This is a genomic window from Actinokineospora sp. NBRC 105648 (assembly GCF_030269645.1).
Classification (GTDB): domain Bacteria; phylum Actinomycetota; class Actinomycetes; order Mycobacteriales; family Pseudonocardiaceae; genus Actinokineospora.
Window position 1 is genome coordinate 1 of record NZ_BSTR01000016.1, and the last position, 115,343, is coordinate 115,343.

96 protein-coding genes (1 of these 96 running past the window's edge) are annotated in these 115,343 nt (G+C 71.9%); 37 read left to right on the forward strand and 59 right to left on the reverse strand.

What is annotated here, in order from left to right; translation table 11 throughout:
* Nucleotides 1-526: 526 nt before the first annotated feature.
* The 3 genes from QSK30_RS16260 to QSK30_RS36890 are packed head-to-tail and all read right to left on the reverse strand — an operon-like array spanning nucleotide 527 to nucleotide 2,203.
* Complete coding sequence (locus tag QSK30_RS16260) at nucleotides 527-1,090, reverse strand: HD domain-containing protein (RefSeq protein ID WP_285503672.1); 564 nt, start codon at nucleotides 1,088-1,090, stop codon at nucleotides 527-529.
* The gene (locus QSK30_RS16265; protein WP_285503673.1) at nucleotides 1,083-1,763 is read right to left on the reverse strand and encodes a hypothetical protein; all 681 of its coding nucleotides are present in this window, start codon (nucleotides 1,761-1,763) and stop codon (nucleotides 1,083-1,085) included. Before QSK30_RS16265 ends, QSK30_RS16260 begins: the two co-directional genes overlap by 8 nt.
* Nucleotides 1,724-2,203 carry a helix-turn-helix domain-containing protein gene (locus QSK30_RS36890; RefSeq protein WP_352231582.1) on the reverse strand — a complete coding sequence of 160 codons (480 nt, stop codon included), beginning with the start codon at nucleotides 2,201-2,203 and terminating at the stop codon, nucleotides 1,724-1,726. Before QSK30_RS36890 ends, QSK30_RS16265 begins: the two co-directional genes overlap by 40 nt.
* A gap of 332 nt (nucleotides 2,204-2,535) precedes the next feature.
* Here QSK30_RS36890 and QSK30_RS16270 point away from each other — a divergent pair, with 332 nt between their 5' ends.
* Entirely contained in the window at nucleotides 2,536-2,979 is a 444-nt protein-coding gene (locus QSK30_RS16270; RefSeq protein WP_285503675.1) for a hypothetical protein, read from the forward strand.
* Here the strand turns inward: QSK30_RS16270 and QSK30_RS16275 are convergent.
* From QSK30_RS16275 to QSK30_RS16350, 16 genes are all read right to left on the reverse strand, one after another.
* Complete coding sequence (locus tag QSK30_RS16275) at nucleotides 2,939-3,193, reverse strand: acyl carrier protein (protein WP_285503676.1); 255 nt, start codon at nucleotides 3,191-3,193, stop codon at nucleotides 2,939-2,941. The two genes, QSK30_RS16270 and QSK30_RS16275, sit on opposite strands and share 41 nt — an antisense overlap.
* Nucleotides 3,193-4,389, reverse strand: a complete 1,197-nt coding sequence (locus tag QSK30_RS16280; protein WP_285503677.1) for a type III PLP-dependent enzyme domain-containing protein — start codon at nucleotides 4,387-4,389, stop codon at nucleotides 3,193-3,195. The genes QSK30_RS16275 and QSK30_RS16280 overlap by 1 nt, the downstream gene beginning before the upstream one ends.
* Nucleotides 4,382-5,818 (reverse strand): class I adenylate-forming enzyme family protein, encoded by a 1,437-nt coding sequence (locus tag QSK30_RS16285; protein ID WP_285503678.1) that lies wholly within the window; start codon nucleotides 5,816-5,818, stop codon nucleotides 4,382-4,384. Before QSK30_RS16285 ends, QSK30_RS16280 begins: the two co-directional genes overlap by 8 nt.
* An 11-nt stretch (nucleotides 5,819-5,829) precedes the next feature.
* Nucleotides 5,830-6,816: a 3-oxoacyl-ACP synthase III family protein gene (locus QSK30_RS16290; RefSeq protein ID WP_285503680.1), complete on the reverse strand. Its 987-nt coding sequence runs from the start codon at nucleotides 6,814-6,816 to the stop codon at nucleotides 5,830-5,832.
* Between the two features lie 13 nt (nucleotides 6,817-6,829).
* Entirely contained in the window at nucleotides 6,830-7,876 is a 1,047-nt protein-coding gene (locus tag QSK30_RS16295; RefSeq protein ID WP_285503823.1) for a MupA/Atu3671 family FMN-dependent luciferase-like monooxygenase, read from the reverse strand.
* Nucleotides 7,876-9,099 (reverse strand): MFS transporter, encoded by a 1,224-nt coding sequence (locus tag QSK30_RS16300; RefSeq protein ID WP_285503681.1) that lies wholly within the window; start codon nucleotides 9,097-9,099, stop codon nucleotides 7,876-7,878. The genes QSK30_RS16295 and QSK30_RS16300 overlap by 1 nt, the downstream gene beginning before the upstream one ends.
* A gap of 4 nt (nucleotides 9,100-9,103) precedes the next feature.
* The gene (locus QSK30_RS16305) at nucleotides 9,104-10,639 is read right to left on the reverse strand and encodes an amino acid adenylation domain-containing protein (protein WP_285503683.1); all 1,536 of its coding nucleotides are present in this window, start codon (nucleotides 10,637-10,639) and stop codon (nucleotides 9,104-9,106) included.
* Nucleotides 10,640-10,642: 3 nt separating this feature from the next.
* Nucleotides 10,643-11,716, reverse strand: coding sequence for an HAD-IIIC family phosphatase (locus QSK30_RS16310; protein WP_285503684.1), 1,074 nt, complete (start codon nucleotides 11,714-11,716; stop codon nucleotides 10,643-10,645).
* Nucleotides 11,717-11,784: 68 nt separating this feature from the next.
* Entirely contained in the window at nucleotides 11,785-12,753 is a 969-nt protein-coding gene (locus QSK30_RS16315; RefSeq protein WP_285503685.1) for a 3-oxoacyl-[acyl-carrier-protein] synthase III C-terminal domain-containing protein, read from the reverse strand.
* Nucleotides 12,750-13,895, reverse strand: a complete 1,146-nt coding sequence (locus tag QSK30_RS16320) for an acyl-CoA dehydrogenase family protein (RefSeq protein WP_502871842.1) — start codon at nucleotides 13,893-13,895, stop codon at nucleotides 12,750-12,752. Before QSK30_RS16320 ends, QSK30_RS16315 begins: the two co-directional genes overlap by 4 nt.
* Nucleotides 13,896-14,058: 163 nt before the next feature.
* A complete protein-coding gene (locus QSK30_RS16325; RefSeq protein ID WP_285503686.1) occupies nucleotides 14,059-14,331 on the reverse strand; it encodes an acyl carrier protein in 273 nt (90 codons plus the stop codon).
* A complete protein-coding gene (locus QSK30_RS16330) occupies nucleotides 14,328-15,221 on the reverse strand; it encodes a 3-hydroxyacyl-CoA dehydrogenase family protein (protein WP_285503687.1) in 894 nt (297 codons plus the stop codon). Before QSK30_RS16330 ends, QSK30_RS16325 begins: the two co-directional genes overlap by 4 nt.
* Nucleotides 15,218-18,622, reverse strand: a complete 3,405-nt coding sequence (locus QSK30_RS16335) for a thioester reductase domain-containing protein (RefSeq protein WP_285503689.1) — start codon at nucleotides 18,620-18,622, stop codon at nucleotides 15,218-15,220. Before QSK30_RS16335 ends, QSK30_RS16330 begins: the two co-directional genes overlap by 4 nt.
* A gap of 6 nt (nucleotides 18,623-18,628) precedes the next feature.
* Nucleotides 18,629-18,955, reverse strand: a complete 327-nt coding sequence (locus tag QSK30_RS16340) for an acyl carrier protein (protein WP_285503691.1) — start codon at nucleotides 18,953-18,955, stop codon at nucleotides 18,629-18,631.
* Nucleotides 18,956-18,958: 3 nt separating this feature from the next.
* Nucleotides 18,959-21,796 (reverse strand): condensation domain-containing protein, encoded by a 2,838-nt coding sequence (locus QSK30_RS16345; RefSeq protein ID WP_285503693.1) that lies wholly within the window; start codon nucleotides 21,794-21,796, stop codon nucleotides 18,959-18,961.
* Nucleotides 21,793-23,556 carry a non-ribosomal peptide synthetase gene (locus QSK30_RS16350; protein WP_285503694.1) on the reverse strand — a complete coding sequence of 588 codons (1,764 nt, stop codon included), beginning with the start codon at nucleotides 23,554-23,556 and terminating at the stop codon, nucleotides 21,793-21,795. The genes QSK30_RS16345 and QSK30_RS16350 overlap by 4 nt, the downstream gene beginning before the upstream one ends.
* A gap of 392 nt (nucleotides 23,557-23,948) precedes the next feature.
* Here QSK30_RS16350 and QSK30_RS16355 point away from each other — a divergent pair, with 392 nt between their 5' ends.
* The 4 genes from QSK30_RS16355 to QSK30_RS16370 all read left to right on the forward strand — a co-directional run bounded on the left by QSK30_RS16355 (nucleotide 23,949) and on the right by QSK30_RS16370 (nucleotide 26,604).
* Nucleotides 23,949-24,533, forward strand: coding sequence for a GNAT family N-acetyltransferase (locus tag QSK30_RS16355; RefSeq protein WP_285503696.1), 585 nt, complete (start codon nucleotides 23,949-23,951; stop codon nucleotides 24,531-24,533).
* A gap of 49 nt (nucleotides 24,534-24,582) precedes the next feature.
* A complete protein-coding gene (locus QSK30_RS16360) occupies nucleotides 24,583-25,407 on the forward strand; it encodes an O-methyltransferase (protein WP_285503697.1) in 825 nt (274 codons plus the stop codon).
* A gap of 127 nt (nucleotides 25,408-25,534) precedes the next feature.
* Nucleotides 25,535-26,089, forward strand: a complete 555-nt coding sequence (locus tag QSK30_RS16365; RefSeq protein ID WP_285503698.1) for a GtrA family protein — start codon at nucleotides 25,535-25,537, stop codon at nucleotides 26,087-26,089.
* Nucleotides 26,090-26,151: 62 nt separating this feature from the next.
* On the forward strand, nucleotides 26,152-26,604 hold the full coding sequence (locus QSK30_RS16370; RefSeq protein ID WP_285503826.1) for a carboxymuconolactone decarboxylase family protein: 453 nt from the start codon (nucleotides 26,152-26,154) through the stop codon (nucleotides 26,602-26,604).
* A 395-nt stretch (nucleotides 26,605-26,999) separates the two neighbouring features.
* On the opposite strand, the gene QSK30_RS16375 is transcribed toward QSK30_RS16370, so the two are convergent.
* The 8 genes from QSK30_RS16375 to QSK30_RS16410 form a co-directional block, all read right to left on the reverse strand.
* Nucleotides 27,000-27,194 carry a ferredoxin gene (locus tag QSK30_RS16375; RefSeq protein WP_285503700.1) on the reverse strand — a complete coding sequence of 65 codons (195 nt, stop codon included), beginning with the start codon at nucleotides 27,192-27,194 and terminating at the stop codon, nucleotides 27,000-27,002.
* A gap of 49 nt (nucleotides 27,195-27,243) precedes the next feature.
* Complete coding sequence (locus QSK30_RS16380) at nucleotides 27,244-28,578, reverse strand: cytochrome P450 (RefSeq protein WP_285503702.1); 1,335 nt, start codon at nucleotides 28,576-28,578, stop codon at nucleotides 27,244-27,246.
* A gap of 259 nt (nucleotides 28,579-28,837) precedes the next feature.
* Nucleotides 28,838-30,790, reverse strand: a complete 1,953-nt coding sequence (gene htpG / locus QSK30_RS16385) for a molecular chaperone HtpG (protein ID WP_285503704.1) — start codon at nucleotides 30,788-30,790, stop codon at nucleotides 28,838-28,840.
* A 1,186-nt stretch (nucleotides 30,791-31,976) separates the two neighbouring features.
* Nucleotides 31,977-35,294, reverse strand: coding sequence for a galactose oxidase family protein (locus QSK30_RS16390; protein ID WP_285503705.1), 3,318 nt, complete (start codon nucleotides 35,292-35,294; stop codon nucleotides 31,977-31,979).
* A 107-nt stretch (nucleotides 35,295-35,401) separates the two neighbouring features.
* The gene (locus tag QSK30_RS16395; protein ID WP_285503707.1) at nucleotides 35,402-36,274 is read right to left on the reverse strand and encodes an FG-GAP repeat domain-containing protein; all 873 of its coding nucleotides are present in this window, start codon (nucleotides 36,272-36,274) and stop codon (nucleotides 35,402-35,404) included.
* Nucleotides 36,271-36,624, reverse strand: a complete 354-nt coding sequence (locus tag QSK30_RS16400) for a hypothetical protein (protein ID WP_285503708.1) — start codon at nucleotides 36,622-36,624, stop codon at nucleotides 36,271-36,273. The genes QSK30_RS16395 and QSK30_RS16400 overlap by 4 nt, the downstream gene beginning before the upstream one ends.
* Nucleotides 36,588-37,163: a hypothetical protein gene (locus QSK30_RS16405; protein ID WP_285503710.1), complete on the reverse strand. Its 576-nt coding sequence runs from the start codon at nucleotides 37,161-37,163 to the stop codon at nucleotides 36,588-36,590. Before QSK30_RS16405 ends, QSK30_RS16400 begins: the two co-directional genes overlap by 37 nt.
* A gap of 93 nt (nucleotides 37,164-37,256) precedes the next feature.
* Nucleotides 37,257-38,459, reverse strand: coding sequence for an MFS transporter (locus QSK30_RS16410; RefSeq protein ID WP_285503712.1), 1,203 nt, complete (start codon nucleotides 38,457-38,459; stop codon nucleotides 37,257-37,259).
* Nucleotides 38,460-38,647: 188 nt separating this feature from the next.
* Between QSK30_RS16410 and QSK30_RS16415 the strand changes: the two genes are divergently transcribed.
* Both QSK30_RS16415 and QSK30_RS16420 read left to right on the forward strand, forming a co-directional pair.
* Nucleotides 38,648-40,156: an alkaline phosphatase D family protein gene (locus tag QSK30_RS16415; RefSeq protein WP_285503714.1), complete on the forward strand. Its 1,509-nt coding sequence runs from the start codon at nucleotides 38,648-38,650 to the stop codon at nucleotides 40,154-40,156.
* 8 nt (nucleotides 40,157-40,164) lie between these two features.
* Nucleotides 40,165-41,382, forward strand: coding sequence for a hypothetical protein (locus tag QSK30_RS16420; protein ID WP_285503715.1), 1,218 nt, complete (start codon nucleotides 40,165-40,167; stop codon nucleotides 41,380-41,382).
* A 152-nt stretch (nucleotides 41,383-41,534) separates the two neighbouring features.
* Here QSK30_RS16420 and QSK30_RS16425 read toward each other — a convergent pair whose 3' ends face one another.
* Nucleotides 41,535-42,416 (reverse strand): DUF2690 domain-containing protein, encoded by an 882-nt coding sequence (locus QSK30_RS16425; protein WP_285503716.1) that lies wholly within the window; start codon nucleotides 42,414-42,416, stop codon nucleotides 41,535-41,537.
* A gap of 126 nt (nucleotides 42,417-42,542) precedes the next feature.
* Here QSK30_RS16425 and QSK30_RS16430 point away from each other — a divergent pair, with 126 nt between their 5' ends.
* Nucleotides 42,543-43,028, forward strand: coding sequence for a DUF2690 domain-containing protein (locus tag QSK30_RS16430; protein ID WP_285503717.1), 486 nt, complete (start codon nucleotides 42,543-42,545; stop codon nucleotides 43,026-43,028).
* A 390-nt stretch (nucleotides 43,029-43,418) separates the two neighbouring features.
* Entirely contained in the window at nucleotides 43,419-44,384 is a 966-nt protein-coding gene (locus QSK30_RS16435; RefSeq protein WP_285503719.1) for a CE1 family esterase, read from the forward strand.
* 44 nt (nucleotides 44,385-44,428) lie between these two features.
* On the opposite strand, the gene QSK30_RS16440 is transcribed toward QSK30_RS16435, so the two are convergent.
* From QSK30_RS16440 to QSK30_RS16460, 5 genes are all read right to left on the reverse strand, one after another.
* Complete coding sequence (locus QSK30_RS16440) at nucleotides 44,429-45,976, reverse strand: IPT/TIG domain-containing protein (protein ID WP_285503721.1); 1,548 nt, start codon at nucleotides 45,974-45,976, stop codon at nucleotides 44,429-44,431.
* Between the two features lie 399 nt (nucleotides 45,977-46,375).
* Entirely contained in the window at nucleotides 46,376-46,957 is a 582-nt protein-coding gene (locus tag QSK30_RS16445; RefSeq protein WP_285503722.1) for a DUF4232 domain-containing protein, read from the reverse strand.
* A gap of 99 nt (nucleotides 46,958-47,056) precedes the next feature.
* Nucleotides 47,057-47,653 (reverse strand): NPCBM/NEW2 domain-containing protein, encoded by a 597-nt coding sequence (locus tag QSK30_RS16450; protein ID WP_285503723.1) that lies wholly within the window; start codon nucleotides 47,651-47,653, stop codon nucleotides 47,057-47,059.
* A gap of 154 nt (nucleotides 47,654-47,807) precedes the next feature.
* Nucleotides 47,808-53,600, reverse strand: a complete 5,793-nt coding sequence (locus QSK30_RS16455) for an ExeM/NucH family extracellular endonuclease (protein ID WP_285503724.1) — start codon at nucleotides 53,598-53,600, stop codon at nucleotides 47,808-47,810.
* A gap of 514 nt (nucleotides 53,601-54,114) precedes the next feature.
* Entirely contained in the window at nucleotides 54,115-55,173 is a 1,059-nt protein-coding gene (locus tag QSK30_RS16460) for a hypothetical protein (protein WP_285503726.1), read from the reverse strand.
* Between the two features lie 322 nt (nucleotides 55,174-55,495).
* Between QSK30_RS16460 and QSK30_RS16465 the strand changes: the two genes are divergently transcribed.
* From QSK30_RS16465 to QSK30_RS16500, 8 genes are all read left to right on the forward strand, one after another.
* Nucleotides 55,496-56,599 carry an LLM class flavin-dependent oxidoreductase gene (locus QSK30_RS16465; RefSeq protein ID WP_285503727.1) on the forward strand — a complete coding sequence of 368 codons (1,104 nt, stop codon included), beginning with the start codon at nucleotides 55,496-55,498 and terminating at the stop codon, nucleotides 56,597-56,599.
* A gap of 97 nt (nucleotides 56,600-56,696) precedes the next feature.
* Nucleotides 56,697-57,134, forward strand: a complete 438-nt coding sequence (locus QSK30_RS16470; protein WP_285503728.1) for an RrF2 family transcriptional regulator — start codon at nucleotides 56,697-56,699, stop codon at nucleotides 57,132-57,134.
* On the forward strand, nucleotides 57,131-57,577 hold the full coding sequence (locus QSK30_RS16475) for a cupin domain-containing protein (protein ID WP_285503729.1): 447 nt from the start codon (nucleotides 57,131-57,133) through the stop codon (nucleotides 57,575-57,577). Before QSK30_RS16470 ends, QSK30_RS16475 begins: the two co-directional genes overlap by 4 nt.
* 5 nt (nucleotides 57,578-57,582) lie before the next feature.
* Nucleotides 57,583-58,449, forward strand: coding sequence for a DsbA family protein (locus tag QSK30_RS16480; protein ID WP_285503730.1), 867 nt, complete (start codon nucleotides 57,583-57,585; stop codon nucleotides 58,447-58,449).
* Between the two features lie 101 nt (nucleotides 58,450-58,550).
* A complete protein-coding gene (locus QSK30_RS16485; protein WP_285503732.1) occupies nucleotides 58,551-59,531 on the forward strand; it encodes an ABC transporter substrate-binding protein in 981 nt (326 codons plus the stop codon).
* Between the two features lie 256 nt (nucleotides 59,532-59,787).
* Nucleotides 59,788-60,297, forward strand: coding sequence for a hypothetical protein (locus QSK30_RS16490; protein WP_285503733.1), 510 nt, complete (start codon nucleotides 59,788-59,790; stop codon nucleotides 60,295-60,297).
* Nucleotides 60,298-61,959: 1,662 nt separating this feature from the next.
* Nucleotides 61,960-63,459: an aminotransferase-like domain-containing protein gene (locus QSK30_RS16495; RefSeq protein WP_285503734.1), complete on the forward strand. Its 1,500-nt coding sequence runs from the start codon at nucleotides 61,960-61,962 to the stop codon at nucleotides 63,457-63,459.
* Between the two features lie 24 nt (nucleotides 63,460-63,483).
* Nucleotides 63,484-63,666, forward strand: coding sequence for a hypothetical protein (locus tag QSK30_RS16500; protein WP_285503736.1), 183 nt, complete (start codon nucleotides 63,484-63,486; stop codon nucleotides 63,664-63,666).
* Between the two features lie 72 nt (nucleotides 63,667-63,738).
* Here the strand turns inward: QSK30_RS16500 and QSK30_RS16505 are convergent, their stop codons facing one another.
* Entirely contained in the window at nucleotides 63,739-64,332 is a 594-nt protein-coding gene (locus QSK30_RS16505) for a TetR/AcrR family transcriptional regulator (protein ID WP_285503737.1), read from the reverse strand.
* Nucleotides 64,333-64,414: 82 nt separating this feature from the next.
* On the opposite strand from QSK30_RS16505, the gene QSK30_RS16510 reads away from it, so the two are divergent.
* Entirely contained in the window at nucleotides 64,415-65,152 is a 738-nt protein-coding gene (locus tag QSK30_RS16510) for a 3-oxoacyl-ACP reductase family protein (RefSeq protein WP_285503738.1), read from the forward strand.
* 645 nt (nucleotides 65,153-65,797) lie between these two features.
* Here the strand turns inward: QSK30_RS16510 and QSK30_RS16515 are convergent.
* Entirely contained in the window at nucleotides 65,798-67,426 is a 1,629-nt protein-coding gene (locus QSK30_RS16515; protein WP_285503739.1) for a S8 family peptidase, read from the reverse strand.
* A gap of 298 nt (nucleotides 67,427-67,724) precedes the next feature.
* Here QSK30_RS16515 and QSK30_RS16520 point away from each other — a divergent pair, with 298 nt between their 5' ends.
* The 3 genes from QSK30_RS16520 (at nucleotide 67,725) to QSK30_RS16530 (ending at nucleotide 71,793) form a co-directional block, all read left to right on the forward strand.
* Entirely contained in the window at nucleotides 67,725-70,577 is a 2,853-nt protein-coding gene (locus tag QSK30_RS16520; RefSeq protein WP_285503740.1) for a helix-turn-helix transcriptional regulator, read from the forward strand.
* A 374-nt stretch (nucleotides 70,578-70,951) separates the two neighbouring features.
* Complete coding sequence (locus QSK30_RS16525; RefSeq protein ID WP_285503741.1) at nucleotides 70,952-71,377, forward strand: MarR family winged helix-turn-helix transcriptional regulator; 426 nt, start codon at nucleotides 70,952-70,954, stop codon at nucleotides 71,375-71,377.
* Between the two features lie 11 nt (nucleotides 71,378-71,388).
* Entirely contained in the window at nucleotides 71,389-71,793 is a 405-nt protein-coding gene (locus QSK30_RS16530; RefSeq protein WP_285503742.1) for a DUF5313 family protein, read from the forward strand.
* A gap of 33 nt (nucleotides 71,794-71,826) precedes the next feature.
* Here the strand turns inward: QSK30_RS16530 and QSK30_RS16535 are convergent, their stop codons facing one another.
* The 5 genes from QSK30_RS16535 to QSK30_RS16555 form a co-directional block, all read right to left on the reverse strand.
* Nucleotides 71,827-73,773 (reverse strand): S8 family serine peptidase, encoded by a 1,947-nt coding sequence (locus tag QSK30_RS16535; protein ID WP_285503743.1) that lies wholly within the window; start codon nucleotides 73,771-73,773, stop codon nucleotides 71,827-71,829.
* A gap of 159 nt (nucleotides 73,774-73,932) precedes the next feature.
* Entirely contained in the window at nucleotides 73,933-74,322 is a 390-nt protein-coding gene (locus tag QSK30_RS16540; RefSeq protein ID WP_285503745.1) for a DUF3037 domain-containing protein, read from the reverse strand.
* A complete protein-coding gene (locus tag QSK30_RS16545; RefSeq protein WP_285503746.1) occupies nucleotides 74,306-75,088 on the reverse strand; it encodes a HipA family kinase in 783 nt (260 codons plus the stop codon). Before QSK30_RS16545 ends, QSK30_RS16540 begins: the two co-directional genes overlap by 17 nt.
* A gap of 7 nt (nucleotides 75,089-75,095) precedes the next feature.
* Nucleotides 75,096-76,304, reverse strand: coding sequence for an RNA polymerase sigma factor (locus QSK30_RS16550; protein WP_285503748.1), 1,209 nt, complete (start codon nucleotides 76,302-76,304; stop codon nucleotides 75,096-75,098).
* Nucleotides 76,304-76,645: a YciI family protein gene (locus QSK30_RS16555; protein WP_285503749.1), complete on the reverse strand. Its 342-nt coding sequence runs from the start codon at nucleotides 76,643-76,645 to the stop codon at nucleotides 76,304-76,306. Before QSK30_RS16555 ends, QSK30_RS16550 begins: the two co-directional genes overlap by 1 nt.
* A 107-nt stretch (nucleotides 76,646-76,752) precedes the next feature.
* Between QSK30_RS16555 and QSK30_RS16560 the strand changes: the two genes are divergently transcribed.
* Entirely contained in the window at nucleotides 76,753-77,811 is a 1,059-nt protein-coding gene (locus QSK30_RS16560; RefSeq protein WP_285503750.1) for a hypothetical protein, read from the forward strand.
* A gap of 111 nt (nucleotides 77,812-77,922) precedes the next feature.
* On the opposite strand, the gene QSK30_RS16565 is transcribed toward QSK30_RS16560, so the two are convergent.
* Nucleotides 77,923-78,744: a pentapeptide repeat-containing protein gene (locus QSK30_RS16565; protein WP_285503751.1), complete on the reverse strand. Its 822-nt coding sequence runs from the start codon at nucleotides 78,742-78,744 to the stop codon at nucleotides 77,923-77,925.
* Nucleotides 78,745-78,919: 175 nt separating this feature from the next.
* Here QSK30_RS16565 and QSK30_RS16570 point away from each other — a divergent pair, with 175 nt between their 5' ends.
* Both QSK30_RS16570 and QSK30_RS16575 read left to right on the forward strand, forming a co-directional pair.
* The gene (locus tag QSK30_RS16570; RefSeq protein WP_285503752.1) at nucleotides 78,920-80,545 is read left to right on the forward strand and encodes a condensation domain-containing protein; all 1,626 of its coding nucleotides are present in this window, start codon (nucleotides 78,920-78,922) and stop codon (nucleotides 80,543-80,545) included.
* A 76-nt stretch (nucleotides 80,546-80,621) separates the two neighbouring features.
* Nucleotides 80,622-83,129 carry a LuxR C-terminal-related transcriptional regulator gene (locus tag QSK30_RS16575; protein ID WP_285503755.1) on the forward strand — a complete coding sequence of 836 codons (2,508 nt, stop codon included), beginning with the start codon at nucleotides 80,622-80,624 and terminating at the stop codon, nucleotides 83,127-83,129.
* 116 nt (nucleotides 83,130-83,245) lie between these two features.
* Here QSK30_RS16575 and QSK30_RS16580 read toward each other — a convergent pair whose 3' ends face one another.
* On the reverse strand, nucleotides 83,246-83,818 hold the full coding sequence (locus QSK30_RS16580; protein ID WP_285503757.1) for a pentapeptide repeat-containing protein: 573 nt from the start codon (nucleotides 83,816-83,818) through the stop codon (nucleotides 83,246-83,248).
* Nucleotides 83,819-83,937: 119 nt separating this feature from the next.
* Between QSK30_RS16580 and QSK30_RS16585 the strand changes: the two genes are divergently transcribed.
* From QSK30_RS16585 to QSK30_RS16625, 9 genes are all read left to right on the forward strand, one after another.
* Nucleotides 83,938-85,224 carry an MFS transporter gene (locus QSK30_RS16585; RefSeq protein ID WP_285503758.1) on the forward strand — a complete coding sequence of 429 codons (1,287 nt, stop codon included), beginning with the start codon at nucleotides 83,938-83,940 and terminating at the stop codon, nucleotides 85,222-85,224.
* Nucleotides 85,225-85,226: 2 nt separating this feature from the next.
* Nucleotides 85,227-85,886 (forward strand): response regulator transcription factor, encoded by a 660-nt coding sequence (locus QSK30_RS16590; protein ID WP_285503760.1) that lies wholly within the window; start codon nucleotides 85,227-85,229, stop codon nucleotides 85,884-85,886.
* A gap of 1 nt (nucleotide 85,887) precedes the next feature.
* Entirely contained in the window at nucleotides 85,888-87,228 is a 1,341-nt protein-coding gene (locus QSK30_RS16595) for a sensor histidine kinase (RefSeq protein WP_285503761.1), read from the forward strand.
* A gap of 37 nt (nucleotides 87,229-87,265) precedes the next feature.
* On the forward strand, nucleotides 87,266-88,198 hold the full coding sequence (locus QSK30_RS16600) for a TAXI family TRAP transporter solute-binding subunit (RefSeq protein WP_285503763.1): 933 nt from the start codon (nucleotides 87,266-87,268) through the stop codon (nucleotides 88,196-88,198).
* Nucleotides 88,199-88,269: 71 nt separating this feature from the next.
* Nucleotides 88,270-89,055 carry a hypothetical protein gene (locus tag QSK30_RS16605; protein ID WP_285503764.1) on the forward strand — a complete coding sequence of 262 codons (786 nt, stop codon included), beginning with the start codon at nucleotides 88,270-88,272 and terminating at the stop codon, nucleotides 89,053-89,055.
* Entirely contained in the window at nucleotides 89,052-89,537 is a 486-nt protein-coding gene (locus QSK30_RS16610) for a hypothetical protein (RefSeq protein WP_285503765.1), read from the forward strand. The genes QSK30_RS16605 and QSK30_RS16610 overlap by 4 nt, the downstream gene beginning before the upstream one ends.
* A gap of 27 nt (nucleotides 89,538-89,564) precedes the next feature.
* A complete protein-coding gene (locus QSK30_RS16615) occupies nucleotides 89,565-92,465 on the forward strand; it encodes an NACHT domain-containing protein (RefSeq protein ID WP_285503766.1) in 2,901 nt (966 codons plus the stop codon).
* 98 nt (nucleotides 92,466-92,563) lie between these two features.
* Entirely contained in the window at nucleotides 92,564-93,370 is an 807-nt protein-coding gene (locus QSK30_RS16620; protein WP_285503767.1) for a GNAT family N-acetyltransferase, read from the forward strand.
* Between the two features lie 19 nt (nucleotides 93,371-93,389).
* Nucleotides 93,390-96,239 carry an NACHT domain-containing protein gene (locus tag QSK30_RS16625; RefSeq protein WP_502871843.1) on the forward strand — a complete coding sequence of 950 codons (2,850 nt, stop codon included), beginning with the start codon at nucleotides 93,390-93,392 and terminating at the stop codon, nucleotides 96,237-96,239.
* On the opposite strand, the gene QSK30_RS16630 is transcribed toward QSK30_RS16625, so the two are convergent.
* The 14 genes from QSK30_RS16630 to QSK30_RS16695 all read right to left on the reverse strand — a co-directional run bounded on the left by QSK30_RS16630 (nucleotide 96,202) and on the right by QSK30_RS16695 (nucleotide 109,646).
* The gene (locus QSK30_RS16630; protein WP_285503769.1) at nucleotides 96,202-96,675 is read right to left on the reverse strand and encodes a DnaJ family domain-containing protein; all 474 of its coding nucleotides are present in this window, start codon (nucleotides 96,673-96,675) and stop codon (nucleotides 96,202-96,204) included. The genes QSK30_RS16625 and QSK30_RS16630 overlap by 38 nt on opposite strands.
* A 132-nt stretch (nucleotides 96,676-96,807) precedes the next feature.
* Complete coding sequence (locus QSK30_RS16635; protein ID WP_285503771.1) at nucleotides 96,808-96,999, reverse strand: DUF397 domain-containing protein; 192 nt, start codon at nucleotides 96,997-96,999, stop codon at nucleotides 96,808-96,810.
* Nucleotides 96,986-97,861, reverse strand: coding sequence for a helix-turn-helix domain-containing protein (locus QSK30_RS16640; protein WP_285503773.1), 876 nt, complete (start codon nucleotides 97,859-97,861; stop codon nucleotides 96,986-96,988). Before QSK30_RS16640 ends, QSK30_RS16635 begins: the two co-directional genes overlap by 14 nt.
* Before the next feature lie 54 nt (nucleotides 97,862-97,915).
* Nucleotides 97,916-99,244 carry a class-II fumarase/aspartase family protein gene (locus QSK30_RS16645; protein ID WP_285503774.1) on the reverse strand — a complete coding sequence of 443 codons (1,329 nt, stop codon included), beginning with the start codon at nucleotides 99,242-99,244 and terminating at the stop codon, nucleotides 97,916-97,918.
* Nucleotides 99,245-99,253: 9 nt separating this feature from the next.
* Nucleotides 99,254-101,041: an FAD/NAD(P)-binding protein gene (locus tag QSK30_RS16650; RefSeq protein ID WP_285503775.1), complete on the reverse strand. Its 1,788-nt coding sequence runs from the start codon at nucleotides 101,039-101,041 to the stop codon at nucleotides 99,254-99,256.
* 127 nt (nucleotides 101,042-101,168) lie between these two features.
* Entirely contained in the window at nucleotides 101,169-102,566 is a 1,398-nt protein-coding gene (locus QSK30_RS16655) for a condensation domain-containing protein (protein WP_285503776.1), read from the reverse strand.
* A gap of 5 nt (nucleotides 102,567-102,571) precedes the next feature.
* Entirely contained in the window at nucleotides 102,572-103,549 is a 978-nt protein-coding gene (locus QSK30_RS16660; RefSeq protein ID WP_285503777.1) for an alpha-ketoacid dehydrogenase subunit beta, read from the reverse strand.
* Nucleotides 103,550-103,570: 21 nt separating this feature from the next.
* Nucleotides 103,571-104,563, reverse strand: coding sequence for a thiamine pyrophosphate-dependent dehydrogenase E1 component subunit alpha (locus QSK30_RS16665; RefSeq protein WP_285503779.1), 993 nt, complete (start codon nucleotides 104,561-104,563; stop codon nucleotides 103,571-103,573).
* Between the two features lie 5 nt (nucleotides 104,564-104,568).
* Complete coding sequence (locus tag QSK30_RS16670; protein ID WP_285503781.1) at nucleotides 104,569-105,462, reverse strand: aminoacyl--tRNA ligase-related protein; 894 nt, start codon at nucleotides 105,460-105,462, stop codon at nucleotides 104,569-104,571.
* On the reverse strand, nucleotides 105,456-106,112 hold the full coding sequence (locus QSK30_RS16675; RefSeq protein ID WP_285503782.1) for a 4'-phosphopantetheinyl transferase family protein: 657 nt from the start codon (nucleotides 106,110-106,112) through the stop codon (nucleotides 105,456-105,458). Before QSK30_RS16675 ends, QSK30_RS16670 begins: the two co-directional genes overlap by 7 nt.
* The gene (locus QSK30_RS16680; protein ID WP_285503784.1) at nucleotides 106,109-107,014 is read right to left on the reverse strand and encodes a hypothetical protein; all 906 of its coding nucleotides are present in this window, start codon (nucleotides 107,012-107,014) and stop codon (nucleotides 106,109-106,111) included. Before QSK30_RS16680 ends, QSK30_RS16675 begins: the two co-directional genes overlap by 4 nt.
* The gene (locus tag QSK30_RS16685) at nucleotides 107,014-107,331 is read right to left on the reverse strand and encodes a phosphopantetheine-binding protein (RefSeq protein ID WP_285503786.1); all 318 of its coding nucleotides are present in this window, start codon (nucleotides 107,329-107,331) and stop codon (nucleotides 107,014-107,016) included. The genes QSK30_RS16680 and QSK30_RS16685 overlap by 1 nt, the downstream gene beginning before the upstream one ends.
* Before the next feature lie 27 nt (nucleotides 107,332-107,358).
* Nucleotides 107,359-108,291, reverse strand: a complete 933-nt coding sequence (locus QSK30_RS16690) for a 3-oxoacyl-[acyl-carrier-protein] synthase III C-terminal domain-containing protein (protein WP_285503787.1) — start codon at nucleotides 108,289-108,291, stop codon at nucleotides 107,359-107,361.
* Entirely contained in the window at nucleotides 108,288-109,646 is a 1,359-nt protein-coding gene (locus tag QSK30_RS16695) for a condensation domain-containing protein (protein WP_285503788.1), read from the reverse strand. The genes QSK30_RS16690 and QSK30_RS16695 overlap by 4 nt, the downstream gene beginning before the upstream one ends.
* Before the next feature lie 206 nt (nucleotides 109,647-109,852).
* On the opposite strand from QSK30_RS16695, the gene QSK30_RS16700 reads away from it, so the two are divergent.
* The 4 genes from QSK30_RS16700 to QSK30_RS16715 are packed head-to-tail and all read left to right on the forward strand — an operon-like array spanning nucleotide 109,853 to nucleotide 112,996.
* Nucleotides 109,853-110,080: a hypothetical protein gene (locus QSK30_RS16700; RefSeq protein WP_285503789.1), complete on the forward strand. Its 228-nt coding sequence runs from the start codon at nucleotides 109,853-109,855 to the stop codon at nucleotides 110,078-110,080.
* Nucleotides 110,077-111,270, forward strand: coding sequence for a glycosyltransferase (locus QSK30_RS16705; RefSeq protein WP_285503791.1), 1,194 nt, complete (start codon nucleotides 110,077-110,079; stop codon nucleotides 111,268-111,270). The genes QSK30_RS16700 and QSK30_RS16705 overlap by 4 nt, the downstream gene beginning before the upstream one ends.
* Nucleotides 111,267-112,220, forward strand: a complete 954-nt coding sequence (locus tag QSK30_RS16710) for an ATP-binding cassette domain-containing protein (protein ID WP_285503792.1) — start codon at nucleotides 111,267-111,269, stop codon at nucleotides 112,218-112,220. The genes QSK30_RS16705 and QSK30_RS16710 overlap by 4 nt, the downstream gene beginning before the upstream one ends.
* 11 nt (nucleotides 112,221-112,231) lie before the next feature.
* The gene (locus QSK30_RS16715; RefSeq protein WP_285503794.1) at nucleotides 112,232-112,996 is read left to right on the forward strand and encodes an ABC transporter permease; all 765 of its coding nucleotides are present in this window, start codon (nucleotides 112,232-112,234) and stop codon (nucleotides 112,994-112,996) included.
* A gap of 68 nt (nucleotides 112,997-113,064) precedes the next feature.
* Here the strand turns inward: QSK30_RS16715 and QSK30_RS16720 are convergent, their stop codons facing one another.
* The 3 genes in view from QSK30_RS16720 to QSK30_RS16730 are tightly spaced (at most 31 nt apart) and all read right to left on the reverse strand, a layout consistent with a single transcriptional unit that may run on beyond the window.
* A complete protein-coding gene (locus QSK30_RS16720) occupies nucleotides 113,065-113,976 on the reverse strand; it encodes a phytanoyl-CoA dioxygenase family protein (RefSeq protein ID WP_285503796.1) in 912 nt (303 codons plus the stop codon).
* Nucleotides 113,973-114,992 (reverse strand): 4-hydroxyphenylpyruvate dioxygenase, encoded by a 1,020-nt coding sequence (gene hppD / locus QSK30_RS16725; RefSeq protein WP_285503798.1) that lies wholly within the window; start codon nucleotides 114,990-114,992, stop codon nucleotides 113,973-113,975. The genes QSK30_RS16720 and hppD overlap by 4 nt, the downstream gene beginning before the upstream one ends.
* A 31-nt stretch (nucleotides 114,993-115,023) precedes the next feature.
* A protein-coding gene (locus QSK30_RS16730; protein WP_285503800.1) for a beta-ketoacyl-[acyl-carrier-protein] synthase family protein crosses the window boundary here: on the reverse strand, nucleotides 115,024-115,343 show its end. 949 nt of this gene lie beyond the right edge of the window; only the last 320 of its 1,269 coding nucleotides appear in the window; the start codon falls outside the window, past its right edge; it ends in the stop codon at nucleotides 115,024-115,026.

A 115,343-nucleotide genomic window follows, 5' to 3' on the forward strand; every position in this document is an offset into this window, starting at 1 on the left:
AGAACCGGCCCGCCACCTGGGCGAACAGTTCATCCAACCCGGCCACCCAGGCGTCAAGATCCTCATCAGTCAACACAAGATCGACAACCTACACCACGAAGATCACCAAGTGCGGCTGGAGTACTAGAGCACCGCGGTGGGGAAAAGCGTGGGGAGAAGGGCATCCCCACCACAGGTCAAGTTTAGCGGTGCTCTCCCCCCACACGAAGCGAGTCCACTAGATCGAGCATCCGTAGCGGGACTTACGTTCCAGCGGGGTCGGCCTGTCCGCTGCGGTTTGGTGGGTGGGTGGATCCACGTGAGGTCATCCCCACCACACGGCGAGTTTGGCGGCACTCCTCCCCCACACGAAGCGAGCCCACTAGATCGAGCAACCGTAGCTGGACTTGCGCACCAGCCGGGTCAGGATCCTGTTGCGCACCAGCGGGCTTGGCCTCCGCTGCGGTTGGGCGGGTGGGCGGCGCTACCGGTGGCTTGAGGGCTGCTGCGGCTTGGTGGTGAGCGGTTGCTCCTAGTCGAGGCGAACTTACCGGTCCCGCCAAGCCATGGGCGACAGCGCAAGCGCCGCCTCGGCGACCCGCTGGGCGGTCTCCGTGGTGAGGCCCTTGCGGGCCGAGTCCACCCACCCGTCGATGCGGTGGACGCCGGTGTCGCGGTATTCGAGGGCCTGCAGGAGCATCTCCAGCTTGTCGGCGTCCTTGGCGCACCGGGCTTCCGGAGTTGTCTTGGCCTCGAACTCGTCGACGGCGGCCCGCACAGCGGTTTGTGAAGCGGTGGGCAGGTGCTCGGTCTGATCAGCGGTGATGGCGCGCGGGTCGGGCTTGTCGAGGTAGTCGGTGGCCGTGTGCGGGAGGTCCCCGGTCCGGACCTCCTGCGTGTCGTGCCAGAGCGCCAGGAACGCGGCGCGCTCGGGGTTGGCTCCTTCCTCGGCCGCGATCAGCGCGGCCAACTGGGCCACGCGCGCGGTGTGTTCGGCGACGGACTCCGGATCGCGCACACCCGCGTGCCACCAGCCCGCGCGCCGGATTCGCTTCAGCACCCCCAATTCAAAACCGAACGCCGCCAGCGCGCGCCCCTGCTCCTCACCCATCGCCTTCCCCCGCCATCCGAAGTGCGTAGTGCAAACCAGCCACCTGGTCACGGCCGGCCCTGGTCAGCACATCACTCGCCGAGAGTCGCTCCAGCACTTCGGCCAGCCGGGGCCGGACCGACGACTGCCCAGCCAAGAGACGTGGACGGGAAGCGATCAACGAGTGCGCTGTGTGCAAGTTCAGGGGCAGGTGCGGCGATCCCGGGTCGAGTCGATCGAGCAGGTGCCGCAGCAGTGGCGCACCACTCCACGAGCGGGTGTCAGCCTCGACCATGAAGTCGTCGTCCACCTGCTCCCCGGTGGACTCCCCGATCCAGTGCGCCCAATAGTTCAGGTTCGCGACGCCTGCCCGAGGCTCGGCCATCGCCACGACGAACTCGTGCAGCCTGTCGTTCGCGCCGGTCGACGCGAGCGCCACCGACGCGGACCTCGCCTTAAGGAGATCGGTGATGCCCGCGGTCCGGCGGACGGCGACCGAACGCCATTCGTCGCCCAGCCAGTCGACCACCTGCGGGCGGCGGTCGAACCCGAGCAGGTACACCGCCCGCCGCCGCAGCAGTGCCTCGGCGCCCTGGTGGGTGCGCTCGGCGACCAGCAGGAGGTGGTCGAAGAACCTGGACCGCTCCGCTTCCGTCAGCGACGGTCCGGCGGGGGTCGGACCGCGCCTGGGCACCTGGGGACGAGATCCCGGAGCTGGGCGGGCACGTCACCGGTGACCGGCCAAGTGATCAGGTTGGTGATCGTCTTCCGGTGCACCTTGGCGGCGAGGGGATGCGTATCAGGATCCACCCAAGTGCCTCCGGCGTGCACACCCACCGCGAGGACGAGGTCCGCTTCCACCGCTTCCCGAAGGTGCCGGGCAGTGGACGGTGGTGCGCCGAGCCTGCCCAGGCGACCGCACAACCGAACGAACTCACCCGCGGGGACGGCGGCAAGTGGCCGCCTGCCGGACTCCCACCCCTGAACCGTGGTCACATCCACGGTCAAGCGCTCCGCCAGCGCTTCCTGAGTCAACCCGGTGGACTGGCGCGCCAGCTTCAGCACGAACCCCGACACGACCCCGAAGGCGGGCGCCCCCCGACCAGCGGTCAGGGTTCGTGGTCGAGCCCGCATGGCTGCTCCCCAATAGCCGCTTCTCTGAGCGATCGCACTCGTACCGACGGTCAGTTCCCCAGCCCGCCGACCGATCGTAGCGTGCACTTCATCAACCGGCGAGGCTGCCGTGACCAGCAACAACGTTCAGGAGAGACGGTAGTGGCACCACAGGGCCTGATATTCGTGCGTGGTGACCTCGGGGATCTCGCGAGACTCGCGACCTCCGTGGCCAGAGCGATCGAAGAGGACGCGCTCACCACGGATCTCGTCGACGAGTTCGAGGACGTGTGCGCCACGGCGACGCAGGCGTGCCGCTGGCTAGTCGATCACCTACCACTGGGTAGCTCAAGGTGACCGATCCCCTGCTGTTCCGGCACACGGTAACCACTGCGGGTTTCGTCTTCCGCTGGTGCGTCAAGGGGCTCAGCGAGGACGGGGCACCCATCACGACGATCTTCGATCTGGCAACCGACCGGCGGAGTGTGGTGATGCGGCCTGGGGCCATCGACACCTTTTCGCTGCGGCTATGGTCCGACTCGCTCGAGACCTTGGCCATGGCGTGCGCGACGACAGGTACACACGCCGTCAGCGGTGCCCATCCGCGATGTGGGTCCCGGACGCTCACGATCCGGACCAGTTCCGGGCCCGCGGTCACCTTCACCGCCTCCGTCCCCCAAGCCCGACTATTGATCGCCTATCGAGGCAGGCACCTGTCAGCGATCACCAACGCGGTGGCCGAGATCAACGAGTGCGTCAAGGCGTGGCTGGTGCCTGTGCCGCCATGGCTGCCGTGATGGCTTGCCAGAGGGAGCCGGCTGTGCCGAAGGTCGTGTCGTTGAGGTCTTCGTCCGACAGGGAGACGGCGAAGGTGTCCTCGATGCCGAACAGCAGGTCCAAGGCTCCCATGGAGTCGAGGCCGATGTCGCGCAGGCGGGTGTCCTCGGTCAGCTGGCCGTCGCCCAGCAGGGGCAGGTTGGCGGCCAGTAGCTCGGTGAAGCGGTCGTCCATCAGGGGGTCCTCCGGGTGAGGGTGAGGCGGGATACGTGTGGGGGTTGGTCGCCGTCGATGGCCACTTCCACGGGGCAGGGGTGGCCGAGGAAGGCGATGAGGCTGGCGTAGAGGCCGTAGGCGCCCACGTTGGGGATGGTGACTACGTCGCCGACGGACAGGGGTGGGAGGGGGGCCGTTTTGGACCAGGTGTCCAGTGGGGTGCAGAGGGGGCCGGTGACGATGGTCGGCGTCGTGCCCTGGACCGTGAAGGTGGGGTTGATCGGGGGGAGTCTGCGCAGGCCGGACATGCCGCCGAGGTGGTTGATGCCGGATTCCAGGACCACGACTTCCCTGCCGTGCGAACGTTTCACGTCCAAGACCCGGACGACAAGGGTGCCTGCGGTGCCAACCAGGTGCCTGCCGGACTCGAACGTCACGAACGGCTCACGCGAGCGCCAACCGGGGAGGTGCCCGTCCAGCAGGTCCACCAAGCCCGCACGCAGGCCGGTCAGGTCCGCGGGAGGGCCGGGGCGGGCGAACGGGGCCGCGAAACCGCCGCCGAGGTCGATGACCTCTAAGTCGCCCACGTAAGGCGCCAATGCCTTGGACACCAGGGCGACCGTCTCCAGCGAGCGGGTGAACTGGGCCAGCAGCGCCGCCACCGAGTCAACATTGGTCCCCATGTACAGGTGCAGCCCGGCCACGTGCACACCCGGGCGGTCTCCGAAGTCCTCGGGCGCCGAGACGATCCATCCTGTGTCGGCGCCGAACTGGGAGGCGACACCGGTCATGGCGAGACCTTGGCCCCCAATGGGAACATCGTCGTTGACACGCAACAGGGTCCGGACCGAGGCGTCCACTGAAGAAGCCAAAGTGGACAGTTGATCCAGACCGTGTGGCGAGTCCACACAGAACTCGCGAACTCCGGAAGTCAAAGCGTGCAGGACGTCGTCGTCGCGCTTGCCCGGTCCGGTGTACAGGACCTCCGCGGCCGACCAGCCTGCCACCAAAGCCGCGTCCAGTTCGCCGCGTGAGCACACCTCCGGCGCGACGCCCGCCGCCCTCAAGGTTTCCAGTACGGCGGGGTGCGGGTTGGCCTTCAAGGAGTAGTACAGGCCGGTCGGTGTGGGCAAAGCCGCAGTCAGGCGGGCGACCGACGACCGGACCTCCGCAAGGTCGTAGACATACGCCGGGGTCTCTGGAACGTCAAGCACCGCTCACCTCCGCGAGACGCTTGCGGTCTACCTTTCCGTTGCGGGTCAACGGGAGTGACTCGACGACCACGCAGTGCCGGGGGATCTTGAACTCCTCGATCTCCGCGCGCATGAGCGAGAGCACCTCGGCCGGTGTCGACTCGCCCACCACCGCGAGCAGTGCCGGTCGACCGTCAAGCGGGGGCACCACGGCGGCCAGCTCGACACCGGGCACGCGGCGAGCTGCGGCCTCGACCTCGGCCGCGCTCACCCGGAAGCCGCGCTCCTTGTAGATGTCGTCGAGCCGCCCGACGACATACACATAACCGTCCTCGTCCAGCCAGCCGTGGTCGCCGGTGCGGAGTTCGGGGAACAGGCCCTCGTTACGCGGGAACCGGGCGGCGGTCTGCTCGGGGCGGCGCCAGTAGCCGGACATCACGTTCGGGCCGCGCACCACCAGTTCACCGATCTCCCGCGCTCCCAAGCGATTTCCCGATCCATCCACAGTGAACACCTCGGTCCCGGGCAACGCCAAGCCGCTCGAGCCAGGACGGTCGAGATCGCCGTCCGGGGGCATGATGGTGGCCCGTTTGCACTCGGTGAGGCCGAACATCAGCTGAACCCGCAACCCAGGAATCCCCGCGCGCAGGTCGCGCAACACTTCTGGCGGCATGGCAGCCCCGGTGTTGGTGAGCAGTCGCAGCGGGGGCACTCGGGAGCTGTCGCGGCGCAGGAGCCGGGACAGTGCCTCAGCGACGGAGGGCACCGCGGCGAGCACGGTGGCCTGAGCCGCGACGAGGTTGCGGAGCAGCCCTGGACCGGCGTCGGCGGGCCGCCCGAGCCGAACGTGTGCGCCCACTGCGGCGGCCAGGAACAGTTGGTACATCCCATAATCGAACGACAGCGGCAGCGGGCAGTACACGACGTCCTCGGTCTCGTAGACGAGCACCGAGCGGATCGCCTCGATGGCGAAGCACACCTGCTGCTGGGTGCTCACCACCGCCGACGGGGCACTCGTGGTCCCCGAGGTGTAGATCAGGCACACCGCGTCCACCGGCAGCGGCTCCGGTCCCAGGTCCTCGGGCACCGGTCCCGGTCCGAAGGCCAGGTCGTGCGCCGCCGACCAGGCATCCGCCGCGATCACCAGCGCGGGCTCTGCCTCGTCGAGCACGTGCGCCAACGGCTTGCCGACCACCTGCTCGTGCAACACGCAGAACGCGGCGCCGACCCGGGAGCAGGCGTAGATCAACGCGGCCGTGAGCGGCCCGGACGGTCCGACCGCCACGACCCGGTCACCGCGCCGGACCCCGCTCTCCGCCAGCATCCCCGCCAGCCGCGCGGTCGCGGCGGCGAGCTCGGCGTAGCTGACGGTCTCGGTGTCGGTGGACACCGCCGGTCGGTCGGGCCACCGGCGGGCGGCGGTGAAGACGAGGTCGTGCAGCAGCGACATGACGAGCCCTCCTATCGGCGCCGCAGCGCGGTGATGCCCCAGCTGAACCCGACCCCGCTGGTGGCGAGCAGCACCAGCTCCCCGGGCCGGAGCCGACCCAGGGCGTCCAGATCGGACAGTGCGATGAACGGGTCGCAGCAGCCCATGTGGCCGTAGCGGTCGTAGTTGAACACCGTGCGCTCGTCGGGCAGGTCGAGCGCGCGCAGCAGCCGCTCGTGCATGCGCCGGTCCATCTGGTTGATCAGCAGGTACGCGATGTCCTCGGTCCCCAGCGCCGCAGAAGTTCCGAGCTCCGCTGAATTTCCAAGCGCCGCAAGGGTTTCCGCGACGAGCACGCGGTAGTTGTCCAGGTACACCTTGGCGAGCTTGAGCTGGTTGCCGCGCCGACGGGTCACCACGCGGTCGTCGACGTACTCGCCCACGTAGAAGTCGCACCAGCTCGGGTCGGTCCGCATCCGGGCGCCGAGGAACTCGTACCGCACGTCCTCGGACCCGATCAGCACCGCGCCCGCGCAGTCGCCGGTGTTGAACAGCGACACCGACTCCGGGTCGGTGTAGTCGACCGCGCGGCTGGCCCGTTCACCGAAGAGCACCAGCGCGTACCGCACCCGACCAGCGGAAACAGCGTCGACAGCGGCCTGCAGGGCGGTGGACGACGACGTGCAGAAGTTGACCACCTCGAAGCAGTGCGCGCCGGTGATCCCCAAGGCGTCGGCCACCTTGGCCGACGGCGACCAGCCCGGGTAGTCCCAGTCGCCGCCGCCCGCCATGATCACCTGGCCGATGTCGGCGGTGCCGACCCCGGCGCGGTCGAGCACCTTGCGGGCGACGTCGGCGGCCAGCTCCCAGGCCTCGTCGTAGTCGCCGAAGACCGGGATCTCGGCGCAGTGCGTCCAGGCGAGGATGTCGGGCACCGGGCGCCCGGACAGCTCGTGCATCCGCTCGACCGTCATCCGCTCGGCCGGGAACGCCACGTCGAAGTCGACGATTCCGATCACGGTGGTCCCCCTCTCAGCGGGTCGCGGCGGCGAGTGCAGTGCGAGCGCGCAGGTCATCCAAATAGGACAGTGCGTCGAGGACTGTCCTGGTGGGCAAGCCGAAGTCGACCAGGCACGCGAGCTCGTCGACACCGAGCGCGCGGAACGCGGCGACGGCCGGTTCGAGCTTGTCCACGGTGCCGAGCAGGCCGCCGTTGTCGTAGTAGCGGTCGAACGAGCGGCTGACGATGAAGTCGATGTCCTCTTCGGACAGCGCGGCGATGTCGACCCGGCGCTTCCCGTCGAGCCCGGAGCCCAGCAGCAGCCCGAGGGAGCTGCGCAGGTAGCGGCTCAGCGGGGCGCGCACCTGCTCACGGACCTCGTCGTCGTCCGCCCCGAGGAAGGCGTGCAGCATCAGGACCACGTGCCCGGGCCAGCCGACAGCGGACGCCTCGGCGCGGTACGCGGCGATCTTCTCCGCCAGCTCGGCGGGTTCCTGGCCGAGCAGGTGGGTGAGCACGCCCGCCCCCGCGCGGCCGGCGGCGCGGAAAGTCTCCACTCCCCCGGCGCTGGTCAGCCACACCGGCAGCTCGGGCTGCACCGGCCGCGGGTAGATCTCCAGAGTGCACGACTTCCCATTGCCGTCAACGGTTTCCAGCGCGTCACCTCGCCACAGCGAGCGCACCTGCTGGAGCGTGCGCACCGTGTGCGCACGCCGGTCGGCGTAATGCTCAGGCCGCAGCGCGAAGTCCGTGGCATTCCAGCCGGAGGCGAACGACACCCCGACCCGGCCACCCGACAGGTTGTCCACAACGGACCACTCCTCGGCCACGCGCGCCGGGTGGTGCAGCGGCGCGACGACACTGCCCGCCCGGATCTTCACCCTGGAGGTCACCGCCGCCAGGGCGGCACCGGTCACCGCGGGGTTCGGGTAGCGGCCGCCGAAGGGGTGGAAGTGCCGCTCCGGTGTCCAGACGGCCGTGAAGCCGTGCGTGTCGGCGAAGCGCGCGCCGGACAGCAGCAGCTCGTAGCCGTCGGCGGCGCCGCCCTCGTCACTGAAGTAGAACAGGCTGAAGTCCATCACGGCCTCACAGGGTCGGGGGCCGCGGCGCGGGTGCGCCGGGCCCAGTCGGTGACGGACGGGGCGACCGCGCCCGCCGCGGCGAACAGCACGGCGAACACCAGCCACCCGGCCGCGCCCCAGCGGGTGAGCAGCACCGCGACCAGCACCGGGGTGATCACCTGGCCGAGCTGCGAGGACATCGCGAACAGACCCTGGTACTGGCCCTGGGCGTGCTCGGGGGCCAGCCCGAAGCCCAGCGCCCAGGCGCCGGTGGCGTGCAGCATCTCGCCGAGCACGTGCACCAGCGCGCCGGCGATCAGCAGCGCGACGGTGGCCCAGGTCGGCAGCCCGGCGGACAGCGCGAACAGCCCGCAGCACGCGGCGAGCAGGAACCCGGACGTGCGCAGCGCCCGGGCGCCGCCGGGGACGTCCGAGGCGCCGTCGCTCATCCGGACCTGCAGCAGCACCACCGAGGCGGCGTTGAGGATCACGATCAGCGGGAACAGCCAGGGCGGCGCGCTGGTGTGCTCGGAGATCCAGATCGGCAGCGCCACGACCAACACGCCCGCGTTAGTGATCAGGATCGTGTTGAGCAGGGCCACCACCGCGTACGGCCCGTCGCGCAGCACCGTCCACACCGGACCGTCACCCTCATGCTCGGACGGCGCGACCCTCGGCACGTTGAGATAGGCCAACCCCGACAACGCGAACAGACCGCCCGCGATGAACAGCAACGTCAGGTAGGCGCCCCGGGTGTCGAGGTAGAGCCCCACGGCGCCCGCGCCGGCTCCGGCGACGATGCTGAGGTTGGCCGCCGCCCGCAGGTACGACGACGCCCGCACCCGCTCCTCCGGCGGCAGCAGCCCGGCGATCAGGTGGTTGCTGGAGGCGTCCGTCGCGGTCTCCACGGCGAGCACGAGGGAGCTGACCACCAGCAGCCCGACGAAGTCGCCGACCAGCGGGTACCCGCAGACGAACACCCCGAGCAGGAGCAACAAACCCACGGTGACGTCGCGCGGGCCGTAGCGGTCGGACAGCCGCCCGGCGGGCACCGCCGCGAACAGCCCGATGGCCGCGCCGATGCTCATCGCCAGGCCGACCTGGTCGGCGGCGATGTCTACGGTGCGGGTGAAGTAGAGGACGGCGACCGAGAGCAGGATGCCGTTGGCCGCGGTCTTGGACACGTGGCTCAGGCACAGCGTGCGGATCGGCCCCGCGGGCGGGATGAGGCTCTTGAGCATGGGGTCAGCTTCTCGCGGGGGTCTCGGGGGTGATCAACTCGCGCAGGGCGCGCCGGTCGGTCTTGCCGTTCGCGTTGAGCGGCAACGACTCCAGGTGGTACAGGCGGCGCGGGACCATGTGCAGCGGCAGCCGGGCGCGCAGCCACCGGGTCAGGTCGCGGGCCGGGACGGGCGAGCCGGTGTAGCAGGCCTCCAACCGCGGGTCGGTGTCGCTGCCCGCGACGAGCACCACCGCGGCGCTGATCTCGGGGTGCCGCGCCAGGGCGGTCTCGATGTCGCCCAGCTCGATCCGGTAGCCCCGGATCTTGACCTGGTGGTCGAGCCTGCCCAGGTGCACCAGGTTCCCGTTCTCCCAGCGCACCCGGTCGCCGGTGCGGTAGTAGTGCTTGGGCTCGACCGGCCCGCTGACCGGCACGAACCGGCCGCCGCGCAGGGTCACGAACCGCCCGGCGTTGTCCTCGGGGTCGAGGTACCCGTCGAAGCGCTGGGAACCGCGCACGCACAGCTCGCCGTCCTCGGCCGGGAGCCCGTCGGGGTCGATGACGACGTGGTCGAGGAACCCGTACACCGGTCCGATGGGCACGGTGTCGTTGCTGGTCCCGGGCCAGGTGGCGGAGTCCGCGGGCAGCCGGTACTCGGTGCACGCGACGGTGAGCTCGGTCGGCCCGTAGACGTTGTCGACCGGCGCGTTCGGGGTGACCGCGCGCCAGGCGGCGGCGGTGTGGGCGGGCAACTGCTCGCCGATGAACACGCTGTGCCGCACCCCGGTGGCGAGCCCGGCGGGCAGGGTGCCGAGCTGACCGCCGACGGTGACCACCGAGGGCACCGAGAACCAGTGCGTGATGCCGCGCTCGACCAGGTAGTCCACCGGGCTGAGCAGTTCGGTGCGCTGCGGGCAGACCAGGGTGGCGCCGCCGCCCCAGGTGACGAACAGGTCGAACACCGACGGGTCGAAGGTCAGGTCGAAGGTGTGCGACATGCGCGCGCCGGGGGCCACGGCGTAGCGGTCGATGTTGTGCGCGATGTACGGGGCGAGGTTGCGGTGGCGCACCGGCACGCCCTTGGGACGACCGGTGGAGCCGGAGGTGAACAGGATGTAGGCCACCTCGTCCAACCCCGCCGGGGTGGCCGCCACGTCACCCTCGGCGGTGAGGACATCGTTGTCGGACAGGGCAAGGACAGCGACGGGCGCGTCCGCCAACAACCCCGCGCTGGACTCGTCGGCGAGGAGCACGTCGACTGGCGCCGCGTCGAGGACCTGGCGCAGCCGAGCCGCCGGGAAGCCGGGGTTGAGCGGGATCACCGCCGCTCCCAGGCGTTGCGCGGCCAGGTACCCGGCGAACGCCGTCAGGCTCCGGTTGGCCAGCAGCGCCACCCGAGCGGGCGAGCGGCCGTCGGCGCGCACCACCAACGACGCGACCGCGGCGACCCGGCGTTCCAGCTCACGGTAGGTCAGCACGTGCTCGCCGACCTCCAGCGCGACCGCGTCGGGGTGGCGGGCAGCGGAGTCCGCGAACCACTGGTACAGCGTCTTGGACATGCCTCACCGTCCCTTGTGGAGGGAAAGATCGGGCGCCTGCACGGTCATGGTCGTCGGTGGTTCGTGGCGCTGCGGCACCAGGTGCAGCCGCTCGATGCCCTCGGCGGCGGACAGCGCCGCGCGGCAGTCGCACGCCTGGTCGGTGAACCCGGCGAAGCGGTAGGCGACCTCCATCATCCGATTGCGCTCGGTGCGCCGGAAGTCGGCGACCAGGTGCGCGCCCGCCCGGGCCGCCTGGTCGGCCAGCCAGCGCAGCAGCACGGTCCCGGCACCGAAGGTCACGACGCGGCACGAGGTGGCCAGCAGCTTGAGGTGCCACACCGGGTCGTACTTGGCCAGCAGGATGATGCCGACCGCTCCGTGCGGGCCGAACCGGTCGTCCAACGTGGTCACCAGGACCTCGTGGTCGGGGTCGTCGAGCAGCGCGCGCAGGTCGGCGTCGGAGTAGTGCACGCCGGTGGCGTTCATCTGGCTGGTGCGCAGGGTCAGCTCCTCGACCCGGGCGAGGTCGGCCTCGGTCGCGCGGTGGATGCCCAGCCGCAGGTCGAGGGTGCGCAGGAAGTCCTCGTCGGGGCCGGTGAAGCTCTCCTGCTCGGCCTTGCGGCGGAACCCGGCCTGGTACATCGCGCGCCGGTTGCGGGCGTCGGCGGTGACCGCGGCCGGGGTGAACTCGGGCCGGTCGAGCAGGCCGAGGACGTCGCGCTCGGTGTAGATCCGCACGTCAGGCAGGTGGTGGGCGACCTCGGCGCGCTCGGTGGGGGTGTCGTCGACGAAGGCGATCACGTCGTGGGCGAAGGCGAGCTCCTCGGCGATCGCGCGCACCGAGGCGGACTTCGCGCCCCAGCCGATCCGCGGCAGCACGAAGTAGTCGGCCACGCCGAGCTTCTCCAGCCACGGCCAGGCGTGGTCGTGGTCGTTGCGGCTGGCGACCGACTGCAGGATGCCGCGCTGGTCGAGGGCGACGATGACCTCGCGCACCTCGTCGGCCAGGGTCACCTCGCCGTCCTCGAGCAGCACCCCCGACCACAGGGTGCGGTCGAGGTCCCACACCAGGCACTTGACTGTCTTCACGGTCACTTCGGCATTCACGGTCAGTTCGGCGTTCACGGTCACTCCAGCCTCCACCGGGGTCTCCTCGGCCGTGCTCAGATCCGCCACAGGGTCACCGCCCAGGCCGCGACCGGGCTGTTGTTGAGCACCAGCACGTGGTCGCCCTCGCCCAGCTCGCCCGAGCGGAGCAGCCGGTCGAGGTTGAGCACGACGTCCATCGCGCCGAGGTGTCCGTAGCGGGCCAGGTGGTCGCCGCAGACGGGGTGGATGGGGGTGCCCAGCAGCGCGCCGTAGAACTCGTACGCCGAGGCGGTGACGTTCTGCATGAGCGTCGCGGCCACGTCCTCGGTGACCAGCCCGGCCTCGGCGAGGACCTCCTCGACCATCCGGCCCAGCCGCAGCCGCGAGTGCATCGCCAGCTCGAAGCGGTATCGGTCGGCCGAGCGGCACTCCTCGCGCCACTCGTACCAGGGGGACTGCTTGTAGTCGACGCCGAACAGGTCGTGGAACCCGCCGTCGGTCTCCATCCGGTGCGCGACCAGCTCGGGCCGGCCACCGCGCACCACGGTCATCGCGTACGCGCCGTCGCCGATCACGGTGACCGGGTGGCGCACCCGGTCGATCGCGGTGGGCCTGCTCGCGTGGGTGATCACCACGCTCCGCCGGGCGGGCTGGGCGATCAACAGGTCCCGCGCCAACGCCCACGCCGCGCTGGAACCGGTGCAGCCCAAGCCGTCCACGGTGAAGGCGAACGCCGAGGGCAGCTTCGCCTCGGCCTGCACGTGGCACACGTCCGAGCCCAGCAGCGTCTCCGGCGCCCGCGGGCCGACCATCAGCAGCAGGTCAGGCTCAAGACCGCCGTCGCTCAGCAGCTCCCGACAAGCCCGCGCCGCCAGGTCCACAGTGGACTGGTCGTCGAACACGCCGACGGTCTCGATGCCGCAGGAGAGCGCGAACTCGGCCTCCTCGGCGTCGAGCAGCCCGACCTCGGGCAGGTCGGCGACCCGGTCCAGCCGCTCGGGCAGCACGCAGGCGATCGCGCCGATGCCGATGCCCGCGCTCACGACCACACCGCCAGGGCGTGGTCGGCCAGCAGCAGCTGACCGATCTCGGTGCTGCCCTCGATGATCTCCATCAGCTTGGCGTCGCGGTGCGCGCGGGCCACCGGGTGCCCGTCGCGGGCCCCGGCCGAGGCGAGCACCTGCACCGCCGAGGCCGCCCCGCGCACGGCGGCGCCCGCGGCGAAGTGCTTGGCGGTGACGGCCGCGCTCACGTGCTCCGGCCCACCGGCGTCGCGACCGCGCGCCGCCTCCGCGCACAGCGCGGTCGCCGCCCGCTCGGCCACGTGCAGCTCGGCGAGGTGCCGGGCGACGAGCTGGTGGTCGGCCAGCGGCCTGCCGAACTGCTGCCGGGTCCGGGCGTGCCGGGTGGTCTCGGCCAGGCAGCCGCGCAGGATGCCCACGCAGCCCCAGGCGACCGAGAGCCGCCCGTAGGTCAGCGCGGAGGTGACCAGCCACTCCAACGGGAGACCCGCGCCCGCGAGCACGTGGTCGGCGGGCAGCCGGACGCCGTCGAGCAGCACGTCGGCGTGGCCGGCCGCGCGGCAGCCCAGCGGGTCGGGAACCCGGGTGACGGTGACGCCGGGGGCGTCGGTGGGGACCAGGACCGCGCCCGCGCCCTCGCCGACCCGGCCGAAGACAACGAGCAGGTCGGCGTAGGCGGCGCCGGTGACCCACACCTTCTGGCCGGTGACGACCACGCTGTCGCCCTCGGTCTCGATCCGGGTGGCCATGCCGGAGAGGTCACTGCCCGCGCCGGGCTCGCTGAAGGCGACCCCGGCGGTCTCGCCCGCGGTGAGCCTGCCCAGGTACTCCGCGCGCTGGGCGTCGTCGCCGAAGCGCTCGACGGTCCAGGCGGCCATGCCCTGGGAGGTCATCAGGCTGCGGGTCGAGGAGCACAGCGCGCCGACGTGCGCGGTCAGCTCACCGGCGTCCACATTGGACAAACCGAGTCCGCCGTGGGCGGCGGGCGCCTGCGCGCACAGCACACCCGCCCGGCCCAGCTCGCGCACGATCTCGCGCGGGATGTGCCCGTCGAGGTCCCATGCCCCGGCCTGGTCCCCGATCAGCTCGGTGACCAGCCCGGCCAGGTCCGCCGCGTCGGCTCCGGGCCAGGCGGGCTCGGGGGCCAGATCGACGGTGCGCACCCCGACGATCTCCACCGCGGCGATCTCTTGGTCGGCGAAGTCCGGCGCGGCAAAGCCCGGTGCGGAGTTCCCCGGTGCAGGGTTTTCGGGTGCGGTGTTTTCCGGTGCGGTGTTTTCCGGTCCAGTGTTTTCCGGTGCGGCGGCGGGGTCGGCGGTGGCCTGGTCAGGCACCGGGGGCCTCGCTCAGCCGCAGCACCAGCGCGGTCATCGCCTCGACCGTGCGGAAGTTGTCCAGCCGCAGGTCGGGGCCGCCGATGGTGACGCCGAACGCCTTCTCCACGTGCACCACCAGCTCGAGGGCGAACAGCGAGGACACCATGCCCGCCTCGAACAGGTCGACGTCCGGCGCGACCGCGGACTTGATCCGCCGCTCCAGGAAGGCGAGCAGGTTCTCGCTGACGCTCTCCCGAGTGGGCTGGGTTGCCTGGGCGCTCACCGCGCACCTCCATGTTCGACTGCGTTACGTCCGACGGAGCTGGGTCCACCGGAGCTGTACTCGAAGAAGCCGCGACCGGTCTTGCGGCCGTGGTCGCCTGCCTTGACCTTGGCCACCAGCAGCTCGCAGGGCCGGTAGCCCTCGTCGCCGGTGCGGTCGAGCAGCACGTGCAGCGAGTCGACGACGTTGTCGAGCCCGATCAGGTCCGCGGTGCCCAGCGGCCCGGTGGTGTGGCCGAGGCAGCCGGTGAACAGCGCGTCCACCTCGGCCGGGGCCGCGACGCCGTCCTGCACGATCCGGGCCGCCTCGTTGATCATCCGCTGCAGCACCCGGTTGATCACGAAGCCGGGGCCGTCGCCGACCACCACGGTCTTCTTGCCCAGCAGGGTGAGCAGGTCGAGCACCACGACCAGGGCCGCGTCGCCGGTGCGCGGGCCGCGCACGACCTCGACCATCTCGACCAGGTAGGGCGGGTTCATGAAGTGCACGCCGAGGAAGTCCGCGGGCCGGGCCAGCGCCTCGGCGAGCTCGTCGACCGGCACCGCCGAGGTGTTGGTGACGATCGGCGTCCCCGGCGCCACCACGCCGCTGACCTGGGTGAGCACGCGGACCTTGCGGTCGGGGTGCTCGGTGACCGACTCGACCACCGCGGTGGCCGGGGCGATCGCCGCGAGGTCGGTGCTGGTGACCAGCCCGGCGGCCTCGACCTCGCGCGGCAGCCTGCCCATCAGCCTGCCCAGCCGGAGCTGCTGGTCCACCCGCTCCCGGGCTGCGGTGAGGACGTCCTCGTCGAGGTCGACCAGGATCACCGGGACGCCGCGGCCGATGGCGAGGGTCGCGATGCCCGCCCCCATCACCCCCGCGCCCAGGATGGCCAGTGTGTGCGTCATACCGTCTCTCCCGTGCTGATCAGGTCGTCGGCGGCGAGCTCGGGCAGCAGGGCGGCGAACATCGGCTCGACGCGGGCCAGGTACCGCAGGCCGGCGCGGAGCATCGCGCCGTCGATCCCCGGGTCGAACCCGTTGCGCCGCAGCCAGGGCTGCCACCCGGTGGCCTGCAACGGCGGGTCGGTGGCGGCGTTGCCCTCGATCTCCAGCAGGGCCGCGGTGGACAGGATCGCGTTGTCCGAGCCGAGCGCGCGCTCGCGGACGCGTTCCTGCCAGCGGGCCAGCGGCAGCGGCTCGGTGGGCAGGCCCGCCTCGGCGAGCAGGGCGAACATCTCGCGCAGCCCCAGCAGCTTCTCGCCGACCAGGTGGTAGACCCGACCGACCGAGCCCTTGGACATCGCCAGGTCCACCACGGCCTTGGCGACCAGGTCGACCGGGGCCAGGTCGTGCGTGCGGTCGTCGACCGGGTGCGCGCCGACGGCGACCCCGGCGGCGAGCACGAAGTAGATCAGGTCCTTGGTGTTGCCCGCGCCGGTCTCCGACGAGGACATGATCAGGCCGGGCCGGAAGACGCGCACCCGCATGCCGTCCTCGCCCGCCCGGTCGAGCAGCCGCTCGCCGACCCACTTGCTGACGCCGTAGCCGCCCAGGCGCGGATCGAGGGGTTGGTCGCGGGTCTCCAGGATCCGGTCGGCACCCGCGGCGGGCGCGGTCGCGGCGGCCGTCGAGACGTAGCTGAAGTCGCGGATCCCGTTGGCGCGCGCCCAGTTGAGCAGGTCCACCATCGGCAGCACGTTGTCCTCGCGGACGGTGCGGTAGGGCTCGGTGAACACCACCCGGGAGGCGCAGTGCAGCACGTGGCCGACCTTCTCGACCAGCTCTCCACCGCGATAGGACTGTCCGATGTGGAGGATGTCGCGCAGGTCGCCGGGCACGACCGACACCCGCGTCGGGTCCGGCGCCGGTAGCAGGAACTTTGCCGCGGCGGCGTCGAGGCGGGCACGGCCCTCGGCCTCGTCGGCGGCGCGGACCAGGCAGTAGACCCGCATTGGCGTCCGGGACAGCAGTTCGTGCAGCAAGAACGCACCGAGGTATCCGGTGGCGCCGGTCAGCAGGATGTCGCGACCGCGCGCGGTGACCTGGGCGACCGGGCCGAGCTTGATGGCCAGGTCGGCGTCGACCAGGCCGTCGTCGGCGTGGTCCATCTCGTCGGCGCGGGGGCCCGCGTCGGGGTCGGCGCGCAGGGTGCGGACCAGTTCGGCGATGCGGCGCGGGGTCGCCTGACCGCCGCCCGCGCGGTGGACGTTGACGAGCACGTCGAAGCGCTCCTGCAGCTCCAGCACGAGTTGCACGCCCAACAGCGAGGTTCCGCCGTCGTCGGCGAACGCGGTGTCCAAAGTGGTCCCCGGACGGTCGAACAGGTCCTTCCAGATCGCGAGCACCTGCTCCTCGACCGAGTCCGTGGCCTCGTCGGCGGGCTTGGCCCGCGGCGCGCCGAGATCGGCCATCGACACACCGTCGAGAGCCCAGTAGCGCTTGCGGCTGAACGGGTATGTCGGCAGCGACACCCGTCGTCCACGTCCGCCGGAGAGCGCCTCCCAGTCGACCGGGACGCCGTGCAGCCAGGCCGCGGTCAGCGCGGCGTCGAGCAACTCGGCCGGGTCACCGGTCGCGGGGACAGCATGCCCGATACCGTCCACAGTGGAGCCGATGGTGATCGGGAACCAGTCCGGTCCGGTACGCGCGGAGGTGTCGAACTCCGCACCGGGCAGGGCGACCTTGAGCCCGGCCAGCAACGCCGCCGGGGCCGTGTCGTCGGCCACCACTACCGCGCGCCGCACACCGGCGCGCTGGGTCTTGGCGAAGGGCGGGCGCGGCAGCCGCAACGCGGCGGCGAGCCGGTCGGCCGGGGCGGTGATCACCCGCCGCTCGTCGAACCCGTGCCGCCCGACGCGCAGGGTGTGCGCGAGGTCGGCGACCGGGGCGTCACCGCGCTCGACGTCTTCGGCCAGGGCGGTCGACAGCGCGTCCAGCTCGACCCGCGTCTTGGCCGAGAGCACCAGCCGCACCTGCTCGCGGTGTGGCGCGGCGGCCCGGGTGGGCGCGGGCGGCGGGGCGAGCACGGCGGCGGCGTTGCCCCCGCCCATGCCGATGGAGTTGACCAGCACGTGCCGGTCCTCGTCCGCGCACAGCCGCCCGGTGGTGGTGATGTAGAACGGGCTCTCCGCCAGCAGGTCCGGGTCGCGCGGCCGCTCGTAGGTCGGGTGCGGCGGCAGCGACCCGGTGCGCGCGACGTGCACGGCCTTGAGGAAGCTCGCGATGCTCGACGCCGGGCCGGTGTGCCCGATGTTCGCCTTCACCGACCCCAGCGCGCAGTACCCGGTCGCGGCGGTGCCCGTGCGCAGGGCGGTGGTCAGCGCCGCCAGCTCCACGTGGTCGCCCAACGGGGTCGCGGTGCCGTGCGCCTCGGCGTAGCGCAGCAGGTCCGGCGGCACGTCGGCGACCCGCAGCGCGGCCGCCACGACGTCAGCCACCCCGGCGGGACTGGGCGCGGCGAACCCGGCCTTGAGTGAGCCGTCGTTGCCGACCGCGGTACCGCGCAGCACCGCCAGGATCGGATCACCGTCGGCGAGCGCGTCGGAGAGCCTGCGCAACGCGACCACGCCGACGCCGGAGCTGTAGGTGGTGCCGCTGGAACGGGCGTCGAACGAACGGCAGTAGCCGTCCTCGGACTGCCCGTCGTCGGGCTTGTAGAGGTAGCCGCGCACCGGTTCCAGCACGGTAGCGCCACCCGCCAGGGCGATGTCGCACTCCCCGGAGAGCAGGCTCAGGGTCGCGTAGTGCACGGCGTAGAGCGAGGACGAGCACGCCGTCTGCACGCTCACCGCCGGTCCGCGCAGGCCCAGCTTGTAGGCCACCCGGGAGGTCAGGAAGTCCGGCTCGCCGCCCAGGGTCAGGTCCAGGTCGTCGACCGCGTCGGCCAGCCCGACCCGGGCGATCGCCAGCGCCAGCATCGCCGCCGAGTAGGTGCCCGCCGCGCTCCCGGCGAAGACGCCGACCAGCGGGCCGTCCGGGGTGGGCGGGTGCCCGGCCGACTCCAGCGCCGCCCAGCAGGACTCCAGGAAGATCCGCTGCTGCGGGTCCATCTGCCGGGCCTCGCGGGCGGTGTAGCCGAAGAACTCCGCGGCGAAGCCGTCGACACCGGGCAGGGTGGTGCCCAGGCGCACGTACCCGGGCCTGCGCACCCGCTCCTCGGGCACGCCCGCGGCGAGCAGCTGCTCGTCGGAGAGCTCGCGCATCGACACCGCGCCCGCGTCGATGTTGGCCCAGAACTGGGCCGGGGTCCAGGCGTCCGGGAAGCGGCAGCCCGCGCCGACCACGGCGATGTCGGTCTCGGAGGACATCGGCGGCTACTCCGCGCCCGCGACGGCGGACGCGCGCCGGGACCGGCCCAGCAGCCTGCCCCGCTCGGTGGCGCCGGTCTCGGCGGGCTCGGGGGTCGCGCCGCCGCCGAGCAGGGCGGCCTGGGCGCGGACCGTGGCGTGGGCGAACAGGTCCGACATCTTCACGACCTGGCCGGTGGCCTCGTGCAGCTGCTCCCACAGCATCACCAGCAGCAGCGAGTTGCCGCCCGCCTCCAGGAAGTTGGTGTCCAGCGGCACGGCCTCCGCGCTGTCCTCGTCGAGCACGTCGGCCCACGCCGCGCGCACCGCCAGCAGCAGCTCGTCCTCTGACATCTCCTAGCCCACCGTTTCTTTTGTGCTCAAGGGATTCAGGTCGCTCAAGGGTTTGTTGTCGAGGTCGGGGCCGAGCCCGGCGGCGGTGGCGACCAAGGCGCGCAGCAGGGACTCGGCGGTGTCGCGGTCGAACAGGCCGACCGCGTAGGCGAGGTCGAGCACCAGCCGGTCACCGCGCTCGGCGGCCGTCAGCTCTAGCTCGTACTTGACGTGCAAGGGATCCAGCGGCAGGAGCGTCCCGGCCGGCGGTGGCGCGGAGTCGTCGACCGCGAGGTAGACCGGGGTCAACGGCGGTCGGCTCAAGCCGCGATCGGGGTGCAGAGCGGCAACCACGGCGTCATAAGAGGCATCTGCGTGCCGGTAGCTGATTGCGCCACTCTCGCGCACCCTGGCTAAGAGCTCCCGCCAGGTCGGTTCACCGCGCAGGTCGACTCTTACGACGAGTGTGTTGACCTGCATCGCGACCACGGGCGTGTCATCTTCGCGGGCACTCCAAGGGAAGGCGAAGAGGAAGTCCCGATGGTCCCCGCGTCGGGCGAGGGTGACGGCCAAGAGGGCAGCGGTCAGCAGGAACATGCCGCACGCGAACTCTTCGGCGGCCGCGCGCAGGGGCGCCAGCGAGACACTCGCGCTGACCCGGTCCGCAAGGGTCTCCTGGACCTCGGGACGGGGGCGGTCATGCGGGAGATCGACATCCACCGGCGCGCCCCTAAGCCACTCGATGAGTTCGGCGGCGTCGGTGGACTCGTCGCGGACGGCGCTCGGGTGCACGACCTCCGGCACATCGCCGCCGAGGATGTGGCGCAGGAGCAGGCCGCGGGACCAGCCGTCAGCGACGATGTGGTGCGCGACCAGGACCAGCAGCACCCGGCCCGGCGCGGTGATGATCTCGGCGCGCGCGGGCGGACCCGCGGCGAGGTCGACCGGTGTCCAGCACAGCGCGGCGACGTGGTCACGAAGCAGCTCAGGCAACCAGTCGCGGGCGTCGGTGAGCGTGCTCGCGGCCGGGTCGCCGTCGGTGCGGTAGGTGACCGCGCGCTGCTTGCGGTCGAGCCGGAACCGGGACCGCAGCGCCGGGTGGTGGGCCAGCACCCGGTCGACGGTGGCCTTCAGCGCGGTGGTGTCGGTGTCGGCGGGCAGTTCGAGGACCGTGGGCAGCAGGTAGGCCGAGCGCAGGGTCGGGATCCGGTCGAGGAACCAGAACCGTTGCTGCGCCGACGAAGCACGCCACTCGGACGCTTCAGTGTCCACTGTGGATTTTGGGCGGCGGGGCGCGGCGGCCAGAAGCGCGGCGAGGCCCGGTACCGTCGGGTCGGCGAGGAAGTCGCGCGGGGACACCGCGACGCCGTGTCGCCTGCCCGCGGCGGCCAGCATGGTCACCGCGAGCAGCGAGTGCCCGCCGAGGGCGAAGAAGTTCGATTGCGGGGTCACCGCGCGGCCTAGCCCGGCCAGCGCCTCGGTGAACAGCGCCACCGCGTCCGGCACCCGCTCCGCCGCCACCGGCCGGTCGACGGGCGCCCGCCGCACCGGCGCCGCCCGGCCGGGCAGCGCGGTCAGCTCGAGGCTGTCCAGCGGCCGGTCCGGATCAGCCACGACGGCGGCCAGCACCACCAGGTAGTCCACGATCACGCCCGCGCACACCGACTCCGGGTAGCGGTCGGTGTCGTACTCGACCGTGCCGATCACACCGTCGGGGGTCTCCTCGACCATGAGCAGCAGGTCGAACTTGGCCGTGCCGGTGTCGAGCACCCGCGGCGGCTCCCAGCGCTCCGCCACCCGGGCGGGCCAGTTCTGCAGCGCGAAGCAGACCTCGACCAGCCTGCCGTGCCCCTCCGGGCGAATCGCCGCCACCGCCGAGGTGAGCCGGTCGAACGGGATTCCTTGATAGGTGAGCGATCGGTAGCCCTCAGCGCGCGCGGCCGCACACAACTGCCGGAACCCCTGGGACAGGTCCACCTGACAGCGCAGCGGCACCGTGTTGACGAAGAACCCGACGAGGTCCTCCACCTCCGGCCGCGCCCGGTTCGCCGTCACCGCGCCCAGCACGAACCCCGAGCGGCCCGACCACCGGGCCACTACCGCTTGCAACGCCGCGCTGAGCACCACGAACGGTGTCGCCCGCAGCTCCCGCGCCAGCCCCAGCACCCCAGCCCACAGCGGCGCCGGTATTGGGAACGCCTGCTGCCTGCCCGGCCGGGATCCCTCAGGGGCGGTCTCCCCCGCGCGGCCACCGGCGAGCAGCAGCCCACCGGGCTCGTCCGCCAACACGGCCGCACGTGCCGCGCACGCCCGCGCATCGAAGTCCGCGCGATCCTGAGCCGCGAAGTCCTTGTACTGCAAGGGAAGTTCAGGAAGTTCGGGCGAGCGGCCGACAACGGCGGCGGCGTAGGCCTCGGCCAGGTCGGCCTGCAACACCGCCAGCGACCAGCCGTCGATCGCGATGTGGTGCACGGTGATCAGCACCAGGTCGCCCCCGGCGACGCCGACCCACGCCGTGGCGCGCAGCACCGGCCCGGCGGCCAGGTCGAACGGCATCCGCGACCGCGCCGCGATCCCGGCGTCCACATCGGACAGATCGGTGACCACCTCGACCGGCACCGGCGCGGGCTCGCGCACCCGCTGCACCGGCTGGTCGCCGTCGAGGTGGTAGGTCGTGCGCAGCACCTCGTGCCGGGCCAGCACCGCCGTCAGCGCCACGCCGAGCGCCACCGGGTCGACCCGGCCGCGCCAGCGCACCAGCAGCGGCACCGCGTACACCGCCGAACCCGGCGCGGCCTGGTCGACCAGCCACAGCCGCTCCTGGGCGAACGACACCGGCGCCCCCGCGCGCACCCGGCTCACAGCGCGGTCACCCCGGCGGGCAGCGCCCGGGCGAACGCGCCGAGCGAGTCGGCGAGCAGCACGTCGGCGGGCTCGACCGGCACCCCCCGCTGCCGCAGCCGGGTGGCCACCTGGACCGCGCTGATCGAGTTGCCGCCCAGGTCGAGGAACCCGTCACCGGCGGCCACCCGCGGCACGCCCAGCACCTCGCGCCAGATCTCGCGCGACACCTCGCCATCGGGTCCGAGGTCCTCGTCCGCGCTCGTCGCCGGGGCGTCCAGCAGCGCCAACAGCCCCGCCCGGTCGAGCTTGCCGGTCGACCCGTAGGCCAGTTCGCCGAGCACCACCCACCGGGCGGGCACCATGTACCCGGGCAGCCGCTGCCGCAGGTTCGCCACCAGCGCCTCGGTGAACCCCTCCTCGGCCACGCCCGCCGGCAGCACGAACCCGGCCAGCAGCGCCTCCGCGCCCTCGCCGACCCGCTCGACCACCGCGGTGTCGCACATCCCGGTGGCCATGACCGCCTGCTCGACCTCGTCTAGCTCGATCCGGAACCCGCGCAGCTTCACCTGCCGGTCGCGCCTGCCCAGCACCTCCAGCGCCCCCGACGGCAACAGCCGGGCCAGGTCGCCGGTGCGGTAGAGCCGCGCACCCGTCGCCGGGTCCCGCACGAAGCGCCGTTCGGTCAGCTCGGGGAGCCCCAGGTACCCCAGCGCCACCCCCGGCCCACCCACGCACAGCTCCCCCGACTCCCCCGGCGCGACCGGCGCCAGGTCCTCGTCGAGAACATGCAACGCGGTGTCCTGCAACGGGAAGCCCACCGGCACTCGTTCCACCGCGGCCAGCGACTCCAGAGTGCAGTCGAACGCGGCGGCGAAGGTCGTCGTCTCGGTCGGGCCGTAGCCGTTGACCAGCCGTCGGGGCGGCGCGCCGGACTCCAGCACGCGCCGCGCGGCGCCGAGGTCGAGCTGCTCACCGCCGACGACCAGGTTCGACACACCGTCGAAGGCGTCCGGGCGCTCGCGGGCCACGGTGTGGAACAGCGAGGTGGTCAGGAACATCGTGTGCACCCCCTCGCGGCGCACCACGGCGGCCCAGTCGTCGATGGTCAGCTCCAGCACCGAGGGCAGCACCACCACCTCGCCGCCCGCGACCAGCGCGCCCCAGATCTCGAACGTCGTCGCGTCGAACGCCGGGTTCGCCCCGTTCGCGCAGCGGTCGCCGGGCCCGACCACGCAGTAGTGCGCCCTGGTCACCAGCCGCACGACCGCGCGGTGCGGCACGACGACGCCCTTCGGGGTGCCGGTCGAGCCGGAGGTGTACATGACGTAGCAGGGCCGGTCGCCGCCGGTCTCCGCGCAGGTCAGGTCCGAGGTCACCGGCACCGACGGCAATGGCGCGCACGCCACGCCCACGGGCAGCCGGACCGCCGACGGGCCGTTCTCCGGGGTGAGCACCAGCCGGGCGCCGGAGTCCGCCAGCACGGTGGCCACCCGACCGGCTGGGGCGTGCGTGTCCAGCGGCAGGTACGCCGCCCCGGACCGCAGCACACCGAGCAGGGCCACGACCAGGTCCACCGAGCGGCCGATCCCGACCGCCACCACGTCACCGGCGCCGATCCCCCGCTCGGCCAGCAGCGCGGCCACCCACCCGGCGCGCTCCCACAGCCCGGCGTAGTCGAGCACCGCGCCGGTCGACGGGTCGCTCACCGCCGCCGCCGTCGGCCGCCCGGTCACCCACCGGTGGACCAACCCGTGCACCCCAGGGCCGACCAGCGCCACAACCCCACCCCCAACGAAGAAAACAGCACACACGGAAATACCTGAAAAGGAATACCGACCGCGGAAATCGCGAAAGACACCCGACGAAAAAGACCAACGCCCCCAAGCGGACCGGTCCGCATTGACCTGACCTGTCCACAAGCTAGACGAGGCGTGGACGGCCACACCATGCGCCGATCGGGTGACCGGCATTCGAGGGATGATCACCCCCGGCAGTTGTCCGCATTCCAACCGCCGGCCGATCTTGCGCCACCACCAGCGGCTCGCTATCGTGCGTCCGGTCCACCGGGGAATCAACAGTGGACAGAATCAACAGTGGCCAGTGGCACAATCGTCGAACGCAATGCACCGGTTCGACCCGGCTGGGAAAGTGGGAAAAGCAGCACATGGTAGTGGAATCCGATGACCGCGGCCCCGCGACGTCGTTCCGACTCTTCGCCCACCCCCTACCGGCGGGCGAGCTGCGGCTGCTGGCCCCCTACGACGCCCCTGCCTTCCTTGCGCTGATCGACGGCGAGCGGGAACACTTCGAGCCCTGGTTGCCCTGGGCCAGGGAGCTGCGCACGGTGGCCGACGCCGCCGGGTTCATCGCCAGGGGCACCCAGCGCTACGCCGACTGCGGCGCGCCCTGGGTAGGGGTGTGGTCGGGTGGCGCGCTGGTCGGCGGCGTGCTGTTCTGGCCGCTGGACGAGATGGGCAACCACATCGAGCTGGGCTACTGGCTCGCCCGCGCCGCGGGTGGCCGCGGCCTGATGACCGACGCGGTCGCCACCCTCGTCGACTACTGCTTCGCGGAATTACGACTCAACAAAGTCGTCATCCGCTGCGCCGCGACGAACCTGCCGAGCCGGGGTGTGCCCGAACGACTCGGATTCACCACCGAGGGTGTGCTCCGCGAACACTTCATCCTCGACGGGACACCACTCGACCTGGTCTTCTACGGAATGCTGCGCAGCGAGTGGAAGAACCCGCGCTGACATTCCCGCGCCCGTGATATCCGCCCCCATTTACCTGCGAGGTCATGCGATGAGCGTCCCCGCCCTGCCCACCGACCGCTTCGCCGACGCCGTCGCCGGACTGCGCGTCCCCGGCATGGGCACCGAGGCGGTCGCGCCGCTGCTGGCCGGGCTGGTGCGCTTCGCCCGGCCGCGCACCGTGCTGGAGGTCGGCATGGGCTACACCACGCCGTTCCTGGCGGCCGCGCTCGCCGAGACCCAGGCCCAGGTCCGCGCCGAGTCCGCGGCGCTGGCCGAGAAGAACCGCGGCTACCTCGACGGCGACACGCCCTTCGACGAGACCTGGCTCTACGCCGAGCCGCCGCTGCTGACCCCGGCGTTCTACCTGGAGCCCTACACCACCCGGCTGGTGGCCGTGGACAACCTCTCGATCGCCGAGTCGTCGGCGCCGCGGGTGCTCGAGGTGCTGCGCGAGCTGGGCCTGGACCAGCAGGTCACCGTCGTCAACGCCGACCTGCGCGAGTGCCGCGAGCTGCTGCCCGCCGACTTCGCCCCGATCGACCTGGCCTGGGTCGACGCCTGGGAGTGCCTGTTCTTCTTCGACCACTTCTGGGACCTGATCAACCCCGACGGCGGCCTGGTCGTCATGCACTACCTGATGACCTACCCCGAGGGCGAGGCCATCCTGGACTACATCGCCAAGGTGCAGCGGGCCCGCCCCGGCGAGCTGGAGGTGGTCAACCTGCTCGAACCGCACAAGCTCGCCCAGAACAGCCTCACCATCCTGCGCCGCACGACCGCGGGCAAGGCCCCCTCGCACGCCGACCCGGGCGGGCGGCTGCGCTACGACGGCCCGCTGCGCGACGCCGCCGCCACCCACCTCGACCTGCCCTGACCGGCACGTGATCCGCCTGGTCGCCGGGCGCGCGGACGTCGAGCCGCGCGCGCCGGGTCACGCTCGGGCTCGTCGTCCACGCGGGCGGTGCGTTCCGGACGCACCGGACAGCGGCTAGCCTGGCCGCATGCCCCTGCGCGACGTGGTCCTGCGATTCCTGCCGCCGCGCCTGCGCCCGCTCGCGCTCAAGCACCGCGAACTGCTCAAGTTCGGCGCCGTCGGCAGCATCGCCTACGTGGTGGACAACGGCATCTGGTACCTGCTGAAGCTGACCGTGCTCGAGCCCAAACCGGTGATGGCCAAGGTCATCGGCGTCATCGTGGCCACGATCGTGTCCTACGTGCTCAACCGCGAGTGGTCCTTCCACACCCGCGGCGGCCGCGAGCGCCACCACGAGGCGGCGCTGTTCTTCGCCATCAGCGGGGTGTCGGTGTTCTTCTACACCGCGCCGCTGATGCTCTCCCGCTACGTGTTCGACCTGGAGACCCCGCACGTCACGGTGCTCACCCAGGAGATCGCCGACTTCGCCTTCGGCTCGATCGTGGGCACCCTGATCGCGATGCTGTTCCGCTGGTGGGCGTTCAAGAAGTGGGTCTTCCCGACCGCGGACTTCCGCGTCTCGCGGGCCGAGCGCAAGCTGGCGGTGGCCCCCGAGGGTGCCGTGGATCACACCGCGAACTGAGCTGTCACACGCCCCGGCACCGCCCCGTCCTACCGGTGAAGCACCACACACTGGAGGACGACATGCAGGCACGGATGGACAACCCGACCAAGGTGATCCCGGACGCGATGAAGGCGCTGCTCGCGCTGAGCCGGGCCACCCAGCAGGACGGGCTGCCGACGGCGACGGTCGAGCTGGTCAAGCTCCGCGCCAGCCAGATCAACGGCTGCGGCGCGTGCGTGGACATGCACGCCCGCGACGCCAAGAAGGCGGGCGAGACCGACGAGCGCCTGTGGTCGGTCGCGGCCTGGCGCGAGACCGGCTACTTCACCGACGCCGAGCGGGTCGCCTTGGAGCTGACCGAGGCGCTGACCCGGCTCGCTGACCGGGCGGACGTGGTCAGCGACGACCTGTGGGCCCGCGCGGCCAAGCACTACGACGAGAAGGCGCTCTCGGCGCTGGTGCTGGCGATCGCGAACATCAACGTGTGGAACCGGCTCAACGCCGCGGTCCGCCAGCCCGCCGGCAGCTGGTGAGCTGACGTGCCCGGCCCCGCCCCGGGGCCGGGCACGCCTCGACGGTCACCGTCGGACAACACGGGCACGCATTCGCCGTGGGCCTGGTGCGGCGGTGGACTGGTGTCTGTCGCGGACGCGATCGGCCCGCCGGCCACCACGTCGCCACTCGGCCACCGACCAGTTGGTGTGGAACCACGTGGCCCCACCCGGCGCAGCCGTCGCCCAACCCGGCGACCGTGTTCACGCGCGCTTTCACGGTCGCCGGCGGTGGTCCCCCGCGCACTGATCCGCACCCGGCCAGGCCCGTCGTCAGCCGACCCCGACCGCCTCGCGACGACGGTGTCCACCGTGGTCGCACCACCGCGCCGGCCACCGGTCCGTGTCCGGGCCCCGCACCGGGACCCGGACACGGCTCACGAGTGCGTGCTGATCACCTGCGCCGGGCACAGCGCGACCGCGACCTCGACATCGGCCTCCTGCTCGGCCGCCGGGGTGGCCCGCAGCAGCACCACCGTGCCGTCGTCCTCGCTCTGGTCGAACACCTCCGGAGCCGTCAACGCGCACTGCCCGGCGCCGACGCAGCGGTCCTGCTCGAGGGTGATCCGCACTTCTCCCGCCTCCTCCGTCGAGATCGACTCCGCTGTCGAGACCCCGCGCTCAGACGTCCCAGGTCACCGGCAGCGAGTGGACGCCGTAGATGGCCATGTCCTCGCGCAGCGGCACCTCGTCCTGGGGCACCGCCAGGCGCAGCCCGGGCAGCCTGCGGAGCAGCTCGGTGAAGCCGACCGCCAGCTCCACCCGGGCCAGCTGCTGACCCAGGCACTGGTGGATGCCGTGCCCGAAGGACAGGTGCGGCCCCCGCGCCCGGGTGAGGTCGAGGGCGTCCGGGTCGGCGTAGTGCGCGCCGTCGCGGTTGGCGGCCTGGATCGAGACCAGCACCAGGTCGCCCTCGGCGATCCGCTGCCCGCCGACCTCGACGTCGGCCAGCGCGTGCCGCATCAGTCCCAAGTGGATGATCGGCAGATAGCGCAGCAGCTCCTCGACCGCGGCCTCGACCCCGCTGGGGTCCGCGCGCAGCGCGGCGAGCTGCTCGGGGTTGTCCAGCAGGCCGAAAGTGCCCAGGGCCAACATGTTCGCCGTCGTCTCGTGCCCGGCGATCAGCAGCAGGTTGGCGATGTTGACCAGCTCGTGGTCGGTGAGCGCGGGCTCGGTGCCGGACTGGATCAGCCCGGAGAGCAGGTCGTCGGCAGGCCGCGCGCGCTTGTCCGCGACCAGCGCCAGCATGAAGTCCCGCAGCTGGTCGCCGATCTCGAACAGCTTCTCCAGCGGTGTGCCCAGGGTCAGCAGCTTCGCCGTCCAGGACTGGAAACCCGCCCGGTCGGCGTACGGGACGCCGAGCAGCTCGCAGATCACCAGCGAGGGCACCGGCAGCGCGAACGCGGTCACCAGGTCGACCGGCGGCCCTTGGGCGAGCACGGCGTCGAGGTGGTCGGTGACGATCTGGTTGATCCGCGGGCCCAGCTGCCGCATCCGCCGCACGGTGAACTGGCCGGTGAGCAGCTTGCGGTAGCGGGTGTGCTCCGGCGCGTCCATCGCGATGAAGCCGCCCGCCCGGGCCTTCTCGTCGAGCACCCGCTCGCGCATGGCGGGCGAGAGCTTCTCCAGCACCCCCGGCCTGCGCATCCGGTCGGAGCTCATCCTCGGGTCGGCGAGCACGGCACGGGCCGCCGCGTGTCCGGTGACCAGCCACGCCGGGTCGCCGTCGCGGGTGACGACCCGGTGGATCGGCGCCTCGGCGCTGAGCTCGGTCAGCCCGGCGGGCGGGTCGAACGGGCACTTGCCGTGGTCGGTGAGCTCCGCGGGCAGCCGCGGCAACAGGCTCGCGCGGTCGCGGGCCTGTTCGTCGGTCTGTCCCGTGGTCGCGCCGGTGTCGACGGGCGCCGTGCCGCCCGTGCTGTTGGTGGGCGCGGTGGTGTCTGTGGTGCTGGTCATGAGCTGTCCTGTTCCCGGCCCGGTCCCCAGCGGGCCGTTGGTTCCAGGGGGCTATCACCCAAGGTACCAAAACACGCACGTACCGCTACCGACTTTCGCCGGGACCGGGTAGTCCACTGTGGACGGTAGCTCACCCGTTAGTGGAAAGCGGAACGGAGTCCGCGCACCGGGAGCGCGCGACCCGGTAAAAGGGAAATCGCCCCGGGACATCCGGCGAACGGACATCCCGGGACGATTTCCCGGATTCGAGTGCTTTTCCCTAGAGGGTGCGCTCCAGGCGGTCGGTGACCAGTCGGATGAAGCGGGACGGGTCGGCCAGCTCGCCGCCCTCGGCCAGCAGGGCCAGGCCGTAGACCAGTTCCGCGGCGGCGGTGAGGTCGGTCAGGTCGCCGCCCTTGGCGTGCGCGGTGTGCAGGGCGGTGACCAGCGGGTGCGTCGGGTTGAGCTCCAGCACCCGCTTGACCTGGGGGATCTCCTGGCCCATCGCCCGGTACATCTTCTCCAGGTTGGGGCTCAGGTCGAAGGTGTCGCCGACGATGCAGGCGGGCGAGGTGGTCAGCCGCGAGGAGAGCCGGACCTCCTTGACCGTCTCGGCCAACTGCTCACCCAGCCAGGTCAGCAGCGCCGCGAAGTCCGCCTGCCGCTCCTTGGCGGCTTCCTTCTCCTCGTCGGTCTCCAGGTCGACCTCGCCCTTGGCGATCGACTGCAGCGGCTTGCCGCCGAACTCGGGCACCGACCCGACCCACATCTCGTCGATCGGGTCGGTCAGCAGCAGCACCTCGAACCCCTTGGCCAGGAACGCCTCCAGGTGCGGCGAGTTCTCCAGCGCGGCGCGCGACTCGCCGGTGAGGTAGTAGACGTGCTGCTGGCCGTCCTTCATCCGCTCGACGTAGTCCGCCAGCGTGGTCTGCTTCTCGGCGTCCTCGGTGGAGGGGAAGGAGCAGATGTCGAGGATGGCGTCGCGGTTGTCGAAGTCGTCGAGCAGGCCCTCCTTGACCGCGCGGCCGAACTCGCGCCAGAAGGTCTCGTAGGCCTCGGGCTTGTCGGTCCGCAGCGACTTCACGGTGGACAGGACCTTCTTCACCAGCCGCCTGCGCATGAGCTGGATCTGCCGGTCGCGCTGCAGGATCTCCCGCGACACGTTCAGCGAGAGGTCCTGGGCGTCGACGACCCCCTTGATGAAGCGCAGGTACTCCGGCATCAGCTCTTCGCAGTCGTCCATGATGAAGACGCGCTTGACGTAGAGCTGCACGCCGCGCTTGCGCTCGCGCATGAACAGGTCGAGCGGGGCGCGCTCGGGGATGAACAGCAGCGCCTGGTACTCGAAGGTGCCCTCGGCCGCGATCCGGATCGTCTCCAGCGGACCGGTCCAGTCGTGGCTGACGTGCTTGTAGAACTCGGTGTACTCCTCGGCGCCGACCTCGCTCTGCGGGCGCGCCCAGAGGGCCTTGCGCGAGTTGACCGTCTCCAGCTCGACCGCGTCGCTCTTGGCGTCGCTGTCGGTGTCTTCGGCGTCCGTGGTGTCCGTGGAGTCTGTGGAGTCTGTGGCGTCGGCCGGCTTGGCCATGCGGATCGGCCAGGTGATGAAGTCGGAGTAGCGGCGCACGATCTCGACGACCTTCGCGCGCGAGGTGTAGTCGTAGAGGTGCTCCTCGTCATCCGCGGGCTTGAGGTGCAACGTCACCGAGGTGCCCTGCGGGGCGTCCTCGACGGTCTCGATCGTGTAAGTCCCCTCGCCCGCGGACTCCCAACGAACACCCTCGGTGGCGCCTGCCTTGCGGGTCACCAGGGTGACCTTGTCGGCGACCATGAAGCTGGCGTAGAAGCCCACCCCGAACTGGCCGATCAGGTCCTGGGAGCCCGCGGCGTCCTGGGTGTCCTTGAGCTTGCGCAGGAACTCGGCGGTGCCGGACTTGGCGATGGTGCCGATCAGCCCGATCACCTCCGCCCGGTCCATCCCGATCCCGTTGTCGGCGATGGTGAGCGTCCGCGCGGCCGGGTCGGTCTCCAGCCGGATGTGCAGGTCGTCGACCTCGACCTGCAACTCCTTGTCGCGGAAGGCCTCCAACCGCAGCTTGTCCAACGCGTCGGAGGCGTTGGACACCAACTCCCGCAGGAAGGTGTCCTTGTTCGAATAGATCGAATGGATCATCAACTGCAACAGCTGTCGCGCCTCGGACTGAAACTCGAGCGTCTCGACGTTCGCGGTCACGTGCACCCCTCATCCGGCCTAGCACTGGCACCGGCATCCTAGCGAAACCCCCACACCCCTCCGGCGCATCGGCTCCAGCGCTTCCGCTTTGGCGCATCGGCTCCGGCTGATCGGCGCCTCAGTAGTCGCTGTCCGCGCGCGATGCCGTGTTCCCGGTGCTCGATGTCGGTCCCTGGGTTCTCGGTGTCCGTGTTCTCGGTGCTCGATGTCGGTCCCTGGCCGTACGATCGCGGCGAGGCTGGCGCCACGGCCGTTCACTCCTCGGGCATTCACCCGAACGAGCGATGTGGATGCGGAACGAGCACACCTGTTCGATTCGTTGCTCAAGAAGTCGGTGCGAGCGGGAAGCGAATCACGTCCAGCCCGGTCATGCGCTAGGCGGTCAACTGTCCAGCCCGACCGACCGATCAAGCGATAAGCAGTCAAGCCCAGCCGACCGATCAAGCCAGACCGACGCTGACCACCGAGCGAGCCCGATCAACTCGCAAGCCCGCACCGGCACCGCCCAAGCGCGCACGGCCAAGGAACACGGCCAAGGAGGTGGTCCGCGCGGTCCGGGCCGCAGTCGACGGCCCGGCCGAGCGGCAGACACGCGGTCACGGCCGGACCGCCGCGCAGCCAGGCGCCGCCGGTAGCCAGGCGGCGCTGCCTGGCTGCGCGGCCTGGCTGCGCGGCAAGACTGGCCGGACGGGCGGCAGCGCGGGCAGGACGGGCAGGACGGGCAGGACGGGCAGGACCAGTCGGAACCCGGGTGAGCCGCCACGCCACGGCCAGACGGGCCGAGGAGTGGACAGCAGGGGTCGAGACCGAGGGGCGGGAGCCCGATCAGCTCATCCGGGCCATCCTCAACCCCGATCGGGCGATCCGCTCGTCCACGCCTCCGATCAGCCACGCTCCGATCAGCCGATCCGGAGATCGTCCTCGTCCCAGGGTCGGCTGATCCGGAGATCGGCCACCTCCCCGAACCGCCGATCCGGACGTCGGCCATGTCCCTGGTCGGCTGATGCAGACGTCGGCCATGTCCCCGGTCGGCCGATCCAGACATCGGCCATGTCCCCGGTCGGCTGAGCCAGACACCATCCACCGTCGCCGGTCAGTCGGTGTGGAGTCCTCGGCCCCGGTCTGCAACGTGGAGTCGGTCAGCGATGCCGGGTCCTCGCCTCCGGTCAGCCGATCTCGCCTCCGGTCAGCCGATGCGGATCGTCTTCGCCGGGCTCCACACCCCGGACGCGTCCAGGGCGAACAGCAGGTAGTGCCCGGGAAGAGCGATCCCAGGGTCCGCGGGCACAGTGACGCGGTAGGAGGTGGTGGACAGGGTGGTTGGGGTGAGGGGGATTCGGCGCTGGTCGTTGTCCACCGAGTGGGTGGCTGAGCTGGTGCGGAGCAGGGCGAAGCCGGTCACCGGGCGGTCGGTGGTGATGTCCACGGTCGCGCCGTGGGGTGCGGTCGCGGGTGCGGCCGTGATGGCCGGGCGGGGGCGGGGTGTGCCGTCGGGGTTCAGGAGGGTGGGTGGGGTGAGGACTTGGCCGTCGAAGTGGTTGGTGGAGCAGGTGCCGCAGAGGCCGCCGCCGCCGGAGAAGACTCGGCCGTCGGGGAGGAGGTTGGCGACGCTGTGGTAGGTGCGGGGGACCGCCATCTGGGCCAGTGGGGTGAAGGTGCCGGTGGTGGGGTTCCACAGTTCCGGGGTCAGCACCGCCGTCTGGTCGCTGAACGGCACCGGCCGGGTCTGGCCGCCGATCACGACGACCGAGCCGTTGGGCAGGACGACGCTGTTGGCGAACGCGCGGCCCGCCAGCATGTCGCCGACCCGGCGGACCACCGGGGTGCCGCTGGTGATGTCCACTGTGTACGCCCGGTTCGTCGCGTCGACGTCCTGGTACGCGGTGGCGCCGCCGACGGTGAGGATCTTGCCGGTGTCGTACATGATGGCGTTGCCGTTCATCGCGTCGGCGCTGTCGCCGCGGGCGCCCGCGTCGGTGACCGCTCCCCCGCCCGCGGTGTCGACCCAGTGCATGCGCGTGCTCGGGCCCGCGTGGAACACCCGGCCGCCGCCGACGCCGAAGAGCCAGGCGTGGTTGTCCGCGCGGTACACGCCGCGCGGGTCGGCGGTGGCGAACGGGTCGGCCTGCACGCCCGGCAGCGTGCGCCAGGTGTTGGTGGCCGGTGTGTAGACCTCGCCGGACTTGCCGCCCTCGCCGCCGCTCCAGGAGCCGCCGACGGTGAAGGCCTCGCCGGTCGAGAGCGTCGTCTGGCCCTGGTAGCCGCGCGCGATCCGCATCGGCGCCGCAGCCGTCCAGGTGTCGGTGAAGGGGTTGTAGATACTCGCCTTCTCGGCGTTGCTGCCGCCGGTGACCAGCACCCGCCCGTCGGGCAGGGTCGAGGTGCCGGGGCAGAACATGTCGTGGCCGGTGTTGTCGACCCGGCGCTGGGTGACCTGCCCGGTGGTCAGGTCCATGATCGCGGTCTGGGTGTAGCCGTTGCTGCCGCCGAAGGTGTCCGGCGCGTAGGCCGACCAGGTCAGCAGCTTGTTGTTGGGCAGCAGGGCGGAGGCGACCGGCACGATCGGGAACCCGATCATCGGTCCCCACGCGCCGACCGCGCTGGTGTCCGGCGGGGCGGCCGGGGTGAGGACGTTGATCTCGGCCGCGCTGCTCCACGGCCCGCGGTTGCCCGCCTCGGTGAGCGCGGTCAGCCGCACGAACCGGGCCGTCACGGGCGCGGCGAGCAGCGCTGTCTGCACGTTGGAGCTGTCCGGCCACGTGCCCGCGGCGACGTTCGCGCCGAAGGTCGTGCCGTCGTCGCTCAGCTGCACGCGGTACTGCCCGATGTTGCCGTTGCCCACGTCCCCGCGCGGCCGCACGGTGATCCCGGCGACCACGCGTGCCGCGCGCAGGTCGAGGGTGATCCAGTGCGGCAACGCCGTGGGGGTGCCGGACCACTTCGAGTGCCACATGGTGGCGTCGTTGCCGTCGAGCACGTTGGTCGCGCGGCCGTCCTGGCTCGCGGTCTCCTCGTCGCTCGCGGTCGCCGTCCACCCGTCGCGGTTGAGCGGGGCGGTGGAGACGACCGAGGTGGGCCCGTAGGCGAACAGTTCGGCGGCCGCGTTCCAGGGTCCCCGGTTTCCCGCCTCGCTCAAGGCGGTCACGCGGATGTAGCGAGCGGTTCCGTTGACCAGGGCGGACTTCGGGGTGCCGTCGTCGGCCCAGGTCCCGGTGACCGGCGGCCCGAACGTCGACCCGTCGGTGCTCAGCGCGATCGAGTACCGGCCGACGCGACCGTCCGGGCTGTCCCCGCGCGGGGTGAGCACCACCGCGGAGATCGGCTGCGCGCGCTGCAGGTCGACGGTGACGGTGTGCGGGGCGGCCGTGGTGCCCGCGCTGCGCCAGTAGGTGTCGATGCGGTTGTCGACCAGGGCGGTCGCGGTGTGGTCGACCTCGGCGCTGGACGCGGTGGCGGTCCAGCCGACGCGGGACAGGGCCGGGTCGGCGGTGGCCGGGCCGAGCAGTCCCAGTTCGGCGGCACTCGTCCACGGTCCTCGGTTGCCCGCCTCGGTGACCGCGGTCAGCCGGACGAACCGGGCGGTCACCGGGCCGGTGAACAGCGCGTGCTTGACGCCCGCGTCGTCGGCCCAGCGACCGGAGGACACCGGCGCGCCGAAGGTGATCCCGTCGGTGGAGGTGCTGATCCGGTACTCGCCGATCCGCCCGTTCACCCCCGACAGGCGCGGCCGGTAGGTCAGTCCACTCAGGACGGTCGGCTGCTTGAGGTCGACCGTGGCGCTGTGCGGGAGGGGCGCCAGGACGGAGTAGCGGCTGTGCCACTGGGTGGCGGGGTCACCGTCGAGCACGTTGGCCGCCCGGCCGTTCTCGCTGAGGATCTCCTCGTCGCTCGCCGCGGCGGTCCAACCGTTGCGCGGCAACGGAACGACGGGAGTGGGCGCGCCCGGGTCGCCGAGCAGGCCGATCTCCCCCGCACTGGCCCACGAGCCCCGGTTGCCCGCCTCGGTCAGCGCGGTCAGCCGGACGAACCGCGCGCCGCTGACGGCGAAGCTGAAGGTCTTCACGGTCGGGTCGTCGGCGGCGATGCCGGTGCTGACCGGGGCGCCCCAGGTGGTGCCGTCGACACTGAGCCGGATCTCGTAGCGGCCGACCGTGCCGTTCCCGCCGCCCGGGCGCGGGGTGTAGACGAGGCCGGACACGCGCTGGGTGGCGCGGGTGTCGATGGTGATCGACTGCGGCAGCGGCGCCTGCGTGCTGTACCGGCTGTGCCATAGGGTGTTCGGGTCGCCGTCGAGGACGTTGGCCGCGCGGCCGTTCGCGCTCACCGTCTCCTCGCTGGTGGCGGTGGCCTCCCAGCCGGCGCGCGGGAGCTCGGTGGCGGTGGGGATCATGGCGTCCGCGTTGGCCACGATGTGCCAGTCGTCGTGGTGACCCTCCGGATGCGGCGTCAACGCCTGCATCGCGTAGGGGGTGACCACTACCGCCGCCGCAACCGCGACGATCAAGCGTCCGACTCGCATGTTCGTCCGGTCTGTCCAGAACGGGTGCGCGTTACCGGGTGAGATGTGGATCACGGCGCGCGCTCGGCATCCGGGCGCGCGCCGTGCGCCGTTCAGGGCACCAGGGTCAGGTTCCCGGCGCCGTCGTTGATGTAGTACCGAGTTCCAGATCCGTTGGGGTCGTTGAAGACCAGGCGGACGTCGGGGTAGGCGTCGGCGTTGTACGACACCACCGAAAGGGTGTAAACGCCGCCGTACGGGGACGAGGCGAAGGTGGTCTTCGCCTTGCCGCTGCCGGACAGCAGCACCGCGGACTTCGAGCCGCCGCAGTTCAGTGTCGCCAGGATGTCCTGGCCGCCGTCGCCGTCGAAGTCGGCGAGGGAGTAGGGCGGCACCTTGTCCTGGCTGCACTCGTCGATCGTGCCGAGGACCAGGTCACCGGAGGCGGTGTTGTGGTAGGTGCGCAGGCTCATCGACTCGTCGCTGGCGAACCACACGTCGCGCAGGCCGTCGCCGTTGAAGTCGGCCTGCCGCAGGGTGGTGGGGTAGGCGACGCCGTCGTAGGTGCCGACCGCCTGCACGCCCGCGGAGTCCTTGCGCAGCACCACGACCGCGCCGTAGCGGGAGTCGGCGTCCCAGTTCGTGGTGACGATCTCGTTGGTGCCGTCGCCACCGAGGTCGAGCACCTCGGCGGTGTCCGGGCAGTACGGGTACCAGGCCTGCGGCGAGGAGTAGCCGTAGCCGGTCGCGGTGCCGAAGCCGCCGCCGGTCAGGCCCGGGGCGATGTTCACCTGGCACCAGGAACCGCTGTGCGGGCCGAAGGTGACGCTGTCCGGCAGGCCGTCGCCGGTGACGTCGCCGATCGCCGCCTGGTTGCGGTTGCCCGCGTCGGCGGCGGTCGGCAGGGTGACCGCCGCGACGAGCGCGAGGGCGGTCGCGGCCAGTGCTGTCGTCTTGCCCATGGTGGCCTCTCGGTAGTGGGTCACGCCTCGGTGAAGGCGCCCGCGCCGTTGTTGACGAAGTGGCGGACCGTCGTGGTGCCGGTCTGGCCGTTGGTGGTGATCAGGCCGACGTCGGGGGTGCCGTCGTCGTTGTGGTCGGTCACGAAGACCTCGTAGTGCTCGGCGAAGTCGGCCCGCGCGAACACCACCGGCGGCAGCGTCCCGCTCAGGTGCAGCTCCGCGGCCTCGTAGCCGCAGCGGCGGGAGATCAGCAGGTCTTGGCCGCCGTCGCCGTTGAAGTCGGCGAAGGCGTGCTGCGGCACGGGTTTGTAGCTGCACACGTCGATCCGACCCGGTGTCAGCGTCCCCGCGGCGGTGTTGTGGAACGAGCGCACGGTGACCGACTCGTCGCTGGAGGCCCACAGGTCGAGCAGGCCGTCCCCGGTGAGGTCGATCTTGCGCAGGGTGCTCGGGAAGGCGACGCCGGGTAGGTCGCCACGGCCTTGACCTGGTTGTTCACCTTGCGCAGCACCAGCAGCGCCTTGCTCGCCGAGCTCCAGCTGAAGCCGGTGGTGACGATCTCGGGCTTGCCGTCGCCGCCGAGGTCGACCACCACGCCCATGTCCGGGCAGTAGGGCTGGGAGGTCTGGTTGGCCGGGTAGCTGTAGGTCGTGGGCGCGCCGACGCCGCCGGTGGACTTGCCGTAGGCGATCGTGATGGCGCAGGTGGGGGTGCTGGGCGCGGCCGGGCCGAGGGTCACCTCGTCGGCGATCTTGTCGCCGTTGACGTCGCCGCGGATGACCTGGGCGGCGGCCGAGGCCGGTCCGGGCAGGGTCAGCGGGAGCGCGGCGACGGCGGCGAGGACGAGAGCGGTTCTGATCTTGCGCATGGTCTCCCCGGTGGTCAGCGGCCGCGCACGCTCGCGGCCGTCCACCGGGCAAGATCGTCCGCGAGCCGGGACCCGTTGAGCCCCGGTGGCGAAAATGGGCCATTGGCGCGCGGACCCGCCCCGGCCGAGCTAAGAGGGTCACGGCGAACGGGGGTCGCCGTTCGGCGGGCCGGCGGGCGCCGACCGACCCCGTCTGGCCGCGACGACGGCGGTCAGCACGCCGAGCAGACCCATGGCCGCCAACGGGATCCGGTAGTCGACCAGGCCGACGAGCACGACGCCGAGCGCCTGCCCGACGGCGCTGGGCGCGTAGGTGGCGAGCTGGACGGTGCCGGTGAGCCGGGCCAACGCGGCCGGGGCCGCCGCGGTCTGCAGCACCGTCGCGGTGGCGATCAGCGGCGCGGGCAGCCCGAGCCCGGCCAGCACCCCGCCGAGCACCACCAGCGGCACCACCTCGGCGGTGCGCAGCAGCACCCCGAGGGCGAACACGAGCACGCCGCCAGCCGCGTAGGCCATCGGCGGGCACCTGCGCAGCAGCGCCCCGGAGGCCACCCCCGCGATCACCGAACCGGCGCCCTGGCACGCCGAGAGCACGCCGACGAAGGTCGGCTCCAGCCGCAGCCCGCGGTCCACCATCGCGAAGATCATCGTGCCCGCCACCCCGGCCAGGAACATCGCGACCGCGGACACCGCCACCAGCCCGCGCAGCAGCGGCAGCCCGCGCAGGGTGACCGGCCCGCGCGGTCCCACCGGCCCGCTCGTGGACCGGATCGGGCGGATCAGCCCGCACAGCAGGGCCGCCACGGCGAAGGTGACCGCGTCGAGCACGGCCACCACTCCCCCGCCCACCAGGGCGAACAGGCCCGCCCCGGCCAGCGGCGCGGCCAGCTTGGTGCCCTCGGCGGCGGCCAGCCGCAGGCCGTTGACGTGGCCGAGCAGCTCGGCGGGCACGACCGCGGGCAGCACGGCGGACTCCGCGGCCGAGAGCGCCACGTAGGTGACGCCGTAGACGACCATCACGGCGAACAGCAGCCACAGCTGCGCGACCGAGCCGACCGCGAGCAGCGTCAGCAGCAGCGCGCCCATGCCCAGCTGCACCCGGACCAGCAGCCGCAGGTGCCGCCCGGCCCGGCCGACCGCGGCGCCGATCAGCGGCCCGGCCAGGGTGGGCAGCCACACCAGCAGGGTGACCAGCGCGGCCAGCCCGCTGTCGCCGGTGAGCTCCATGACCCACACCCCGGCCGCCAGGGTCATCGCGCCGCTGCCGAAGCCGGAGACCACGACCGAGGACAGGTACAACGCGCAGTTCGGATCGCGCAGGACCCGGCCCACCCCGCTCATGCACGCGCGGCACCGCGGTGCCCCCGCGACACCGGGGGTCACCGCCCCCCTATCACCTCCACGTATACCCCAGCGGCCCCGCGAACCGGATATGTCCACTGTGGACTACCGGGCCGCCGGTGGAGCGTTGGGTTAACTTCTCGTGCGGCCCCTTCTCGGCGGGCCGGGCCGGGTCGTAGGAACGAGGCATGACTCGACTGCATCGACGGACCTTCCTGATCGGCGGTCTCGCGAGCGCGGGCGTGACGCTGCTCAGTTCCAGCAGCGCGAACGCCATCGCCTACCCGTTCACCCTCGGCGTCGCCTCCGGCGAGCCGACCGCGGACGGGTTCGTGATCTGGACCCGGCTGGCGCCCAGCCCGCTCAACGCCGACGGCCTCGGCGGCATGTCGAGCGCCGCGGTGACCGTGGAGTGGCAGATCGCCAACGACCCGAACTTCAGCGGCCTGGCCGCCTCCGGCACCGTCTCGGCGGTGCAGACCGCCGCGCACAGCGTGCACGTGGAGGTCGCCGGGCTCGCCCCGGGCCGCGAGTACTGGTACCGCTTCCGCGCCGCGGGCCACATCTCCCAGGTCGGGCGGGCACGCACCGCGCCCGCCCCGGGCACCAGCCCGGCGCTGACGATGCTGTTCACCTCGTGCTCACACTACGAGGCGGGCTACTTCACCGCCTACCGGCGGATGGCCGAGGAGAACCCGGACCTGATCCTGCACCTGGGCGACTACATCTACGAGGGCGGCGCGGGCTCCGGCGTGCGCAGCCACCAGCCGTCGGCGGAGATCACCAGCCTGGCGAACTACCGGGTGCGGCACGCCCTCTACAAGCGCGACACCGACCTGCAGGCCGCGCACGCCGCCGCGCCGTGGGCGGTCGTCTGGGACGACCACGAGGTGGAGAACAACTACGCGAACCTGACCCGCGCCGACAGCTCCCCCGCGGGCGACTTCACCGCGCGCCGGACGGCGGCGTACAAGGCGTACTACGAGCACATGCCGCTGCGCTCGGCGCAGGCCCCCTCGGGCGCGAACCTGCAGCTCTACCGGCGGTTGCGCTGGGGCAGCCTGGCGACGCTGCACCTGCTCGACACCCGGCAGTACCGCGACGACCAGGCGTGCGGCGACGGCACCAAGCTGTGCCCGGCCGCCGACGCCCCGGCCCGCACGATCACCGGCGCGGGGCAGGAGTCCTGGCTGCTCGACGGGCTGGGGCAGCACCAGGGCACCTGGGACCTGATCGGGCAGCAGGTGTTCTTCGCCCAGAAGCTCGCCGCCGCCGACGGGTCCAAGAGCATGGACTCGTGGGACGGCTACACCGCCAACCGCAAGCGCATCCAGGACGGGTGGCAGGCGCGGAACGTCACCAGCGCCGTGGTGCTGACCGGGGACGTGCACCGGCACTGGGCGAGCAACCTGATGAACGACTACGCGACCCAGGACAAGGTCGTGGGCACCGAGCTGGTGACCAGCTCGGTCACCTCCGGCGGCGACGGCAACGCGGCCGACACCGGAACGTCGAGCCTGAACCCGCACGTGAAGTTCCACAAGAACCAGCGCGGCTACGTCCGCACGGTGACGTCGTCGACCCAGATGGCTGTGGACTTCCGGGTGCTGGACAAGGTGACTGTCCGGGACTACCCGGTCAAGACCGCGCAGAGCTACGTGATCCAGGCGGGCAACCCCGGCCTGCAGGCACCGTGAACGGGAGCATGATGCGTACCTTCCTCACCGCCGCAGCGATCGCGGTGGTCTCCAGCCTCCTGTTGTCCGGCAACGCTTTCGCCGACGGGACCACGCCGGCGGACATCACCTGGACGGTGGCCAACAGCGCGGCCACCGGCGACCAGGACAACTCGGCGGTCGCGACCGCGCGGACCGGCTACACCGCGGTGGTCTGGGAGGACGACCGCGACGCCGACACCCCCACCGACAACGTCCACAGCGAGGTGTTCCTGCGGCTGTACAAGGACGGCGCTTCGCTCTACGAGAAGAAGCTCTCCACGGGCGGGACCGGCGCGTGGCGCCACATCCAGCCCGACGTGGCGCTGCACGAGGACGGCAGCGCGGTGGTCGTGTGGGCGGAGGACCCGGATGCCAACGGGTTCTACAACATCGCGGTCCGCGCGGTGAACACCGCGGGCACGGTCACCGGGTCCACCTCGGCCAACGCGAGCGCCGACGGCCAGCAGGTCGCCCCGGCCGTCGCGGCGGACCCGGACGGCCCGGGGTTCGCGGTGGTGTGGGAGGACAAGCAGGGCACCGCGGCACCGACGGTGCGGGCGTCGGGGTTCGCCTCGATCACGTCCAAGACCTACGAGGCCCAGGTGAACACCGCGGGCGGCACCCACCAGCGCCCGGACGTGGCGGTGAGCGCCGCGGGCAACGCCATCGTGGTCTGGGACGAGGACGGCGACGCCAACGGCTCGTTCAACATCGGCCGCAAGATCCTCACGCCTGCCGGCGGGGTGAAACTGGCCCAGGGCGTGGCGAACGCGACCACGGCCGGACAGCAGCGCCACGCGTCGGTGGCGGCGAACGCCAACGGCGACTTCGCGGTGGCCTGGGAAACAGACCAAAGTGGAGCGTCCCAGGTGGGCGCCCGCTCCTTCACCGCGACCGGCACGGCGGCCGCCGAGGTGATCGTCCCGGGCGTGGACCCGCAGGTGGGCATCGACGACCAGCGACACGTGGTGGTGGCGTGGAACGAGGCATCCGACGTGTACGCCCAGGGCCTGAACACCGACGGCACAACCACTGGCCGCTTGCCACGGTTGCGGGTCCACACGACGGTGGCCGGGCGACAGGACGAGCAGGCGTTGGCGGTGTCGCCGTTCGCGCAGGTGGTGCTGGCGTACACAGATGACAACGACGGCAACGGTTTCGACCAGGTCTACCTCGGCACGGGCCTGACCAACAGCACTTGGTGACGCGCCAAGCCTAGACATCTCGTGTGGCCGTGCCGGTCGGCGCTTCCGACCGGCACGGCCAGATCCAACAGCTGTGCCGCTAAGGCTCCCGTGCTCTCCAACGCCCGGACCCTCGGTCCACTGTTTCGGCTACCGCGTCGAGCAGGGTCGCCTCACGGGTTTGTCAGGCATCGGGTTCGTGCGCTCGCGTTTCCGGTCAGTGCGGTGATCCGGACGGTCACCTCGACGCACCCGTCGCGCGGTAGCACCATGTCGCCGAATACCGCTTGGCCGTCGAAAGCGGTCTCATAGGACTTCTCAGTGGGCTGGTCATCCGATCTCCGGGCGGTGATGGCGACCATCGCGCCCGCCAAGCGGACGCTGTTGTCCGCCGGGGTGAACCGGCCCCAGGCCGCGGCGCACCGCGGGGCGTAGCGCAGTTCGGCCACGCCGAGGAAGTGTTCGTCGGAGCTGTTGATCTCGACGCTGTCGAGGGTGGCGACCAGCGGGTCACTCGCGCACGAACTGCGCTTGGGGTCGGCACCGTCGGCGACGGGTTGCGCGGACAGGTCCCCGGTCGGGTCGAAGCGCGCGCTGGTACTCGGCTCGGTCGGTTGCGGTAGTTGGGGCGCGTCGCCCTTGGGCAGCAAGGCGATCGTGCCGACCACCGAGGCGACCACTGCCGCGGCGATCCACCACCAACGGCGCAACGCGCGTAGGCCGAGCGTGGATGGCAGCGGTGGCAACGGGTTCTCGGCCGCCGGTGCCTCCTCGACCGCAGTGGCCTTACCGGACAGACGTCGTACGTCATGCCACCTGGCCCGCCACTCGTCGAGGTCGCCGTCGCAGGCTTGGGCGTAGGCCAGCGTCACGTCCAGGGTGGGCAGTCGGTACCCGGCGGCCGCGGCGGCCAGGGTGGCCCTGGCGAAGTGGGTCCGCTCGGCCAGCAGTCGGTAGGGCGGGTTCCCCGCCTTCTCGCGGAGTTGGCGCAACGCTTGGGCGAACTCCTGGACGGGGCCCTCGTCGGGATCGAGGTCACGCGGAGGTCGTGGCATGACACACCCTTTCGGGCTGGGTTGTCCGGACTTCGTTGTCTGGCACCGGACGCGCTACTGGTCAACGCGCCACCCGGATAGACCTGGGGCGGTCAGACAATCCCCCCCGGCTGGAAGGAAAGACCGATGTCGCGCACTGCACCGCTCTCGCGCAAAAGGTCGAGGATCTCCCTCGGCGCGTTACTCGCACTCCTGTTGTCCGTCCTGGTCGCCCCCGCCGCGAGCGCCGCACCCACCTGCTTCGGCGCGGCGTGCACCGGCCAGGACCCCGCGATCACCCACTGCGCGGACGACTCCCGCGTGGTGCCCGTGTCCGGCGTCCTGACCGGCGCGGGCGGGCGGGCCGGTGTCATCCAGATCCTCTGGTCACCCCGCTGCCAGACCAACTGGGGTCGCATCGTGCTGGACTCCTACGACCCCAACCCCAACCACCTCCCGCGCTGGGTGGACGTGCACAACGCCGCAGGCGGCCACGTCTACTTCACCTGGACCGGCGCGGGCCAGTACATCTACGGCGACATGCTCTACAGCCCCGGCTGCGCCTGGGCCACGGGCTACGTGGACCGCGGTGGCTACGCGAACGCGTGGGGTGGCACCGGCCAGGCCTGCTGACCGGACGGACCGGCCCTGTTCCCCCGCTTCGGGGAACAGGGCCGCCCGCGATGCGCTCGGCACCGCCGCTCGACGACGCCGCCACCAGTGAGTTGGACCGGATTCGGCGGAACGCCGAGGCAAGAACCCGGGAACCCGGCCACCAGCAGGGCGAACAGGTCATACACGGCGATCCGGGCAGGTGTCCACCGGTGCGCGGGGCCAACTGGTGTCGGCCAGCGGGCCAGCGGAAGAAGATCGAGATCCGGGGCAACTCCGGCGGGGGCACCGAGCGTAGGACAGGTGTGGTGTCCGGTCGGGTCACTGGCGCGTGCGCGCGTCCGTGGGCACCGTCCCGGCGGCATCCTTCCCGCAGCGACCGGTTGCGGGTCCTCCTGTTCTGAGGTGTCCATGAGATCCACCAAGCTCGCCGTTGTCCTCGCCCTTGCCTCCGCCGCCGTCGCGGCGGCTCCTCAGGTGGCGGTCGCGGACCCGCCCGCGCACAACTACCCCGTGCACTCCGCCGGTTGCCTGGCCGCGACGTCCCCGTTGCCGTTGGGGCAGTCGGTGGCTCAGACCATCACCTCCGGTGGCGTGACCCGCGACTACCTGGTCCACCTGCCCACGACCTACCTGCCCGGCCACGAGAAGCCGCTGGTGCTGGCGTTCCACGGCCGCAAGGGCGACGGCACCGACATCGAGCGGTACTCCAAGATCGACAGCCTCGACACCATCGCGGTCTACCCGGTGGGCGCCAAGGGCGAGGACGACGAGCGCGCTTGGCAGGGCGCGCCGTACGCGGCGGCGGTGGACGACGTCCAGTTCGTCGCCGACCTGCTCGACAAGCTGCAGACCACGCTCTGCGTCGACCCGGTGCGGATCTACGCGGTGGGCAAGTCCAACGGCGGCGGCTTCGCGGCCCTGCTCGCGTGCAGGCTCCCGTTGCGGATCGCGGCCTTCGGCGCCGTCGCGGGTGCCTTCTACCCCGGTACCGCCACCGGCTGCTCCAGCGTGGCCACGCCGATCATCGAGTTCCACGGCACCGCGGACTCCGTCATCGACTACGCCGGTGACAGCGACAACCACGGGCAGCCCGTGCCCTCGATCGCGACCTGGGTCCAGGGCTGGGCGACCCACGACTCCTGCCCGGCGACCCCGACCACGACACAGCTGAACACTGAGGTCGTCCGGATCACCTGGGCGCCGTGCGTGCAGAACACGGCGGTGGCGCACTACAAGATCCTCACCGGCGACCACACCTGGCCGGGCGCGGTCGTCTACAGCGGTCCCGGCAAGACCACCTCCCAGATCGAGGCGCACCTGGTGATCTGGGACTTCTTCACCGCCCACACGCTCAACGCCTTCATCATCTCCTGAGCCAGCCGGGTGGTGCCGCGCGCGGCACCACCCGGGGGTCGGGGTCAGGGGCAGGTGGCCAGGACGAAGGAGATCACCGCGCAGGTGGCCGTGTCCCGGTCGTTGGCCGGGTTCGGGTCGGCGGGCGAGGAGGCCGTTCGCACGCCGGTGACCGAGACGTGGCCGAGTGAGAACAGGTGCAGCGGGACGCGGAAGGACTTGGCGGTGGCCGCGCCGTTGGCGATGGCGTCGTAGGCGCAGGTGACGGTGCCGGTCGTGGTGGTGCAGCCCGCGGAGAGGTTCGTGGCGTGGGCACCCGGCGGGAGGGTGGCGGTCAGGGTGGCCGAGGTGACCGCGGCGGGGCCGGTGTTGTGGGCGGTCAGGGTGTAGGTGAGGTAGGGCACGAGGATGCCCAGGTGCGGCTTCGCGGTGACGTCGACGGCAATGTCGGTGGCCGGGGGGATGTAGGTGAACTGGCCCGCGCTGGTCGTGCCGCCGGGGGTGGTGACCTGGACGTCGACCGCGCCGGTCCCGGGCGGCGCGGTGGCGGTGCAGGTGGTCGCGGTGCAGGACACGCCGGTGGCCGGGTTGCCAGGGCCGAAGGTGATGGCCGTGGTGCCCGCGAGGTACGTGCCGGTGATGGTCACCGCGGTGCCGCCCGCCTCGGGGCCGCTGGTGGGGGTGATCGAGGTGACCGTCGGCGGGTCCAGGGTGAAGACGAAGACGACCAGGCCGTTGCCCGCGTTGGCCCCGTCGGTCACCGTGGCCGTCAGACCGGGGACAGTGGACGAGACGAAGTTGGACCCGCCGCCGCCCGCGCCGCCCGCACCCGCGGCGCCGGTACCCGAGGCGGCACCCGAGCCACCCCGACCACCGCCGCCGTAGCCCGCGCCGCCGCGCCCGCCGGCGCCGACCTGCGGTGGCACCGTCTGCAACGCGGAACCGCCCAGGGCGTTGGGGAAACCGCCTGGGGCGCCGGGTGATCCCGGGCGGGTGCCCACTCCCCCGGTGCCACCGGTTCCGCCCGCCGTGGCGGTTCCCTGGCCGCCACCGCCGCCGCCCTGGGCCACGTCCGCCAGGCCCGCGCCACCGGCGCCGGGACTGCCGCTGTCAGCGCCCGGGGTGCCCGGGTAGGCGGGCGAGCCGATCCCCGCACCACCCGCGCCACCGCCGGAACCCGCGGTCAGCAGCGCGGCGCCGCCCGCGGCGGTGACCGCGACCAGCCCGCCGCCACCGCCCCCGATCCCGTTGCTGGGGGCCGCTTGGCCGTTGTTGCCCCGGATGCCGACCGCGACCTGGAACACCTCCCCGGGTGTCGTCGGCAGGGCTGCCACGATGTGCGCTCCCTTGCCGCCCGGGGTGCCGTCGACGGCGTTCCCGCCCCCGGCGCCATCGAGGGTCACCGCGGCGCTGCTCACGCCGGTGGGCACGGTGACGCTGCCGGTTCCGCCTGCCGCACAGGTGATCGTGGTGGTGGTGCCGACCACGACGGGATCGGCGCACACCCCGTCGGCGTAGGCCGGAGCAGCCAACACCACGAGTCCGCCGCTAGCGAGGGCGGACGTCGCCGCCACCGCTAGCAGCCGGTGTCGAGCACGCGCGAATGAGGACATCGGGGATCTCCCTTTCTCGGTGCCGCGCAGCGGCGGGAGACCGAGAGCCTTCCGCTGAGCCGAGTCCGCGCGGTCTTCGACGAGCCCGGCAAGCCTGCTCCGCGCGCGACCCCGCGAACACACCCCGAACGAGTGGCCGCGACACCCCGCTCGCCACCACCTCGACGACCATCGCGGACAGTGTCGGAGGCGACTGTCGACATGATCTTGAACCGCACGATCGGCGGCAGCCCACCCGGGCACGACCACACCCGCGCGCCATTCCGACCCACGCGTCCCGACAACACCACCCGTACGGCACGCGCCGCTTGGCGGTCCGCGGAACGCCCACGCCCACAGACGGCGTTCCCCACACCACAAACGGCCCAGCCACCACACCCGGCCGGTCCAGCCGGGCTGCTAGAGCGTGCGGCCGAAGGGGGTGACCGCGATGTCGGTGAGCACGCAGGCGGGGACCTCGTCGCTGGGAACCGGGACCGGGTCCGGGTCGTCGGGCAGCCGGAGGCGGACCCCGGTGGCGCGGGCCAGGCAGTGCTTGAACGACGCGCTGAAGGTGGTGTCGGCGCCGCGCGGCAGGGTGATCACCGGGGTGTCGCCGGGGAGGCGGGAGTTGTGGGCCTCGAGTGGACCGGTGGCGGTGTAGAGGGTGAGCTCGGGCCAGCCCTGGACGGTGCAGGGGTCGGCGCCTTCGTTGCGCAGTCGGTAGTCCACGGCGACGACGACGGTGGCGCCGTCGGAGGTGCGCTCGCGTGGACGCCAGTTCTCCAGCGTGACAGCCAGATCCGACCCCCGGCACGGCCGCGTTCGACCGCGCGTGGGCCGTTCCTGCGCGGCGGGCACCGGCTCGGGCGCGGCCGTGGGGCGGGCGGTGGTGGTGACCGCGGTCGTGCTGGTCGCTCCGAGGTCCGGCTGAGCGGACTCGGTTGGCACGCACGCCGCCGCGAGCACGCAGGGGACCAACAACAGCAAGAAACGGGACACACGCGGATCGTGTCGGTACGCCACGGCGCCCACCTCACAACCACGTGAATCCCGGGTGGCGTTCGCGTGATCGGCTCACTCCTGGGCCGACCGACTTGGTCAGGGGGCGATGACGGGGTCGATCCACGCCGCCCGCACAGTCCTGTAGGAGTCGTTCTCGGACACGAGCGCGATGCGCAGCGCACCCGTGATGTCGACGTCCACGACCCTGGTCTCGCCTAGGGGCACGGACTCGACGCGCCTGATCTCCTGGTCGGCGCGGAAGGAGAACTTCACCACCGCCTCGGTGTCCGACTCGTCCGACAGACCGAGCCGCACGCGCAGCTTCGTGTACTTGCGGTCGAGGTGGTACTCCTGCTCGTCCTTGCCGTAGCCGTAGCACGAAGCGACCATGTCGTAGACCTGTCCGTTCACCTTGAGCGGGCCGACCTTGAATCGTTGATCGACAGGATCGATGGTGAGCAGGGACACCGCGCCCGGCGCGGACGACCCCGAGGTGGTCGTGACCAATGGCGTGGTGGTCACCGTCAGGGAAGTCGTTGTGGTGGTGGCGGTGGTCTTGGTCGTGCTGGTTGGTCTGCCCCCGGGATCGGCCTCGTGTTGGCGGTCGGCGCCGGCGGCGATGCCCCCGGCAGTGGGCTCCGCGGCGCGGGTGACCACGGCGGTCATCGCCACCGTGCCCGCGACCAATGACATGGTTCCCCCAGATCGTCGAATGCCGGGGGCACCCTACCCAGGGATCACGTTGCCATGGCCGGGGTTCGGCGATCCTGGCGATCTTCAGCCGGCGGTCGGGGAACGCGAGAGGGGCGCGCCCGGGAGTCCGGGCGCGCCCCTCATCGGCTCTGCGTCAGTTCAGGGTGAGCTTCACCGGCACCTTCTGCACCGGCGCGTCCGGGTAGGTGATCGAGACCGACACCGTCACCTGGCCGGTCGGCTTCTTCGCCGTCTTCCACGGGAAGACGAACGAGTCGCTGGTCGGGTCGTAGAGCGGGGTGACCGAGCCGAGCGTCTGCGCGCCCTCGGCGGAGACCGTGACGCGGCCGCTGAGGAAGAGCAGGGCCGAGGCGAGCTTGGGCAGCGGGGTGCCGTTGGCGTCGACCAGCTGGAAGCGGATCGTCACCAGGGAACCGGCCGCCGCCCGCGAACCGTCCACAGGGGACAGTACGCGCACGCCCAGGCGGACCAGGTGGGTCGCCGTGCCGGTGCTCGGCGCGGACGAGGTGTCACCGCTGTAGGCGGCCTGGACCTGGTGGCCGCCCAGGGCCAGGGTGGCGATCGACTGGCTCGTCGCGACGCCGCCGGCGAGGGCGACCGGGCCGCCGAAGGCTCGTCCATCCACAGTGAACTGGACGGTGCCGCCGGGCACCACGGCCCCGGAAACCCTTGCCGTGAAACGAACCGCGCCACCGATGATGGACGGGCTCGGGGAGGCGGTGACCACCGTGGTCGTCGCCGACTGGGTGATCTTGAGCGTCAGCGAGCGGTCGGCCGAGGACACCGAGTTGCGCGCCCGCACCACCACGGTGAACATGCCCGCGGTGAGGGGCGTGCCGGTGATCCGTCCCTCAGCGGACACCGTCAGGCCGGCCGGGAGGCCGGTGGCGGTGAAGGTGACCGATTCGCCGCCGGTGTGCGGGATCGTCGCCGAGTACGCGACGCCGACCGCGCCGTCGGGGAGCGGGGCGCCGATGGTCACCGGCTCCACCGCCGAGACCGACACCGGGGCCGAGGTGGACCCGGTCAGCGCGGGGCTGCCCGAGTACACAGCCGTCAGCGAGTGGGTGCCCGCCGACAGCGGCACGTTCAGCGTGGCCACACCACCGGTCAGCGCGACGTCACCGAGGACCGTTGCCCCGTCCCGGAAAGTGACCGAGCCGGTGGCGGGGACACTCGCCGTGACGGTTGCCGTGAGCGCCACGGCTGAGCCAGCGGCCACCGGGTTCGGCGTCGCGGTCAGCGTGGTCGCGCTGGTGCCCACCGAGACCCGCACGGTGGCGGTGATCTCGTTGGAGCCGTAGGCGTTGGTGGCGCGCACCGTGAAGGTCCGCTCCCCCGCCTCGGTCGGCGTGCCGCTGAGCACGCCCTCCTCGCTGAGGAACAGGCCCGCGGGCAGCGTGCCCGCGGCCAGGCTCACCGCGCCGGTCGCGGTGAAGGCGAACGAGTACGGCGTGCCCACCGTCGCCGGAGTCGGCGTGCCGGAGATCGTCGCCGGGGCACCGGGGCGCAAGCCGACCAGGACCGGGTCGTGGTCGCTGGTGCGGAAGCGGTCCGGCGCGTAGAGCGAGGCCACCTGGGCCGGGGTCTTGAACTCGGTGTTGTAGTCGAGCACCGACGGCTCGTCGGAGTTGTGGTGCGCCTCGCCCGCGCCGGTCACCTGGGGGACCAGCGACGACGACGCGAGCGCGTAGTCGAGGTAGCCCCACTGGCCGTCGAAGACGTAGGAGTAGGTGTCGACGCCGTTGTAGGCCTTGGGCAGGTTGACGTAGCCCGCGGCCTCCAGGGTGGCGATCGGGTCCTCGCCGGCGTAGGAGTTCAGGTCGCCGACGACCAGCACGTCGGGGTCACCGGCGGCCGGGACGACGGTGCCCGAGAGCCACGACGCCAGCTCGGTGGCCTGCGCGGTGCGGCGGGCGTTCCAGCAGCTCTGCCCGTCGCCCTGGTCGGTGTCCGGCCCGGTGGTCGGGCAGGAGCCCTTGGACTTGAAGTGGTTGGCCACCACGGTGAACCGCGCGCCGTCGTTCGTGCGGAAGGTCTGCGCCACCGGGCGCCGCTCGAAGATCGGGTTCTGGTCGACGAAGGTCGCGCCCACGACCGGGGTCACCGACGCCGTGCGGTAGAGCAGGGCTGTCTTGATCGCGTCCGTGCCCGCCACGTCGACCACGCCGGTCGCCGCGTCAGCGTCCACATAGGACCAGGCGCCCGGGCCGTCGGCCGCGTTGAGCGCGCCGACCAGGGCCTGGATCGCGCTGCCCGGGCCGTAGCCGTCGTTCTCGAGTTCCATGACGCCGGTGACGTCGGCGCCCAGGAAGCGGATCGAGGCGACCTCCTTGGCGAGCTGGCGCTGGTACTCGGCGTCGTTGTTGGCGCCGCGGCAGTCCGCCGGACCGCCCAGGGTGCCGAAGGTGCAGCCGGTGTAGGTGTTGAAGAAGTTGAGCAGGTTGGCGCCCGCCACGTGCAGCGAGGCCGCGCCGGTCGCCGGGCGGGTGGTCGGGCGCTGGTTCACCGCGTCGAACACCGCGTTGCCGCCGAGCGCGCCGACCGGGCGCAGCCGGTAGGCGTTGCCGCTGGCCGCGTTGCCCGCCCAGGTGTAGGTGAGCACGCCGACCGGGTCGGTGACCGTGTCGCCGCCGCGCAGCGTGTTCGCCGCCGAGAGCGGCTGACCACCCCGGCCGAAGACGATCGGGTCCGGGTTCTGGCCGTTGGTGTCGTCGTCGATGATCAACCGGTTGAGGTTGTTGGCGTTCTGCTTCGCCTGCACCGCCGCCTGGTCGGTCGCGCGGATCACCGAGGTCGGCTGCTGGAGCTTGCCGCCCGCGGAGACCACGACCTGGCCGAACCGGCCGAGCTGGAAGTGCTCGGTGACGGTGAGCGTCTGGTGGAAGCGGACCAGCATGCCCTCGACCGACTCGAGGTCGGCGGCGTCGGCGCGCGGCAGGGTCAGGTCGGTCGGGGTGACCGCGGCGGAGGTGCCGCAGCGCTGCACGCCGGTGGTCGAGGCGGTGAGCTGGGTCTGGCCCTGGAACTCGGAGACCGGGCCGGTGACCTGGACGACGTCGCCGTTGGCGACCTGGTTGGCGCCGTTGTCGAAGACGAAGATCCCGTCCGAAGTGGACGCGTCGCCGTCACCGCCGTCCTGCAGGTAGAAACCGCGCAGGGCGGGCTGGGCGCCCTCGTAGTCGCCGACCACGGTGCCGCGCACGGTCACCGTCTGGCCCGCCTTCGGGCTCACGTCGGTGGTGCCCTGCACGGAGCCGATGGTGATCACCGGCGAGGTGCACGCGGGGGCCGCGCCGACCGCGACGGTGGCGCCGACGGCCTTGCGCTGCCACAGCGGGAGCTCCTTGGCGATGGTGCCGTCGCCGTAGAAGACCGCGTCGCCGTCGTCGGTGAGGACCTGGACGGACGCGCTGTCGGTCAGCGGGTTCGGGATGTCGGCGATCGCCTCGGGCTTGCCGACCGCGTTGAACGCGTCGAGCGAGCCCGCACGCGGCAGCGGCTGGTGGGTGGCGTCGCCGTCCCAGCCGTAGAACTTGTACTCGCCCGCGGCGCCGGTGCCCGCGTCCGACGGACCGGCGATGACCAGGTACTGGTTGGCGGCGTTGCGGCGGATCTCCCGCACGCCCTTGCCACCGAGGTCCCAGCGCAGCGGCGCGCCGAAGCTCGCGGTGACGCCGGTGGTCGGGTTGGCGGTGACCAGCGCGGCGGCGTTGGTCACCGGGACGACGATCGCCTTGCCGTCGGCGGTCAGCGGACCGCGGAAGGCGAGCAGCAGGGTGGTGCCGTCGGCGGCGAACTCGGCGCCCTCGATGTTGACCCCGGTGGGGCCACCGGCGCCGTCACCCTCGGGGGCGCGGGCCGCGGCGGCGGCGAGGCCGAGCGGGTTGCCGTTGGCCTGGTCCCAGGCGACGAGGTCGTCGCGCAGGTGCTGGTAGCTGCCGCCGAGGGCGAGCGAGGCGCCCGTGCCGGTGCCGGTCACCGTGGTGGTGAACAGCTCCTGGCGGTTGAGCCGGGTCTTGGCCGAGGAGTTCTGGCCCTGCGAGCCGACCCAGAAGATCGTGTCGCCGGTGCGCGCGGCGGCCTCGACGTCGATCTCGCGGGTGACGTCGGTGTCGCGCAGCGCCAGACCCGCGGCCCGCACGTCGAACGACTGCGCGGGGTAGCGGGAGTGCTCGCGGTCGTAGACGCGCAGCACGTTGGTCTCGTCGTCGGCGACGGCGATCGCGCCGTTGCCGAGGTCGATCGCGGTGCTGGCGTCGCTGGCGCCGTAGAAGTTGCGCTGGCCCGCGGGGAGCGCGCCGGAGACCGCGACCGGGAAGGTCGTGGCGGAGCTGAGGGCGCCGTCGGTGACCGTGACGGTCAGCGTGGTGCGGCCGACCGCGACCGGGTTCACGGTGAGGGTGCGGACGTCGCCGGTGCCGGTGGTGCCGCCGGTCGCGATGGCCGGGTCGGCGCTGGTGACGGTGACGGTGAGGCCGCTCGCCGGGGTCTCGGCGTCACCGACGGTGACGGTGCGCACGGCGGGCGGGTTGTCCGGGTCACCAACGGTGAGCGCGAGCTCGGGCACCGGGACCGGCCCGACGGTGGGCGCGGTGTTGGTGCCGCCGGTGACCGTGACGGTGGCGGTACGGCTCTCGACCTGGCCGCCGGGGCCGGTGACCCGGACGCGGTAGGCGGTCGTCGCGGTGAGCGCGGGGGTGGTGAACGACGCCTGCGTGGCGCCCGCGATCGCGTCAGTGCCGGAGAACCACTGGTAGGTCAGCGGGCCGGTGCCGGAGGCGGTGACGGTGAGGGTCGCGGTACCGCCCGGGGCGACGCTGGAGTCCTGCGGCTCGGTGGTGATCGCGGGGGCGGTCGTCGACGCGGCCGGGGCGAGCGCGACACCGCGCAGGGCGGTGTTGGTCGCGGCGGTGCGCAGGGTGACCGAGGTGGCCGCGATCGGGGCGGCGGAGGCGGCGGTGTCGTCGACCTTGACCAGCAGGTTGGTGCTGGTGGTGGCGAACAGGGTCACGCCGGAGGGGGTGACCTCGCCGGTGATCCCCCGGGTGGCCGCGCCCGCCGGGCGGAACGAGCCGCGCGCGGTCCAGGCGGTGCCGTCGGAGGAGAACTTGAGGACGCCGCCGGTGGCGGAGTCGTCGGCGACGTAGAGCGTGTCGACGCCGGGGACGGCCGGGTCGCGGTCGAGCGCGACGATGCCGTACGGGCTGGCCGCGGGCACGGTCAGCGCCGGGGTCTGGCCGCCGGTGGTGGGCAGGCCGGTGCCGACGGAGTAGACGCCGGTGGTGCCGCTGCCGGAGCTGACGTAGAGCTGGCCGCCGCCGATGACCGCGGTGCGCAGGTTCGTCGGGGCGGCGGTGTTGATCTGCGTGGTGGCGCCGGTGGTGCCCAGGTTCGCCAGCCGGACGCCGCCGTTGGCGCCGACGACCCAGAAGCGGGAACCGTCGTCGGTGGCCGCGCCGCGCACGTTGTTGGCGCTGAAGGTGTCGGTGATCGTCGTGCTGGCGTCGACGGTCCCCTGCCCGTCGACCCGCGCGACGACGCGGTTGACCGCGGCCGACGTCGTCCCCGCGACCCCGGCGGTGCCCGGGTCGGCGTCGTAGCCCGCGAGGGTCAGGTAGCGACCGTCGGCCGAACGGGTGAGGGCGCCCTCGGAGGTCGCCGACCCGCTGAGGGTGACCCGCTTGCCGGCGGTCGGCAGCGGGACGGACTGCACGAGCACGCCCGCCGGGGTGTACTCGTCGAGGAACACCGCCGTGGCGGCACTGCTCAGCGCGGCGTCCCCGGTCCCCACCCGGGCCACCACGACGTTCCCGGGCGCGAACCCGGCCGCCGCCGCGGCCTGCCCCTGCACCACCACAGCCGTGCCGACCGCGAGCGCGGCCACCACCACCCCGACCAACCCACGTCGCAGACGTGAACCCACGTCGTCTCCCACTCCTCGACGGACAGTGCCGAGTGAACCTAGATCGCGCGGGCAAGTCCCCGATAGACCTGTTCGGGCAACGTTCAACCAGCGGTCATCCGGCGTCGCCGTTACTGGATGGCGGGTGATGTGTTGTCGTTCTCGTTGCCCAGGTATGGGCGGGGGCGATCTAGGAGGTGTGTCGCGAGGTTGCCGTCTTCGTTGCCCGAGTAAGAGCGGGGGCTCGATCTAGTGAACTCGCTTCGCGCGGGGCCCCTAGAGCACCGCGGTGGCGAAAAAAGGGCGGGTGAAGGACATCCCCACCACACGGCAAGTTTAGCGGCACTCCTCCCCCACACGAAGCGAGTCCACTAGATCGAGCATCCGTAACGGGACTTGCGTTCCAGCGAGGGCGGCCTATCCGCTGCGGTACCAGCGGGCGCGGAATGCCACCGCGGTTTGGCGGGATCGGGATTCTCTTGCGTACCAGCGGGGTCTGCCTATCCGCTGCGGTTGGTGGAGCCTCTCCCGAGGGCTAGAGGTGTAAGTCCATGATGTCGAAGACCTGGCTGGCCCAGACCCAGGTGGAGAACTCCACTGCGGCGCCCGGGACGGTGCGGTCGGAGCAGAAGCCGAGGAGTCGGTTGTCGTGGTCGAGGAGGGCGGCGCCGGAGTCGCCCGCGGCGGTGACTGGGCGGGTGTAGACGCGGACTGCCGCGTGGTGGGGGCCTGCGACTATCGCTGGGTCGTAGCCGGTCACGATGGTGTCCACCGGCCCTGATCTGGCGCCATCGAAGTGGACTGGGGTGGCTGCCGGGGGGACGTGTGTCGGGCCGCACAGGTGGGCCGCTCGGGTGCCGGGGTGGGTGGTCGGGCAGCTCAGGGTGGCCACGTCGACCACGTGGTTCAGGTCGACCACCTCGACCGCGTGGCCGTTCACGGAGGGGTGCTGGGTGCCGTCGACAACGTGGGCCGCTGTGGTGAGGACGGTGGCGCCGCGGGCGTCGGTGGCCAGGACGCCGACGGTGCCCCGGCGTCCGCCCGCGCCGGTGACCGCGGCCGGGGTGGCGGCGGTGGGCTCGAGGGCGGGCTCGGGGATGACGAGGACCTCGTAGGAGCGCTGGAAGGTGAAGTCCCGCAGGGCCGCGACGGCGTCCTCGGCTTGGCCGCCCCAGCTGACGAAGCGGTCGACGATCGCGCGCAGCGGGCCGGGTACCGGGTCGTCGTGGGCGCAGCCCGATCCGCGCAGTGGGAGGAACAGGTCCGGGTACGGATCGGTCTCGACCACCACCGGATCGGCGCCGTAGGTCCGGCCCGGGTCGAGCACGACCAAGTCGTAGCGCCTGCCGTCGGCGTGTGGGACGACGATCGTGCGCACGTCGTCGAGGACGGCCGAGGACGCGCCTGCCGCGGCCAGCTGCAACCGGACGGCGGCGAGGGAGACCATGCTGTGCCAGAAGGCCGCCGCCACCAACGGTTCCAGGCGGGACAGCGGCACCCCGATCCCCTCGGCCAAGCGGATGCCGGGGGCGTCCCAGCGCAGCCGCTCACCCTCGGTGCCGACCTGCTGGTCGACGAGCTCGACGAGGTCCACTCCGGCTCCCCCCTGGACCGCACGGACGCGCGTGATCACTGCATCGCGGCACGGACCGGGGTGTTACCTGCCGTCCCGTCCGCCGGCGACTATCCGTCGCGACACTGTCCACACCAGACAGATGGTGGTGCGCGCCGGGGAGGCGACGAACACCACACCGTGGTGGTGCGCCCCCACCGGGCGGTCGGCCTCGGACCATAGGGCGCCCCGACGCCCCGGGACAGCCCCGTCCACCCAATGGACACCTCGACCTGCCCAATTGACGGCGAGCCGCCCCGGCGGCTTCGCTACAGGTGGTTCCGGTGCGCGGAAGGGGAAGCGGATGACCGTCGAGTTCGTCGGCATGATCGGCACGCGCGACCAGAGTGAGACCCGGCCGCCCAGTGGTCCGGTGGTCGACCCGGCCTATGTGCGCCGGTTCGCCCGGGCGCACGAGGACGGCGGCTTCGACCGGGTGCTGATCGGCTACGGCTCGGGGTGGCCGGAGGGTCAGCAGGTGGCCGCCTTCACCGCGGCCAACACCGAGCGGCTCGGGCTGCTGGTGGCGCACCGGCCCGGGTTCGTGGCACCGACGCTGGCGGCGCGCGCGTTCGCCACCCTCGACCACTTCAGCGGCGGTCGGGTGGCGGTGCACATCATCACCGGCGGCAGCGACGTCGAGCAGGCGCGCGACGGCGACTACCTGCCCAAGGACGAGCGCTACGCGCGCACAGACGAGTACCTCGACATAGTCAAGCAGGCGTGGGAGTCCGACACCGCGTTCTCGCACGCGGGCACCCACTACCGCCTCGACGGCTACCGCGCCGAGGTCCGCCCGCTCAACGGTCCCCGGCTGCCGATCTACTTCGGTGGGTCGTCCGAGGCGGCCTACCGGGTCGGCGGCAAGCACGCCGACACGTTCGCGCTGTGGGGCGAGCCGCTGGCCGAGACCGCGCAGCAGATCGCCTCGGTGCGCGCGGCGGCCGCGGCGGCGGGGCGGGCGAGCGCGCCCGGGATCAGCGTGTCGTTCCGCCCGATCCTCGGCCCGACCGAGGAGCTGGCCTGGGAGCGGGCGCACCGGATCCTCGACACGATCAAGGGCGGCGGCGGGCCCCAGGTGACCAAGCAGTGGCGCGGCGCGGGTGAGCCGGCCAACGTGGGCAGCCTGCGGCTGCTGGCGGCCGCCCGCAAGGCCGACCGGCACGACCGGGCGCTGTGGACCGCGCCCGCGGCCGCCACCGGCGCGGCGGGCAACTCGACCGCGCTGGTGGGCACCCCGGAGACCGTCGCGCGGGCGCTGCTGGACTACGTCGACATCGGCGTGACCACGCTGTTGATCCGCGGTTACGACCCGCTCGACGACGCCATCGACTACGGCCGCCACCTGCTGCCGCTGGTCCGGCAAGAGCTGGCCCACCGGCAGCGCGCCCAGGTGGCCGCGGTATGACGGGAACGCGCCGGGCGGTGGCTGGGGTGGTGCGCGGGGCCCTCGCACCACAGTCCACGCCCGGTGGCACCCGGCCCGCGCGGGGATGATGGGCGGCATGCGCATCTCGGCCAAGGCTGACTACGCGATCCGGGTGCTGCTCGAGCTGGCCGCGGACACCAGCGGGCCGATCACCTGCGAGGCGGTGGCGTCCACCCAGGACATCCCGCCGCGGTTCATCAAGGCGGTGATCCGCGACCTGCGCGCGGCCGGGCTGGTGCGCAGCCAGCGCGGCTGCGAGGGCGGCTACTGGCTCGCCCGCGACGCCGGGACGATCACCGTGCGGGACGCGGTGGCCGCGGTCGACGGCGAGCACCTCAGCATCCGCGGCGAGCCGCGCCCGGCGGTCGCCTACCACGGCACGGCGGGCCACCTCGCCGATTTCTGGTCCGATGTGGAGGCCCAGTTGACGCTGGTCCTGCGCGCGACCACCATCGCCCAACTGCTCGCGGGGACCGACCGCGCGGCGGGCCAACCAGAGAGGAACACCCGGTGACCGACCACTGGCACCGGCCGCTGCGGCACATCCGCGGCGCCGACCTGTCCGGCGACACCACCCAGACCAGCGGGATGACCCGGCTGGAGGCGGTGTCGAGCAAGACCGTCGGGTCGAGCAAGGTGTGGATGGGCGAGACGCACGTCGGCCCGGCCACCAACTCCGGCGACCACCACCACGGCGAGGCCGAGACGGCGATCTACATCCAGTCCGGGCACCCGGTCTTCGTCTTCGCCGAGGGCGACCAGGAGGTGCGGATCGAGACCGGGCCGGGCGACTACATCTTCGTGCCGCCGTACGTGGCCCACCGCGAGGAGAACCCGGGCGACGAGCCCGCGGTGGTGATCATCGCGCGGAGCAGCCAGGAGGGCGTGGTGGTCAACCTGCCCAGCCTGTGGGCGCCGGTCGAGATCCCCGTCGAGCCCGACGCGCCCGCGAGCTGAGACCCGTGCTCGAGGTCGTCGAGTACACCGACCCGGCCTGCCCGTGGGCGTGGGGCAGCGAGCCCAGGCTGCGCTGGCTGCGCCTGCGGCTGGCACCGCTGCCGCACCGGTGGCGGCGGGTGTTCGGGATCCTGTTCGACGACGACGAGGAACCGGCGCCGGACCCGGCGGCCGAGGCGGCCTGGTACGCCGGGTTCATCGCCGAGGTCGCCGGGCACACCGGCGCCCCGCACGCGGGCGGGCTGTCCTGGCTCACCCGGAGCAGCCTGCCCGCCTCGCTGGCGGCCAAGGCCGCCGAGGCGCAGGGGCCCGAGGTGGCCGAGCGGGTGCTGCGCAGGCTGCGGGAGAGCACGTTCCTGCGCGGCACGCCCGCCGACGACGAGGCCGGTGTGCTGGCCGCGGTGGCCGGGGTGCCGGGCCTGGACACCGCCCGGCTGCGCGCCGACCTGGTCGCGGCGGCCACCCGGGAGGCGGTGCTCGCCGACCGGGCCGAGACCCGGCGGCCGGATCCGTCCGTGCTGGCGCTGCGGGCCCCCGGCCCGCACAGCGGCCGGGCCAAGGAGATCGACGGCGGGGTCCGCTACGCCCTGCCGACGCTGGTGTTCAGCGGACCGGACGGCCGGGTGATCGTCGCGGGGTGGCGCCCGCTGTCGGATTACGTCGCGGCCGTGCGCGCGGTGTCCGGCCACGTCCTCGACCCCACGCCGCCGCTCACCGCGCGGGATGCCTTGCGCCACTTCGAAACCCTCAGCCTGCCCGAACTGCACCTGCTGACCGGCGGCACCGAGCCACCCGCAGGCGGTGTGCTCACCCAGACCGCTAATGGTCCATTGTGGACCGATGGGCGAACGTTTCAGCGTCCCGTGCAATGAGAACCCTGCCACGGGCGTTGACTCGCCGTAACGGGCGACGACAATGGACATGTCGAGGTGGGTATTTCCCCACCGGCCCCCTCCCGCGCTGGAGCCGCCGCATGCCCACGAAACGCTCGCTTCCCCAAACGGTCTTGCTGGTCCTCGCCGCGATCCTCGGCGCCGCCGCGCTCACCGCATGCGGACCCTCTACTTCGGACTCCTCGGGCCAGGTCGTGCTCCGGGTCGGCGACCAGACCGGCGCGACCCAGTCCCGGCTGCGCGCCGCCGGACTGCTCGACGGCCTGCCGTACAAGATCGAGTGGTCGCAGTTCGCCGCCGCGGTCAACCTGCACGAGGCCCTGCGCGCGAACGCGGTCGACATCGGCGGCGCGAGCGACTCCCCCACGGTCACCGCGATCGCGAACGGCTCAAAGATCAGGGTCGCCGCCGCTTGGACCAACGGCGGCCGCGGCACGTACCTGCTGGTGCCCAAGGACAGCCCCGCCAAGACCGTCGCGGACCTGAAGGGCAAGCGGATCTCACCCACCACCAAGGGAAGCGTCGCGCACTACCTGGTGATCGGCGAACTGACCAAGGCCGGATTGACCGACAAGGACGTCACCCTCAACTTCCTCGCCCCCACCGAGGCGAACGCCGCGTTCTCCACCGGGCAAATCGACGCCTGGGCCACCTGGAGCGTCTACGCGGTGCGGGCCCGCACCGAGCAGGGCGCCCGGGTGCTCAGTGACGGCACCGGCGTCAACACCGGCCTCAACGTACTCAGCGCGACCGACTCGGCATTGGCGGACAAGGGAAAGCGCGACGCCATCACCGACTTCACCCGCCGGTTGGACAAGTCCTACGCATGGTCGCGCGACAACCCCGAAGCCTTCGAAAAGTGGTACGCGGAATTCGCCCACCAGCCCCGGGAGATCGCCGCACAGGTACGGCCGGACGAGACCGCGTACCAGCGGGTTCCGGTGGACGGCGAATTGGCGGGGAAGCTGCAGAAGACCTACGACACGTGGGTGCGACAGGGCTTGTTCCCCGGCGGCAAGGACCTCAAGCAGTACGTGGACACCGGGTTCGACACCCCCTGAGCGCACGCGGGTGATGAGACTCGCCGGCCCAGTTCGCCGCCGGCGACTCCGGGCAAACCAGCACGGTTCCGGGCAAACCAGCACGGTTCCGGGCAAACCAGCACGGTTCCGGGCAAACCAGCACGGTTCCGGGCAAACCAGCACGGTTCCGGGCAAACCAGCACGGTTCCGGGCAAACCAGCACGGTTCCGGGGCCGCTCACCCAGGGGTGAGCGGCCCCGGCCGTCACTCGCGGCGCTGCAGCAGACTCGGGCCGATGATCCGCCGCACAACGCGGCGCAGGATCGGCTTGGGCGGCGTGGACTGGGCGGCTTGCTGGGCAGTCGGCAGTGACTCGGCCGGCACCGGCGCGGGTGGGGTCGACGGTGGCCGCGATGTCGGGTTCGGTGCGGGGGACGGTGACACCTGCGGCACCGAGGGCGCCTGCCGCGCCTGCTCGGGCGCTGACGGCTGGCCAGGTGCCGATGCCCGCTGGGGTGCGGGCGACCGCTCGGGTGCTGGGGTTGACGGCGCCAGCGTCGACGGCCGCGGTGCCGTCGGTCCGGACGCGGGCAATGCCGACGCCGGTGGCGCTGGTCGCCGCGGGGCCATCGGCACGGGCACCACCCCGGACTCGGCGGTTTCCGACGACGGGGGCCACAGCGGGGCCGGCGCAGGTACCACTGGTGTCCGCGGCGCCGAGGTGGCGGCTTGGGCGGGGGATGAAGCAGGTGCCCCCGATGCCTGCGCCCCGGCGGCGGCCACATCGCGGCCTGCCGCAGTTTGACCGGGTGCCGACACTGCCCGCGGCGAGGCCACAGCTTGCTTGGGCACAGCCCGACCAGGAACTGACGCCGGTGCCGCTGGTGTCCGTGGCGTGGCCACGGCACGGGTCCGAGCTGGAGCAGGTGCCACCGCCGCCTGCGCGCCGGCCACAGCTCCAGCCGCCGCGACTCGATCGGGCGCAGCCCGGTCGGCCGCAGCTCCGGCGGCCACAGCCCGGTCAGCTATAACCCGGTCGGGCACAGCCCGATCAGCCACAACTCGGGCAGCCACAGCCGGATGGGCTACGGCCCGGTCAACCACAGCTCCCGCAGCCACAGCCCGATTGGACGCTGCCCGGCCAGCCACAGCTCCGGTAGCCCGGCCGGGCGCAGCTCCGACAGCCACAGCCCGATCGGCTACAACCCGCTCAACCACAGCTCCCGCAGCCACAGCCGGATCGGCTACGGTCCGGCCAGCCACAGCTCCGGCGGCCCTGGCTCGGTCGGGCACAGCCCGAGCGGGAGCCGACCCGAGCGCCGCTGACGCCTCCGGCGCGGCAGCCGGGACAGCGCGGCTGGACGCGACCCGCGCGGAAGACCCCGCAGGCGCCGTCACTGCTTGTCGGGCGGATGCGCCCGCCGCCCGATCGACCTGTGGGGCCAGCGCAACTACAGCCCGATCGATCTGCGGGGTGGGTGCACCTACGGCCCGGCCGACCTGCGGGGTGGGTGCACCTACCGCTCGATCGAGTGGGGCCTGAGCGGGAGCCGCCACCGGTGCAGGCACTGCCTGGGTAGCGGCCACGGCCGCAACGCGGTCGGGGGCTGCTTGCGTGGGTGCCACCACAGCCCGCGGGGCGACCGGCGTGGGCGGTGGCGCCTGGCGCTGGACCGGGGTGAACCGGACGGTCTCCGCCATGGGAACGGCAGGCGGGTGCGGGACGGGACGGGGCGAGGTCAGCTGCGTCGTCGGGTGCGGCACGGCGTCGATCTTGTCACCAGTCCGTGATGAGCGTGCGACGGGGTCTTTGTCGGCGTCCGGAACCTGGCTACCGATTGGGCGAGGAAGATTGTCGGCAACCCACGCAACCACGTGCTCGAATGACCAGTGAAAGGCCAAGCCCCGCTGGTACGCAACAAGATCCCGCCCCCGCTGGTTCCGCAGCGGATAGGCCGACCCTGCTCGCACCCAAGCGAATCCCGCCCCCCACCAAACCGCAGCGGTGAGGCCGACCCCGCTGGAAAGCAACGCCCGTTACGGATGCTCGATCTAGTGGACTCGCTTCGTGTGGGGGGAGAGTGCCGCTAAACTTGCCGTGGGTGGGGATGCCCTTACCCTGCCCTTTCTCTCCACCGCGGTGCTCTAGGGGCCCCACACGAAGCGAGTTCACTAGATCGAGCCCCCTATCTTTTCCTCGGGCAGCCCCAGCGATGAGCCGCCGAAGACGGTCGACCGTAGGTCGGTGTGCGGCACACCGTCCGAGCTGCCCAAGTAAGAGCGGGTCTTGCGCCCCGGCGGGCTCGGCATTTAGAGATAAAGAATTTAAAGAATTGAGATAACGGGTAAGGGGACTTGATCGGGCAACAGTTATGCCTCCGTTCCCCCGTTTGGCCTAGTGGAACCAGGCCAATGTGTCTGGGAATGGACCGGTCCTCGGGCTGCCGTAGGCGGTACGGTCGCAGGCATGGGAGGCGTGGGTGGGGAGCGCGAAGGGGACCGGCTCGTCGAGGCGAATGGTTTGGTCGAGTTGATCGGGGACTGGACCACGGCGGCGGGTCCGCTCTACCGGAAGCTGGCGGGAGCGGTGGCAGCGAGCATTGAGCTGGGTGACCTGCCCGCTGGCGAGCGGTTGCCGTCCGAGCGTGATCTGGCGCGGTTGCTCACCGTGAGCCGGGCGACGGTGGTGGCCGCCTATGACGAGCTGCGCGGGCGCGGGCTGGTCGACAGCGTTCGCGGCAGTGGGACGCGGGTGAGTGCTCGGCGTCGGGTCAACGGGGCCGAGGGGCGGGTGGCGGGTGGTCGGGCCACTTCGATCTCCCAGCGGCTGGTGGACGGGCCGGGTACGACCATCTCGTTGGCCATGGCGATCGAGCCTGCCGCGCCGGAGGTGGCTGAGGCCTATCGGTCGTTGGACGGGGACCTGGCCGAGTTGATGGCCGATGTCGGCTACCACCCGCGCGGCTATCCCCCGCTGCGGCGGGAGGTGGCGACGCACTACACGGCGGCGGGGGCGGTTACCGAGCCTGACCAGGTGTTGGTGACCACCGGCGCGCAGCAGGCGATCGGGCTGGTGGCGCAGATGTACCTGCGGCCCGGGTGCACCGTCGTGGTGGAGTCGCCGAGCTGGCCGGGCTGCCTGGACGTCTTCCGCGAGGCGGGCGCGCGGCTCGTCGGGGTGCCGTTGGACGAGGAGGGCGTGCGGACCGACCTGCTGGCGGCGGCGTTCGCCGACGAGGCGCCGGTGCTGGCCTACTTGATGCCGACCTACCACAACCCGACCGGCACGCTGTTGTCCGCCGGGCGCAGGCGGCGGGTGGCGGAGTTGGCGGCGCGGTACAACGTGCCCGTCCTGGAGGACAACGCCCACAGCGGTTTCCACAGCCTCGCCAGTGGTGCCACACCACCCCCGATCGGGGCGTACGCGCGGGGTGGCGCGGAGGTGCTGACCATCGGTTCGATGGCCAAGTCGGTCTGGGGTGGCCTGCGGATCGGCTGGGTGCGCGGGCCGGTCCCGATCGTCGACCGGCTGACCCGGTACAAGGTGCGCGCCGACCTGGGCAGCCCGGTGCTCGACCAGGCCCTCTCCGCCCGGCTGCTGCCCCGGTTGGCCGAGATCACCGCCGCCCGGGGCACGGTGCTGCGGGCGCGGCTCGAGCACCTGCAGGCGCTGCTCGCGGAGCGCCTGCCGAGCTGGCGCTGGCGCTCCCCCGACGGCGGCTCGGCGCTGTGGGTCGAGCTGCCCGACACCAACGCGCGGATCTTCGCCCAGGTCGCGCTGCGGCACGGGGTGGAGGCGGTGCCCGGGTCGGCCACCGACCCCTCCGGCGCGCACGACAACCACCTCCGGCTGCCGTTCACCTTCCCGGTCGAGACGATCACCGAGCTGGTGGACCGGCTCACCCGGGCGTGGCACGACCTGCGCAGGCACGGGCCCGCGGAGAACCTGACGCGACCGGTGGTCTGAAGGGGCACGGCACCGGCCCGCCGGGTGGGCGCCAACCAGACAACCGGGCGCGGCCAGCGGTCGGCGGGCCGCCTTGTCCGGGCCGAGCCGGTCGTCCCGTGGCCGCGCCCCAGCTCCACAGTGGAGCGCTCCACCGACGCCGGCCCGGCCGAAGTGCTGGTCGCGATCGACAAGACCTACCGCGAGTTCGCCTCCGACCGGAGGTGACCAAGGAGCAGCGGGCGCGCAGCCGCGACAACGGCGCCGTCCTGCGCACCTTCTCCGGGACGCACGGCCTGGTCAGGTGACGAGAACATCCCAAACGGACAGTGCAGCGTCGACAACCCCTTGCAGGGTCGCGGTATCGCTGCCATCTCTGGCTTGGATTGACATTCCATAGAGGACAGTCAGGTAGAACGAGGTGACCGCCGCCGGATCCGCGTGGTCGGCGAGCTCGCCCGCCGCCTTGGCGCGGACCAGTCTGCGGGTCAGCATCTCCCGGTCGCGGGTGCGCAGCTCGGCGAGCAGGTCGCGCACGGTGTCGTTGCCAGGGCTGGTGTTCGTCGCGGCGAGCACGACCATGCACCCCGGCGGCCCGTCCGGGCCCGCGTAGGACTCGGCGCGGGCGCGGAGCATGTCCTCGACGGCTTGGCGCGCGGTCGGGCGGTCGCAGTAGCGGGCGGTGGCGTCGGCGCTCTCGTAGAGCTCCACCGCCTCGCGGAACAGCAGCTCCTTGCTGCCGAAGGCGGTGTAGAGGCTGCGCGTGCCGATCCCCATCGCGGCGGTGAGGTCGGTGATCGAGACCGCCTCGTAGCCGCGTGCCCAGAACAGGCGCATGGCGGTGCGCAGGGCCTCGCCCCGGTCGAAACCGCGCGGGCGTCCCGGTCCCGACATCCGATCCCCTTCCGCTTGACAGGGCGAGCCTACCCGTGTTGGCTAATTGTGCAACGTTCGATGCGGAATTAGGGAGACCAGCATGGGCCTGGATGGACGAGTGGCGGTCGTGACCGGCGGCAGCCGTGGCATTGGTGCCGCGATCGCGCGGCGACTCGCGGCGGGCGGCGCCGACGTGGCCCTGACCTACAACTCGGCCGCCGACCGCGCCTCGGCGGTGGCGGACGAGATCACCGCGCTGGGAAGGCGGGCGCTGGTGTTCAAGGCACCGGCCGACGACCGGGAGTCGGTTGCGCAAGCGGTGCGCCAGACCGCGGCCGAACTGGGGCGGCTCGACATCCTGGTCAACAACGCCGGGATCTTCGACTACGGGCACCTTGAGGACCTGACCGACGAGCAGTTCGACCGGACCGTGGAGGTCAACGTGCGCGCGGTCTTCACCGCGACGCGGGCGGCAGCGCCGTTGATGGGCCCGGGCGGGCGGGTGATCAGCATCGGCAGCAACCTGGCCGATCGTGCAGGCGGCGCGGGGATAAGCCTGTACGCGATGAGCAAGGCCGCGCTGGTCGGGTTGACGCGTGGGATGGCGCGGGATCTTGGTCCGCGCGGGATCACGGTGAACCTGGTGCAGCCTGGGTCGACCGATACGGACATGAACCCGGCTGATGGGGTTGGCGCGGAGGCGCAGTTGGCGTCGAGTGCGGTGGGGCATTACGGGGTGCCGGAGGATGTGGCGGGGGCGGTGGCGTATTTGGCTGGGTCTGGGAGTGGGTATGTGACTGGGTCTGTGCTCACTGTGGACGGTGGGCAGCTGGCTTGAGTTGTATTGGCTTGCCGTTCGGGTTGCGGCGGGGCTCGATCTAGGACGTCTTGGGGTTACCGTCTTCGGTGCCTGGGTTGCGGGGCGTGGGCAGGGTCTGGTGGGTTTGCTGCCCTGGGGTTGCCGTCTTCGTTGCCCGAGTTACGAGCGTGGGCTCGATCTAGTGAACTCGCTTCGTGCGGGGCCCCTAGAGCACCGCGGTGGCGAAAAAAGGGCGGGTGAAGGACATCCCCACCACACGGCAAGTTTAGCGGCACTCCTCCCCCACACGAAGCGAGTCCACTAGATCGAGCATCCGTAACGGGACTTGCGTTCCAGCGAGGGCGGCCTATCCGCTGCGGTCTGGTGGGGACGGCCCCTCCGCTGCGGTCTGGTGGGGGCGGTCTCTCCGATGCGGTTTGGGGGGGTGGCCTCTCCGATGCTGGACCAGTGGGGTCGGCATCCGCTGCGGTTGGGCGGATGGGGCTCTGCCGCGGTTGGGTGGAGTGGACTTCCGTTGGGATTGGCGCTACTGGAAGTCGTTGTGCACCAAGGTTTTTGGGTCCTGAGTTGTGCGTTGTGGAGGCGAGGCCGGTGGCCGGACTGGAGTCCGGCCACCGGCTTTCCCCTCTCACCAGCCGGATCGGTCGGCGGCTGGGGAGTTGGTCAGAGGACTCGCCAGGAGAAGGTCGCGGTGCCGGTGGCGCCGCTGGTGTTGGTGGCCGTGACGGTGACCGAGTAGGTGCCCGCTCGGGTGTAGGTGCCGGTGATCCGGCCGGTGCGGGCGTCGATCGTCAGGCCGGTGGGCAGGCCGGTGGCCGCGTAGGTCAGCGCGGAGCCGTCCGAGGAGCGGGCGTAGACGCTGTAGTTGGCCGGGTGGCCGACGAAGCCGAACTGCTGGCCCGGGTTGAAGACCGTGACCGTGCTGTTGGGCTTGGTCGTGGTGGTCGGGCGGGTGGTCGTCGTGCTGGGCGGGGTCGTGGTGGTCGGCGGGGTGGTCGGCGTCGTCGGGCGGGTGGTGCTGGTGGGGCTGGTCGGCGTCGTGGTGGGGGTGCCGTCGAAGACGCTGTAGAGGAGCTTGTTGGGGGAGCCGTTGAGGTTGGTGACCTTGCCGCTGGTGGCGTTGTTCACCAGGGCGTCGCGGACCTGCTGGTTGGTCGCGTTCGGGTTGGCCGCCAGGTACAGCGCGGCGACGCCGGCCACGTGCGGGGTGGCCATCGAGGTGCCGCTGATGGAGTTGGTGCCGTTGTCCAGCCAGGTCGAGGTGACGCCGGTGCCGGGGGCGAAGATGTCCAGGCAGGTCCCGTAGTTGCTGCCGTTGACCTTGTTCCAGTCCTCGGGCAGGGCGCGGCTGTCGGTCTTGGTGGTGGCGCCGACGGTGATCGCGTCGGGGACGCGGGCCGGGCTGTAGTTGCAGGCGTCCTTGTTGTCGTTGCCCGCGGCGACCGCGACGGTGACGCCCGCCTGGATGAGGCGCTTGATGGCGTCGTCGCTGGCGGTGTCGGCGCCGCCGCCGAGGCTCAGGTTGGCGACGGCGGGCTTGGCCGCGTTCTTGGCGACCCAGTCGATGCCCGCGATCACGTTGCTGTTCGGGCCGGAGCCGCTGCAGGGCAGCACCCGGACGCCGAACAGGTTGACCTTCTTGGCCACGCCGTAGGTCTTGGAGCCGATGGTGCCCGCGACGTGGGTGCCGTGGCCGTTGCAGTCGGTGGCGTCGTTGTCCTTGTCCACCGCGTCGTAGCCGTGCTTGGCGCGGCCCTCGAACTCGGGGTGGGTGGTCAGCACGCCGGTGTCGATGATGTAGGCGTTGACGTTCGACGCGGTGGTCGAGTACGTGTAGCCGTTGCTCAGCGGCAGGTCGCGCTGGTCGACGCGGTCCAGGCCCCAGGTGGGGTTGGGCTGGGTCTCGTTGACGGTGACCGTGGAGTCCTGCTGGACGTAGGCCACGGCCGGGTCCGCGGCCAGGCGCTTGGCCTGCTCGGCGGACAGCTCCCCGGCGAAGCCGCGGATCGAGGCGGTGTAGGTCAGCTTGACCTTCGCGCCGTAGCGCTGGGCCAGGTCGGTGGCGGTGGTGCCGGTCGCGCTCGCGACCGACGAGCCGTCCTTGAACACCACGATGTAGCTGCCGGGGATGGCGTTGTCGGCACTCAGCACACCCGACGGGGTCGGCTGCTGGGCGGGCGCGGCCTCGTTGGCCGAGGCCGGGATGGTGACCGCGGCGAGCACGGCCAGGGCGGCGGCGCCGAGTGCCCCGCCCGCGGCGGCCACGCGCCGGAAGTTGCGATCTTGTCGCATGGTGGAAGATCTCCCTCGCTCACTCCACCCGGAGAACTTTCACCGGGTGGTGGGCCGCCATTGCAGGTTTGGTGACTGACGGCCACGAGGTCACCCTCAAGGGTCACAATCGGTGGTAACAATTGGGGGATTCAGTAGGTAGTGCGTAGTTTTCGGCGACTACCCGACCTACCGCCGCCACTGCGGCGCCCACCTGGTGGACGGACCGGTCACGCCCGGTCGCAGCGGCGTGTCGGCGCCCCGGTTCGGCAGTCATCTCCTGGTGCGGGGCCTGCGGGAGGCCCCGGTGGGAGGCGTGATGAGCAGGAAGGTCCGGCATCGGCTCGGTGGTCTGTCGCCACTGGTCGGCCGGGGCGCCGAACTGCGCGCGGCCCGGGCGGCGCTGGCGGCGCGGCCGTCGGTCGTGCTGGTCGAGGGCGAGGCCGGGGTAGGCAAGAGCAGGCTGATCGGCGAGCTGGTGCACGGGCTCGACGACGCCGTGCTGACCGGGTTCTGCCAGCCCTCGACCGAGCCGTTCCCCTACGGCGCGCTGCTCGACGCGCTCAACGGGGTCGGTGACCGGCTGGCGGGCACACCCCTGAGCCCCGTTGCGGGGGCGCTGCGCCCGCTGCTGCCCGAGCTCGGCGCGCACCTGCCGCCCGCGCCGCCCGCCACCGGCGACCCGCACGCCGACCGGCACCAGGTCTCGCGCGCCGTGCGGGAGCTGCTGACCGCGCTCGGACCGGCGGTGCTGGTCGTCGAGGACTTGCACTGGGCCGATGTCGGGACCCGCCAGCTGGTGCGCTTCCTGATGGGCGACCCACCGCCGGACCTGGGGATCGTGGTGAGCTACCGGCGCGAGGACGTCCCCGACGGCATCCCGCTGGGTTCGGCCTACCGTCCGCCCGGGGGCGCGGTGAGCACCCTGGTGGAGGTCCGGCCGTTCGACCTCGGCGAGGTCCGCGCGCTGGTCGGCGGCGTTCTCGGGGTGCGCGAGGTGTCCCCGCAGTTCGTCGCGCGGCTGCACGAGCGCACGGCGGGGATCCCGTTCGTGGTCGAGGAGACGCTGCGGGCACTGCGCGGGGTGACCGACGTGAGCAGGCTCGACGGCGCGAGCGCCCGGCGGCTGCTGGACTCCGTGCCCTCCCCCGTGCTGCTGCGCGACGGCGTGGTCGAACGGCTGGCGCCGCTGCCCGACAGCGCGGTGCGCGTGGTGCACGCGGCGGCGGTGCTCGACGCGCCCGCCGCCGCCGAGCTGCTCGGCGAGGTGGCCGAGCTCGACCCCGCCGAGACCCGGGCCGCGCTGGTCCACGCGGTCGGCGCGGCGGTGCTGCACGAGGCCGACGGGCGGTACCGGTTCCGCCACGAGCTCGCCCGGGCGGCCACCTACGACACGCTCAGCGCGCCCGACCGGCTGCACCTGCACGCGCGGGTCGTCGGCGTGCTGCGCCGCGCGGTGCCGGTGCCGCTGGCCCGGCTCGCCGAGCACAGCAGGCGCGCGGGCAGGCACGACGACTGGCTCGAGTACGGCCGGGCCGCGGCCGACCGGGCGATCGAGGTGGGCGATGTGAGCACGGCGGCCACCGTGCTGCGCAGGCTGCTCGCCGACCCGGCGCTGACCCAGCGGCAGGTCGACGGGCTGGCGGTGGAGCTGAGCCGGGTGGCGGGCGCCGACATCGACCAGCGGGCGGGCACCGAGGTGCTCGGGCGGCTGCTGCGCGAGCACCGGCTCTCCGCGCCCGCGCGCGAGCAGGCGCAGTGGTGCCTGGGCGTGCTGCTGCTGCACCAGCCGGACGGCGGCAGCCGCGGCCGGGCGCTGATCGAGGCCACCCTGGACGAGTTCGGGGACGCCTCGGCCGGGGCGCGGCTGTGCGTGAGCGTGCTGGCCAACACCGCCAACGGCGCGGCCGACCGGACCGCGATGGGGTTCTGGCTGCGCCGGGCGGAGGCATACCTGGCCGAGTGCGACGACGAGGCGACCCGGTTGCACCTGCTGGCCAACACGACCGGGTCGCGGCTGCTGCTGGGTGACCCCTCGGTCGTGCCGGGGCTGGCGGCGCTGCCCTCGACGGCGGCGACCGCGGCGGGCAGGCGGCAGCTGTCCAGGGTGCACTGCAACATCGCCGACGCCGCGGTCAACACCGGGCACCTGCGGGTGGCGGCCACCTCGGTCGCCGAGTTCCACCGGATCGCCGACGACCGCGCGGCCGGGCTGATCGAGGTGGCCACGCACATGACCGAGACCCGGTTGGCCTGGCTCACCGGCGAGTGGGCGGGCCTGGCCGAGCGCGCGGCCGCGATCATCGACCAGCACGGTGAGCTGTTCCACGTGGTCAACGAGGCCCACCTGGTGTCCGGGCTGCTGGCGGTGACCCGCGGGGCGTGGGACGCCGCCGAGCGGCACTTCCGGGGGACGGGGGTGCTGGACCCGGTGAACTCGGTCTCACCGGTGACGGTGGCGGGGTTCGCCGGGCTGGCGGCGGTCGCCCTGGGTCGCGGCCAGGTCGAACAGGCGTGCCTCGAGGTGGAGAACGGGCTGGAGCTGTTGCGGCGCAGGGGGATCTGGACGTGGTCGGCCGATCTCGGGTCGGTGGCCGTGGGGGTGTACGCGGCGGCGGGGTTGACGGCGTCGGCCGAGCGGCTGGTCGCGGAGATCGCCGAGGGCATCGACGGCCTGGACGCACCACACGCCCGGGCGGCGTTGTCCTACTGCCGGGGCAGTGTGGCCTCCGCACGTGGCGATGTGCTTGGGGCGGCTCAGTTGTACGGGGAGGCCGCTGCGCTGTACGAGGCGTTGCCTGCGCCGTATCTGGGGGCGTTGGCGGGGGTGCGGGAAGCGCGGTGTCTGGTCTCGGCGCACGATCCCCGGGGGCGTGAACTGGCTGCCGAGTTGCTGCCCCGGTTGCGGGGGTTGGGGGCTCATCGGGACGCGGCTCGGTGCGCGCGGCTAGTGGAGCAGAGCCCGGCCCGGTCCCGGCGGGGGCGGCGGGGGTACGGGAGTGAGCTGTCACCTCGGGAGAACGAGGTGGCGGAGCTGATCGGCAAGGGGTACTCGAACCGGGAGATCGCTGACGTGCTGGCGCTGTCGCCGCGGACGGTCGAGCACCACGTGGCGCGGGTGTTGGCGAAGTTGGAGCGGAGTCGGGCTGACCTGCGCTCGGAGCATGCTTGACGCTGCTTTTTGAGGTGTCACGCCGTGTGTTGCCGCGGGTAGAGCGGTGGGCTCGATCTGGTGGACTGCCTTTGCGCGGGGCCCCTAGGGACCCTGCGTGGGGAAAAATGCGTGGGGAGAAGGGCATCCCCACGCACGGCAAGTTTGCAGGGTCCCCCACCCCACACAAAGGCAGTCCACCAGATCGAGCAGAGAACGTCGGGGGCCGGCGGTACCAGCGGAGTCGACTTCTTTCAAGACGAGGGCAAGGATGGGTGACCCTCGCCGCACGTCGGTCTGGGTGGGGGTGAGGTATGTATAGTGGGCTAATGGTTAGTGCACGAAGTAAGGGCTCGGCGGGCGCTGGGGCCGGTGGTGGCGGTGCTGCCGATGCCGTGGATCCGTTGGCGTTGGAGCGGCAGGTGTGCTTCGCGTTGGCGATCGCGTCGCGGAGTGTGATCAGTGTGTACCGGCCGCTGTTGGAGCCGATGGGGCTGACGCACCCGCAGTACCTGGTGATGCTCGCGTTGTGGCAGTCGGCGCCGTTGTCGGTGAAAGAGCTCAGTGGGATGTTGGCGTTGGAGCCCGCGACCCTGTCGCCGTTGCTGAAGCGGTTGGAGGCCAACGGTTACGTGCGCCGGGATCGGTCCGTTGACGATGAGCGGGCGTTGGCGGTGGCGTTGACCGACGCGGGGGCCGCGTTGCGGGAGCGGGCGCTGGAGATCCCGCCTGCGATCGTGGCGCGGTTGGGGATGGAGATCAGTGAGCTGACGGCGTTGCACGGGGCACTCACCCGGGTGATCGCCGCGGCGAAACCGTGAAGGGACAGCAGATGCGTAGTCCGTCGTTCCCGGTGAAGGTCTGGTATCTGTTCGGGGGCAAGATCTCCGATGAGTACCGGGAGTGGGTCTTGCGGGACGCCGCCCGGGCGAGTTGGGGGTGGTGGTTCGCGGTACGGACCCTGTTCCGGATGCTACCGCTCACCGTGGTGATCACGCTGGGGTTGTTGTTCGGGCTCTCGGCGCCGCTGGGGCTCTCGCTCGCGTGCGGGTCGTTGGGGTTGATCGTGGGCTGTTACTTCATGCTCTCCTACGCCCTGGAGAGCACCGAGCACCGGATGACCCGCTACGGCTGGCCGCACGGTGCCGCCGCCCTGGCCCGCGCCGAGCGGACGCGGGCCAGGGATCTGCAGCGGCAGGCCGCCTACGACGCCGTGTGGCGCGACTCGGCGGCGTGAGTCCACATCGGACTCACCTGGGACTCCCCCGGTCTATGCGGCGGTCAGGGCCAGGTCGTCGAGGAGGAACTTGGTCCCGGCGGCGAAGTCCTCGATGCCGTGGAACGACACGATCAGCGTCTGGCCGGCGAAGGCGCCCACGGGGAACGACTTGAGCGCGTAGGCCGCGCTCGCGTTGGTGTTGTCGTAGGTGGCCAGGATCGTGCTGCCCACGCTCACGGTGAGCCGGTCGTAGCGGATCGGGTCGGTCTCCTCGGTGACCACCCTGAGGTAGAACGACAGTGTCGAGTGGACACACGCGGCCGGGATCGTGACCGCCTGGTTGATGGTGTCGTCGGAGTCGACGCCCAGGCCGTTGAGCACGGCGGCGCGGGTGCCTGCGCGCGGGGCGCGGTCGCCGGTCCAGGCGCCGATCGTCTGGGTGTCGCCGATCCAGCCGCTGGTACCGGACTCGAAACCGGGGTTGATCAGCTTTTGGCCGGTGGCCCCGCAGCCGCCGGTGGCCACCGTGACGACGATCGTGAACGAGGCCCCGCGGGCGCGCCCCGCCGCGTCAGTGGCGGTGACCGTGACCGCGGCGGTCGCCTGGGTGGTGGGGTTGCCGGAGATGAGGCCGGTGGCGGCGTTGATGGTCAGCCCCGCGGGCAGGCCCGACGCCGTCCAGGTGTAGGGCGCGGTACCGCCCGCGGCGGTGTTCGGCAGGGAGAACGGGGTGCCGATCTTCGCGGCGCGGAAGCCGGGGTTGGTGACGACCGGGTAGCCGGGGCGGTTGCCGGTGTTGGTGGCGAGCAGGCGGTTGGGTGTGCCGGTGCGGTTCGCGATCACCCGGTTGGCGCCCGCGTCCAGGTAGAGGGCCTCGGCCGCGCGGGCCGGGGTGAGGGTGGGCTCCGCGGCGACGAGCAGGGCCAAGGCGCCGGTGACGTGCGGGGTGGCCATGGACGTGCCGTCGAGGATCTCGGTGGCGGTGTCGCCGGTGTTCCAGGCCGAGGTGATCCCCTCGCCGGGGGCGTAGATGTCGACGCACGGGCCGTAGTCGGAGAAGTCGGAGGTGCGGTCGGTGTCGTCGACCGAGGCCACCGTCACGCCCTCCGGTGTGCGGCCGGGGGTGTGGTTGCAGGCGTCCTCGGTGTCGTTGCCCGCGGAGAGCGCGTAGACCACGCCGTCGGCGATGGAGCGGCGGACCGCGTCCTCGAGCGCCTGGTCGGGACCGGGGCCGCCCAGGCTGACGTTGGCCACCGCCGGGCCGGAGACGTGGTTGGCCGTCACCCAGTCGATGCCCGCGATGACCGCCGAGTTGGTGCCGGTGCCGGTGCACGGCAGCACCTTGACCGCCACCAGCTTGACCCCCTTGGCCACGCCGTGGGTGGTGCCGCCGACGGTGCCCGCGACGTGGGTGCCGTGGCCGTTGCAGTCGGTGTTGTCGCCGTCCCCGGAGGTGTTGGTGCCCCATTGCGCGCGGGTGCCGAACTCCTGGTGCGTGGTGCGGATCCCGGTGTCGATGATGTACGCGGTCACGGTGGCGGCGGTGTTCGCGGGGTAGCTGTAGGTGTTGTCCAGCGGCAGGTCGCGCTGGTCGACCCGGTCCAGGCCCCACGACGGCGGGCTGACCTGCGTGCCGTCCACGGACACCCGGCGGTCCTGGGTCACGTAGGCGACCGCCGGGTCGGCGGCGATCCGCTTGGCGGCCGCGGCGTCGAACTCGCCCGCGAAACCGTTGAGGGCGTGCCGGTACGTCTGCCGCACCTTGGCCCCGTAGCGGGCGGCGAAGGTCGCCGCGGTGGTCGAGGTGAGGGATCGCTCACCGGGGGCTTCCTTGAACACCACGATGTAGCTGTTGTCGATGAACTCCGCCTTCGGCGATGCGTGGTCCCCCCTCTGTGGACGCTGCGAGGCCGCTGCCGCGCTCACCCACACCGCGGAGAGCCCCATCACCACGGCGAGCACCCAGGACACACGTCTGGTCAGGTTTCGCTTACGCACTAAGGTTTCCTCCCCCTCCAGTCGCCAGTTCCCTTTACTGGCAACGAGCGGGTACAGGTTCACACCCCGATGCGCCGCGGCACAACCCGCCAGATGGGGCATGGACGTACGGGGTCCACAAAGGACAAGGATGGTCCGGCGTCGGACGAACTTGCCCGGCTAGGAGTCGAGCGGGAGGACGAGACGGCGGAAGAGGCGGTCCAGGTCCGCGTCCGGGTCAGTCGTGAGACCCGTGTGGGTGGGCGAGGTCTGGACGAGGGTGCTACGCGGGGCGGTGAGCCAGCGGAAGCGTTGTCCTACCGAAATTCCCGTCACCGGGGCGGCGTTCGCACTACCATCGCACGCACCGCACAACAGGCCAAGAGTGTCCGCGAGAACGGAAAGGTCAAGAGACGCATCCAACGCGAGCAGGCGCTCCTTGTCCACGTGGGTGCGGCAACGCAGGTAGTCCAAGGGGGCGCAGTAGAGCAAGACGCCGACGTTCATTGCCTCGCCGCGGTCCTGTCGGGGTACGGCGCGCAGCAGGGCGTACTCAAACACGTGCGGCACGCGCGGCCTCCAGGTCGTCGAGCCAGGCGGGGTCGGCCAGCCGGGCCTCGAAGTACGCGGTGTACGCGGCGCGCGCCTCGTCCGCGGTCGAGAACGCGCCGTCTTGAGTCAGCCAGTCCTCCGGAACGAGTGCGAGCACGCCAGCCAGCGCGGGTAGGACAAGAGGGCGAAGCTCTTGGTCCGCCTCGGCAAGAGAACCTGCGACAGGCAGCATGACGTGGTCGGAGGCGTCATAGCGATAAGAGGCCGCCGGTTGCCACCCAGGCGCGAAGCGGTGGTGGAAGTAGAGAGCCGCGCCGTGGTCGATGAGCCAGACGTCGCGGTGCCACAGCAGCAGGTTCGGGTTGCGCCAGCTGCGGTCGACGTTGAGGACCAGCGCGTCCAGCCACAGCACCCGCGCGGCGAGCGCCGGGCCGGGATCGCGCACCAGCGGGTTGAAGTCGAACGAGCCGGGCAGGAAGTCGAACCCGAGGTTGCGCCCGCCGCTGGCCCGCAGCAGCGCCTGGACCTCCTCGTCCGGCTCGGCGCGGCCCAGCTCGGGGTCCAGCTCGGCCAGCACGATCTCGGGGACGCGCAGGCCCAGCGCCCGGGCCAGCTCGCCGACCACGACCTCGGCGACCAGCGCCTTGACGCCCTGGCCCGCGCCGCGGAACTTGAGCACGTACATGCCCAGGTCGTCGGCCTCGACCAGACCGGGCAGCGACCCGCCCTCGCGCAAGGGCGTCACATAGCGCGTCGCGGCAACCGCGCGCAGGGACGTGGACACCCCCGAATCATGCCCTGAGCCGCTCGCGGGCGCGCCGCAGGTGGTCGCGTTCGGCCGGGTTGCCGATCAGCTCCTCGGCGCGCGCGTAAGCCCCCGCCGCCTCGTCGGCGCGGCCGAGCCGGGCGAGCAGGTCCGCGCGGACGGCGTGGAACACCGGGTAGTCGGGCAGGTCGAGCTCGTCCACCAGGGCCAGCGCCGGGCCGGGGCCGTGCACCTCGGCCACCGCGACGGCCCGGTTCAGCCGGGCCACCGGGGTGGGCGCGATGGCCAGGAGCTGGTCGTAGAGCGCCAAGACCTGCCACCAGTCGGTGGGCGGGGTGTCGGTGTGCACGGCGTTGATCGCGGCCTGCACCTGGTAGGGGCCCGGCCTGCCGCGGCGCAGGCAGCGCCGGACGAGCTCGTGACCCTCGGCGACCACCGCGTGGTCCCAGCGGGACCGGTCCTGTTCGGACAGCACGACCAGCCGCCCGTCGGCGGTGGTCCGGGCGGCGCGGCGGGCGTCGGTGAGCAGCATCAGCGCGAGCAGGCCCAGCGCCTCGGGCTCGTCGGGCATCAGCTCCACGAGCAGCCTGCCCAACCGGATCGCCTCGGCGCACAGGTCCGCGCGCGGGGCACCGTGCCCCTGGGTGAAGACCAGGTACACCACCGCGAGCACGGACCGCAGCCGGGCGGGCAGCTCGGCCTCGGCGGGCACCCGGTACGGGATCCGGGCGACCCGGATCTTGTTCTTCGCCCGGACCAGCCGCTGGGCCATGGTGGGCTCGGACACCAGGAACGCCGCGGCGATCTCGGGGGTGCTCAGGCCGCCGAGCAAGCGCAGGGTCAGCGCCACCCGGGCGGCCGGGGCCAGCGCCGGGTGGCAGCAGGTGAAGATCAGCCGCAACCGGTCGTCGCGCACGGCGTCCTCCTCGTCCTCCTCGTTTTTCTCGGTCCACTGGCTCTCGGCGCTGTCCGCGTGCAGGCGGGCGGCCGCGGCGTGCCGGTCGTCGCGGGTGGACTCCCGGCGCAGCCGGTCGACGGCCTTGTTCCGGGCGGTGGTGATGATCCAGCCCGCTGGACTGGGCGGCACGCCGTCGGTGGGCCAGGTGCGCACCGCGGCGGTGAAGGCGTCCTGGACCGCGTCCTCGGCGAGGTCGATGTCGCCGAGGACGCGGACCAGGACCGCGACCGCGCGGCCGTACTCGCGGGCGAAGACCCTCGCCACCGCCTCGGTCATCAGCCCGCGACCGGCCGCACCTCGATGGGCAGGGTCAGGATCCGGGCCGCCGCGCGGCCCCAGTCCAGCGCGGCGTCGAGGTCGGCGGCCTCGATGACCCAGAACCCGCCGACGTGCTCGCGGCCCTCGGCGTACGGGCCGTCGGTCAGCAGCACCTCGTCGCCCTCGAGCCGCAGGACGGTGGCGGTCTCCGGGGCGTGCAGGCCAGCGTTGAACACCCACGCGCCCGCGTCGCGCAGGCGCTGGTTGAACGCGCCCAACTCGCGCATGATCGGGTCGAGCACCTCGGGGGCCGGGGGTGGGCCGTCGGGCTGCTGGATGCTGAGCAGGTACTGCGCCATGGTGGTCTTCCTTCCGGTGGGTCTCACCCCCTATACGAACAGGGGAGGCGGAAATCGACACCTCGGGAGCACGTGTCCCGACCCGGTTCGGACTGTACGGTGCGGTCATGTCGGAACCGCCCCGCCAGCCGCGCGACCCCCGCCAGCCCGACCAGGGCGGATACCGCCCGCCCGGGCAGCCCTACCGGCGGCCGACAGACCCGCGCGACTACCGGCAACCGGGCGACCCGTACCAGCAGGCCGACCACTACCAGCCGGACCCGTACCAGTCCGGCGGCGGTCAGGCACCCGATCCCTACCGCCGCGCCGAGCCCTACCGCGCCGACGAGTCCTACCGCCAGGCCGAGTCCTACCGCCCCGAGCGCCAGTACCCGCCGACGGCCCAGTACCGGACCCCTGAGCCCTACCGGCAGGAGTCACATCGACCCGCTGAGTCTTACCGCCCAACAGAGCCCTATCGCTCGGGCGACTCTTACCGCCCCGAGCCGCACCGGCCCACGGCACCGACCCGGCCGCCGCAGTCCTTCCCGTCCGAATCCGGGGGCGGCGGCTTCCGGCTACCCGGGCTGGGGGTCATCCTGGCGATCGTCGGCGCGGCCGTGCAACTGCTCAGCCTGGTGGCGCTCCCCTGGTTCGCCAACGGCGGCGACGCTCAGTCGCTGATCAGCATCTGGCACACCCTCTCCGACAGCGGCGCCAGCGGCTTCGGCGCCTGGTACCTGCTGGTGTTCAGCTACCCGCTGGCGATCCTGGGCGTGCTGCTGGCCTTCGCCGCGGTCCTGGAGTCGGTGGCGATGAAGGTGGTGTGGGGCGGCCTGGTCGTCCTCGGCGTCGGCTACCTGCTGCTGCGCTACGGCGTCGCCCCGCTCACCGGTCTGTTCGGCGTCGAGCGCGACTTCACCACCCGAGACGTCGTCCTGGCGGTCGCGGCCGTCGCGGCGGCGGTGGTCGCGGTCTTCGTGCTCAAGAGCGCGGTCACCATGTTCCGCCGGGTGGCGGGCCTGGTCCTACTCGCCCTGTCGGGCCTGCACGTGGCCGCCCTCAACGACCTCACCGACGGCGGCCTGAGCAGCCTGAGCATCGGCGCCTTCGGCCCGGTCGCGGGTTACCTGATCATCGCGGTGGCCGCCCTGGTCGGCCCCCGCCGCTTCGTCCCCGGCACCTAGGGCCTGTCCGCAAGCCGGATGAGCGGTGTACATCAACTCATGCCCGCGCACCACAACCCAAGATCAAACCAGGCCACCAACACCCACTTCGAGGACAGGCCCTAGCCCCGGTCACCTCGACCGGGGCTTGCGCCGGACCGGCAGCGGTGAGGTCCAGTGCGCGGGGTGCCTGACCCGATCCGGCAACCGGGTGCCCGGGCCGCCGCGCGCGGAGTCCACTTGGGACTGGACCAGGAACAGCGCGCCGGTCAGGTCGGCGTCGGTGAGGTCCGCAGTGCGCAGGTCCGCGCCGATCAGGTCGGCGCCGCGCAGATCAGCCGCACGGAGGTTGGCGCCAATCAAGTACGCCCCGCGCAAGCTGGCGCCCCTTAAGTCCGCTTTGCCGAGATCCGCCCCGAAGAGGTCCGCGCCTCGGTAGTCCTTCTTGCGTTTGAACCCGGCGCGCGCGACCGTGCTGACCTTGAGCAGCAACGCGTTGACCCGTTCGCGCAACGCGCGTACGTCGAATCGGGCGATCTCGTCGACCGTTCCCGCGGTGGCCAGTTCGGTCTCTTGCCGCACCGCCAGCAGGTCCGCGCGCACGCCGTCCGCCGCCGCGAGGGTGAGTGCTTCGGTGAGGTACCAGAGCAGTTCGTGCAGGTCGCGCATCGCCGGGAACACCTCGGCGGCCCGGGCCGACGGCTCGCCGCCGAGTGTCACCTGGACGACCTGCTGCCCGGCGCCGAAGCAGTCGTAGACGGTGCAGCCGGTGAAACCCCGGTCGCGCAGGGTGTCGTGGACGCCGCAGCGGTGGTCGGCCAGCAGGTTCGGGCAGCGGGTGCCCGCGGGCTTGTCGATCGCGAAGTCGGCCGAGGCGGCGAACGCCGGGACCACGCAGCAGAGCGCGGCGCACCGGCCGCAGTCGGCGCGCAGCCGGTCGAACGGATCGGACACTGCGCTCCCGGGGCCGTGTGGACTCCCGACATCCTACGCCCGGCCGAGTCACCGCTCCCCAGCCTGGTCGAGCGAGCGGAATCGATCACGAGATAGGGGGATTTCCCCCATGCTCGCCGCCCACGCGCTGCCTAGGGTCCTACCGGGGATCCACTGGCCTCGGGAGGAACTCGCCATGACGGTGCCACTGTCGACACTGCCGGTGCGCTTCCGGGGGGCGCGCGGGGCCAGCGGCCCGGTGACCCTCGGGCAGCGCAACGTGTTGCGGTGGCTGGGATCCGACGGCGACCGCTCCGACGTGCTGCCGGTGTTCGTCGAGTTGGCCCCCGGCCACACCCTGGCCGAGGTGGTCAGCGCGCTGGGCGTGCTGGTGGCCCGGCACGAGGCGCTGCGCACCCGGTTCGTCCCCGATGCGCCAGATGGTCCAGTCCAATGCGTGCAGGCCGCCGGCGAGGTCGAGCTGGAGCTGCACGAGCTGCGCGGCGACCCGTGGCAGTTCGTCGGCGAGCTGGTGTGGCGGGCGGTGCTGGTGCCCTTCGACGTGGTCAACGGGCTGCCGCTGCGGGTGCTCGCGGTGACCGGCGCGGACGGCGCGCCGCTGGTGGTGGTGCTGCTGTTCTGCCACGTCGCGGTGGACGCGGCCGGGGCGGCGATCGTCGGCGACCAGCTGCGCGCGCTGCTGGCCGGGCGCGACGACCTCGACCAGGAGCCCGGGCACCAGCCGCTCGACCAGGCCGAGTGGGAGCAGTCCGAGGTCGGTCGCAGGCGCACCCGCTCGGCGCTGCGCTACTGGGATACCCGGTTGCGCCAGGTGCCGCAGGCGATGTGCGCGCTGCCGCCGCACCCGGACGGCGTGCCCGGGCACCTGGAGCGGCGGATGCTCTCCAGCGCGGTCGCCTCGGCGCTGCGCACGATCGCGGGCCGCACCGGCGCCAGCCACTCCACGGTGGTGCTGGCCGCGGGCGCGGCGCTGCTCGGCGTGCACACCGACACCCCCGCGGGCGCGATGGTGTCCATCTGCGGCAACCGGTTCCGCTCCGCGTGGCGGGAGTACGTCGGGCCGCTCGCCCAGGACGCGTTGGTGCCGTTCACGCTGGCGCCGGAGGCCACCTTCGACGAGCTGGTCAGCCAGGTTCAGGCCACCACGATCAACGCCTACCGCTACGCGCAGTTCGACTCGGTGCAGCTGTGGGAGGTCATCGACGCCGTCGGCCGCGAGCGCGGCACGTACTTCCACCGGGACGCGGTCTTCAACGACCTGGGCGCCACCGGCGCGAGCGCGGCCAGCCAGGCGCCCGAGGATCCGGTGGCCGCGCTGGCCGACACCCGGCTCGAGGCCATGCCCGACCGGTCGCTGCCCACCGCCTTCCTGCTCACCCTGGGCGGCGTGGACGAGACGACCGCCGACATCCGGCTGCACACCGACACCACGCGCTTCCCCGACGTCGACGGGTTCCTGCTGGCCCTGGAGCGGCTGCTGGTCACCGCGGCGACCGGCGAGCCGCGGGTGCGCGACATCGCCGCGATCACCGGGGTGGTCCCGGTGGCGCGCGGCGCGGACTGGCAGGTGATCGACTCGTCCTGGGTGGACCTGGCCCGGGTGCGCGAGCTGGTCGGCGGGCCGGTGCGGGTCGAGGACGGCCGGATCGTGGCCGAGGTGGCCGGCGGGGCGGACACCCCGGCCGCCGCGCACGCCCGGGTGCTGGCCCAGCTCCCCGGCAGCCCGGCCGCGATGGCCCCGCACCACTATGTGATCCAGGCCGCCGACCGCACCCCGATCGGTGAGGGAAGCGGGCGCTGACACTTCCGGAGTCTCGGCGGTAACCTGTCCTCGACAATCGATTCCCGTCATGTCGATTGCGAATCAGGGGGTCCGGATGGGAGCACCCGCCCGCGAGCGCGTCGTCGGTCGCGAGCAGGAACTTTCCGCACTGCGTCGGGCTCTCGACGCGCTGGTGGCGGGCCGGGCGCAGGTGGTCGAGATCCACGGCGAGCCGGGAATCGGGAAAACGCGGCTGCTCGCCCAACTGGCCGACCTGGCCGATTCCCGGGGCCTGCGGGTGCTATTCCCGGCGGTGTCTCGACAATGGAGTGAACGGAAGTCCGATGATCCCGCGACGGTGCTCGCGGTCGACGACGCGCATTCGGCGCACTGGCTCGACGGGGTGCTGCGGGTGCCGCCGCCGGGGCCGGTGCTGCTCGCGGTGGGCTACCGGGACGGGTGCGTGTGGCTGCCCGCCGCGCTGGCCCGGTCGCCGTGGCCGCTGACCCGGCTGTCCCCCGGGCCGCTGGGTCCGGCGGAGGTGGCGGCCCTGCTGCCGGGCACGCCCGCGCACGAGTGCCGCGCGCTCGCCGAGGCGGGCGGTGGCAACCCGCTCTACCTGCGCGCGCTGAGCCGGGTGGCGCCCTCGGTCGTCGCCGCGCTGCTCGACCCGGACCGGGTCGGTGAGGCCCCGCTGCCCGACCGGGTGCTGGCGGTCGCGGTGGGTGAGCTGCACGGCCTGGCCAGGACACCGCGCGAGGTGGCCTACGCGGTCGCCGCCGCGGGCACGCCCGCCGACCTGGACGTGGTGGTCCGGGTGGCCGGGCTGCCGGAGTCGGTGGTGCTGCGCGCGGTGGACGAGCTGGTGGCGGCGGGCCTGGTCGCCGCGCACGGTCCGCGGCTGCGGTTCCGGCACCCGCTGGTGCGCGCGGCGGCCTACCAGTCGGCGGGAGTCACTTGGCGCACCCAGGCCCACCGGCGGGCAGGCGAGTACCTCAGGGCGTGCGACGGGCCGCTGCCGCTGCGCGCCTTCCACGCGGTCCGCACGGCGGGCTACGGCGACACGGAGGCGGCCGAGACGCTCGCGGCGGCGGCGAACGCGGTGCTGCACTCGGCCCCGGCCACCGCGGCCACCTGGGTCGAGCGCGCGGTGGACATCCTGCCCGCGGACCGCGCCGCGCCGCTGCTCCCGTTGCTGGGCCAGGCGTTGAGCCTCAGCGGCGACCTCGCCCGCGGCCGCGACGTGCTACACCGGGCTCTAGTCCACAATGGACCAGATCGGGCCGCCGCAGTGCGTGCCTGCGCCCGCACCGAGCGGCTGCTGGGCCGCTACGCCGAGGCGAAGGCGTTGCTGGACAACGAACTCGACCGCGCGGACTCCCCCGACACCGCCGGGATCGCGGCCGAGCGGGCCACCGTCGCCCTGCTCCTGGGCGACACCGCGGGCTGCACGCACTACGCCGGCCGGGCACTGGCCGCCGGCGACGAGGCCGCCGGACACGTGCTGGCCGGCCTGGGCGCGGTGCGGTCCGGGGCGACGTCGGTCGAGGGCCTGCCCGCGACCGTCCGGCTGGTCGACGGACTACCGGACTCGGTCGTGGGCGATCACCTGGCGGCGCTGGCGTGGCTGGAGCTGGAGTCGGGCCACCCCACCGACGCGGCCCGACACCTGCGGCGGGGCTTGGACTTCGCCCGCGCGACCGGCCGCCGGTCCACCCTGCCGACCCTGCTCACCGCCGACGCGGCGCTGGCCGTGCGCACCGGCGCGCTGGTCCGGGCGCGGGCCAGCGCGAGCGAGGCGGGCCGGATCGCACTCGCCCTGGGCAGCCCGGAACTGGCGGCGATGGCAGCGGCGGCGGAGTTGCCGTGCGTGCTGTGGCAAGAGGGCCCAGTGGCGGCCTTGGCGGCGGCGCCCGCACCGCAGTCGCGGTGGTCGGCGGAACTGGTCGACCTGGCTGTCGCGGAAATCCACCTGGCGGCGGGCGACTTCACCGCGTGCGCGGAGCACGTCACCCGCGCCGTGGGCGGGGATCTCTCGGCCGCGAGCCCGCGGGAACGGCCCGCGTGGGCCGGACACCTGGCGGTGGCGCTGGCCCACTTGGGGCGAGCCGAGGAAGCGCTGCACCTGGTGCGCGGCACAGCGGTCGGAAGCCTCGCGCGGGCGCTGGTCTTCGCCTGTCTCGACCACCCGGGCGCGGCTCGGGCCGAGGCCCTGCTCGCGACGGCGGCCGACCCGTTGACCCGGGCGCGGGCACACGAACTGCTCGCGGAACTGCTTGCCGCAGAAGGAGAACTGACCGCGGCACGGGCGGAGCTGGGGAAGGCCAAGGAGGGCTACCTCAGCTGCGGCGCCACGTGGCTGTCGATTCGGCTGCGGGGCACCGAGACCCGGTTGGGCGCCCGGGCGCCGCGCCCCCGCAGGCCGCTGGGGACGGTGGAGGCCCTGTCGGGACGGGAGCTGGAGATCGCCGAGTTGGTGGCCTCGGGGTTGACGAACCGGGAGGTGGCCACGCGGTTGTTCCTGAGCAGCAAGACCGTGGAAGGACACCTGGCACGGGTGTTCACGAAGCTCGGCGTGAAGTCGCGGATGGGTGTGGCACAAAGACTCTCCGCCCGGTCTTGACCTGCCGCCCACCTGTGTTCGCCGCTGCGGTTCCGAGTGAGGAAGAGAACTCGATCCAGCGAACTTGCTCGCAGTCTCGTCGCGGGATCGCGATCGCGGAGAAACGAGTCCTGGCCTCAGTGAGGCTGGAACCGATGCACTTCTGGCGGCACCTCCGACACGGCGAACCAGGTGTTGTCGAAGGAGACGGTCAGGTCGCCGACGTCCCAGTCGTCTGCGGTGATGGGTTGTGCGGTGAAGGTCGTCCCCGCGAAGGAAACCGGGCCCGCGAAGATCGCGTCGGAGAAGTCCGCGCTTCCCCTGAACGCCGACTCGCTGAAATCCGCTTCGGCGCGGAAGACGCACCTGCGGAAGGACGTCCGGCCGGTGAAAACCGCGGCCCGGAAGGTGGCGCGGCGGATCGTGCAGGCCTGCAGCGCGAAGTCGGGCAGGTGGGCGCCACTCAGGTCGAGGTCGATGTCCGGCCAGAACCAGGCCACCGGTTCGTGCGGGTCCACCGGGCTCAGGTGGTGGACCAGCACTCCGTGGACCACGTCGCGGTGATCCCGCGCCGTTGACCTGAGGTAGGCGCACAGCTCTTCGACGACTCGTCCGCGCAGTGTCGGATCCGCCTGCCCGAGGCGTTCGAGCGCGTACACCGCGTCCAGTGATCCGGCGTGCAGTCGGGTGGCCTGCTCGTCGATGTCCATGCCCCAGTATGGCGCCCGACTTGCCTAAGGAACTGTTAGGTTCCGCCGCCACGCCTTGTGACCACCCGCCCACCCGCCGCACTGTGGTCCCGATCACCGTGGATCACCGGGAGGGGCACATGACCACACAGCAGGCAGCACAGCGGCGGGTCGTCTCGAACATCGCCAAGGGCTCGATCGGCAACCTGATCGAGTGGTACGACTGGTACGCCTACACCGCGTTCTCCATCTACTTCGCCGCCACGTTCTTCCCCAGCGGCGACCAGACCGCGCAGTGGCTCAACACCGCCGCCGTGTTCGCGGTCGGGTTCCTGATGCGGCCGATCGGCGGGTGGCTGCTCGGCCGGTTCGCCGACCGGTTCGGCAGGCGACGGGCGCTGACGCTGTCGGTGACGCTGATGGCGTTCGGCTCGCTGCTCATCGCGGTCTGCCCGGGGTACCGGTCGATCGGCGTCCTGGCCCCGATCACCCTGGTGGCCGCCCGGCTCCTGCAGGGGCTCTCCGTCGGCGGCGAGTACGCGACCTCTGCGACCTACCTGTCGGAGATGGCCGCGAGCGGCAAGCGCGGGTTCTACTCCAGCTTCCAGTACGTCACGCTCACCGCCGGTCAGCTCATCGCGCTCGGGTTGCAGATCGTGCTGCAGAACGTGCTCACCCCGACGCAGATGTCGGACTGGGGGTGGCGGATCGCGTTCGGGGTCGGGGCGCTGGGCGCGGTCGTGGTGATGTACCTGCGCCGCACGATGGACGAGTCGCCCAGTTTCGAGGCCCAGCGGGACAACGCCGCTCGGGGCACCCTCCGCGCGCTCCTCAAGCACCCGCGTTCGTGCCTGGTGGTCGTCGGGCTCACCCTGGGCGGCACGGTCGCGTTCTACACCTACACCACCTACCTGCAGAAGTTCATGGTCAACACCAGCCACATCCCCAAGGGCACCGTCGCCTGGGTGAACTTCCTCGCGCTGGTCGTCTTCGTGGTCCTGCAACCGGTCGCGGGCGCGCTGTCGGACCGGATCGGGCGCAGGCCGCTGCTGCTGGGGTTCGGTGTGGCGGGCACGCTGCTGACCGTGCCGCTGCTGAGCACCCTCGCCGGGACCAGCGACCCGGTGCTCGCGTTCCTGCTCATGCTGGGCGCGCTGGTGATCGTCACCGGCTACACCTCGATCAACGCGGTGGTCAAGGCCGAGCTCTTCCCCGCGCAGATCCGGGCGCTGGGGGTGGGGCTGCCCTACGCGCTCACCGTGGCGATCTTCGGCGGCACGGCGGAGTACGTCGCGCTCTGGCTCAAGCAGGCGGGCCACGAGTCGACGTTCTACTACTACGTGGCGGGGTGCGTGCTGGTGTCGCTGGTGGTCTACTCCCTGATGGGCGAGACCTCGCAAGACTCACCGCTCGAGGACCGGGACTGACGATGCGCGTGCTGCTGGTCGAGGACGACGAGGGGGTGGCGGGCGCGGTCGTCGAGGTGCTGGCCGCGCACGGCCACCCGGTCGACTGGGTCACCCGGGGCTCGGACGCGCTGGTCCGGCACCGCGACGCCGATGTGGTGCTGCTCGACCTCGGGCTGCCCGACATCGACGGCCTGGACGTGCTGCGCAGGCTGCGAAAGCTCGCGCAGACCCCGGTCGTGGTGCTCACCGCGCGCGGCGACGAGCGGACCGTCGTGCGCGGTCTGCGTCTTGGCGCCGACGACTACCTGGTCAAGCCGGTGCGGATGATCGAGCTGCTGGCGCGGATCGAAGCCGTCACCCGGCGCGCGCGGGCGGGCGCGGTGGCTCGGCCGGGGGTGGTTCAGGTGGCCGACCTCGCGGTCGACCTCGACGCGCGGCGGGTGGCCGTCGGCGGCGACGCGGTGTCGTTGACGCCGCTGGAGTTCGAGATCCTGGCCGTGTTGGTCCGGCACGCCGGGGTGGCGGTGAGCAGGCAGCAGCTGCTCGACGAGGTGTGGGGCGACGCGTACCTGGCGGTGTCGCGGGCACTGGACGTGCACCTGGCCCAGCTGCGGGCGAAGCTGGGCAGACCCGGGTTGGTGCGCACCATCCGCGGTTTCGGCTTCCGGCTGGGCGACTGAGGTGCGCAGACGGCTCCTGATCGTCCTGTTGGGACTGTGCTTGGCGGCGTTGGCCGGGTTCGCCGCGCCGTTGCTGGCGAGCACGTCGGCCGAGCGCACGCAGCGGTTCGCGATCAGCCGGACGGCGGACCTGGACCGATTCGCCGAGCTCGCGGGCACCGGCGCCGACCGACTGGCCGCCGAGGTGCGCGCGCACGTCGAGCTCTACGGCGACGCCGTGGTCGTGGTGGACGCGCGCCGGGTCCCGGTGCTGGAATCCGGGGCGCGCGCCGACGAGCCCGCCGTGCGTGCGGCCTTGGACGCCGCCCTGCGCAACCAACCCGCCGCGCCGCCACCGGACGTGCGGCCGTGGTCGTCGGGACCGGTGCTGTTCGCCCGGCCGGTCGGCAGCGGCACCCGGGTGACCGGCGCCGTGGTCCTGCGCTCCACTGTAGACCGAGCGGCGGCGGACGTTGGCGCCCAGTGGGGGTTCATCCTGCTCGGGGTTGTTGGCGCTGCACTGGCATTCCTGGCCCTGGCACTGCTGTTGGCGCGCTGGGTGCTGCGCCCGGTCGCCGAACTGGAGCGCGGTGTTCGGGCGGTGGGGGGCGGCTCGCCGGGCGCGCACGTCTCGCCCGCGCTGGGACCACCGGAGCTGCGCGGGCTCGCGGGTTCGTTCAACCGGATGTCGGACGCGGTCGCCGAATCGGCCCGGGCGCAGCGGGCACTGGTGGCCGACACGTCGCACCAGCTGCGCAACCCGTTGGCGGCCTTGCGGTTGCGCATGGACTCGCTCGCCGGGCGGGTGCCCGAGTCTGCGCGGGTGACGTACGCGTCGATGGTGGCCGAGCTGGACCGGTTGGAGGCGTTGTTGGACGGGATGCTGGCACTGGCGTCGGCCGACACCGCAGCCACCGAACTGGCGGCGGGCGAGCACACGGCGGCTTCGTGCGACGGGGTGGTGGTCGTGCACGACCGGATAGATGCTTGGCTACCCGCGGCATCAGCGGCCGGTGTGTCGCTTGTGGACTATTGTGAACCCGCCGTGTTCGGTTGCGCCAGCTCGGAACTGGAGCAGATCATGGACGTGCTGCTGGACAACGCGATCAAGTACGCCCCCGGCGCGACCGTGGCGGTGACCTGCGCACCCGGCGTGATCACGGTGCGGGACAACGGGCCGGGGGTCGCGCCCGAGGACATCCCGAGGCTCACCGACCGCTTCTGGCGCGCGAGCCGGGACGGGAACGGTTCGGGCCTCGGCTTGGCCATCGCCCACCGGTTGGTGACCGCCCGCGGCGGCCGACTGGTGATCGCCAGCGACAACGGGCTCTCGGTGAGCGCGGAACTCCCGGGAGCGAACTGATGGTTGTCGGCGCGTCGGCCCTGATCGGAGGTCCACGATGAGCGCGATCTCACGACGCACGGCGTTGCTGGGGCTGCTGGCCCTGGGCGGCTGTGGCCTGCCCAGTCCACAAGCGACAGTGCGGATCGCGGCGGGCGAGACCGGCGGCTTCTACGTCGAGTTCGCCCGACTGCTGGCCGCCGAGCTGACCGCCACCGAGCCGGGCCTGCGGGTCGAGGTGGTCGAGACCCAGGGCAGCGTCATGAACATCGGCCGCGTCACCACCGGCGGCGCCGACCTGGCCCTGTGCCTCGCCGACGCCCTGGCGGCCGCCCGCGCAGGCGAGCACCCGTTCGGCACCGCGGTGCCGCTGCCCGCGCTGGGGCGGGTGTACGAGAACTACATGCAGCTCGTCGTGCGGGCCGACAGCCCGATCCGCACCTTGCCCGACCTGGCGGGGCGGGCGGTGTCCCTCGGCGCCGAGGGCTCCGGCGCCGCCCTCTTCGGCGACCGCCTCCTTAGCGCGGCGGGGGTGGCGGTGACCGTCGACCGGCACCCCTTGGCCGGCGCCGTCACCGCCCTGCGCACCGACCGGGTCGCGGCACTGCTGTGGTCCGGTGGCCTCCCTACGCCCGCCTTGGCCGACCTGGACGCGTCGATCGGCATCCGCCTGCTGGACCTGTCCCCCTACCTCACCACCCTCCGCACCCGCCACGGGGCGGTCTACGAGCAGGTCACGGTGCCTGGGCGCACCTACAGCTCCCCGGACGCGGTGACGACAATCGGCGTCCCCAACCTGTTGGTGCCCGCCCCGGATCTGCCGGACGCGGTCATCCGAGCCACCGTCCACACCCTCGTCGACCACGCCACCCGATTGGTGCCGCAGCAGGCGTTGGGAACGCAGTACTTGGACGTGCGATCACTGATCGACACCACCCCCGCTCCCCTACACCCCACCGCCGCCGAGACCTACCGCGACCTACGCGGCTAACACCCGATGCGGCACGGGCAACAAACAGGAATGCACCGATTCGGGGATTCGCCAGTCCTAAGATCAAGATCGTGTCCATTGCCGAGAACGCCGACCGACTACGGGCGGTCGCGGCCACTGTCGCGGCTATACGGGACAAGCTGACCCCGTGGTCGCGAGCGCTTGCCGAGGCGCAGCAGGTCATCGGCGGAACCCTTCAGGGAACGGCAGCGCACAGCAGGGCCAGCGGCGCGGTGGAGGCGGCGCTGAGCACCCTCGGCGAACTGCACACGGCCTTGGGCGAAGCGGCACGCCTGATCGACGAAACAGCCGACCACCACAGCAAGGGCCACCCCGGAGCGGCACCGTCAACCAGTCACTTACAGCGTCCGATCAGGGCACCTGTTTCAGCGGAGACAACCGGGAAGTCCGGACGTGCGAAGAACGCTACCCTGCCCGAGGCAGTCCGGAAACGGCTGGCTGAAGGACAGCAGTTCAATCGGGACAACTGGCACCAATACCCAACGAACGAGCTCATTTTGAACAACCGCAAAGTGCTCGACTCCTACGTACCCGACCGCGAGATCATCTCCCGAAAGCACACGCAGATAGCAAGCATCAAGGCTGCAACCTGGCAAGCATATCTAGCCGAACACGAGAACAAATACAAGCGTGGCCAGACCATCAAGGACACCCCGACTATGCGGGAGAAGTACCCCGATCTCGTGGGAGAAGAAGTCACGGGATTGCCGTACATGGAGGTCCCCGTACAGGAGGCCGACGTTCCTGATTGGGCGCTTCAGGCTGCGGCGCGCCTGGGCATTAGGATCAGGGACGTCGACGGGCGCATCTACGAACTACCGGAGGACCTGGCGTGAGCTGGACGTACTGCGAACAGTGGAACCAAGTTCTCAAGCAGCCCCTGCACCCGTTCGGCGAAGGCGAAGCGCGACGTCGGCATGGGGCCGGTGAGCTGTACACCGCGGTCGGGCAGGGCGAGGACGGGTCGACAGTCCTGGTCGAGATCCGGAGTGCGAACGGGTATGCCGCGACCCGTTTCCTGGATGACAAGGGCCGGGACGGGTTGGTCTACCTGTTCAGCCAGCAAGGCGACCGGCTTTTTCTCCGCAAGATCATGGCGCATACCTACGGCGAGGAGGCTGGCGCCCGGGGCGATATAGCACTGGTCATCGAGAGCTACACCTACACCACAGACGGGGTTGTCCGGCACAAAGTCGACGATTCCCGGCACAGTGAGCTTGCGGTGGCCGACTACGACTCGGTTGACGTCTCCTCGCATTGGGAGGACAACCCCGCCTTCGGGGAGTACGCGTCCATCTCGCGGTGGGACCGGGGCTGACGGAGCGCGCCGCCTATACTCCGTACGGTGCGCAAGCAGCCCTCCCTGACGTTCGCGGACGCCTTGCGGATCCTCGGCACGCACGAGCCCGGTCTGGTCGACCGGCTCGACCGCGCGCTCGGTGCCGGGATCCTCGGTGCGGGGGCGGTGGCCGGGTTGACCGCGATCGGCGGGCTCCCGTTGGCGCCATTGGGTTTGTTCACGCTGGTGTGGGGTTGGGTCGACCAGAAGAACGAGGCCATGGGCCTGCTGCGTGGCGTCGTGCGCGGGTTGTCCGGGCGGCTCGCGGGCAAGCGCGGCCTGGAGCGGCGGGAGCTCATCGAGGCCGCGCACAGCGTCATCGTGGTGGCGGCGTTCTTCGAGGTGCTCGAGGACGAGTTGGGGCGCACCGCCATGAAGGCGATGCTCACCGACCAGGACCGGCAGTACATCGCCACCGGTGTGTCGACCCGGGCGACGCGGGATGTGTACGACTCGCTCTACCTCGGTGCGATCGCGGCCCCGTCGCCGTCGCGTGGGTTTCGGGAGAACTACCTGCCACTGGGCTTGTGGATCGACAACACCGCGCGGCGGGCCGATCGGTTCCTGGCGGGGTTGGCGGCCTGGCGGGACAGGCCCGGACTCGCGTCGAACCGGCTCACCAACCTCGTCCTCGACCGCTACGCCACGCACTACCTCGGGTTGGCCACCAAGGTCCCCGAGTTCCTGGTGTGGAGCAGCCTCGGCGAGCACGCCGCCACCCGCACCGGTGTCGCGGCCCTGACGACCGAGCTGCGGGCGGCGTTCACCGCCCACGGCGCGGCGCTGGCCAGGACGCACGCCCTGCTGAGCGTCACCGCGGGCGCGGACCCGGCGGACCAGGAAGCGCGTTCCGCGCTGCACAAGGCGAACCACGCCGTCCTGTCGCACCCGGTCGTGCCCGGCGACGCCGACACCCACGACACCGGGATCACCTTCCCCACGGTCGAGCAGGTCTTCGTCATGCCGCGCTACCGGATCACCCGCCGGGTGGACCGGTCGCACGTGGCCGACGAGCGCTGGTGGCGGAGCGAGCCCAAGCGGGACGACCTGGACCTGGCGCTCGCCGCCCAGCTGACCGCGCCCGAGGCCACCCGGCTGCCGATGCTGGTGCTCGGCCACCCGGGCGCGGGCAAGTCCCTGCTGACCAAGGTGCTCGCCGCGCGGCTGCCCGCCGCCGAATACACCGTCGTCCGAGTGCCGCTGCGCGCGGTCAGCGCGAACGCGCCGATCATCGACCAGGTGGGGCAGGCGCTCGACCTGGCGACCCACCAGCGGATCAGCTGGCCGCGACTGGTCCGGGAGAGCGCCGACACGGTCCGCGTCGTGCTGCTCGACGGGCTCGACGAGCTGCTCCAGGCCGCCCAGCACGACCGGGGCGGCTACCTGCGGGAAGTGGCCGAGTTCCAACGGGTCGAGGCCGAGCAGGGGCACCCGGTGGTGGCCGTGGTGACCTCGCGGACGGTGGTCGCGGACCGGGTCACCACCGCGCCGGGCACCACGGTGGTGAAGCTGGAGCCGTTCGACCCGGACCAGGTCGACGCCTGGCTGGCCGCGTGGCGGGCGGCGAACGCGGGCGCCGCGGGCACGGCGCGGATGCTGACCGCGGCCGAGGCCGCGCTGCACCCGGACCTGGCCGCCCAGCCGCTGTTGCTGATGATGCTGGCCGTCTACGCGGCCGACCCGGACTCCGCGCCGCTGGACGCGCGGCTCTCGACCTGGGCGCTCTACGGCAGGCTCTTCGACAACTTCGCCCGGCGCGAGGTCCAGAAGCAGTCCCGGCGGCCGTTGCGCGGCGAACGGCTGGCCGAGGCGGTCAGGGACCAGATCTTCCGCTTGTCGGTGGCCGCGCTGGCGATGTTCAACCGCGGCGCCCAGCAGGTGCACGAGGCGGACCTGAACGCCGACCTGCGCGTGCTGGGCGGTCTCGAGCCGCACCGCGGGAGCCGGGTGCTGGGCGAGTTCTTCTTCGTGCACGCCGCCGAGGCGGTCCTGCACCAGACCGAGCGGTGCTACGAGTTCCTGCACGCCACCTTCGGCGAGTACCTGGTGGTCCAGCACGTGCTGACCGAGCTGTGCGGCCTGTCGGTCGCCGCGTACGGCGGCGAGTACGGGAATCGCAGGCCCCAAGACGACTTGCTGTTCGCCCTGCTGTCGCACCAGGTCTGGACTACCAGACAGTCCCTTGTGGACTTCGCGGGCCAGCACTTCGACGCCCTGCCCGATCCGGTCCGGATCGCGGTGCGGCGCGCCCTGGTCGAATTGGTCCGATCCCTGCGCAGCCACAAGCGCGGCGCCGACTTCGACGGCTACCGACCGACCCCGGTTGACCTCGTCCGGCAGTTGGCGGTGTACTCGGCGAACCTGGTGACCCTGCTGGTCACCTTCGGCGAGGACTTGGACCTGGTCGACATCTTCGGCGGCACGCCGGAGGAGGCGCTGCGGGCCTGGCGGTCGACGCTGGCGCTGTGGCGCACGCTGGAGGCGGGCAGCTGGCACGCCACGCTGAGCCACTTCACGGTGACCCCGGACCTGGCCATCCAGGGCGGGTTCGGCGCGGAGTGGCGGATGAGCGAGGGCTACGCCGAGCTGAGCCTGGCCAACGTCAGCAGGCGCCCCGAGCTGGCCCGCCTGCTCCGGCTGGGCATGGGGATGACCGGTGAGACCGTGCTCGACCGGCAGTACTGGGTCGAGTCCATGCTCGGCTGGATCGCCGGGCGGATGGTCGACACGCACCACCAGACCCTTGTCCCGGCGCTACCGCCTGCGGCTTCCGACGAGGACATCCAGCGCGCCGCCGCGCCCCTCTCCGCCCTCTTGGCCAGCCGGGCGGATTGGGATCTGGCGGGAGGTGACATGGAGCGGTGGCAGCGCTTCATCTGGCCGTGGACCGACAGCGACAACCCCTGATCCACCAGTGATCCCGGCAGCATCGACATCCCGGCGCAGATATCCCAGCGCGGATATCCACTTGCCGCGAGCGGACGCCCGGGCCACAGTGCGGCGTCATGGGTACTGAGTCGCCGTCGCTGTTCTGTGACATCGCGTTGGCCGAACGTGTCGAGCGGGCCGAGGCCGCGCTGATGGCGACCGCCAGTCGGGGGTTTGGCATCCCGGTCGGGGGTGGGGTGGCGACTTTCGGTGAGCCGGGTTCGCCGTTCAACAAGGTCGCGGGGCTTGTGGGGGTGCCGAGCGCGGCGGAGCTGGCCGAGGTGGAACGGGCCTTCGCGGAGCGCGGGGCGGCTGTGCAGGTCGAGTTGGCTCATGTGGCCGATCCTGCGATCGGCGCGTTGTTGACCGAGCGGGGTTATCGGCTCGTCGGGTTCGAGAACGTCCTCGGTCGCGTGCTAACCGGCACCACCGAACGCGTGAAGCCCCAGGGCGTCGAGATCCGCACCGATGACGAAGTGCAGCCCTGGATCGACGTGCAGGTGGCGGGCTTCGCCCACCCCGACACCGAGGGAACGCCGTCGCACGAGGAGTTCCCGCGCGACGTCATCGACCGCGCGATGCGCGACATGGTGGCGGCGGGCACCCGGCGCTACACGGCGAGGTTCGACGGCGTGATCGCGGGCGGCGCCAGCTTCCGTGTCACGGACGGCATCGCGCAGCTCACCGGCGCCGCCACGGCGCCGGAGTTTCGGCGGCGGGGGGTGCAGACGGCGTTGTTGTCCGCGCGCCTTGCTGACGCGGCTGAGGCGGGGTGCGATCTGGCCGTTATCACCACTCAACCGGGCTCGAAGTCGCACCAGAACGCGCAACGGCGGGGATTCGACCTGCTCTACACGCGTGCCATCCTGATCAAGACCCCCTGACTTCCGTACACTGCGCCCGGTGCGCAAGCAGCCCCCGTTGACCTTCGCCGACGCGCTCCGCATTCTCGGCAAGCACGAGCCCGGCCTGATCACCACGCTGGACAAGGCGCTGGGCGTCGGCATCCTGGGCGTCGGCGCCACCGCGGGCCTGGCCACCCTCGGCGGTGTGGCGTTGCCGCCGCTGGCGCTGTTCGTGCTGATCTGGGGTTGGGTCGACCAGAAGAACGAGGCGATGGGCCTGCTGCGCGGACTCGTGCGCGGCCTGTCGGGCAAGGTCACCGGGACGCACGGCCTGGAGCGGCGCGAGCTGATCCAGGCGGCGCACAGCACGATCGTGGTGGCCGCATTCCTGGAGGTCCTGACGGAGGAGCTGGGTCCGCGCAGGAAGCTCACCAAGCACGACCAAGAGCACATCACCACGGTGACGACGCAGCCCGCAGTGGAGTACCTGTACCGGGCGATGATCCCCGCACCCCTTGCGGCGCAGGGATTCGACGAGCAGCTCAACCAGGTCAAGCTGTGGACCCTGGTGGCGGCCGACCACACGGGCAAGTTCTTCAGCGGCCTGCCGGACCAGGACAAACCGGTCCTGGACGACGAGTTCCTGGTCCGGGTACTGGGCCGCTACGAGTCGCGGTACCTGGAGCTGGCGGCGGCGGTCCCGGAGTTCCTGATCTGGGCGGGCCTGAACGAACACGCCGCCACCCGATCGGTCATCAACGGCCTCCACGATTCGGTCCGCACCGCCTTCGAGACCCAGGGCGACGCGCTGGCCCGGTTAGAAGCCCTCCTGAGCCTGCCGCGCACAGGTGAGGCGCCCTCCCCGGACTTGATCGCCCTCCATCGCGCCAACCAAGGTGTCTTGACCCGGCCGTTCGTCCCGACGACCGAGCGTGGCGATCTTGAGGTCACGTTTCCCACGATCGAGCGAATCTTCGTCACCCCGCGATACCAGATCACCCAGCACCAGGCGACCAGCCGGTTGGCCGACGAGAACTGGTGGGACGAGCAGCCGGTCTGGCACGAGCTGGACCTGATGCTGGCCGCGTACCTGACGACCCGCGCCGCGACTCAGGCACCGATGTTGCTCCTCGGTCATCCGGGAGCGGGGAAGTCGTTGCTCACCAAGGTCTTGGCGGCTCGACTGCCCGCGGCCGAGTACACGGTCGTGCGGGTGTCGCTGCGGGATGTGCAGGCGGGTGCGCCGATCATCAACCAGGTTCAGGAAGCCCTCGACCACGCGACCAACCACCGCGTCCGCTGGACCGACCTGGTGGACCAGAGCGCCGACATGGTCCGCGTGGTGCTGCTGGACGGCCTGGACGAACTCCTCCAGGCCACACCGCACGACCGCAGCGGCTACCTCCAAGAGGTCGAGCGGTTCCAGGAGGTCGAGGCGGCACAGGAACGCCCGGTGGCGGTGATCGTCACCTCACGCACCATCGTGGCGGACCGGGTCATCGTCCCCGAGGGGGCGGTGGTGGTGAAGCTAGAGCAGTTCGACAAGCGGCAGATCGGATCGTGGCTGGAGCGCTGGCGAACGGCGAACGAGGCGGCGATCAGCAGCGGAGCGATCGGCGAGCTGAAACTGGATGGTGCGCTGCAGCACCCGCACATCGCAGGCCAACCGCTCCTACTGCTGATGCTGGCGCTCTACGCAGCCGACCCGACGTCCCCCAGACTGGACGAAGACCTGTCAACTGCCGCGCTGTATGAGCGGATCTTCGACAGTTTCGCCCGGCGCGAGGTGCTGAAACACGCCGAGCACCCGCCGCACGGAGACGCGCTGACGAAAGCGGTCGAGGACCAGATCGAACGCCTCTCGATAGCGGCCCTGGCCATGTTCAACCGAGGCTCCCAGCACGTGAGCGAAGCCGATCTGGAGGCGGACCTCAGGCACCTGTGCGCTGACCGAGCGGTGGCGGGCGAGCGGGTGCTCGGCGAGTTCTTCTTCGTGCACGCACCGGAAGCGATCGAGCGGGTCAAGGTCCGCTCATACGAGTTCCTGCACGCTACCTTCGGCGAGTACCTCGTGGCCAGGTACGTGGTGCACGAGCTCCGCCGCGTCGCTCTGGCCGCGCGATACAACCGGGACGGCGCCAACGATGATCGATTGTTCGCCTTGCTCTCACACCAGGTGTGGGCGCTACGGACGGAGATCGCCCTTTTTGCCCACCACATCCTGCAGACCTTGCCGGGTGAACTCGGACTCCTCCGAACGATTCTGGCCGAACTGGCACGCACTTTCCGAGCCAGGCGGCGGTTCTCGACGTTGGAGGCGTATCGCCCGACCCCCGTGGACACCGTACGCGCACAGGCCGTGTACTCGGCGAACCTGGTGCTCCTGGCCACAGCGGGTGCTCGCCAGAGTCCCCAGGAGATACTCGGCGACACGCCGGATGAGGCGCTATCAGCGTGGCGGTCGGCCATCGCGCTGTGGCGAACCCTGGAAGTCGGCGAGTGGAGCACGATTGTCATTGCCCTGATGGTATCCACGTCTCATGGGCAGCACGGCGGGCTCATATCGTTCGGCGATGATTCGGCGGAATACTACGCTGCGGTGTTGGCGCAGGACGTGGTTCTGGCCGGAAGGCACGCCTATGCACTCGGATTCGGCGGCGAGATAACGTTGTTCCACCCGAACACGCGGGAGTTCGTACTGGGTCAGATCAGCGGAAGGTTGTTGGGCAAGCACGCTGTCGTGGACCTGCTCGGCCCGGCCGACCAAGTGGGCGTCGAGGGGTTGGCTGACATCGCCGAGGCACTGCGGCTGTTGCTTCGGGTGCGGTTTGATGATCTGACGCCCGAAGAAGCCGAGGAGTACCGAGCGTTCATCGTGAAGTACGGCGGCGCCACCAGCGGGGCTTGACCTCTGGCCCCGGTTCCGGGGTGGGTGGTGGGGACGGGCGGACGCGCGTGGTGTGCCAGTGGTCCACTATGGACTGCTCGTCCACGAAGCGGACCTGGAAGTGGGTGTCGGTGCCTGAGCGCATCCACTTCTCTATGCGGGTGTTCAGGTCCGCGACTGTGTCGCGGACCTGCTGTTCGGTGGGGGCTGTCCGGACGGCCTCGGGGAGGCGTTCTGCTTCCTTGCGTAGGCGTAGGGCTTCCGGGAGGAGGGCCTCGGCGGACAGGCCCTCTTTGCGGAGGTAGTCGGCTAGCCAGGTTTCGTTGTCCGGGTGCAGGTTGGTGAGGGGTTTCCCGGTGCCGGGTAGGTTGTCGAACTCGCCTCGGTCGGCGGCGGCTCGGATCTGGGACTCGACCCAGGACTCGACACTGACGCCGCGGGGTTTGCGCTTGGTCATCGGGACCACCTCCGCCTCCCACGATAGGCGAGGCGCGGCCGACGGGTGGCCAGGGAGCGGGCTCGGCGGGCATGGTGGCAGCCCGTTCGGCTCGGGTGTCAGCCGAACGAGCTCATCACCGACGCCGCGTGGTCAGAGTTCGGCGAGGAAGGACCGCCAGTCGGAGGTCGAGAAGGCCAAGGTGGGCCCCGCGCTGAACTTGGAGTCGCGCACGGCCACCTCCGCAGGGCGGGCCGCTACCTCGACGCAGTCGCCGTTGGCGGTGCTGAAGCTGCTCTTGCGCCAGACGACACCGGCAGGCTCCATCGGCTCAGACCCGTTCATCGTGCTCCTCCTGATCGGGGTACAGCTCGGTTGCCAGGCCGGCAATCAGCTCCCTCGATTGTCCCTCATCGAGCGCGGTGTCGGCCAACGCGACCAAGATCGAGCGGTAGGCGGCGATCTCCTCCGACCGCTCCAGGAAGGTGCAGGACGTCTCGCTCTCCAGGAAGACGATCGGTTTGATGCCCGCGAAGTCCATCAGGCGGAAGGGTCCGGCGGTACCCGCGTGCGCCCCGTGGCGCGCCTGCAAGACCCGGATGCTGATGTACCTGCGCACCGACAGCCGCAGGAGTTCGTGCAACTGGGCGGACATGACAGCGGGACCGCCCACCTCGAGCCGCAGGGCGAGCTCGTGGATGTAGAACACGCAGTCCGGCGGCGGGGAGGCCGAGATCAGCCGCTGCCGGGCCAGCTTGGCCTCGACTCGGTCCTCCACCTCGTGCGCGGGCACGTTCACGGTGCACCGGATGATCTCCCGAGCGTACTCGGCGGTCTGCATCAGCCCGGGGATCAGGTGAACCTCGAACTGCGAGATGGCCACCGCCTGTTCCTCGTGGTCGATCAGCGTCCTGAGCTGCTTGGGGAGCCGGGAGCCGTGTTGTTGGAGCCAGCCTCTGGCGTCCCGTTCCCGGCACAGGTCGAGCAGCCGGTCGCGTTCGGCGCCCGCTACCCCGCACACGCCGAGGAAGGTGGCGACGTCCACCTCGGTCACGCCCCGGTTGCCGACGAACATCCTCGACACCTTGCTCGTCGACCACCCCAGCCTGGCCGCCATCTGCTTACCGTTGATACCCGCGCCGACCATGGCCAACCGCAGTCCCTCGCCCAGTTCGCGACTGCGGATTGTGGGCTCCCTGTAGTCCATGCGCCAGTGATACCGATTGACCGGCGGGCGAGGGGACCGAACCACCCGATCGGGCTACGGCACCAGCGCCTGGTAACGGGTCAGGGCCCGGTCCACCAACGCATCCGCCGACCCCAGGTAGCCCGCCGGGTCCAGTAGCGCCTCTACATCGACCGAGGCCAGTTCCGGTGCGGCGCGCAGGGCGTCGGCGAACGACGGCTCACGGGACAACCTGGCCAGCAGTTTCTTCGCCTCGGCCTTTCCCAGTACCGGGGCCAGAGCCACGTTCAGGCGCTCCGATACGATCGTGCCGCCGGTCAGCTCCACGTTGGCGCGCAACCGGTCCGGGAACACCTCCAAGCCCGAGGCCAGCTCGGCCGCCGTGTGCGCGGCGCCGCCGATCAACCTGAGGCACTCGCGCAGGGGTTGCCATTCGGCGTGCCAAGCGCCGGGGGCGCGTTCGTCCTCGGCGAGCATCGACTGCGCCAACACCGTGGCGTACAACGGAACCTGGCGCGCGGCCGACATGATCAACGTGGCCAGCACGGGGTTGCGCTTCTGCGGCATCGCCGAGGACACGCCTCGCCCCTCCGCGCTCGGCTCCACCACCTCGGCGACCTCGGTGCGGGACATTCCCTGTACGTCCAAAGCGAACTTCCCCAACGCGCCGGTCACCAACGACGCGGCCGCGCCGATCTCCAGGAACGGCGTGCGCAGGGCGTGCCACGGCACCGGCGCCTCTGGCAAACCCAGCTCGCGGGCGAACTCCGCGCTCAACGCCATGCCGTGGTCCACCGCGCCCGCATATTCCACATAGGACGCGAGAGTCCCGGCCGCACCGCCGAGCTGGGCGGGGAGAACCACGGAACGCAAGCGCTCCACCGCGTCCAGCACCAGTGAGAGCCAGCCTGCCGCTTTCAACCCGAAGGTCACCGGGACGGCGTGCTGGGTCAGCGTGCGACCGGCCATCACCGAGCCGCGGTGCGCGTCGGCCAGGGAGGCGAGTGCGGCGGCCGTGCGGAGCAGGTCGCGGGTGACGACCGCGAACACCCGTTGGGTCAACAACATCGCCGCCGAGTCCAAGATGTCCTGACTGGTGCCGCCGCGGTGGACGTACTCCGCGGCCTCGCCCGGCACGCACGCCGTGAACGCGGTCACGAACGCCACCACCGGGTTCGCCCCGCCACGGGAGCGGACGGCCAGGTCGACCACGTCCAGCGACACCGCTGCCGAGGCGATGGCCTCCGCCGCCGACGCCGGGATCACGCCCAGCCGGGCCTGCGCCCGCGCCAGCGCGATCTCGACGGTGACCATCGCGGCCACCCACGCCTCGTCGGTCACCAGGTCGGCGGCCTCGGTGCCCGCCCACACGGGCGCGAGCAGGCCGCTGTCGGTTCCGGTCACGGGTCTCCTCTAGGCGGGACGGGCAAGCACACCGGCGGTCGCACTGGTTGTCACCGCCAGCGCCGCCCGGGCGATGGCGTCCGCGTCGGCGAGGATCACCGAGTTGACGCCGGGGCGGATGCCCGCGGCGGTGACCCAGTGCACCGACTCGGTGGGAACACCGTAGCCGAAGCGCCGCGGGTGGGGCCGACCGTCGGCGTCGACCAGGCGGTACGGCCGTTCGGTCACCGCCATCCCACCGGTCTCGACCGCGCCCGGCAGCCGGTAGGGCGCGCACTCCCCCGCCGCGCGCAGCCCGGAGATCAGCGGGTCGGTGGTGCGGCGGATGTCCACTTCGGGCAGTCGGGCCTCCACCAGCGCCCGCACGGTGACCGCCGATCCGGCGACCACGGGCGAGCTGACCACGAAGCCGTCGGTGCCGCGCTCGACCCGCATACCGGGACCGACCACGCGGACGACGTCGGCCTCGACGAGGGCGATCAGCTCGGCCACCCGGCGGACGGGCGGGCCGATGGACAGGTACGCGTTGAGCGGGGTGTACCAACCGTCGAGGTCGGCGCGGTAGGAGGCACCGGTGACGCCGCCGTGGTCCACGGCGAGGCGGATCTCGTTGCGCAGGTCGCGCAGCACGTCGAGTGCGGCTTTCACCGGGTCGCTGACGTTGCCGCCCAACGCCTGCCGCACGTCTTCCCGCAGCAGGTCGAGGAGCCAGTCGTGGAACGCCGCGGGCGAGTCGAAGGACCGGTCGCCGTGCGGGCAGGCGATCCGGTCCCAGTCCCAGCGCAGCTCCGGCGGGACGTCGTCGGGACCGCGTCCCAGCGCCGTGTAGTAGACGTGCTCCACCTCGGCGGCGACCAGCGGCCAGATGTCCCGGCGGAAGGACACCGGCGGCCCGGACCGCAGCCGGGCGATCACCGCCTCGGTCAGGAACAGCGGCTCGTGCCTACCGAAAGCACCCTTCTCGTTCTCCCCGCGCGAGTGATAGGGCACCCCGCGCCGGGAACCTGTGATGATCACCGGCTCGCGGCCGGACGCCAGGTAGGCCAGCGACCCGTCCGAGCGCTCCTTGAACCGCCCGCCCCGGTCGACGGTCAGCAGCGCTAAGTGGTCGAAGAACGCCAGCCCCATCCCCCGCACGGCCACCGGCTCACCCGGGGCGAGCGCCTCGAGGTCGACCTCGGCGGGGTTGGCGGGCGGCCAGTAGGCGAGGCCCAGCGAGTTCGCGAAGGCCAGGAGTGAGTGGTCGACCGCGCACAGCGGCATGTCCACGTGTCCCTGCGCCAAGATGACAGCCTCGAGATCGGCCAGCACCGTGTGGTCGGCCAGGGTCACGACCTGGGCGCCGTCGTCGGCCTCGGTGAGCGAGACGGCCAGCTGCCGGTGCAGCACCACCTCGACGCCCGGGGTGCGGCGGATCCGGTCTAGCACCCAGTCGAGGTAGTGGCCGTAGAAAGCCCTGGTGGGATAGGAGTTCGGGGTCAGCGCCGACGCCTCGGCGACGATCTCCGCCGGGTACCCGGCGGGCAGCGCGCGGGCCCACTCGTACAGGCTCGGTCCCGGCACGATCGGGCCGGCGCACACCACGCTGGCGTCGGTGAACATCGACACCTGCGAGGCGATGGTGTTCATCAGCAACGACGCGGGCTGGGCGGTCGACCACACCCGGCCGCCGCGCCGGACGAACGGGTCGACCAGGTGGACCACCAGCGGGCCGTCGGCGTTGGCGCACAGCCGTTCGACGACGCTGAGGCCGCGCGGTCCCGCGCCGACGACGCACACCGCCCGGACCCGGTGCATTGGTGACTCCCCCCGAAGGCTGGCAGATTGGAGGAGTGCGGGGGCGGTTGTGGCCCGCCCCCGCACACCTGATGTCCCCCGCGCGGGAAGGGGTCACCGCGCGGTCACCGGAGTCACTTGATCTCGATCATGCGGCACCCCCCTCGACAGATTCCGCCTGGACTCCGACGGTCGCCGGAAACCTGGACTCGACGGGCACGCCGGTGGGCGCGCCGGGGTCGAGGGCGGCGGACACCGCGACGGACTCGACGGCCCGGACGACGGCCTCCGTCTCCGCGGCGCCGAAGTATCGGGTGTCGACGGACATGACCAGCTCGACCGTGTCGGCCGGGTCGTCGACGTTGAGGTAGAGCTTCTGCCGCGGCAGCCCGGGCCCGTCCTCCCAGCGCAGCGCGGACCGGTCGAGCGCGGCGAACAGCTCCGCCTCGGTCGGCTCGGCCGCCGCGGCGGGGACGCGGTCGGACTTGCGGCGGTCGTTGAAGAAGCAGGAGAAGTCGACCGGCTCACCGCGCTCGGCCACCACCCGGTCGACCACCTCGTCCTGGGCGTCCGGGTCGTAGTAGGCGTGCTTGTAGGCGTTCATCGTGCTGCGCGCGGCCCGGGCGACGGCCTCGCCGAGGGTGGTGCCCGCGACGTCGATCAGGTACGGGCTGATCTGCACGACCGAGCTCACCGAGTCGGCGAACCCGGGCCGGAAGCGGTTGCTCACCATCAGCATCGCCAGGACCGGGTTGCTCGCCCCGCACCGGGCCAGCGCCACCGCGAAGCAGGCCAGCAGCACCGGCGAGGTGCTGGTCCCGGCGCGCCGGGCGACCGCGTCGGTGGCCAGCCGCAGGGCGGGTGAGCGGTAGCGGACCTGGCGGAACTCGGGGACGCCGTCGCGCTTGGGCGGTCCGAAGCGGCTGGGCGAGGCGGTGCGCAGGACGTGGTCGAGGTAGCGCAGCGAGGCCGCGGACTGGCGCAGTGCGGCGGGTTGTTGCTGCTGCCTGGCCTGTTCCAGCGGCGGCAGCGCGGTGACCGGGGTCAGCTCGGTGTTGGCCTGGCCGAACTCGGCGACCAGCACGTCGAGCCCGCCCGCGTCCAGCGAGAGGTGCAGGTAGACCGCGACCATGTGCGTGACTTCGCCGTCGCGGCGCACCACGCCCATCCGAATCGGCCACTCGCGTTCGTAGTCGAACGGCACGGACGCGTAGCGTTCCCGCAGGTCAGCGGCCACGACGGCCGGGTCGGCGGCGCCCGCGTCGACGATCTCCAGCGGTACCTCGCCCGAGTCGGACAGGCACTGCCGGGGCCGGCCCTCGGTGAACACCAGGCGGGTGCGTAGCGCCTGGTGCCTGCCGACGACCGCGGCCAGCGCGGTCGCCGCCTGCTCGACGGTGCTGCCGGGCGGGAGCGGGGTGCTCCCACCCACGGTCCGGGACTCGCCGGACCGCGCGAGGGCCTGCCAGATGCCGATCTGGCCCCACGTCAGGTCGGCCTCGCCGCTGCCCTCCCCCTGGAAGGGGATGAGTAATCGCTCGCTCACCGCGGTCACCAGCCCGGGCTCTTGAGCACCGCGCGGACCGCCTCGGCCAGCTGCGCCCGGGTCGGCTGCAGCGCGACGTCGAGCTCGGGGACCGCGCCGACGATCGCGCCGTCGGGCCGGGTGACCCGCTTGGGCGGCGCGGTCAGGCGCATCTCCTCGGCGGCGGTGGCCAAGATCTCCGCGCCCATGCCGCAGGCGCGGTTGGAGTCGTCGAAGACCACCAGCCGCCCGGTGCGGGCGACCGACTCGGCCAAGCCCGCCCAGTCGAACGGGTAGACCGAGCGCGGGTCCCACACCTCGACCGAGGCCTCCTCGGCCAGTTCCTCCGCCACGGCAAGGGCTTCGTGCACCAGATGTCCCAACGCGACTACCGTGACGTCGGTGCCCGGGCGGTGGACCCGGCCGCTGCCGAGCGGGATCGGGCCGAGGTCGGCGTAGTCGACGTCGGCGCGGACGCCGAGCGCGGCCAGCGGGCCGAGCACGACCACCGGGTCGTCGTCGCGGATGGCCGTGGTGAGCAGGCCGTAGGCGTCGGCGGGGGTGGCGGGCAGGACGGTCTTGACGCCCATGTGCGCGAACAGGCTGTAGACCTGGTCGGAGTGCTGCGCGCCCCAGCCCGCGCGCCAGCCCGCGGCCGGGCACAGGTAGGTCACCGGGACGCTGCGCTGACCGCCGCTCATCAGCAGGAACTTGTTGGCCTGGTTGGTGATCTGCTCGAACACCAGCAGCAGCAGGAACGGGATCTGGAACTCGACCACCGGCCGCCGACCGGCCAGCGCGGCGCCGGTGGCGAAGTTGGTGAAGCCCTGCTCGGTGAGCGGCACCTCGACCACCCGGTCCGGGCCGAACCGGTCCAGGAACCCGGCGGTGACGTTGGTCAGCGCGTGGTTCATGTCCTCGCCGAGCACGAACACCGACTCGTCCCGGTCCATCTCGTCGCCGAGGGCGCGGTGCAGCGCCTTCAGGTAGGACAGTCTGGGCATGTGCTCACCCCTTTCCGGTGATCAGAGGGACACTCCCGCGCGGGGGCGGAAGCCGTCGGCGTACATGAACTCCTGCGCGTCGGCCGGGTCGGGCCGCGGGCTCTCGACCGCGAACCGGACGACCTCGTCGAGCTGCCGCTCGACCTCGTCGTCGATCCCCTGGCGCACAACGGGATCCACGCGCTCGGCCTGGATGTCGAGTGGGTCCCGCCGCTTCCAGGCGTCGACCTCGGCCCGCTCGCGGTAGCTGAGCCGGGCCTTGAGCTCGAAGGTGTGGTGGCCGTGGTAGCGGTAGGTGCGCATCTCCAGCAGCGAGGGACCGCCGCCGGACCGCGCACGATCAACGGCCTGCTGTACCGCAGCGTACACGGTTTCCGCGTCTTGTCCATCCACTGTGGAGGAGGGGATCCCGAACGCCGCGCCGCGCCCGGTGATCGTGCCCGCGACGGCCGTCTCCACCGGAAGGGTTGTGGCGTAGAGGTTGTTCTCGCAGATGTAGACGACCGGCAGCTTCCAGAGCCCGGCCAGGTTGAAGCCCTCCAGCAGCGCGCCCTGGGTCACCGCGCCGTCGCCGAAGAAGCTCAGCACGACCTTCGGCTCACCCGCTCTGACCGCCGCCCAGGCGATCCCGGCCGCGATGCCCGCACCGTGCCCGACCGTGCCGGTGGCGTTGTAGACCCCCGCGGTGAAGTCCGACGGGTGGAACGAGCCGCCCCGGCCACCGTCGATCCCGGTGGCGCGCCCGGCCATCTCGGCCAGGACCCGGCCCGGGTCGCAGCCCTTGGCCAGCAGGTGGCCGTGACCCCGGTGGCTGGAAAGGACTATGTCGTCGGGTTCCAGGGTGGCGCAGGCCCCGACCGCCACCGCCTCCTGCCCGATGCACGGGTGGATGCCGCTGACGATCTCGCCAGACTGGACCAGCTCGATCGACCGCTCCTCGAACCGCCTGATGAACCGGATCCTCCGGTACAGCTCGACACCGTCCGGGCCGGCTGAACCATCCACTGTGGACATACCGCTCACTCCCCGAACGCCGCGAGCACGGAGTCCGGCCAGCGGGTGGAGTCCGCGCCGTGCCGGTTGATCAGCGCCAGCGCCAGTCGCTCCAGGCCGAACGCGACGCACGAGGTGTGCGCGGTCTCGCCGCCCGCGGTGATCTCGAAGGTCTCGCCGAAGTGCTCCTTGTGGTAGTTCGCCGAGGCCACCGCCTGCACCTGGCCGTCGGCGACCGGCACCTTGAGCTCCCACTTGAGCTCCTGCATCCGTTGCGCCGCCTGGAAGAGCTTGCGCCCCGGGCCGAAGAACGGGTCGTCGGCCACCTCGACCGACACCTCCAGACCCAGCTCGGTGAACCAGCCCTCGACCTGCTCCAGCCGGGCGGCGCGCCACTTCAGGCAGTGCTCGTCGGTGGCGACGGTGACCAGCTCCAGCATCCGGAACGAGCGCAGCCGTCCGGGCTCGGCGGTCGCCTCCTGCCGGAAGCAGGTGCCCTCCACGGTCACCTTCGCCGGGTCGGTCAGGCTCCGGCCGGCCAGCGTGGCGTAGACCGGGTAGCAGGCGGCGGGCAGCAGGACCAGGTCGCCGATCGCTTGCTGGGCATGCCATTCGCCACCCTCGGCGACCAGCGGCTTGAGCCGGGCCCAGCCCGACGGGGTGCCCGCGTACCCGTGCACGGTGCCCAGCAGGTTGGGGAACGCCTCCACGTAACCGGCCCGCTCGATGGTCGCCCGGGAGATGACCGGCGGGATCACCAGCCGGTCGAACGGCTCGTCGGCGGCCAGCGCCGCGACCCCCGAGCGCAGCAGGGCGACGACCCGCTCGAAACCGGCCGGGGACAGGTAGACCCCGGGCACACCCGTGGCCACCGGCAACCCGTCGCCGCCGGGGAACGCCCCGGCCACCGTCTCTACCATGGCGCCACCTCTTCCAGTCCACACCAGCGGTGCTCGCGCACCTCGAAGTCCTCGGTCCCGGCCAACGCCACCGCGGCCAGGTAGCCGCGCGGCGCCGGGATGTCACGCACCCGGTAAGGCCCATCTGCTTGCCACACAACGGTTCTGTCGTGCACGGGCAGGCGCAGGCCGGGGAACAGCCGCCCACCCGCCGCCTTCACACACGCTTCCTTGCGCGCCAACAAACCGGTGAAGCGCGCGGGCGACCCCCCGACGTGCCGGGCCTCGTCGGCGGGGTAGAACCGGGTGGCCGCGCGCGGGATGTCCAGCCCGTCGTCCACCCACTGCAGATCGACACCGACCGCACGGCGGTCCGCGCAGGCCACCATGGCTAGCCCGAACGAACGGGTCAGGCTCATCCGCAGGCCATCGACCTCAGGCTTGCCGTGCCGCCCGATCGTCCAGCGCACCCGGGCGGGCTCGATCCCCAGGGCCCGCCCGACGATGGCGCGGGCGGCACCGTGCGCGGCGATGTACTCGCGGCGCTGCCGCGCGCCCATCTCCGCCGCCTTGGCGCGCTCGCCAGGGTCGAGGGTGGCGGCGAGCCGGTCGAGCTCCGGCGCGGGGAGCGCGGAGTCGACCAGCCAGACGCGCACGGTGTCGGGGCTCATCCGGCCACCAGCGAACGGTCGGCCCCATGGTTCACGGTGTCGGCCGCACTGTCCACTATGTCCTTCTGATAGTCCACCGCGTCCTTTTCATAGTCCACAGTGGAGAAGCAGAGGTAGCCGAGCGCGGGTTCGTAGTCCGCCACCAGGACGACGCCGTCCCGCGGCAGCTGGGCCAGCTCCCACCACACTCCGGTGTACGGCTGCCCGGGAGCGGCCACGACGTCGGCGACGCCGGGCGCCGCCTCGGCCAGTCTGCTCGAGGCGATCACCGTTCCGCCCGCGGCGCGGGCGGCCTCGGCGAACAACCCGGGCACCCGCTTGGCGTCCACGCCCGTGTGCTGCCGGACCGCCACCGGGCCGCCGGTCGCGGACTCGAACTTGAGCGCTACGGCGGTGTGCCGGTCGGGCACCGGCGCCGGTTCGGTCAACTCGTAGTGCAGCGCGGACTGCTCCACCACGAAGACCAGCGCCCGCCCGCGGGACCCCGAGCCGAGGTAGGACTGGGTGAGCCGGAGCGCGGTGAACGCCGCCGCGCTCCCCTGGTCGCACACCGCGAACGCCACCGGCGTGCCTGGGCACAGGTCGCTCAGGTAGGCCGCGGTCGACCGTGCCAACCGCAGGTCGTGCATGGCGAAGACCAGCACCAGCAGGTCGACCGGCTCGTCCGGCGCGGTGATCGAGGGCAGCAGCGCCTCGGCCATCTCGCCGAACGAGTGACCGGCGCCCGTGGTGAGCAGGTCCTCGCGCAAGGCGTTGCCGTACTGGCGGACGAGGTCGACCAGGAACGGCCGCAGCGCCGGGTCCAGCGCGGTGGCGGAGGTCTCGTCGAACACCCGGGCCACCGCGGCGCGCAGGCGCGCGGGTGGGCCGGGGTCGGTGCCGGGTGGGCCCGCGACGAACATCACTCGTCCGCGACGGTGTGCGCGGCGATGTAGGCCGCCAGGGTGCCGACCGTCTCCAGGTCGCCCTGGTCGATCTCCTCCACGTCGATCTGGATCTCCAGCTCGTCCTCGAGCTCGAGCAGCAGCTCCAGCGTGCTCGCCGAGCTGAGGCCCAGCCCGGTGAACAGCCTGGTGTCGCGGGTCAGCTCGGGCACCTCCCGCTTGAGCACCCTGGGCAGCAGCTCGCCCATGCTCGCCACCACCCGCTCGCGCAGCTCGGCGGTCGAGTCGTCCTCCACGGCCACAGCCACCGCGACGGCGCCCTCATCGACAGTCATAGCGTCCTCCCAACCGAACGAAGTGCCCTAGTGCTCGAAGACCATCGCGGAGAACGTCGCGCCGAGTCCGGCGGCGCCCACCAGGTAGCGCTCCCCCGGCCGCAGCCGCCCCTGGTCGTGGGCGGTGCGGTAGTTGAGGAACGGGTCGGCGGCGAAGCTGTGCCCGGTGACGGCGACGTTGTCGAGCACCACCCGCTCCAGCGGGAACCCGATCTGCTTGCACACCCGCCGCCAGGACACGGAGTTCACGTTGTGCGGCAACAGGACCGCGATGTCGTCGAGGGCCAGCCCGGCGCGCTCGACGGCGGCCAGCAGCACCTCGGCGAGCAGCCCGTGGTACTCGTTCTGGAACCGCGCCGCCAGCGTCGGGTCGATGCTCAGCCTGCCGTCGAAGTCGCCGCGGGTGGTCGTGGTGTAGGCGAGCAGCCGGTCGCGCGGGCCCGCGGCGGACACCAGCACGGCGGCCGAGCCCTCGCCGAAGATCGCCGTCTCCTGGACCAGCCGGGCGTCCGGGGTGAAGGTCTTCTCCCCGGACACCACCAGGGCCAACGCCTCCGGGTCGGCCTCGCCCGCGAGCAGCCTGCCCGCGACGTCGACCGCGAGCAGCCCGGTGGCGCACGCCTGGTGGGTCACGGTGAACGCCATGGCGTGGTCGAGGCCGAACTTCGCGCACATCTCGTGCAGCGGGTTGTTCGGGTAGGGCACGGCCGCGGGCATACCCCGCGCGTACACCACGTACCGCACCCGGCTCTCGTTGCCGCGCAACGACTCCAGGCCGTCGGTCGCGGCGACGAGCAGGTCCAGGAGGGTGCCGTCGAGGTCGAGGCAGACCTCCGAGAGACCGTGGAAGCGGCGGAACAGCCGGATCTGCCGCTCGGTGAGGTCCAGCCGGTCGGCCAGGTCCTCGAGGGCCAGCCGGTCCGGCGGCAGGTGGGCCGCGACCTCGACGATCGCGGTCACGACGGCACCCCGCTGCCCGCCGCAGGGTCGAGCGCGGCGGCGACCAGCAGGGACTCGGTCTCGGTGAGCACGTCGAGCAGCCGCGCCGGGGCGGTCCGGTGCGTGTCGCCCTGCAGGCCGAACCGCAGCGCGCCCGGCGCCTCGTCGATGTCGAGGTAGAGCAGCGCCTGGTCGTCGTTGGTCCACTTGGTCCACTCGTGCGTGGTGTCCGCGCGGGCGGCCAGGATCTCCTCGGCGGTGGGCAGCTCGGTGAAGCGCTCCTGCCGCCCGGGCGGGCGGCGGTCGTTGAAGTAGGTGTCCATCTCGACCCGGCCGCCGAGGTCCGCGCTGACCGCGTCGATCATCGCGGCGCGCTGCTCCGGGTCGTAGTAGGCGTACTTGTAGGTGACCATGGTCGCCTGGCGGGCCCGGCCGACGGCCTCGTCGAAGCTCGCGCCCGCGAGGTCGACCATCAGCGGGCAGGTCTGGGCCATCGTGCACACCGAGCCCATGACCGACTGGCGGAACCGGTTGTTGACGGCCATCTGCAGGGCCACCGGGTTGTTGCCGATGGTGCGGGCCAGCGCCCCGGCGAAGGCCGCGAGCAGCACCGGCGAGGTGTCGGTGCCCAGCCGGGTGGCGATCACCTTCATCGCCAGGTAGGCCGCGCGGGAGATCAGCGACACCTCGCCCCAGCGCGGGTCGCGCACGTCGTCGGACTCGCCCTCGATGCGCAGCGGCGAGACCGTGCGCAGGACCCGCTCCCAGTAGCGCAGGGCGGCGGCGCTGTTGCGCAGCGCGCCCGGCGACCGCTGCTGCTCGGCCTGCGCCAACGGCTGCACGGCGTCCAGCGGCACGGTCGGCCCGCCGGTCTCCGGGTCCATTGTGGACAGGTCGGCGATCAGCGCCTCGAGCCCGTGGGCGTCGATCGAGAGGTGGTTGTAGACGGCCACCGAGTGCGTCGCGGCGCCGTCGACGACCACGACCGCCATCCGCACCGGCCACTCGTGCTCGTGGTCGAAGTCGAGCTCCTCGTACTCCCGCTTGACCCGCGCGGCCACCTCGGCCGGGTCGGCGCCCGCGGCGTCGACCACCGCGAGCGCGATCTGGCCGGAGTCGAAGACCTGTTGGCGGGGACCGCCGTCGGCGGCGTCGAAGCGCAGCCGGGTGCGCAGCGACTGGTGCCTGCCCATCACGTACCGCAGCACCCTGGCCGAGTGCTCGACGCCGGTGCCCGGGGCCAGCTCGACGATCCCGCCCATGGTCTCCGAGCGACCGGTCTTGGCGACCACGCGCCAGACCGTGCGCTGCCCCCAGGTGAGCTCGTCGACCCCGGAACCGGGTCCGTGGAAATCGACGAGGATCTTGTCCGCCATGCTCTTTTGCTCCCCGCCGCATATGTGCTCTGGACGCATTCTTGGCAGCGGTCAGCACACTGTCAATACTCCACTTGACGCCTCCCCCGGACGGTCGCCAGATTTGTCGTGACGCTCCCGCACCCGTGCGGTACGTTGGCGCGCAACCGGTGTTTGGAGGTCGCGCGGTGGCGCTATTCGAAGAAGTCGCGGGAATACTCCGAGAGGTGGTCGGGCCCTGCGGCGGACGACCCCCGGCAATTACGCCGAACGCCACGCTGGAGGGCGACCTGCGATTCGACAGCGTCGACCTGGCGGCCGTGCAGGCCGGGCTCGCGCGCCGCTTCGGCGACCGGGTGGACCTGCCCGCGCACGTGTCCGCCCTGGGGCTCGAGGAGATCATCGGGCTCACCGCGGCGGACGTGGCGCACTACGTCGAGGACCGGCTCCGGTGAGCCGGTTCCTGTTCGTCGTCCCGCCGCTGGCCGGGCACCTCAACCCCAGCCTCGGCGTCGGCCAGGCGCTGGCCCGGGCGGGCCACGAGGTCGCCTGGTGCGGCCCGGAGCTGCACGTGCGGCCGCTGCTCGGCCCGGACGCGCTGGTCTTCCCGACCGGCAGCAGGCTGCACCGGCCGCAGTCCGACCACGGGCTGGCCGCGGTCAAGTCGGTGTGGGACCGGTTCATCGTGCCGTTCGCCCGGTTCAGCCTGCCCGCGGTCGAGAAGGCCGCCGCCGACTACCGGCCGGACGTGCTCGTGGTCGACCAGCACTCACCCGCGGGGGCGATAGCCGCGCACCGCCTTGGCCTGACCTGGGCGACCCTGGCCTGCTCGACAATGGACCTGGGCGACCCGCTGGCGGGCCTGCCGCGGGTGCGCGAGTGGGTCGAGGGCCGGGTGCGACACCTGTGGGACAAGGCGGGACTGCCCGCCGAGGAGTACTTCGACCTGCGGTTCTCCCCGCACCTGGTGATCGCCTCCACCGGCCGAGCGCTCGCCGGGTCGGACTTCCCCGAGCACTACGCCCTGGTCGGCCCGGTGCTGGCCGAGCGCCCGGCGCAGCCGGACTTCCCCTGGGACTGGCTGGACCCGGACCGCGAGCACGTGCTGGTCTCGATGGGCACCCTCGCCGACGACGTCTCCAGCCGGTTCCTGCACGAGACCGTGGCCGCGCTCGCCCCGCTGGGCGAGCGGCTGCAAGGGGTGTTCGTGGCCCCGCCCGACGCCCTGCCCGACCTGCCACCGCACCTGCTGGCCCGGGCCAGGGTGCCGATGCTCGACCTGCTGCCCCGGATGGACCTGGTCGTCTCGCACGGCGGCCTCAACACCGTCTGCGAGTCGCTGGCCAACGGGGTCCCGCTGGTCGTGGCCCCCATCCGGCACGACCAGCCGATCAACGCCAACCAGGTGGTCGCCGCGGGCGCGGGGGTGCGGGTCGGGTTCGCCCGGGCCGACGCCGACGCGCTGCGCGCGGCCGTCACCACCGTTCTCGGCGACCCGGCCCACCGGGCCGCCGCCCACCGCGTCCGCGCGTCGTTCGCCGAGGCGGGCGGCGCCGACGCCGCCGCGGCGGCCCTCACGCGGTTGAGCGCCCAGAGCACTGCACAGTCGCCGGTACCAGCCGGCCGAGGCGGGAGCACGTCATGATCGAGGTCAAGGGCCTGCGGAAGTCGTTCACCGTGGGCAAACGGCGCAAGGCCCGCAGCGTGGAGGCCGTGCGCGGCGTCGACCTGTCGGTGGCCGAGGGGGAGATCTTCGGCTTCCTCGGCCCCAACGGCGCGGGCAAGACCACCACCGCGCGCATCCTGTGCACGCTGGTCGAACCGGACGGCGGCGACGCCGTCATCGCGGGTGCCGACCTGCGCGAGGACCCCGGGACGGTGCGCCAGCGGGTCGGCTACGTCCCGCAGGGCGGCACCACCACCGACGAGGTCACCGCCCGCGAGGAGCTGGTGCTGCAGGCGCGGATGTACGGGATCGGCAAGGCCGAGGCGATCGAGCGCAGCGAGAAGGCGCTCGCCTCGTTCGAGCTGACCGAGTTCGCGGACCGGCAGTGCCGGACCTACTCCGGCGGCCAGCGCCGCCGGGTCGACATCGCGATGGGCATCATCCACGAGCCCAAGGTGCTCTTCCTCGACGAGCCCACCACCGGCCTGGACCCGCAGTCCCGCGCGCACCTGTGGGACGAGGTGCGCAGGCTGCGCGACGCGGGCATGACCGTCTTCCTCACCACGCACTACCTGGAGGAGGCCGACGCGCTGTGCGACCGGATCGCGATCATCGACCACGGTGAGATCGTCGCCCTGGGCACCCCGACCGAGCTCAAGCACGGCGTCGCGGGCGACGTGGTCACCGTCGGGCTCAACGGCGCCGCCCCACGCGCCGCCGAGCTGCTCGAGGGCAGCTCCTACGTGCGCAAGCTGGAGGTCGGCGAGGGCGGCCTGCGGCTCTACGTCGAGGACGGCACCACCGCGATGCCGCAGATCATGCGCGCGCTCGACGGCCACGACATCGCCTTCGACACCGTCGAGCTGCACCGGCCCAGCCTCGACGACGTGTTCCTGATCAAGACCGGCCGCTCGCTGCGCGACAAGTAGGAGAACCCCTCATGAAGTTCCTCCGGGACACCTGGCTCGTCTACCAGCGGCAGATGCTGCTGGTCGGGCGCACACCGGCACGGCTGGTGATCGGGTTCCTCCAGCCGATCGCCTACCTGCTGCTGTTCGCGCCGCTGCTCAAGAACGCCCTGTCCAGCACCGGCGCCACCAGCTACGCCGACGCCTACCGGGTCTACGTGCCCGGCCTGCTGGTGGTGCTCGTGCTGCTCAGCGGCTTCTTCGCCGGGTTCGGCCTGCTCGCCGAGCTGCGCTCGGGCGTCATCGAGCGCTCCCGGGTCACCCCGGCCAGCCGGGTCGCACTGATCCTGGGCCGGGCGCTGTCCGAGGTCACGACGCTGATGGGGCAGGCGGTGGTGATCACCGTGGTGGCCATCCCGTTCGGCCTGACGGTGGACCTGGGCTGGCTGCTGGTGGCGTACGTGATGCTGGCCCTGATGGCGCTCATGGCCTGCGGGTTCTCCTACGCGATCGCCATGCTGATCCCCAGCCCGGCGGCGCTCGGCCCGCTGATCAACACCATCTCCCAGCCGCTGTCGCTGCTGTCCGGGGTGCTGCTGCCGCTGACCCTGGCACCCGCCTGGCTGGTCGGCATCGCGGAGTGGAACCCGATCTACTGGACCACCAACGGCACCCGCGCGCTGTTCACCGGCAACCCGGGCGACCCGGCGGTCTGGCAGGGCATGGTCGTCATCATCGTGCTGGCCGCGATAACCGTCACCTGGGCGACGAAGATGTTCGCCAAGCAGGTGCGCTGACGCATTCGCCGAATTCCACCGGAAATAGCCCGGACGGTCCACCGTCCGGGCTATTTCCGATTATCGGGCTATTCGCGCCAGAGGACCGGGCAGTACTCCGGGTCGGTGTAGTCGGGGTGGCCCTCGGAATTCCGGCGGACCAGGACGTCGTGGTTGTAGACGACCGGCGAACCATCCGGTTTCACGAATGGCCGGTACCGGTTGTCGCCGTCCTGCAGGTGCAGCGAGACGGCCCGCCGGGGCAGCTCGGCCAGGTTCGCGCCGCTGCCGTGGTAGGTGCGGCAGTGGTGGAAGCTGACGTGGCCCTTGGGGATGACCATCGGCAGCTTCTCGACGGTGGCGCCGTTGTGCTCGGCGTTGGCCACCAGCAGCTCCTCCAGCTCGGCCTTGTCCCGCTGGGCGAAGTGCCGGGTGGAGTCGTCGCCGGGGATCTCGGCCCAGCGGTGGCTGCCGTCGACCATGGTGATGGTGCCCATCCGCGTGTCGCAGTCGTGCAGCGGCAGGAACGCGGTGAGCATCCGGTCCGAGGTGCAGGTCTGCCAGTAGTGCCGGTCCATGTGCCAGGGGACCTGGTTGGACGGCTCCCCCGGGCGCGGCGGCTTGTAGATCAGGGTGCTCTGCCAGACCCGGATCTCCTCGGCCCGGGCCAGCCGGGCCGCGACGGCGCCGAGCAGCGGCTTGCGCAGGATGGCGGCGATCTCGTCGTTCTCGTAGTGCACGTAGTCGTTGTGCCGCTGGACATCGCCCCGCTCGGGGGTCCAGTACGCCAGGTTCGGCGGGCGGACCGGGAGCCTGCGGTCGGTGTGCCCGGCGTAGAACCGCTCGGTGGCCTCGACCAGGGTGTCGATCTCGTCGTCGGTGAACAGCTTGCGGCTGAGGTACCAGCCGCGGGCGGCGTACTCGGCGACCTCGCCATCGGTGGGTAACGCCTCGCGTTCGGCGTCGGTGAGGGTGAAGCGGTCGGTCAGCTCGGCGGTCACAGGGTGGCTCCCTCGGTGTTGGCGCCGGTGCGCTCGCGCTCGACGGCCTGGTAGAGGGCCTTGATGTTGGCGCTGCCGAAGGTCAGCGCGCCCAGGCGCTCGATGACCTCGAAGAAGATGGTCCGGCGGGGGTGGGTGGTCTGGGTGAAGATCTGGAACAGCTCGCCCTCGTTGTCCTGGTCCACCAGCACGTTGAGTTCGCGCAGCTCCGGGATCGGCACGGCGGTGTGCTCGAACCGCTCCTCGAGGGCGTCGTAGTAGCTGCCCGGGGTGCTCAGGAACCCGACGCCGCGCTCGCCCAGGGTGCGCACGGCGGTGGCGATGTCGTCGGTGCGGAAGGCCAGGTGCTGCACGCCCGCGCCGTGGTGGGCGGCCAGGAAGTCGTCGATCTGGCCGGGCTCGGCGGTGGTGTCGGGCTCGAGCAGGGTGAGCGTGACCTCCTTGGAGATGCTCTGCACCACCTTGGAGTTCATCGCCTGGCCGCCGACCTCGATGTGCTCCTCGAAGATCTGCTTGAAGCCCAGCACCCGCTCGTAGTAGGCGACCGTGCGGTCCAGCTCGCCCGCGCCGACGCAGGCCGCGACGTGGTCGATCGCGTCCAAAAGGGACAGTGCGGCGCGGTCCGGCTCGGGCGCGGGCTCGACCGCCTCGAGCAGGGCACCCGGGCGGACGAAGACGTGCGCGACGTCGCCGAAGCCGGTCATCCGCCCGTCGCGCACCACCGCGCCCCGGTCGAGCGCCTCCGACAGCGCGGCCGCTGGTTCCTCCGTGGACAGCGCGATGGTGGCCAGCCCGTCGCCGTGCTCGGCGACGTAGGCCGCGGCCGGGTGCCGCGGGTCGCGCGCGGCGGTGAGCAGCACGCGGATGTCGCCCTGGCCCACCAGGACCGAGTACCGGGCGGGGTCCTCGCGCAGCCACCCGAGCAGCCCGAAGCCGTACTCCGAGCGCAGGGACGCGGCGACCTCGTCGGCGTCGCCGACGTAGAACTCGACATGGTCTATGGCGTGGATGTGCATGGTCAACCTCTGGGGTGCCGGGGGCTTGAGTTCACGACGCTGGCGTGGTGGTTCGGGTCAGGCGGGTGCCGGGGGCACCGAGCAGCAGGCTGACGTTGTGGCCGCCGAAGGCGAACGAGTTGGTCAGCGCGGCCCGCACGGGCCCGACGCGCACGGCCCCGCGGACGTGGTCGAGCGCGCAGTCGGGATCTGGGTCGTCGAGGTTGTGCGTCGGGGGCAGCACCCCCGCGGCGACCGAGAGCGCGGTCACCACCGCCTCGACCGCCCCGGAGCCGCCGAGCAGGTGCCCGGTGAGCGCCTTGATGGAGCTGACCGCGGGGCCGCGCTCGCCGAAGACCGCGCGGATCGCGG

Excerpts from the sequence above, each read along its gene's own strand:
- QSK30_RS16260 (WP_285503672.1), bottom strand. The coding sequence starts at position 1,090 with ATGGGTGAGGAGCAGGGGCGCGCGCTGGCGGCGTTCGGTTTTGAATTG.
- QSK30_RS36890 (WP_352231582.1), bottom strand. The coding sequence starts at position 2,203 with ATGCGGGCTCGACCACGAACCCTGACCGCTGGTCGGGGGGCGCCCGCC.
- QSK30_RS16275 (WP_285503676.1), bottom strand. The coding sequence starts at position 3,193 with ATGGACGACCGCTTCACCGAGCTACTGGCCGCCAACCTGCCCCTGCTG.
- QSK30_RS16285 (WP_285503678.1), bottom strand. The coding sequence starts at position 5,818 with ATGTCGCTGCTGCACGACCTCGTCTTCACCGCCGCCCGCCGGTGGCCC.
- QSK30_RS16295 (WP_285503823.1), bottom strand. The coding sequence starts at position 7,876 with ATGGACTTCAGCCTGTTCTACTTCAGTGACGAGGGCGGCGCCGCCGAC.
- QSK30_RS16300 (WP_285503681.1), bottom strand. The coding sequence starts at position 9,099 with ATGCTCAAGAGCCTCATCCCGCCCGCGGGGCCGATCCGCACGCTGTGC.
- QSK30_RS16305 (WP_285503683.1), bottom strand. The coding sequence starts at position 10,639 with ATGTCCAAGACGCTGTACCAGTGGTTCGCGGACTCCGCTGCCCGCCAC.
- QSK30_RS16330 (WP_285503687.1), bottom strand. The coding sequence starts at position 15,221 with ATGACGCACACACTGGCCATCCTGGGCGCGGGGGTGATGGGGGCGGGC.
- QSK30_RS16335 (WP_285503689.1), bottom strand. The coding sequence starts at position 18,622 with ATGTCCTCCGAGACCGACATCGCCGTGGTCGGCGCGGGCTGCCGCTTC.
- QSK30_RS16340 (WP_285503691.1), bottom strand. The coding sequence starts at position 18,955 with ATGTCAGAGGACGAGCTGCTGCTGGCGGTGCGCGCGGCGTGGGCCGAC.
- QSK30_RS16360 (WP_285503697.1), top strand. The coding sequence starts at position 24,583 with ATGAGCGTCCCCGCCCTGCCCACCGACCGCTTCGCCGACGCCGTCGCC.
- QSK30_RS16365 (WP_285503698.1), top strand. The coding sequence starts at position 25,535 with ATGCCCCTGCGCGACGTGGTCCTGCGATTCCTGCCGCCGCGCCTGCGC.
- QSK30_RS16370 (WP_285503826.1), top strand. The coding sequence starts at position 26,152 with ATGCAGGCACGGATGGACAACCCGACCAAGGTGATCCCGGACGCGATG.
- QSK30_RS16380 (WP_285503702.1), bottom strand. The coding sequence starts at position 28,578 with ATGACCAGCACCACAGACACCACCGCGCCCACCAACAGCACGGGCGGC.
- QSK30_RS16410 (WP_285503712.1), bottom strand. The coding sequence starts at position 38,459 with ATGAGCGGGGTGGGCCGGGTCCTGCGCGATCCGAACTGCGCGTTGTAC.
- QSK30_RS16415 (WP_285503714.1), top strand. The coding sequence starts at position 38,648 with ATGACTCGACTGCATCGACGGACCTTCCTGATCGGCGGTCTCGCGAGC.
- QSK30_RS16420 (WP_285503715.1), top strand. The coding sequence starts at position 40,165 with ATGATGCGTACCTTCCTCACCGCCGCAGCGATCGCGGTGGTCTCCAGC.
- QSK30_RS16425 (WP_285503716.1), bottom strand. The coding sequence starts at position 42,416 with ATGCCACGACCTCCGCGTGACCTCGATCCCGACGAGGGCCCCGTCCAG.
- QSK30_RS16430 (WP_285503717.1), top strand. The coding sequence starts at position 42,543 with ATGTCGCGCACTGCACCGCTCTCGCGCAAAAGGTCGAGGATCTCCCTC.
- QSK30_RS16435 (WP_285503719.1), top strand. The coding sequence starts at position 43,419 with ATGAGATCCACCAAGCTCGCCGTTGTCCTCGCCCTTGCCTCCGCCGCC.
- QSK30_RS16440 (WP_285503721.1), bottom strand. The coding sequence starts at position 45,976 with ATGTCCTCATTCGCGCGTGCTCGACACCGGCTGCTAGCGGTGGCGGCG.
- QSK30_RS16450 (WP_285503723.1), bottom strand. The coding sequence starts at position 47,653 with ATGTCATTGGTCGCGGGCACGGTGGCGATGACCGCCGTGGTCACCCGC.
- QSK30_RS16465 (WP_285503727.1), top strand. The coding sequence starts at position 55,496 with ATGACCGTCGAGTTCGTCGGCATGATCGGCACGCGCGACCAGAGTGAG.
- QSK30_RS16470 (WP_285503728.1), top strand. The coding sequence starts at position 56,697 with ATGCGCATCTCGGCCAAGGCTGACTACGCGATCCGGGTGCTGCTCGAG.
- QSK30_RS16485 (WP_285503732.1), top strand. The coding sequence starts at position 58,551 with ATGCCCACGAAACGCTCGCTTCCCCAAACGGTCTTGCTGGTCCTCGCC.
- QSK30_RS16490 (WP_285503733.1), top strand. The coding sequence starts at position 59,788 with ATGATCCGCCGCACAACGCGGCGCAGGATCGGCTTGGGCGGCGTGGAC.
- QSK30_RS16495 (WP_285503734.1), top strand. The coding sequence starts at position 61,960 with ATGGGAGGCGTGGGTGGGGAGCGCGAAGGGGACCGGCTCGTCGAGGCG.
- QSK30_RS16505 (WP_285503737.1), bottom strand. The coding sequence starts at position 64,332 with ATGTCGGGACCGGGACGCCCGCGCGGTTTCGACCGGGGCGAGGCCCTG.
- QSK30_RS16510 (WP_285503738.1), top strand. The coding sequence starts at position 64,415 with ATGGGCCTGGATGGACGAGTGGCGGTCGTGACCGGCGGCAGCCGTGGC.
- QSK30_RS16515 (WP_285503739.1), bottom strand. The coding sequence starts at position 67,426 with ATGCGACAAGATCGCAACTTCCGGCGCGTGGCCGCCGCGGGCGGGGCA.
- QSK30_RS16520 (WP_285503740.1), top strand. The coding sequence starts at position 67,725 with ATGAGCAGGAAGGTCCGGCATCGGCTCGGTGGTCTGTCGCCACTGGTC.
- QSK30_RS16530 (WP_285503742.1), top strand. The coding sequence starts at position 71,389 with ATGCGTAGTCCGTCGTTCCCGGTGAAGGTCTGGTATCTGTTCGGGGGC.
- QSK30_RS16550 (WP_285503748.1), bottom strand. The coding sequence starts at position 76,304 with ATGACCGAGGCGGTGGCGAGGGTCTTCGCCCGCGAGTACGGCCGCGCG.
- QSK30_RS16555 (WP_285503749.1), bottom strand. The coding sequence starts at position 76,645 with ATGGCGCAGTACCTGCTCAGCATCCAGCAGCCCGACGGCCCACCCCCG.
- QSK30_RS16560 (WP_285503750.1), top strand. The coding sequence starts at position 76,753 with ATGTCGGAACCGCCCCGCCAGCCGCGCGACCCCCGCCAGCCCGACCAG.
- QSK30_RS16570 (WP_285503752.1), top strand. The coding sequence starts at position 78,920 with ATGACGGTGCCACTGTCGACACTGCCGGTGCGCTTCCGGGGGGCGCGC.
- QSK30_RS16575 (WP_285503755.1), top strand. The coding sequence starts at position 80,622 with ATGGGAGCACCCGCCCGCGAGCGCGTCGTCGGTCGCGAGCAGGAACTT.
- QSK30_RS16580 (WP_285503757.1), bottom strand. The coding sequence starts at position 83,818 with ATGGACATCGACGAGCAGGCCACCCGACTGCACGCCGGATCACTGGAC.
- QSK30_RS16585 (WP_285503758.1), top strand. The coding sequence starts at position 83,938 with ATGACCACACAGCAGGCAGCACAGCGGCGGGTCGTCTCGAACATCGCC.
- QSK30_RS16590 (WP_285503760.1), top strand. The coding sequence starts at position 85,227 with ATGCGCGTGCTGCTGGTCGAGGACGACGAGGGGGTGGCGGGCGCGGTC.
- QSK30_RS16600 (WP_285503763.1), top strand. The coding sequence starts at position 87,266 with ATGAGCGCGATCTCACGACGCACGGCGTTGCTGGGGCTGCTGGCCCTG.
- QSK30_RS16620 (WP_285503767.1), top strand. The coding sequence starts at position 92,564 with ATGGGTACTGAGTCGCCGTCGCTGTTCTGTGACATCGCGTTGGCCGAA.
- QSK30_RS16630 (WP_285503769.1), bottom strand. The coding sequence starts at position 96,675 with ATGACCAAGCGCAAACCCCGCGGCGTCAGTGTCGAGTCCTGGGTCGAG.
- QSK30_RS16635 (WP_285503771.1), bottom strand. The coding sequence starts at position 96,999 with ATGAACGGGTCTGAGCCGATGGAGCCTGCCGGTGTCGTCTGGCGCAAG.
- QSK30_RS16640 (WP_285503773.1), bottom strand. The coding sequence starts at position 97,861 with ATGGACTACAGGGAGCCCACAATCCGCAGTCGCGAACTGGGCGAGGGA.
- QSK30_RS16650 (WP_285503775.1), bottom strand. The coding sequence starts at position 101,041 with ATGCACCGGGTCCGGGCGGTGTGCGTCGTCGGCGCGGGACCGCGCGGC.
- QSK30_RS16660 (WP_285503777.1), bottom strand. The coding sequence starts at position 103,549 with ATGCCCAGACTGTCCTACCTGAAGGCGCTGCACCGCGCCCTCGGCGAC.
- QSK30_RS16665 (WP_285503779.1), bottom strand. The coding sequence starts at position 104,563 with ATGTCCACAGTGGATGGTTCAGCCGGCCCGGACGGTGTCGAGCTGTAC.
- QSK30_RS16670 (WP_285503781.1), bottom strand. The coding sequence starts at position 105,462 with ATGGTAGAGACGGTGGCCGGGGCGTTCCCCGGCGGCGACGGGTTGCCG.
- QSK30_RS16675 (WP_285503782.1), bottom strand. The coding sequence starts at position 106,112 with ATGAGCCCCGACACCGTGCGCGTCTGGCTGGTCGACTCCGCGCTCCCC.
- QSK30_RS16680 (WP_285503784.1), bottom strand. The coding sequence starts at position 107,014 with ATGTTCGTCGCGGGCCCACCCGGCACCGACCCCGGCCCACCCGCGCGC.
- QSK30_RS16685 (WP_285503786.1), bottom strand. The coding sequence starts at position 107,331 with ATGACTGTCGATGAGGGCGCCGTCGCGGTGGCTGTGGCCGTGGAGGAC.
- QSK30_RS16695 (WP_285503788.1), bottom strand. The coding sequence starts at position 109,646 with ATGGCGGACAAGATCCTCGTCGATTTCCACGGACCCGGTTCCGGGGTC.
- QSK30_RS16710 (WP_285503792.1), top strand. The coding sequence starts at position 111,267 with ATGATCGAGGTCAAGGGCCTGCGGAAGTCGTTCACCGTGGGCAAACGG.
- QSK30_RS16715 (WP_285503794.1), top strand. The coding sequence starts at position 112,232 with ATGAAGTTCCTCCGGGACACCTGGCTCGTCTACCAGCGGCAGATGCTG.
- hppD (WP_285503798.1), bottom strand. The coding sequence starts at position 114,992 with ATGCACATCCACGCCATAGACCATGTCGAGTTCTACGTCGGCGACGCC.